Genomic DNA, 83543 nt, shown 5'->3' on the forward strand with positions numbered 1-83543 from the left:
GCAAGCAGCGCTCTAAAATTATCTTAGAGGCTCAAAGTTCTTTGGCCGGTTTGGAAGTTGGTGGCGGGCCCTGGGATGACGTTTGGCGATCGAATTAAATCAGCAGTCATTAGTCATTAGTCATTAGTCGGTCAACTGCCAACTGCCAACTGTCAACTGTCAACTGTCAACTGCCAACTGTCAACTGTCAACTGTCTTCAGACCGACTTTACTTTAAATTCAAGCCAATTTCTTCATTATTAATAGAGCCGTCGGGCATTATTGCCCCATTCAGCACCGCACCTCTGAGATTTGTTCCCGTTAAATTAGCACCTTCTAAATTAGCATTGCTGAGATTCGTAACTTGCTTGGAACCTCGGAAAAAGAAGCTGTGTAAGTCAGCATTTGTCAAATTACTGTCTGCCAAATTAGCATATTGCAAATCAGCACCGTGTAGCGTCGCATCAGTTAAATTAGCTTGAGTGAGATTGCTTCCCCAAAGTCGAGAATCCAACAAATTAGCATCTTGTAAATTAGCGCGACTCAGATTTGCCAAAGTCAGATTAGCATCCCACAATTTAGTTCGGTTTAAATTAGCTTCCGTCAAATTTGCTCGACGGAGATCCGTCCCCAAAATATCAGCATTTGCTAAATTAGCGCCACTGAGATCTGCGTCCGAAAGGTCAGCATTTTTTAAATTAGCGCCGGACAAGTTGGCGCCGGACAAATTAGCGCCGCTCAAGTTGGCTTCTTGGAGATTAGCTCCTCGCAAATCGGCAGCGCTCAAATCGCATTGCTTCCACAAAAAGCTGACGCACCAATTATCTTTTAATAGCTGACTCACATCCTCGGCATTCGCGGCCAGAACTGGAGGAGTCAAGTAGAGAGTGAACAGGACGATCGCCAATACTGCCACCGCTAAAGTTTTTAACCTCAGAACTCTTTTCATTGACACTAATTTGCGCAATAGATTCTTGATGTGTAATCAAAGCATACCAAAGAATCGGCAACTTTCATCAGCAATATTACTCAAAAATATTAGTGAAATGTCGATCGCCGTTAGCCCAGCCCCCAACTTAACTCGGCCAGTCACGGGCGAATCCTCTTACCTAGAAAACGGGTTGCTTCACAGATGCGTCGGTGCCAGACAATTTTTTTCCCGAAACCCGGTATCAGATGCTCGCAAGTGCGATCGGGATTTACTGATAGCATAAATCATTACAAGGTACTAAGCTTTTGCCCATTTAAATTGTATATTTCAATAAACTATTCCGCCTCCACAGTCAAATATTCTCGCTTTCCTCCTTTCTCCCCTCTTCCCCTCTCTTGAATCTGGGCAGCAATCAACCGCCCAGCTAGCCTGAAACTACGAGATTTAGCGGGTTATAGCAGCAATTATCCCTAATTGCGATCGACATCACTAACTAAGCCTAACTCAGAGCACACAAGTCAATCGGTTCTATGAAACCTACTCAAACCTACTCATGGCAGATTTAATGTTCACTTCCTGCTTCTTCCAAGGGAGTTGGCTCCTACTTGTCCACAGGCTTAACTTCAGACCGAACTGGTCTTACTCATGCCAGATTGACGAGCTAAATTAATCGCAGCATTCAAGTCGCGATTAATTGTTATACCGCAATTGGAACACTCAAAAACTCGCTCTTTCAGTGGCATTGACTGAATATGACCGCAACTTGAACAAGTCTTTGATGACGGATACCATCGATCGACCAATTCAACCGTCGTACCGTACATAGCTGACTTATATTCCAATTCACGCCGAAATTCATAAAAACCACAATCTGAAATAGCTGCCGCTAATTTATGATTAGCAATCATCCCACTCACATTCAAATCTTCGATGCAAATGTGGGCATATTTTCGGCTAATTTTTGTGGTGGTTTTCTGCAAAAAGTCTCGACGTTGATTGGCAATTTTAGCATGAATTTTGGCAATTTTACGATAATGTTTTCGGGCATTATTGGATGCTTTCACACCCAATCTGCTATTACCCAATTGCTTATGGCGATTTCTCCACTGTTCTTTGCTCAGCTTGGTTTTCGCTGTTTTGAGCGGACGGGGAGACTCGTAACAATTGCCATCGGAAAGAGTAGCAAAAGTTGACACACCCAAGTCAATGCCTACAGTTTCCACAACTGGGTGAAACAACAGTGGCATCTTTTCGGCTTTTATAACGAAGGAAACATACCATTTATCTGCGGTGCGCGAGATGGTAAATGTCTGCGCCATACAAGGAAATGGGATTGCTTCCTTGAGTTTAAAAGTCCCCAAGGTGGGAATTTTTATTAACTTTTGCGGTTTGAGTAAAACTGCATGATTCCAGTCAGCCGCATCTACTGTAAAAGAGTCGCCATCTTTTTTTCGTTTGAACTTTGGGAACTTTCCTAATCCTTTAAAGCATCGCGATAGTGCTTCACCGAAATAGCGGAATGTGGTTTTATAAACTCTGGAAGACAGAGTGGTAGTCCATTGATATTCTGGTAATTTCTTGACGTGGTTGGTGAAAACTCGTTCAATCGCTGCTACTTTTTTGCTGCTGCTACCCCTGTGTTCTTTAACACCTTGATATAGAGATAAGGCGAAATTGTAGCAAAATCTCGCATAGCCAGAATGCCGCGCCATCAAGGTACGTTCTTGATTATTAAGTTTTAGTTCTAGTTTGATGGCGTACATATCTAATTAAGATTTTTGAACAATTTCCTTCCGATTCCCAACGTCTCAAGGTTGAGACGCACTCGAATTGTTTCAATTCGGCTGCTGAGCGAAATTGTCAACTTACTCACGCATATATAGCACACTTAATAAGCAGCTTTAGGAATATTTAGGTAAATTTTTATGAACAGTTCTTACCCCCGCGCATCACCCAATCTCATCAAACTTATCACGTCCCTAAGAGTACGGATATCACCGTGAAATTTGGGAATGGAGAATGGAAAATGGATCGTGTGGCAAGGTGCGCACTGCGCACCCTACACCTATAATTATGGCATGAGTATTGTTAAAGTTAGCCAATTCTTAAGGCAGCATCGCCCACTGGTAAGTCATTGGGACGGGAAATAGTAGAAAAGTCAATTGCAAAAGCAGCGCTTTGAACTGCGGCGGGCGTGGCATTTTGAACAGTGGCCAAAGTAGCCCCTCCAACTTGAATTAAAGTATTGCTTCCAGACTGAGTGAAAGCAACGTTTGACAAACTGCTACCGCCAATGCCAATGCGATCGCCCTGGGCAGATATAAAATCAGTAATTGTGTCTGTTTCTGCACCACCTGCGATTAAAACAAAAATATCTGCACCTGCGTCACCAGTGAGAGTATCGTTGCCTACATCTCCCATCAAAATATCATTGCCATCGCCACCAGTTAGCAAGTCATTCCCTTTACCGCCTCTCAAAAAGTCGTTACCAGCATCGCCATTGACAGTATCGTCGTCGAGATTTCCGTTGATAATATCGTTACCAATACCGCCACTAATTAAGTCGCTACCTTTGCCGCCTCTAATAAAATCGTCGCCCGCTTCGCCCGTGAGAGTATCGTTGCCTTGGCCGCCGTTAATTGCATCATCAATCGGTGAACCGATAATGCGATCGTTTCCGCTACCTCCCCGCACGCCGATGGGGTTTTGCTGAGAATCTTGGGCGGTGACTTGATAGGTGTTCGGGGCATCAGGCAAGTTGAGCGATCGCAAAGGCAGATTTACAAAATTGGTATTATTGACAAAACTATTCAGCACAGCAGCATTGGTAATAATACTCGAAACCCGACTGGGGACAATCCCTGCAACGACTTTAGCACTGGAAATGCGATCGCCCTGCTGCACCGCATTAACCGTGTCAAAACCTTGAACAACATTGCCAAAAACAGCATAATTGCCATCCAAAAATGGCAAAGTATCCAAAGCAAAATAGAACTGCGAAGAAGCCGAATTCAAAGCGCTAGAACGAGCCATTGCCACAGCCCCTTTCGTGTGCGGCAACTGCGGCTTTTCGGTCACAACTTGGTTATAAACTGGTTGTGCCGCGCCTTGCGGTTTGATTTCCAAAGGAATAAAACGCGCCTGATTCGTATCCGGGTCAATAAAATTACCCGTTCCCAATTGACCCGCCGGAATGCTAGTATCCTTGCTGCGCGGATCGCCCCCTTGCACTACAAAAGGATCGGGCTGGCGCACAACTCGATGAAACATCACCCCATCATAGGTGCCACGTTCAACTAAATCCACAAAATTGCCCCCAGTAATCGGGGCATTAGTGCCGTCTACTTCGATCACCACCGGTTGACCATTAATTACCTGGACTACTGTAACTTTGCCTGTTAACGGGAGTGCAGCGCTCATAAGTAAATTGCTATTTGAGTGAGTGATATTTGGTTTCATACCAAATCCTGGCTAAATATCCCCTTTACTTCTTAGCCCGCAAACACCGGCTTCGTTGTATAGAAGCGGTTTTAACCGCCGAATCATAAAGGGGTAGGTAACTCGGATTTAGTATTAGAAGCAATCCGCGAATTGCTCCTACCCATTTAATCAGAAAACTGTAAACTTGTGTTATGTACAGTTCTACTTGTGAATTTATGATTTCCCGGCGCAAATTTTTTAGCACTTTATTGGTAATTTGTCTAGCCTTTGTGAGTTTCAATGTTGCTCCTCCAGCCTTTGCCCTCGGTGGCAAACTGCCGGCAGTGAATCAAGCCGCACCAGATTTTAGTTTACCGACAAACAGCGGCGACGGGCAAGTCTCGCTGTCCGATTATCGCGGTAAGTGGCTGGTAGTCTACTTCTATCCCAAAGATTTTACATCCGGTTGTACGATCGAAGCACGTCGATTCCAGCAAGACTTGCCGAAATACTTAGCAAAAAACACTCAAATCATCGGCATCAGTGCTGATGATGTCAACTCCCACGCGGAATTTTGCGACTCAGAAGGTTTGAAATTTCCGCTGTTAGCCGATACCGACGGCCAAGTCAGTAAAGCTTACGGTTCTTGGATGAGTTTTATCTCGTCCCGGCACAGTTTTATTATTGACCCTGAGGGGATTTTGCGGGAAACTTTTGTCAAAGTTAATCCGGCGATTCACTCCAAAGAAGTCTTGGCTCGTTTAGGCGAATTGCAGACTAACAGCTAATATTATCTCACCTAAATAACCGCAATCAAATAGGTTCGTAGTGAGGACTTTAGCCTTTATTCAGGATTTTAAATCCGACTAAAAACCCCACTACAAACCTGATATTAATTTAATTATTTTACGACACTTGATACCTGGTAACGAGACAAGCTATAAAGTCAATTTCAAATCGAAAATTGCCTATCCCGCCATATTCAGTGAGAATTGAACTTACTATTTACGGCAACAGGCTCTGAAGAAGATTCCGGCTCTGACAGATTTCTTTTTCGGCTAGCAAAACGGCGTTCCGGGTCAATCCCCTCAAAAGTTGGCGGCAACCAAACTCGGATGACCAACAATATTCCCAAAACCAGCAAAAATCCACCTGTTGATAATATTTGAACCCAGGGAGTTTCCAGCACACCCCGCACAATAACTTCTCGCAAAACTGAAACAATACAAACTTCAACCGCCACGCCGATAGAAACGCGCTGCTCTTGCAAATAAATAATCAGTAGCCGAAACAATTCCACCAAAACCAAGAGAAAGAGAATATCAGCAGTCACTTCCTGAAAATTCAAAGGAGGCAACAGCGAGAAAAACATTTCTCGCAGTTCGAGTACCATGAAACAGAACAAACCAATACACAAAGAAATTACAATTAAGTCTTGAACAGTTTCCAGACCGCTGACTATTAGTTTCAAATTTAACCATTTAGGAGGGGAATTGGTCTGGTTATTTGAACGGTTTTCCATTGACTGCTCCGGGAATCTGTTGGACTTGCTTACAGCTTAAGTTAAATTGAGCTGATCTTTGACAAAAAACAGGTTTAATTTATTTATAACCATCATCAAACTTCTGTCTGTTGAGAATTTTCCACAAACTTTTATTTATCACGCAGGCGGGTTGACTTGTTGCCAATGTTTGTGCTATGTGAAATCTGGTATTAGTAAATTTGGTGAAAATCATAATTCAAAATCCTAAAATGCTGTAACTGAGATAAAATATAAAAATTGTAAAGAATTATTTACGACAGCTTGATCAACTCAAGCTAGGAACTTTAGGCTCGAATCAACGAAAAGCCGGAAAGTCAACCGAAAAACAACAGCCACCTAGAGAGGATTGAACACAATGGCATTTACACTCGCACCATTACCCTTCGCCGCTGACGCATTAGAGTCAGGTCATATGTCGGCCAACACGTTTTCGTTCCACCACGACAAACACCACGCTGCTTACGTGACCAATCTCAACAAACTGATTGAAGGCACCGAACTAGCCAGCAAATCCCTCGAAGAAATTGTGATGGCATCTGCTAAAGACCCATCAAAAGCCGGCATCTTCAACAATGCAGGTCAAGTTTGGAACCACAATTTCTTTTGGAATTCCCTCAAAGCGGGTGGCGGCGGCACTCCGACAGGAGCTTTAGCTAATAAAATCAATGCCGACTTCGGCAGCTTCGACAAATTCAAAGAAGAATTCAAGGCTGCTGCGACAACTCAGTTCGGCAGCGGCTGGGCTTGGCTGGTTTTGGATAACGGTACTTTGAAAGTTACCAAAACAGCTAATGCTGACACCCCGCTAGCACATGGCCAAACTGCGTTGCTGACTTTGGATGTGTGGGAACACGCTTATTATTTGGATTTCCAAAACCGCCGTCCCGACTACATTACTAATTTCTTGGATAATTTGGCTAACTGGGATTTCGCAGCAGCAAATTTGGCTGCGGCTTAGTAGCACCTGATTTTTAGGATTGAAGTCCTCACTACGAATCTATTAAGTTTGTAGTGAGGATTTTATTGTTTATTTCCGAGGACTGAAGTTCTGACTACTAGCTTAATAGGTTCGCTTAAGTAGGTCGGCGCTGTAAAACGCAAATATGTAAACGATTGTAAAGTATTCAAATGCACATCTAGCAACACTCGTTAGCCTTGTTTACATATTTTTATATTGTGAAGTTTAATATCGCCTACAACTTAAGTGGATGTAAGAATAGGTGTGGTAGTTTGGGAACTTCCACTGCCTCACACGGTATCTAATTTGTGAAGATTTATAAACCCATTTGTAGCGAGGAAAGGATAGTAGAACTCTCCAATCCTCGCAAAATCGGGACGTTTCCCCTTGCTATAGCAATGTTGTTGTGATAGATAGAGTTCTGGACAGATAGATGTCTGAGAGATAGATTGTTAATATTGGAGGCAGCGACATTTAACACAACCTTTTGGAGTATAGAAAATGACAAAAAATGTATCAGTAGTGATTCCATCTTATAACAGCGCCCAATTTTTACCGGAAGCAATAGAGAGCATACTTGAGCAGACTCTACCCGTATTTGAGATTATTGTCGTAGATGATGGTTCTACTGATGAAACGAAAGAAATCTGCGATCGCTACCCAGCAGTAAAATACGTCTATCAAAACAACCAAGGCGTTGCTGCTGCACGCAATACTGGTCTGGGGGTTAGTACAGGAGAGTATATTGTTTTCCTGGATAGTGATGACTGCCTTTTACCTGAAGCGATCGAGATTGGAGTCAAGCACATCAACGCCCTACCAGAGGTGGGCTTTGTATTTGGTCGTTATTTCTTCTATTCCATTCAACCTGATGGCTCATACAAAGTAGAAGAAAAATATGAGGATCAGCCTGAAGTTGCTAATTATCAAACCATTTTAGCCACCCAGCATAAGATTCAATGCGGTTGTATTATGTTTCGGCGTGTTGCTCTGGAGTCCGTCTCTATTGAGTCTGTTGGTGCATTTGACCCAAGTCTTGTGCCGATGGAAGATATCAATTTGTTCCTGCGGGTAGCCCGTGATTTTCCGATCTATTTCCACGGTGAAGTCGTTTCTAAATATCGCTACACTGGCAATAACCTATCCAGTAAATCGGCAAAAATGCTGATCCAGGCAAGACTATCTCATGGTCGGCAATGGAGTTACATTCAACAGACTGGAAAAGAAGAATATATAGCGGCTTACGAACAAGGAAAAAGGTCTTGGACTAAGCTTTTTGCCGATCGATTGCCTTACGAAATCCTGAGATATATACGAGCTAAACAATGGGTTGCAGCGTTGGGTATTCTGAGATTGATCTTGTATTACGATCCTAAATTGCAGTGTATCGATCGGGAAATCTACGAAATATCCTATACAACTCTGATGTCAGAGCTACGCAAGCTCCCCCTTCAAGACTCCTTAGCGTATTGGCAAAAACAACTTGCGGGAGCCACCCCTTTATTACCCCTACCCACTGACCGGCCACGTCCCCCAGAGCAATCCCTCCAGGCAGCTTCTCTGTCTTTTGGCATTTCTGGGGAAATCACCACGGCCCTGGGTCGATTGGGCGGGCAGGAAGGCGTCGCCCTATCCACAACCCTGTTAGCCGCGTTTAATATCTTGCTCTATCGCTATACAGGTACGGAAGATGTGATTGTTGGCTCCCCCTTTGTGGGCCGTGTGAATTCAGAAAATTTTGTGAATGCTGTCCCCCTTCGTACAGATATGTCGGGTAATCCCACGTTCCCAGAGTTTCTGGGACGAATGCGGAAAGTTATTTTGTTAGGGCAAGCCTATCAAGATGTGCCCTATTGCTTATTGGTCGATCAATTTTGTCCCCAGCCCGACTTAAGCTATTCCCCTCTGTTTCAAGTGACGTTTGTCTTTGAGGAAAATATTCCCTTCCAAAGGATCGATCTGTCAAGATTAACAGCCAGTCCGTGGGTGATTGAAAATAACGAGGGGAAGTTTGACTTAACTTTATTCTTAAAACCAACCAGCGCAGGATTGGAGGGGAGTTGGTACTACAGCACGGATTTGTTTGATGCAGAAACTATTGAACGAATGAACGAGCATTTCCAGATTTTGTTGTCTGGGATTGTGGCTCATCCAGAACAATCGATTTCTGCCTTGCCGCTGTTGCCAGACCAAGAGAAAAATCTGTTGCTTGTGGAATGGAATCAGACTCAAAAAGATGAGTCGCAAGATCTATGCCTGCACCAGTTAATAGCTCAACAAGCAGAAGTAACTCCAGATAAAATTGCGGTTTCCTTTGAAGGTCAAACATTGACTTACGAAGAACTACATCAACGCTCTAATCAACTGGCCAACTATTTGCAACAAAGAGGGGTGAAGCCGGATGATTTAGTGGGCATTTGTGTCGATCGCTCTCTGGAAATGCTGGTGGGATTATTAGGTGTGCTGAAGGCGGGCGGAGCCTATGTTCCCATAGACCCCAACTACCCGGACGATCGCGTGGAATACATGATCGAGAATTCCCAAGCCAAAGTATTGTTAACACAACAGCAGCTTGTGAAGAGCCTGCCTACGGAAGAATCATTGGTCATCTGTTTGGATACGGATTGGCCACTGATTGCTCAAGAGAGTCAGGAAATGCCGATCGCCAGCGTTACCCCAGAAAATATGGCTTATGTCATTTACACATCTGGTTCTACGGGTAAGCCCAAAGGCGTACAAGTTCTCCACCGTGGCGCAGTCAATTTTTTAAAGTCGATGCGCGAGCAACCGGGGATCAGTGCGACGGATATTTTGCTGTCTGTCACAACACTATCTTTTGATATTGCAGTCTTAGAACTGTTCTTACCCCTGACTGTGGGAGCGCAGGTTGTGATCCTGAGTCGGGAAGCTGCGATGGATGGCAGAAAGTTATTAAGGACGATCGCCGAATTAGGCATTACGATCCTGCAAGCGACTCCAGTGACTTGGCGATTATTGATAGAATCGGGTTGGGAAGGTCAGTCCCCGATGAAAATGCTCTCCGGTGGAGAAGCCATACCGAAAGAATTGGCAGCCCAACTGTTAACCAAAGGTACGGAACTTTGGAATATGTACGGGCCGACGGAAACAACAGTTTGGTCAACGGTTTATCAAATCAAAGACCCCGAACAGCGAATTTTAATTGGTAAGCCGATCGCCAACACCGACATCTACATCTTAGATGCTCTCCTGCAACCCGTTCCCGTTGGGGTGGCCGGGGAATTACATATTGGTGGTTCAGGATTAGCGCGAGGCTATTTGCAACGTGACGATTTAACCACCGAGAGATTTATTCCTAATCCCTTTCGAGAAACCGAACGAATATATAAGACAGGGGACTTAGCACGTTATTTGTCAGATGGAAATATTGAGTGTTTAGGTCGCCTAGATTTTCAAGTCAAAATTCGCGGTTTTCGGATCGAACTCGGTGAAATCGAGTCTGTTTTGGTCAAACATTCCAACGTGCAGCAGGCAGTGGTCATCGTCAGGGAAGATTTTCCTGGCGACAAGCGTCTAGTGGGTTATATTGTCGCTCTCAACAATCAGAACCCAAGCATCCAAGAACTGCGAAGTCTGCTTAAGGAGTATGTACCAGAATATATGGTGCCATCTATCTTTGTTTTCTTGGAAACTCTACCCCTAACACCGAATGGTAAGGTAGATCGTAAAGCTCTACCTGTACCTGAACAATCTCGCGAAGCAGCAATCATACCAGCCACTCAAAATGCTCTAGATTTGCCCGCCCATACAACTCAAGAACAGCCAGAAAACCCAGGAGAATTTGCCAGTCCCAAGGATGATTTGGAAGTTCAACTCGTCAATATTTGGGAAGAAGTATTGAATATTTCATCCATCAGTACGACAGATAATTTCTTCGAGATGGGAGGACATTCCCTATTAGCGATATCCCTAATGCGTGAAATAGAGAAAACCTACAATAAAGAGCTACCTTTACCTATCCTTTTCCAATCGCCAACGATTCACCAGTTGGCTAACACCCTTCGTAAACAAAGATTATCGTCTTCTTCGCAGGCTTTAGTCACGATTCAGAAAGGTAGTTCCAAACTGCCTTTATTCTTTATTTACGGCATCTTCCTTTACTATAACTTATCAAGACACCTGGGCAAAGACCAAACCTGTTATGGAGTCTATGTCAAAGAGGAAGTCAATATGTTCCAAAAGAATAAACTTGACCAATCACCAACCCCTTCAGTGAGTATTCCAGATCTGGCCACTCGCTACCTCAAAGAAATACAAAAACATCAGCCTAAAGGCCCTTACCTCCTAGCGGGTGAGTCATTAGGTGGCTTAGTAGCATTTGAAATGGCACATCAACTTCGTTTACAAGGTGAAGAAGTAGCTTTACTTTGCCTTTTGGATAGTGCGATTCCAGGAAAAAATCAACTGTCATTGAGTCAGAAGCTGGCTTTTCATATCAAAAAGCTGCGCCAAAAAGGGCTTTCATATTTGCTTCAAAAGATAGTAGAATCGAAGACTAAATCGACTCCTGATATTAACATTAATAATGTTAATAGTAATCCGGTAGATCCTCGATTACAGTTTCGGGAGTACGCTTTTAATAGTTACAAGCCACAGCCTTACCCAGGCAGGGCAATTTTGTTCCGGGCGATGGAGGAAAGTCACTTTAGCACTTTGGAAAACTGGAATGAACTGTTGGTTGGAGGATTAGATATATATGATATCCCTGGAGATCATCTAAGTATCCTTCAAGAACCCAATGTCCCTCTCTTGGCAGAAAAAATGAGAGTGCATATCGATCAAGCTTTAGCAAAACTTTAGGCTGTTGAGTTGAACGACTTATACAAGCGATTCAACAGGCTATTACAGATCAAACAATGCGTCAACGCGCCGCCAGATTGGCGGCGCAAATCCAAGGTGAAGATGGTATTACCAAGACAGTTGCTATCGTACAGGAAATCTAAAATCGTGGGACTGTTGACGGATAACCCGTATTCTACTGGAGGAATTCAAAGAACCTTCAGTTAATCGTACTTATACCCCAATACGGTTTACTTAATTTATAAGGATCGTGAATTAAATAATTTCCATTTTTCTTCTAGCCCATCCCACAACAATCAAATTGGGAAGTTATTTAATTCTCATTTCTAAGTTGTAGGGTGCGTCGCTCGTTTAATCTGGCGTTCCAGGGCGAGAGTTGTTTTTGGCGACGCAGCCTACGTTGACTTAAGTGAACCGTATTGGTTATCCCCCCTTCAGTATTTTTAATAAGGCTCCTCGATAAATTTTTCTGCCTTCTGAGTTAAGGTGAACGCCATCTGTTGTGACCTGTTCTTTCAATACTGTCCCTTCGTACAGAGGCTGAATTTCTTTTTCTACCATCAAAAACTTCTCTGTCGCTGCCACTTGACGAGTCAAGGCTTGAATGGTTTTCACTCTTTCCAAAGGGCCCGCTAGTGTGATATCATGGCTGGCTTCAATCGTTGAGTAAAAAGCAGGGACTAACACTACTTTTTGGGTGTTCATTTTTGTTTTGACAGTGCGGATAATTGCCTGCATATTGTTAATGAATTGTGCATCATTTATTCGATAACCCGCATCATTAGTACCGATCGCAATAATTGCTGTATTACATTTAACGTTAGCAGCAGTTAATAGTTTTAGCTGGTCGATCAGAGAAATTGTTGACATTCCGGGCAAGGCAAAATTAAAAGTATCTTTACCCATTGTATTTCCCAGCCCAGAAGTGATAGAATCGCCCCAAATGCAAGCATTGATTTGAGTATTTTTAGTCAGATATAGTTGATAATCAACTTCATCTAGCCACCAAGAATTAGAACTTAGGGTGTCTGTCGATAATTCGATAGAATTTGCATTCAACATGACTAAAAATCTACCTAAATACCCCCTCTTCATCGTAAACTCTAAAATCCCTGTTAAGAGAATGACATTCAATAGCAGTGAAATGGTCGCGATATGTTTTTTCATTCAGGTATGAGCAAGCAAACTAACATAAATTATCAATAGACCTCTTGCAAAAGTCCTTTTAATCCAATTGTGGAACAGGCTTTTCGGCCTGTTGCACGATAAACATTTTTTATTGTGGAACGGGCCGGAGAACCCGTCCTAGTTATTTTTGCAAGAGGTCTAATCACTACACTACCAAAAAGTAATTCACAATTATAATCAGTTTGTCAGATCGCGAATTATGAATTAAGCGATCGCACTGCTCCATCTTGTTTGAGATCGAATAGAGTGTGCGCGTAAGACTGGATTAGCTAGCAGACAAAAACAGCTTTTAACATTCCTTCGCCTTGGTCTAGTTGGAACTCAAATCCTAATTTTTTACAGAGACTCTGCATCTTGTAGTTGCTAGTGAGAATGTAACCGACGATCGCATTTAACTTCTCTTCCCGACCAATTTGCAGCAGCCGCCTCAATAATTCTGTTCCCAAACCGCGCTGCTGATAGCTATCGCTGACGATGAGCGCAAATTCGGCTTCGTTTGTGCCGTGGAGTTTGCTGAGACGTGCTACTCCCAAAATCCGGTGTTCTAAGGTTTCCGGGTCTTTGCGATCGGCTACTAACAGCATTTCCCGATCGTAGTCAATAAAACAAATCCGGGTCAAACGTTCGTGAGCGATGCGGTGCTTTAACTTTACCATGTGAGCGTAGCGCAAATACACGCTTTCTTCGGAAAGCTCTTGATGAAACAGCACCATCAGCGGCTCATCTTCTGGGCGAATCGGACGGATCATGATGGGATGATCTGTCAGAGTTGACCATTCTTGAACGTATTGCATAGGATAGGGGCGAATCGCGGGTAAAATGGCGTTTTCGGCAGAGTGGAGAACAACGCGGGCATCGAGGGCGATCGCACCTTCTGGAGAAACCAACAGCGGATTAATATCTATCTCGGCAATCTGAGGTTGCTCGACAATCAGTTGACTGAAACGAACTAATAACTGTTCGAGTTTTTCTAGGTCAATTGCCGATCGCCCGCGCACTCCTTGCAAAGCTTTATAGATGCGCGTTTGCTCCATCATCCGCCGCGCTAGGGTGGTATTTAAAGGTGGCAGTGCTAGCGATCGATCCTGAAACACTTCCACTAATTGTCCGCCGGAACCAAACAGCATGACTGGCCCAAATTGAGGGTCAATACTGCTACCCAAAATTAGTTCGTAGCCTTCCAAATGCACCATTTGCTGCACAGTCACGCCGAGAAACGCTGCGGGATCGATCGCCCGTACCCGCTGGGCGATCGCTTCAAAGGCACTAATTACAGCCTTAGAATCGCCTAAATTTAGTTGTACGCCCCCCACATCGGTCTTGTGAGTAATCGTCTCAGAATGCAGTTTTAGCACCACTGGATAACCGAGGCGATCGGCAATTTCCACAGATTCGGCTGGGCTGAGGGCAATTTCGGTGGCTACAGTGGGAATTCCATAGGCTGCGAGTAACTGCTTTGATTCGTATTCTGTGAGCAAAGTGCGATCGCTTTTGACAACAGAAGTCAAAATATTTGTGGCCGCCGATCGATCGCAAGTCGGGATTTCCGCAGCGGAGAGAGCAGGCGTTTCGTAGATAGAGCGCAGGTTGTAGCTGTACCGCCACATATAATTAAACAACCTGACTGCGGTATCGGGATAGGGGAAAGTCGGAATATTTGCCTGATTCAGAATTTCCGTTGCCGCTAACACTCCCGCACCGCCCATCCAGCTTGTTAATAAGGGCTTTCCGAGTTGGCTGTAGGACTTGAGTAGTTCTGCGGTTTGGGTGGGATTTGTCATCGCTTGGGGTGTGAGGATGACCAGCAATCCGTCACTATTGCGATCGGGAGCGACTACTTCTAGAGTTTTGGCGTAGCGATCGCTACCAGCATCGCCCAAAATATCGATCGGGTTTTGATGGCTCCACTGAGGGGGTAAAAACTCATCAAGCTGTTGCAGCGTCTCCGGTGCAAGCTCTGCGAGGGCACCGCCGCCGCTAATTAAGGCATCAGTGGCGATCGCCCCTGGGCCTCCGGCATTGGTGACGATCGATAGGCGGTTGCCCTGCGGTCGCGGTTGCTTGGCCAGAATTTCTGCCATGTCGAACAAATCGGAAATTGTATGTACGCGCAACGCGCCACAGCGCCGGAAAGCAGCGTTGAGCACGTCATCGCTGCCGGTCAAAGCTCCCGTATGGGAAGCGGCGGCTTGGGCGGCGGCGGCGGTACGTCCTACCTTGAGAACGATGATCGGTTTGTCGATCGCCACTGGGCGGGCGGCGGAGAGGAACGATCGAGCATCACCCATCGATTCCATGTACAAAACGATACTGTGGGTGTGGGGATCGTCGCCGAAATAATGAATCAGATCGCCCCAACCGACATCGAGCATGGAGCCGATCGACACAAAAGCGCTAAAACCGACATTTTCGCCCAAACTCCAGTCTAGAATCGAAGTACAGAGGGCGCCGCTTTGACTGATGAAGGCGACATTACCCGGACGGGCGATCGAGCCTGCAAAAGTAGCATTCAGCCCCAGCACAGGATTCATCACGCCGAGACAATTCGGGCCGATAATCCGCATTTCGCCCAGACGCGCTTCGGCCAGAATTTGCTGTTCTAAAGCAACTCCCGCCGGCCCAATTTCTTTAAAACCAGCCGAAACAATAACTGCTCCTTTCACCCCAGCAGCGATACATTCGCGGATCACTTGCGGCACACTAGCCGCCGGCGTAGCAATCACCGCGAGATCCACTATTTCCTGGACGCTAGCAATGTCAGGATAGGACTTGAGTCCCAAGACGCTGCGGCGCTGTGGATTCACCGGAAAAACCGTTCCGCCAAAGGGATTGCGAATCAAGTTCCACAGGAGAGTACGTCCGACGCTTCCTGCTCTCTCTGTTGCGCCGATTACAGCCACGGAGCGAGGATGAAAAATGTGATCGAGCGGATGACGCTGTTCTTTCCAAATATCGTGAGCCGGATCGCTCGCAGTGCTTTGAGTTCTTGAATTTATCTGCATAATACCCTACTTCAATTAATCAGCAATTAATATTGATCTGCTTTCGATAACAATTACCGCATCCAATCCAAACTATTTTTAGGCTCTTTTTCGGCTTTTTATTCATCTTCTTCGGATGTTCGCGGTTCCTGACCAAAAAATCTCATTGCGCGTTTCCGACCGACCCCTCTTAAACAACATTTTCGTTGTCCAACAGTTAGTTCGGAATCCCATTTTATTATAGCTTCCTCACAAATTACAGAGGATGTTCTGCATACTATCTATTTTAATTCTTCCCACCGAATTAGCAAGTCAATTTTTGTAACAAATAGCGAACAGAGTATTTAAAATATTGAGATTAAATATATGCTAGATATAGCGGTCGGAGAAGAAAAAATCGCTCGCTAACAAAAAATAAGGTGAAAGCAAGCTATATTAGTAGAATAGCACGGCTTTACTGAAGGCAACTCGACAAAGGAAGTCAACGTCAGAGACTTCATCCAAAAGAATTACACCCCCTATGAAGGGAATGCAGAATTTATCGCAGCACCAACAGAAAAAAACCAGCAACTTTGGCGCGCAGTTCTGGAACTAATGAAACAAGAGCGCGAAAAAGGTGTGTTGGATGTTGATACAAAAGTACCCACATCGATCGTCGCTCATGCTGCGGGATACATCGATCGCGATTTAGAAAAAATAGTAGGTTTGCAAACCGATCGACCTTTGATACGCGCGATTATGCCCTTCGGCGGAATTCGCGTGGTCAAGACAGGTTTAGAAGCTTACGGTTATCAACTCGATCCACAAACACAAGAAATATTTACGAAATATCGCAAAACACACAACGATGGTGTCTTCGATGTTTACACCCGCTCCATGCGTTTGGCGAGACGTTCTGGTATCATCACAGGTTTGCCAGATGCCTACGGACGCGGGCGCATCATCGGTGACTACCGGCGGGTTGCTCTGTACGGTGTCGATCGCCTGATTGACGATAAGAAACAACAGCAAGAATCGCTCGAACTAGAGGCGATGGAAGAGGGAACAATTCGTTTGCGCGAAGAGTTATCCGAGCAAATTCGCGCATTGTTGGAGTTGAAAGAAATGGCTGCTAACTACGGCTTTGATATTTGCAAGCCGGCGGCCAATGCACGAGAAGCTGTCCAGTGGCTGTATTTTGGCTACTTGGGAGCAGTGAAAGAACAAAACGGGGCGGCGATGTCTCTCGGTCGCGTATCGACGTTTTTAGACATTTATTTCGATCGCGATTTGCAAAGTGGCGCGAGTTCAGAACTGGAATTGCAAGAACTGATTTTCGGGGCGCGAGTTAACTTAGCTAAGACTTTGCTCTATGCGATTAACGGCGGTATAAATGAGAAGTCCGGCGACCAAATCACGCCGCAGTTTCCACCAATTACTTCCGAATATCTCGATTATGACGAGGTAAAAGCGCGGTTCCATGACATAATGGCGTGGTTAGCAAAAACCTATATCAATACGCTGAATGTCATTCACTATATGCACGATAAATACTGCTACGAGCGGCTAGAAATGGCATTGCACGATGCACGATTCAGGAGGCGATCGCCAGTCAGGGAATTAGCGATGATTTCTTTTTTGCTCGTGTTGAGGAAATGGCCGATCGCGCTTTTGACGATCAGTGCACCGGGGCTAACCCCCGCTACCCGCTGATTGAAGATTTAAAGCAGCTTCTGCTGCAAGCCTACTCTGACACCAACACTTCTGGGGTCGATCGAGAGTTAACTGTAGTTTGATAAGCTGTACTGCATCTAACGAGTAGCCAGAAACCGGGTTTTTCAACTAAAATCGTGGGTAGAAACCCTCAATTTCCTGAAAACCCGGTTTCTTTGTCCTCAAATCTAAAAATCTAAACATCGCCCTCGAAAATCGCCAAAGTCGATCTATTTGCCATAGGCGGTTTAAAAATTCAGAAATTGTGATATAGTTGAAAAGGTAACTGTTTTAAGAATTTTGTAATTTTAGTGGCTGTTCGCGCGATGACCTCTTCACCAACCATAGCACCCGTTCGATCGAGTCAAGTTACCCGCAAGTCTTATCCCAACTATCGGGTAATAGTCCTCAACGACGATTTCAACACATTTCAGCACGTCGTGGAATGTTTGACGAAATACATTCCAGGGATGACGAGCGATCAAGCTTGGAAACTAGCCGACCAAATCCACAACGAAGGCCAGGCTACCGTCTGGGTTGGGCCGCAAGAACAAGCAGAACTTTATCATATGCAATTGAGCCGTGCTGGACTGACAATGGCTCCGCTAGAGTCTACTTAACCGGTATTTACGTCTTGGCGACCTGACACCGAGGTCGGATGCTTGATGCTACCGTCCGCTCGTCGCTTGAATCTCGAAGATATTCACAGTGTGTTTTGGCGTAATTTCTCCGGTGTTTCCGTTCCACCTTTAAAAGATTTCAACCAACAGCAGGTCGCATTTAATGATTCAATGAGTACAGGTTGATCGAACTCGCTGGGTCAATTCCTGGCGTACCAATTTCACAAAGAAAAACCCCGACAACTGACTAAGGCAAAACAAATAGGTGTGACGATTCCTGCAACTTTAATCAGTAACGATGCAGCGGAAGTTAGGGAATTTATCAAAGCTTATCAAAAAGCAATTTTCAAGCCTGTTTATGGTGGTGCTCATAACAAGTTTATGACAGAGGCGCATTTAGAACTTAATCGGTTGAACATGGCTTTGAGTATTTCTTCAGTCACAATCCAAGAGTATATTTCTGGGACAAATATTCGCAGTTATGTGATTAGTGAATCAGTCTATACTGCCGAAATTCGGAGTCCAGCTTTGGACTTTCGGGAAGATTTGGACGCTGAGCTAATTCCGATAGATTTGCCAGAAGCAGTTCACAAACAATGTTTGGCAATATCCCAGGCATTTATGGTAGAGTGGAATGCGATTGATTGGCGTGTCAAGCCAACGGGTGAGTATGTATTTTTAGAGGCAAATCCTAGTCCGATGTTTGTACATTTTGAGCGTCAGACTGGTTTTCCTATTACACAAGAATTGGTCAAGCTCTTAATGGATTAACTGGCGTTAAGAGGCGATCGCACGGGCTCTCGTGCCCATCCTACAATTATGAGACTTGAATTGCAAAAGTCCTTTTAATCAAATTTTCGGACGATGCTCAAAGCCCATCCCACAAGAAAAAAATGTGGGATGGGCTTTGAGCATCGTCCTAGCTATTTTTGCAAGAAGTCTATGATCGCCCTTTGCACTCTCAACCAGTCGATCGCGCTCAAATCTCAAATCTTAAACCGAAGCTGCCCGCATCTGTTACAATTTTCAACATAGCCAGAACAGCACGCCCGCCGGAACTCACCTGCATAGGGATACCAGCCCGCGATAGGAGTCGTGGAGATTGAAAAAAATTAGATATTTAGTTTCAGCTTCCAGATTCATCCGTGGAGTCAATCTAAAATCTAAAATCGACTGTGGAGTCAATCTAAAAATCTAAAATCTAAAATCTAAAATCGACTGATGGAAACCCTGCAAACCCAACTTTACGAACTCGCACAATTTGCTAATAATTTAGTCAACACTCAACTGACACACCTGAGTTTAGTCAGCGTCGGAGTGATTTTTCTGGCAGGATTGCTAACTAGCTTAACGCCCTGTATGCTTTCCATGTTGCCGATCACGATCGGCTACATCGGCGGATACGAAGCAAAAAGCCGTCTTCAAGCTGCCGCCCAGTCGGCGTGGTTTTCTCTGGGATTAGCCACAACCCTCGCGGGTTTAGGCATTGTAGCATCATTTGCGGGTCAAGTTTATGGCAAAATTGGTCTGGGTTTGCCGATCGTTGTCAGTATAATCGCGATTTTAATGGGGCTGAATTTACTCGAAGCTTTACCCTTACAAATGCCGTCTTTCGACGCTGTGGGGTGGGTGCCGAAGAATTTGCCTGCGGGCGTGCGATCGTACTTATTGGGCTTAACTTTTGGTTTAGTAGCATCTCCGTGCAGCACTCCGGTTTTAGCTACGCTCTTAGCTTGGGTTTCCAAAACGGGAGATACCGTTTTAGGTGGTGTATTGCTGCTGTTTTACGCTGCTGGTTATGTCGCTCCGCTAATTATAGCAGGTACTTTTACCGCGAGCATTAAAAAATTGTTAGAATTACGCAGGTGGTCGAGTTGGATCACGCCTGTTAGCGGCGTTTTGCTAGTAGGATTTGGCGTTTTTTCCCTACTTTCCCGCATACTTCCCGCCTAAGGTTCGATCGTTCGGACTTCAGTTCTTATTTGAAGATATAGCAATCATTACAGAATTGGTGAACTATTTTTTTAACGAACCGCGTTGGCGTAGCCTGCGCGAAGCGCTGAGACGCTAAGAACACGAAGGAAGAAAAATAAAGAATTCACAATTGATTGAGAATTGCTAGATAAAAATAATATTTTCTTCCTTCTTCCCTCTTCCCTCTTCCTTCTTCCCTCTTCCCTCTTCCTTCTTCCTTCCTATGACATCAAAAGAAGTATTTCTATCCAAACTATCAGACTGGGCGAATGCACCTCAAAAGTTCTTCAAGCGGGAAATATTGCCGGTGCTGGCAGATTTGCGGCTGGCAATTATCTTGCTGCTGGCGATCGCACTTTTCAGCATTTCCGGCACCGTCATCGAACAAGGCCAATCGGTAGAGTTTTACCAATCCAACTATCCAGAACACCCAGCCCTTTTCGGTTTCTTAACTTGGAAAGTTGTGATCATTGCAGGACTAGACCACGTTTACCGCACTTGGTGGTTTTTGTCAATCCTAATTTTGTTCGGCAGCAGCTTGACAGCTTGCACTTTTACTCGACAATTTCCCGCATTAAAATCGGCCCGCCGCTGGAAATTTTATGAAGAACCGAAGCAGTTTGAGAAATTAGCTCTCAGTGCGGAATTAGAAACAGTTGATTTAACCTCGTTAGAACAACTTTTACAGCAAAAAAACTACCGCATCTTCCGAGAAGGCGAAAAAGTTTATGCTCGTAAAGGCATAATTGGTAAAATTGGCCCGATTATTGTTCACGCCAGTATGCTAATTATTTTAGCTGGGTCGATATTGGGCTCGATGACTGGTTTTATGGGTCAAGAAATGGTTCCTAGCGGTGAAACGTTTCGGGTGCAGAATATCACGGATGCGGGGCCTTGGGCTGGGCCGCAAATACCGAAGGATTGGTCGATGCGTGTGAATCGGTTCTGGATCGATTATAGTCCGAGCGGGGCGATCGACCAATTTTACTCTGATTTGTCGGTTTTGGACAAAACAGGCCAAGAGGTCGATCGCAAAACCATTCACGTTAACGAGCCGCTGAGATACCGAGGAGTCACCTTTTATCAAGCAGATTGGGCCCTAGCCGCCGTGCGAGTTCGCCTCAACAAAAGCCCGGTTTTACAATTGCCAATGGCTCAGTTAGACACCCAGGGTAAAGGCAGAATTTGGGGTGCTTGGATTCCAACAAAACCCGATTTAAGTGCGGGAGTTTCTTTGCTAGCAAAGGACTTGCAAGGCACGATGTTAGTCTACGGTACGGATGGCAAATTGTTAACTACTGTTCGCGCCGGCAGCGCAGTCGAAGTTAACGGAGTGATGTTGGCAATTGACGAAGTTGTCGGGAGCACGGGATTGCAAATTAAAGCCGATCCGGGAATTCCGCTAGTTTATACTGGCTTTGGGTTGCTGATGCTCAGCGTGATGATGAGCTATCTGTCTCACTCGCAGATTTGGGCTTTGGAAAAGGAAGGCAAACTCTATGTTGGCGGGCGCACTAATCGCGCTCAGGTGATATTTGAAAGAGAAGTTGTGGAGATTTTGGACAAGTTGGCAGAATTGAAAACAGCAGATGCAAAAAGTGCGATATCCCCGACTTCTGTTGCTAGTCAAACCTAACCGTAGGGTGCGCACTGCGCACCTTACACCAATGGATAAAACGAAAAATAAATGTGGATAAAAAAATAGAATTTAGTCAACACGCCTTGCTGAAAATAGAAATTCTTGAAAGTCACGGGGTTACAATTTCAACATATTTAATTTCCGAAACTGTTTAGAATGCCTAGTAAGATAGAAGCAAGTGGTGAAGGGAAGTTTATTTGTCAAAAGAGATTGAATGGACTTGTCCTAAGAGTGGTTTACCAAGAATATCTCGATCGAATTTTAGTAATTACTGCTTATCCTGGTAAGAGGTCAAGATATGAAAAAGATTAGATACAGCCCGGATGTAGATGCGATGCTGATCGAAATTTGCGATCGCCCGATCGCCTATGCCGAAGATGAAGGGCAAATTATTCTACACTATTCTAGCAGTGGAGAACTGGTATTGATCGAAATATTAGATGTCAAACAATTCATCTCATTAGAATCTGTCTCCGATCAAATACCTGCCCGCTAAAGCAGTCCATCCTCAAAATCAACTACTACAACGAACCGTAGGGTGCGCACTGCGCACCTTACACCAATTCCTAGGGCGATGTACAGCGCACCTGACTACAACTAATACTAGCCCTACTTCTCGTGCCGCACCTCAACCACAGTGTGCACGTTCCCCCGTGGCAAAAAATCGCCCTTAATTGTCACTTCCAGTGGCGCGCAAGCTGCGACAAAATCGTCTAAAATTTGATTGATCGATTCTTCGTGAGAAATGTAGCGATCGCGATAACTGTTAACGTACAGCTTCATCGCCTTTAACTCCACCACCCGCTCGTCGGGCACGTAAGTAACGTGAATCGTGGCAAAATCGGGATAGCCCGAAAACGGACACTTGCAAGTAAACTCTGGCAAAGTAATGTTAATCGTGTAACGCCGCCCGACTCGCGGGTTCGGGAAAGTAATTAACTCCCCGTCCAAAATCTCGCGTTCGCCATATTTCATTGCCTCGGTACTTGACTTTGGCGACACATCTTGTTCGGTTGGGTGGTTGTTCATAGCGATCGACTGAAAACTTCTAACATTTAACTAAACTCACTATTAATATTTTTAACAAATATATTGACGAATTGTGTTGCGATCGATCTAATTGCAAATACTCTCAGGCTAAACTTAAAAAAGTTCACCCTCGCCATCTACAATTATGCAAAATACTACCTTATCTGACAATACATCCCCTGAAAACTCAAATACTTACTCTCCATCGGTACCAATTTCCCTCTATCGAGAAGTCACCGCCGAATTGCAAGCCGCCCAAGCGATGCTCGACTCCCTCAAAACCCACAACCAGCAATTAGTCCAACAAAATCAACAACTGCGGCGAGAAGTAGAAACAGTAGTTCAAGTATCCCAGCAGCTACAGCAAGTCGTCAACTCAGCTCAGACTGTCACCCTGACTGGGATGCCCCAAATGCCCTCAGTCAAATTCAATTTCAGCGTTGAACCGGAGCCCCCAGCACCTGTCACCTCGCGGACTAACTCTACCATACCTCAACCACCTCAGACAGTGGCTTTCCCTTTCCCTCTACCGGAAGCGGAGCCCACAGCCCCCCGGATGCCTGACACACTTCCACAAAAATCATTTACAGAAGTGCCAGAAACTCCTTACCGTGTGCGATCTCAACCCAAAAAAGCCTCAGACTTAAACGGATTATGGTTGATGATCGCAATTTTTCTGATAGTCATTTCCGCCTTCGGCGCAGGTTATTTAGTTGTTCGTCCTTTATTAATGAAAAAGTAAATTCCAACAAGAATCCCACGACCTGAGCCGTGGGATTTTAACCGAAACCTAGCATAAAATGTTCAAAGTTACGCTAATTGGTCACTATACTCTGACGGCACTCGTTTCTACTGCACGAGGCGCATACTGCTCTTCACAAGCAGAACCTAGGCTGCCCACCCCGGGCTCGAAACCGCGCGTGAACTCAGTGAGTTTTACCTGTTTAGCTTCCAGAGCTGTTTGTAGCACCTTCATGGCTCGGTGAGGATCGCCGGCTCCGCAGAAAAATAAGTCTGCGGCAAAATAACCGTGTTCAGGCCAAGTATGGATTGCTATATGAGACTCTGCCAAAGTTGCAGTAGCCGTCACTCCGTGAGGACTAAACTGGTGTACGCACAAATCGATGAGAGTAGCTCCTCCGGCTTCGATCGCATCGAGTATGGCGCGGCGGATACGTTCAGGATCGTTGAGGATGTCTCCAGGAGACTCCCAAGCATCAGCGACCAGATGGGTTCCCAATTGTTTCATTCTGCGGGGTTTTACCTTTAATTGTAGTGTTCCAAACCTTTTGACGATAGCACAGAGTCAAGAAATTTTGCAAGTAAATTTCCAAAAATAAATCAGAAATAGCGGCGAGTTCTCTGGGCGGCAGCATACCACTGCAAAAAAAACGAAGGTAGTGAAGCTTTTTTTACTTTACTACGATCGCACGTTCCTGCGTTTAGCTCGTTCCCGACTGACAAGAACGACGTTATGAATATAGTATTAATCCCGGCTATGAGTAGCTCCATTCGGCAAAATAGCCCCGCTCAAAGCCGCTTCATTCAAATTAGCAACATTCAAGCTCGCTCCAATCAGATTCGCCTCCGACAGATTAGTTCCTGTCAAATTTGCCCCTGTCAGAGAACTCAGCAACAAACCCGCACCCGACAAATTGGCGTGACTCAGGTTCGCCCCACGCAAATCCGCTTCCAGCAAGCTAGCACCAGACAAATTTGCACCGCTCAAATCTGCTCCCCGCAAAGAAGCTTTATTTAAATTCGCAGCCCTCAAATCAGCATGGTGCAGAATCAAACCATTCAAATTGGCTTTACTTAAATTAGCTCCTTGCAAGTCAGCACCGCTCAAATTAGAGCCATTTAAATTAGCTCCTTTTAAGTCAGCACCGCTCAAGTCAGCATTGCTCAAATTAGCAGCGCAAATACAAGCCTCCCGCAGACTTGCTTCGCTCAAAATCGCCCCAACCAAATTAACACCGCTGAGATTTCCGCGATTGAGATAAGCCCGAATTAGAATTGCTCCGCTCAGGTTAGCCCCGTTCAAATCTACCTCGCTAAGAATCGCTCTAGTTAGATTTGCTCTGCTTAAATCAACTCCGCTCATAATGGCTCGGCTCAGCGTCGCGCCACTCAAATTGGCCTCAGTTAGTTTCGAGCCGCTGAGCAAACAAGCTCCTACTAAACTCGCTCCAGTCATCACAGCTTTGCTCAAGTCAGCGCGAGACAATATTGCTCCGCTGAGATTGGCTCCGCTAAAATCTGCTCCGATCGCCACCGTTCCAGTTAAACTAGAACTGCCCAGGTTAGCTTCAATTAATTTCGCCTTAGATAAATTAGCCCCGCTCAAGTCGGCACTGTTTAAATTAGCTCCAATTAGTTTGCTTCTAATTAAGTTAGCACCTTTTAAGTTAGCGCTGCTCAAATTTGTGCGACTGAGATTAGCTTCAATCAAATGAGCTGCAATGAGGTTAGCTCCTCGAAAATCTCGTTCCCCGTTTCTATGTCTAGTTAAAAGTTCATCAGCACTTAAAAGCTCAGTGAAATTCATAAAAAAATTGAGTGAGTTTCCTTAATTTCTCGATGTTCTATGTTGTCTGAAAATTTGTATGTTCGTGTTTGCTAGTCAGGCTTTCAACCAATACTGCCACATTAACAATTATCAAAAGTGGTTGATTACTAGCGCTACCTTATTAACCTAGTTATAACTTACGCAAATTAACCAGGCTTTTCGGAGAAGATTTTGGGTTTGACCAGCGCAGTCATGAAGAAACAGAGTTTCTCGCCCGCGCGTGTAAGTTGTGTAAGTTTTATTTTGCTAGTAGTTAGTTATGGCTGATGTTAGTTGTTAATTGTTAGTTGTATTTATACTAACTGCTAATCACTAACTATTCACTACTCACTATTTACCAAAATACAGAGAATTTGTCGATCGCACTTCTGGTCAAGGTCGATCGCCGATTTGACCTATTGCTGGCGGCATCCGGGCCACATTCTGACCCGAAAAATTGCTGATACAGGCGATCGCATTTATTAGTGTCAGAAAGAAATAAGAACTCGAAGCTTCAACACCGAATGTCTTCTACTTTCTGCCTGTGCGATCGCCATGAAAGCAGAGCCCGGTTAGCTCAGCTAGTGTCACCTCCCCCCACTGTGCTTGATGCAGCGTGAAATCCAACAGGAAGGCTGTTTCCCTCTGAGTTCTGAACGGCTCACGGGCGAAGAAAGCAACACGCTATCACTCGTCTGCGATTTCCCAAAAAAGTGATCCGCGAGCCATTCCCGTGCTCCCGCGCTGCTGTGTTTGCTGTTAATGTTGATTCTATCCATGAGCGCTTGCGGTTCTAATTAACAGAAGACCCGACACCTGACGCACTCTCGGAGATCATAGCTGTTCCTGGGCTTCTCAAATGCTTCGCTGAGGCCTTCCCAGAAAAAATGTATTTCTGTAGCAGGTCTTACCGAGGGCAATTCTGCTACAGCCAACCAATGACTAGCCTAAGTCTTCCCCGAAGGCGACGACAATATTATTCTACTAATAGTTGCCGACCACCGCAGGCCATACTCGGTGCGCGGGACTGGCTACTTCACCTATACTGGTAAGTTGCATAAGTTGCTGAAATTAGCGGCCCCATAATTAAAGATAGTCGTTCTTTGACTAACTGGGCAATCTTTGCTGCAATTTAGGCCATCTAATTTGATAATACTGCGGAGTTTGCAATCGAGCAGTAGTGAGTGTTACAGACTCCAAAAGCGCTGCGGATTTAGGGTATCAAAATTAAGGGCGCCGATCGAGCTTCCAGCAAAAAGCCCAGCTCGCCAATCAAAATTAAACTTTTAACAAATCGCTTTTTTTAAACTTTCCAGGACAAAACAAAAGCCGGCTTTCACAGAAAAAGCCGACTTTTGAGATAATTTTACCGACATGGCGCTCAAGGCCTACGGCTTCGACAATCCAAGTGCGCCAGTGCGTCCATCCCTACGGGAAGTAGAAACAATAGCCAAACCAAACCTCAACTATCTAAACCCGACGGTGGCCCGTAACGCCCTGATTGGGGTCGTAAATATCAGCCGTAGTATCAACGCCCGGAGTGCCGGGAGCGCCGTAATCTGCGCGAGCGGTATCCACGCTGGGGTAGTCGTAGGTGTTCCAATGCTGAACGCCTCCGCGGCTCATAATTGCTTCAGCCTTAGCGACTTCTGCTTCGCTACCATCAAGCAGCACCAAGTAATCTCCTCTCGCGACTCGATCGTTATAAGCTCTGGCTTCCTCTTCGGGAATTCCCAAACCGACTAAAGCTCCGATCAAGCTGCCGGCAGCCGCACCCAAAGCAGTACCCGCGAGTGTAGTGGCGATCGTCGTAGCCGCAGCTCCAGCCAGCATAATCGGCCCGATACCCGGAATTGCCAGCGCGCCCAGGCCTACCAACAAGCCAGTCAAACCGCCCAGCGTGCCGCCTGTGAGCGCGCCCTTGGTCGCCCCTTCATCGGCTTTGTTGTCCGCGCTTTCCTGCACGTCAATCCCCGCGATATCCGCTTTAGAGTCGGCATCCTTCGCGATGACCGAAACCCGATCCATGTCGAAACCCGCAGTTCTCAGTTCTGCCAGCGCGTGTTCCGTCTCGCGGCGGGTAGAAAACACGCCCACAGCGCGCTTGTGGCGATCCATAGATCTGCGGCCAGTATCTGCCGGCACATCATAAATGCCCCAATCCTGAATGCCCCGCACGCTCATAATTCCTTCGGCGGTAGCAAGTTCGGCATCCGTTCCTTCGACGAATACCAAATATTCTCCGCGCGAGATGCGATCGCTATAAATTTTAGCTTTGGCTTCGGGAACACCCAAACCGACCAAACCGCCCACCAAACCGCCCGCTGCTGCCCCAATCGCGCCTCCGACAACAGTGTCAGCCAGCAGAGTGGCGATCGCGCCCCCCGCCATCACCGGGCCAACTCCCGGAATCGCCAGCGCCCCAATGCTGCCCAGCAAGCCAATCAAACCGCCCGTCACTACTCCCGCCGTCGCGCCAGCTTTCGCGCCACCGCCCACTTTCTCGTCGGTACTCTTAGCAGTTGTAGCGCCCGCAATTTCGCTGCCATTGAGACTTTCCCCAACTACCGAAACTTTATTCATCGGAAAGCCAGCACTTTGCAGTTCCATCAAGGCTAGTTCCGTATCGCGGTAATTAGAAAACGATCCTACAGCTCGCTTGTATTGACCTAAAGACATTTTTTTTCTCCTTCAAAATAAACTACTTTTACACAGCTACAGAATTTATGCTCTGCTTGCTGCCATCAATCACATTTACTCATTTTTTCCCAACATTTTTCATCGGTCGCTGGGAATAAATTCAGTCTCTATCTTCAGGCTAATTTTCCACTCATTATCAGAAATTAGTCGGAAATTGGTAATGGGAATTTCAGGTATTAGTCGAGTTTTGAGTTGGGAGTTTTGATTGCATGAATCTTAAACTCTTCAACTTAAACCCCCGCTACCCGGAAGAGTCACGTAGGCGTTGCGATCAGCTTTATAGCCAATTTTAACAAGCCTAACTTTCCTTCTTCCTTCTTCCTTCTTCCTTCTTCCTTCTTCCTTCAAATTTATCACTTGCTAGGCGATGCGGGTGCTGCGGGAGCGACAACAGCCGTAACATTCACCGTTTTTACACCCTTAATCTCTTTAGCTAGGGGTTCAATTTTAGCTAAATCAGTTTGACTGGGAACTGTGCCACCTACGGTAACAGCCCCGTCTTTGGCGTCAACAGTTAGCTGACCTTTAGTGATGTTCACTTCCAACTTAGAACGAACTTCACTTTTGAGGTCGCCATCGGCTCTCATTGCATCGCCGCCCGTCACGTTGTTGCGCTGTTCTCTGGCCCTAATATCAGAATTTGCTTGGTTTTGGCGAATCTGGCTAGTGGCGTCGCCCTGAGTTTTTTGAATATTCTCGGCTGGGGGCGGGCTCTTGACATTTTCAGTGGTAGAATTAGGAGCATCAGCGCTAGTTTTAGCGTCGCCAGTGCAAGCAGCAGCTCCAAATAATAGGAGACCGCTGATGAGAATAGGTGTTAATTTGTTCATGATATATTAGTACCCTCCGGGTAAGCTTTCGATGAGCCAGACTTCGTGGAAGTAAATTAAGCCACACAAAAATTTATGTGGTGCTTTCTACGATCTAAAAAGCGTTATATCAAATATATAAAATTGAGGAAGCTGCTACATCGCTCCACAGGTGTAACTTTTACCTCTATCGTTAGATAGAGTACAAAAAACAAATAAGGCCTTATGCGATTTGCGATTGGGCATGATCTACTGAATATGGGTTTGAATCTGACCTACAGTTGTATTCTTTTTGGAAAGTGGTATTAGATTAAATTTAACTTAATTATTCTGGGACGGACTATTCATCATAAATCAGGTTGATTCCGATATTTTTAGTTGCCAAAGCTAATATTTTCAGAGACACCAAGTTCAAAAATGTATAGCCTTTCTCAGAAAGATCAGGTACGCTTCCAGAATAGGGCAAACCGGGCATGGGGCATAGGGCATAGGGCTATCCTCACTTTTTTGAGAACCGCTATAAGTTGTATTAATAGATCAGCTCGCCACTCAAAACTATTTTTTCCTAATGACTAATGACTAATGACTAATGACTGATGACTAATGACTGATGACTGATGACTGACATCCCTTGCCGAACTTCCTGCTTCAATACAAACGAAAAGAGTCGAGAAATTTTTGAGCATTTTCTGGTTCTGGGGTAGTAGTAAGCAGCCCGTAAATGCGGGTTTCCACCAAAAAAACTTGACCTACACCTACAGGTTGTTTGGGGGAAAGTGGCTGAAACTCAAACTCTTTTCCCGGATAGCCACCCAGCGAAATATCCCGTACTTGCAGCAATTTAGCATTCGCAGCCACGACAAAAAAATCCACGGCATTATTTAAAGTAATTTTGATATTATTGTTGCTGATCCGAAAATCTAGGTCAAAGTATTGAAGTAAATAAGTTTCTTGGTTTTTTAAGATCGATCTGTATGTATGAGTGGTAATTTGAGTTGAAAAAGTTTCAGTATTAATTTTGGGAGTTCCCGGCATATCGATCGCAAATTGACCCATCGCCGAGCAAAACGGCTGCCACTCCGGCTGAGGAAGTGCCGTCCGCAGCGGGGCAACTTCAGCTTTTGCCGGACTGGTAAACTTGAGGGCCGAGACGAGTAATGTAGCAGTAACTAGGATGATATACAGAAATTTCATTTCGGTAAAAATTATATTTGTCCGATCGATCTGCGCTAGCCTAGAAATATATCCGCAAACGAGGGATTTATGCTGAATACTATATTTACTCAACGGCAACGCAACTCGATGGGGCAAGCTAAAACCAGTAAAACCAATAAAACCAATATACTCGCTGCTGTAAATAGTTGGCTAGCTGTGTGTCTGCTGGCTGCTGTCACAGCTTGCGCAAACAGCCCCAACAGTAAAGCCCTCGAAGAATCCATAGCTGCCGATCCCAAATTACAACAAAATCCAGCGGTTTTATCTTCCCCGTCACCAGCGACAGCAGTTGAAACCAGCACAACCGCCAGACTCCCGGACGATTTCCCGACAGAAATTCCACTCTATCCTAATGCTCAGTTGGTCGAAGTTGGTGCGCCAACCGATGCTTCGCCAAAAAATGTGCGGCTGCGTTGGGAAAGCACAGATCCGGTTAATTCGGTTCAAAACTTTTATCAGACAGAGTTTGGACGGCGCAATTGGCAAATAGTCAGCCGCCCAACCACCGAAGGACAAGGTTCTTTGGTAGCAACCAGAGATAAATTGCGGGTAACAGTGTCGCTTTCTCCGACTCAAAAAGTAGGGGGTTCTACAGAATTTGCGATCGACTATAGCAAAGACAGCCCAGAAATTGCAGCCAGTCCCCAACCTGACAATTCCGAGTCTACCGCATCTCCAACCGCTTCACCAACTCCATCGAATTCAGAGGGAACTACTCCCACGCCATCTCCTTCGCCCAAATCAGCAAAAGTTAGCCAGCTAGACACCAAAATTCCTCAACAGTTGCAGCAGTATGTGGCAGATTTGGCTCAGTTGGAAGTGCTGAAAGTGCGATTAAAAAGCGGTGCTAATTTAGAAACTGACAACACTTTACCCGAACCCAACAAAATTGTCACCCGCCGCGAATACGCCCGCTGGTTAGTAGCAGCAAACAATCAGATTTATACCAGCCGTCAAGCCAAACAAATTAGATTAGCAGTAGAATCTAGCGAACCGGCATTTTCCGACATACCCAAAACAGACCCAGATTTTTCAGCAATTCAAGGTTTAGCAGAAGCCGGTTTAATTCCGAGTTCGCTTTCTGGAGAAACGAAAGATCTGAAATTTCGTCCCGATGCACCTTTAACCCGCGAAACAATGATTCTCTGGAAAGTACCATTAGATACTCGTCAAGTTTTACCCACAGCAAACATTGAGGGAGTGAAAGAAAAATGGGGTTTTCAAGACGCTTCTAAGATTGATTCCCAGGCGTCGCGGGCAGTTTTAGCTGATTTTAACAATGGAGACTTGGCGAATATTCGCCGGGTTTTTGGTTTTACAACTCTGTTTCAGCCAAAGAAATCCGTGACCCGCGCCGAAGCTGCTGCTAGTTTGTGGTATTTTGGCATTCAAGATCAGGGATTGTCGGCTCAAGATGCTCTCCAAGCCAAATCTCAACCAGCCCAGTAAAGTTGTTTGGGGCGGTAAACAGCATCGGAACTATTTATTTGTAGGGTGCGTGAGAACTAGAAATCATTAAATCCACACGCATGAGACTATTTACACTCACGCACCTGATCAAGAATTGAATAATACCGATGCTACCGGAAACGATATTACCCAGAAACCTAGTTCGACGCACGAAAACTCGCCGTAACAGCCGAGGGATAGTAGTAGAAAAGTCCCGTTTCTTAAATTTCTCTGCGCGAGTCAGCGTCAAAAATCCTTTCAAACACCATACACCAGCCTCTGTGTCCGCCAAGGCGCTCCTAAGCGATAGATTTTTTCTATTACCTAGTCTTAATTTCTGTATTATTCCGCACAATCGCTGCATTTTCCTGACCAATTTTGTACATATTTTAACCAACACTTTTCAAAACTCTCAGTATGATTCCGGATGGGGTAACGGACTTAAGGATAAATGAAAAAGAGTGTTTGAGTCTGGGAGAGCGTTTTTCAATGTACGATATTAGCCTATTTACCCCGCAAGACATCGCGAAATGCAGTTTAGTCCTGCGCCAGTTCGGTAGAAATTCTGCTAGTATGGAAGCCAGCAGCGAGAAAATTGTCAAGTATATTTACCAACATTTTTGCGATTCACAAACAGGAGAAAATAGCTGTGTTTTGGTGCGTTTGTTCAAGACTCATCCCTACGGGGAATTAGAAGACTCATTGCAACAATCCGCCCGCCGCTTAATGAACGGCAAATCCCCAGCAGCCGACATGAAATGCTGGACTTTGTTAGCAGCAGCAGGCGCCGACCCGCACTGGAATTCTCGGCACACAGCAGCAGAAAATATAGCTATTCCATTAGTTAGTACCGAATTAGTAGATAAAATGCCTGCGATTTCAGAAACAATCAAACAGTTCGGTTTAGACATTCCTACAGTGATCGGAATTGAGCCAGAAAGATTCCGGCAATTAGAACCCGCAGTATTAAATATTTTTCACGTATCCGAGGCAAAAGGCAGCCCTTTTATTCCCGAACAAGATTCCTTAATTATTCCCTACGGAGTCAAGTCTGTCTTGGCATTTGGGGGACTGCTAGAGTCGGGAAGTTTGTTTATTGTAGTCATTTTTATCAAAGTAAAAATTCCTGCAAGCACAGCCCAACTGTTTAAACATTTGGCACTTAGTGTCAAAACAGCCCTGTCTCTTTTCGACGAAAAAGATATTTTCACTTGTTCAAAAACATCGGAAAACATTGTACAATCTCACAATGTTTATGAAAATCAATTACTTGAACATCAGGTTGCTAACCTGATTCAATTGCTAGATTTTTCTGAACAGGAAATGCTCAAGCAAGCAGCTCGTTTTCAACAAATAATTGATAAGTTGCAGCGCGAAATTGCCGATCGCAAAAACAAGGAACAAGCTTTGCCACAAAGTCAAGAACCATCCACAGGTATCCTCAATATTCCCGAAGATACTATTGCGCACGTCGAGAAAAATCAAGGAATTCACCATTTCAATCAAGGTGAAGAACAGATTTAACCCAACTCCTGTTAAAATTGGTTCGTAGTGAGGACATCAGTCATTCTAAAACTTGGAGGACTGAAGTCCTCACTACAAACCTTCTTCCTTATTCTTTCTTCTTGCTTCTTCCTTCTTGCTTCTTCCTTATTCTTCCTTCTTGCTTCTTCCTTCTTCCTTCTTCCTTCTGCTATATTATTGAGGGTTGTGGGTTCGGGATGCTAAGATTAAGCCGTACCATTTATCTATTGGTATTTGTTTTCTGACCTCAAATCCTAAATTTTCAATAATTTGTCGGGTTTCGGCGTGAGTGTGACCAGACCACAAGTGATATTCTAAAGACAGGTTTTGCACGAGTTGCCAAGAATCTCGGTCTTCCAATAACAGCCATTCTGCACCTTCGCAGTCTACTTTGGCTAAATCGACGCTGCCGCCCATTCGCTCGATCGCCCTTTTCAACGATACCATCGGTATGTCGCCGTTTTCGCTGACAGTCGATCGCGTTTTTCCCGATACTTCCCGAATATCCAGCACTACTTTACCATCTCGGTCTCCTAAAGCTTCCATAAAATACGTAAAATTTGCGATTTCAGATTGATGTTTGAGGTAAATTTCTAAGTTGGGATTAGCTTCGTAGGCGTGAATCACCGCCTGGGGAAACCTATTCCTCGCCGCAATCGGAAATAACCCGACATTCGCTCCAACATCAATAATTGTCCTCAGCGATTGAGATAATTGTTCGACTCCGTAGCAGTCGTCTAAAAGCACTTCTATAAATTCTCCGTCCATACCTTTCTCTGAAGGCACGTTGACTTGATGACGCTTTCCTTGGACAAGCAAATTATCGGGTAATTGAAAGCTAGCAACTCTGTTAAATTCTATGCCTAACTTTTTTGCTCTAATTTTGCGCTGCATCAGTTGCTGAAGTTTATGGAAAAACATAGAAAGAAATTAATATTTTTTCAAGTTTATGATAACAATATTTCGGACTATATTTGACCTAGGGACGAAAAACCTGGTTTCTACGAATTTTAGGTTTGGTGACGAGAAGAATCGCAAGAAACCCGGTTTATGAGGTCAGCGCGCAAAGGTATCAGAAACCCAGTTTCTTTGGTGGCGAAGGTGTGTCAATGTTTAAACATCCCTCTGCGGTCTCTGTTGTTAATAAAAAAAAATCGGGTTCACTTCAGAAAATAGGATTGCTAGACAGAATAAATCTGCTTTAAAATATGTCAAAATACGCTCGAAAAGACGAGAATCAAAAATGTTAGAGTTCGATCGCCTATTCCAAACAATCGAAGAGTTAGTCATGCTACACTCACCCAGCGGTGCGGAGTCGGAAATTAACCAGCGGTTGATGGAAAAATTCGCAGCCCTGGGAGTGAATGCTTGGATCGATCGCGCGGATAATGCGATCGCCCTAATTAAAGGCCGCAATCCCGAAAAGTCGATCGCCATTACCGCCCACAAAGACGAAATTGGAGCTCTAGTTAAAACCATAGGCGATCGTGGCCGCGTTGAAGTTCGCAGGTTGGGCGGCGCCTTTCCTTGGGTTTATGGCGAAGGTGTTGTCGATTTGTTGGGAGACAAGCAAACAATTAGCGGCATTCTCAGCTTCGGGAGTCGCCACGTTTCTCACGAATCTCCTCAAAAAGCTCAGCAGGAAGATGCTGCTGTCAAGTGGGAAAATGCCTGGATTGAAACCAAGTGTACCGCCGAGGAATTGGCCGAGGCCGGAATTCGATCGGGCACGCGGATGGTGGTGGGAAAGCACCGCAAGCGCCCGCTGCGGTTGAAGGATTGGATCGCAAGCTACACGCTGGACAACAAGGCTTCTGTGGCGATTTTGCTGGCTCTGGCGGAATGTTTGACAGAGCCTGCGGTGAATGTTTATTTGGTGGCGTCGGCGAAGGAGGAGGTTGGGGCGATCGGAGCTTTGTATTTCACGCAGCGCCAGCCTTTGGAGGCGCTGATTGCTTTGGAAATTTGCCCTCTGGCTGCGGAATACCCGATCGACGACGGCGAAAACCCGGTTTTGCTGGTTCAGGACGGCTACGGAGTCTACGATGAAGGATTGAACGCCCAATTGCGCGCCGCAGCCACAGCAGCCAGCAAACAGGTGCAGTTGGCTGTGATTAGCGGTTTTGGGAGCGATGCTTCGATCGCCATGAAGTTCGGCCATGTAGCCCGCGCCGCTTGTTTGGCTTTCCCCACGCAGAACACCCACGGCTTTGAGATTGCTCACTTGGGGGCGATCGGCAACTGCGCCGCCATCCTCAAAGCCTACTGTGAGCAGCTTTCGGATGACTAGAAAAAAAACTTTCGCAAAGTAGTTGACAAATTCAGAAAGATTAGTTAAGGTAATAAAGGTGCGGAACACAAGCAAACGCAACGCAAAACGCGCCCCCATCGTCTAGAGGCCTAGGACACATCCCTTTCACGGATGCGACGGGGATTCGAATTCCCCTGGGGGTATTGAAAAATACAATTTTGATATCAAAATGATATCTAGCAACTGGTAAAGGCAACAAGCCCAACCCACACGCTAGGTATCATTTTTGTTTTGGCGATCGGCTTCAAGCTCCTCCCATGTTGGATAATTAATGAATTCTGTTGAAACTTTTTCTTAAACTTCGGATATTTACCCGTACCTTTGAAAAAGCGATCGCACTTTCTAATTCTTTTTATGCTTGGAGACTTGTGACTTGCGTTCGGGCGATCGCCTAACGTGCGATTTCTGTGTTGCGGGATTGACTGCAAACCCGCTAGTCTTATTGAAGAGAGATGAATGGGGAGTAAAAATAATGACAATTGAACAAGCTGTATTAGAAAATTTACGCCAATTGCAGCCTGAGCAACAGCAAGAAGTTCTAAACTTCGTGCAGTTTCTCAAGCAAAAGTCTACTCCGAAACAACCTCAGCGTAGTTTGTACGGGTTGTGGAGCGATCTGGATATTTAAATTACAGCCGTGGATATTGCGGAAGTCCGTGAAGAAATGTGGGGGAATTTTCCTTTATGAGTTTCCTCTATGAGCGCAGTTGTGATAGATACCCATGCTATTGTTTGGTATTTCTTGAAGTCGGGGAATTTAATCGCACCTCCCATCGCCTTCAGCAAATTCCATGAAACTTGAGTAAAATAAGACAGCCATCATCCCCAAAAAACCTAACTCACCATGCAAACCTCAACATTTGACAGTATTTTAGACGAGATCGAAACCTTGTCTATAGACGAACAAACTGCTTTAATTGTCATCATGCACCGGAGAATTAGCGATCGCCGCCGCACGGAAATTGCGGCTAACATTGCACAAGGAAAACAAGACTATCAATCGGGAAAGGTGTTTCGAGGTACAGTTAATGAAGCGATCGCGGAGCTAAACCGTTGAAACTTATCACCTTTGCTCAATCATTTAAACGTGCCTATAAAGCCCTCATCCGCAAACACCCGGAATTACAGCCCAAAGTTGAAGCTATTTTAAGACTTTTGGCAGAAAACTCTTTTGAGCCATCACTGCAAACACACAAACTCAGAGGTCAGTTAGCCGGCTCTTGGGCTTGTTCTGTGGAGTATGACTGTCGGATTGTATTTAATTTTGTTGAGAATCCAGAGTCGGGAGATGAAGAAATTCTCTTGCTTGACATTGGCAGCCATGATGAGGTGTATTGAAAATACTGGCTGATGCGATCGCCTCTTTTTATCTGCTTTTTTAATAGGGAGGAAAGGGCGATGGAGTTTTGGGTTTGTTGGGAATTGACGAAAGGGCGATCGCACTTCAACAGCCTTTTTGTAAGCAATGAGACAAGGTGGGGAAGAAGTGAGGACAGAAGTGCGATCGCTTTTAGGAGTGAAGGGGCGATCGTCAATCAATCCTATGTTCTATACAACTGTGTAAACAAGTTTATGTGACTGGGATTTTGACTACAGAGCAATACCACAACTTGAAAGCCTATTCAAGAGTTGTGCTAAGTTGTAACCATCATACAGCGGTTGAGTTTCAAATGACCCATTCGTCATAGCTCCTTCCTTCCAATAATGCACCGTGGGAAGATGTCCATATGGAGCTTGCATTGAAAAAGTAAGATCGTTATAGGTTTTGGAATTCATATTGAATCTACCAGCACTGTCCTTACTGTCAGGATTGTACCATCCTATCCGTCTCTGGAAGCTCGTTGTTAATTCAGTGTTTTTCTGACGCTCCTGATAGGAGGAGTGGTTTAACCTATTACATAAAAATGATATTGTATCCTCTCCTAGTTCCGACATAATTCGCTTTTGTACACTAAATCCAAAGCGACCATTGCTATATTTAACCCAAAGTCTATCGATAGTACAAAGGTCAGCGCAAGGGAAGTACATGCAATGTAGGAAATCTAAAGATTCCTCACTCGGGTCAGAGTGCGTCCATTCTCCATCCCGGACTTTTTTCTCTGTTGCTACATATCCTACGGCGAGCATCATCTTGCCTGTTTCTTCATCAGCTTCTCTCCATTTGCCTTCGGCTAGTAGGTCACGAAGGCGTGTGTAGTTATAGCGAGTAGGGAGGCTGCTCTCAAGTGATACTTCAAGATTTGAATAATCTACTTGATTAGCGTAATTCTGGCTTGATGCTTTAGTAGCTTGAGTCCTACTTGATACTTTACTAGATTGATTGCTGCTTGATGCCTGTGACATTACGAAGTAGACAACTACAGCCAAAACAATTAAAATCAAAATCCACATTGATAGTTATCCTTAATTAGATAATCAGGGAGATTGTAACTCAATCCCCCTGATAGTTTTTGCTAAAGGTAAAAATTTAGTAAAAGTGCTTTATCCGCCATAATTACCGCTACCATAGCCAGTTTCTTTGGCTATATCGAGCATGGTCGATTGACTAGATTTGATTTGTTTTAGTTCCATTTCTACTCTTTCTCTTTCCGCCTGATCTGCTATTCCAATTTGCTCTTCAAATTGAGCTATTATTGTTGAGTTTGGAATATCAGAAACCTGTTGGGGTGATAAAATGCCTTGAGCCAAAGCCAAAGCAGTTACAATATTCCGAATTGCCTCGACAAGGTTGTATGGTAAACTCACTTTTTTCAACTCCTATGGGTTGGTAATTTGTACAAATGAATGTGAGTCATCTGCTGGTACTTAAACATCGCCAACACGATTAACAGTCAGGTAAAGACTGCAATTCATCGAACAAGGCATCCAAGTATTCACTAGAATCTGCCTGTTCCATTCCCCGTATACCAGGAGCTATTTCCTCGAAAAGATGCTCGTTGTCAATCTTAGTTTGAACGTACCATTGACCATTTTTTGTATAAAAGTGATCGTGGAGAATTTCAGGATTATTGGACTCAAGACCTCGTTTGTCATCAGAGTCTAAGATGTGTTTTTCTCCCCTCATGGTTGCACATTTATAATATCGACCGTTTTGTCGGTGATATTTTGGCCCATCCCAATCACTATATGCCATGACAATTTTTCTAGTTACTACTTTTACTTGAAATGTGTAAACATAATTTATAGTAAAACTTTATCCTCAGCTTTACCAGTGACAAAAAGTGATAAATAGTGATAAAAAGTAGCAACCTCTTAAAAAATGTGCTAAAATCTACCCAGAGTAAGGTGAACACACAGGCAAAATGCCACAATCCCTACCAGCACAACCTCAACTCGGACACTACCTTTAACAGGATTTAACCCATGACAGTCGATGAAGCTCTCACCATTGTCGAAACAGTCCTAGATGACGACGAACAGTTAAACGACGTGCAAGAGCTAATCTTCAAACAGTCCTGGGAAGGCAGGCAGTCTTATGAGGAAATTGCTAAACTTTCTAAATATGACGATGAATATATTAAAGCCGCTGGCTATAAACTCTGGAAACAACTGTCTGAAGCATTTGAAGAAAAAGTAAAAAAAAGCAATATTAAAGCAGTTGTAAAACGATACTTGCGGCGACATCACGTGACAGTGCACCGCCATCAGGGGATAGAAGTCAATTTAACTGGAAAAACTTTAAGTAGATCCAATTTAACAGGAGCAAGACTGTTTACAAATTTAGGTGTAAATTCCTGTCAAATAGATTCACACAACTCAATCTTACCTGATAATAACACGAACTCCCAAGAAGAAATTATACAATCTGAAGAGGAAGATAATCAACAAACTCTCTCTAACCCAGAAGAACGGATTTATCACTGGAATGATTTGTGTTTTTGCTGCGAAGAAGAAGTGAAAATAGCCGAAGCGCTCGATCGCACTTCCGTCCTTTTTTTCCCCAACTCCAAAGCCCGACTCACAACACCCGCAGGCCGACAAAACCAAGAACCCGATTTCCTCATCTTTCACCAAGGCAAATGGGGTATTCTGGAAATATCGCATCCCGATACACAAAAAGATGAAACGCGCGATCGCCAGTTTGCATCCCACGGCATCCGCATCATCCACTATTGCGACGCTAACAGATGTACAGAAGAAGCCGATCGCATTGTACAAGAGTTTTTAGAGATATTGAGTCAGGCCTAGGGCGAGTGGTTTTTTCATAAGGGCGATCGGGCATTCCACCCGATCAACTATATTTTCCAGACGACTCAGCAGCAGCCGCGAGTCTATCCATCACCGCCCTACCAACCACGGCTAGCTCACTTATGGGCATACATTGAATTTTCTTAAGCAACTCGTTGGTATCCAAAGGTTCCTGCACCGGCTTACCTTCCAGATGAGCCATGAGCTCTTCCATCGTAAAGCCTGCTCTTGTCGCAATCTGAGTCAAATTTTTCGTATCTGGAAGTACCTGCCCCTTCTCCCAATACTGAACAGCAGACCCAGAGACTCCCAATAGCCTACCAAAAGCGCTAAAACTCATGGAGCCACGGGCTAGCTTCACAACCTCAACAAGTTTTTTCCTAGCTTCTGCGTCCACAGTATTAGTCACCACTTAATCAACACATAACTCAGTTTACTGCTCAATTGATTTGGACTCCAGCCTTAATCTCCAGAGACCTCAGCCGCCGCCGCGAATCTATCCGCCACAGCTCTGCCAATTAGCGCCACTTGACCCAGAGGCAAAAACTGGATTTTTTTGACAATATCGTTGATTTCTGGAGCTTCTGAAACTGCCTTGCCATCCAACAATCTCAGAAATTCTTCCAGCGTATAACCCGATCTCGCAGCGAGCTTAGCCAAGTTGTCCGTATCGGGAACCGTATCGCCTCTTTCCCAAAGCTGAACAGCAGTAGCGGAAACGCCCAAAAGCTTACCAAACGCTCGCTGACTCATTGTTCCGCGCGCTTTTCTGATAATTTCACTAAGTTTTTCTCTATTTTCGATATTCACGGCTCAAAGGTTACTCAACCGTCTCTACCAGTCTACTTGCCAACTGATACATCAACTGTACCTACCTAGAAGATTCAGCAGCCGCCGCGAGTCTATCCATCACCGCTCGACCAACCACGGCTAACTCACTAATCGGCATACATTGAATTTTCTTAAGCAGGTCGTTGGTATTGACAGGTTCCAGCATTGGCTTGCCTTCCAGATGGGCCATCAACTCTTCCATAGTAAAGCCTGCTCTTGCGGCAATCTGAGTCAAATTTTTCGTATCCGGGAGTACCTGTCCCTTCTCCCAATACTGAACAGCAGACCCAGAGACTCCCAATAGCCTACCAAAAGCGCTAAAACTCATGGAGCCACGGGCTAGCTTCACAACCTCAACAAGTTTTTTCCTAGCTTCTGCGTCCACAGTATTAGTCACCAGATAAACACAACTCCTAGTTTACTTATCTACCAACAAATTTGTCTTTCTTGCTTGACAGCAAAAATTTTACCTGTTAATCTGTAAATAGATTTTTGATTATAATTCTATTTTTATAACTTCAGGGGAAGCAAAAATGACCAAAAGACGCAGCCAAAACACCCACAACTCACGTCGCAACCGTCAAAGCCTCACCGCCTCCGGTTGGCTCAAGCCCCAGTGCTGGCAAATTTCCAAAACGGAAGCCGCCGAAGCCCTGAAAATCCCCGTCAACCGCATAGTCAAAGTTTACCCCAAACAACATCAAGTAATAGTCGTTTACCTGAACGAGAAAGGACAAAAATGCAGTTCCTTTTTCAGCTACAGACTATTTGCCAGATGGGAGAAAGAGACGATCGCAGCGATCGCCAGTTGTCGAAACCAGCAAACCCTAGCGCCCCTAGAAATCATTGTACAATACGACCTCGAACATTTCAAATATCCCGTCCAGAGCGCCGACGCAATTTGGGACACCCTACTCAACCACATCCGCCAAGTCATCAGAGACCAAAGGCAGACCCCAAAATGCGCCTAGCGCCCGATCGCTCCATCAATTAATAGAAGCAGCCAACTCAGCCAAACGATCCTGCTGATCCTGAGAAATACAAGTCTGAATAATCGCCTCAATATCCCCTTCCAAAACACTATTGAGCGAGAAATTCTCCCCCAAACGGTGGTCGGTAGCCCGATTATCCTTATAGTTGTAAGTGCGAATCTTCTCCGATCGCGAACCAGTACCAACCTGAGCCAAACGCCGCGACTTCACCTCATCCTGCTGCTCCCGCAACTTAATGTCATAGAGCTTCGCGCGCAAAATCTGCATCGCCCGCTCCTTATTCTGCAACTGACTGCGCTCCTCAGTACAGAAAATCCGAATACCCGTCGGCTTGTGAAACAAATCCGCAGCAGTTTCCACCTTGTTCACGTTTTGGCCGCCAGCGCCGCCCGATCGAGCCGTACTCATCTCAATATCCTTCGGATCAATGTGAATCTCCACATCATCCACCTCCGGCATCACCGCCACCGTCGCCGTCGAAGTATGAACCCGGCCGCTAGCCTCAGTCATCGGCACCCGCTGCACCCGGTGCACCCCAGCCTCAAACTTCAGCTTGCTATAAACGCTATCGCCCGTGATTTCCAGAATCACCTCTTTAAAACCACCCATGTCCGCCAGTGACTCGCTCACCAACTTCACCTGCCAGCCTTCAGTTTGAGCGTAGCGCGAATACAGCCGCAGCAAATCTCCCGCCCAAATACTAGCCTCATCTCCGCCAGTACCCGCGCGAATTTCCAGCATAATATTCTTGTCATCGTTCGGATCGCGCGGTAGCAGCAACACCTTCAAACGACTTTCCAAATTCTCCAGCTTCGACTCAAGTTCCTCAACTTCCAGCCCAGCCATTTGCTGCATTTCGCGATCGCCAGCAGCTTCCTTGAGCACCTGTCGCGCGCCCACCAAATCTTCCTGAGTCGTTTTCCACAGAGCAAAAGTATCTACCACTTCCTCCAAGGACGATCGAGCTTTTGCCACCCGTTGAAACTCCTGATTATCCCTAGCCACATCCGGGTCAGCCATGCGGCGAGTCAACTCATGAAAAGTTTGCTCTACCGACTTCAATTTATCCAGCAAATAAGATTCAGCCATTGTCAAATGTCCTCCGTCAGTTGTCAATCGATTTTAGATTTTAGATTTTAGATTTTAGACTTTAGATTTGAATAGCAGTTGGAGTAGAATCGCGATCGAACTCAACTGCCGCATTGCAACTCTTCAATCTAAAATCTAAAACCCGAGGGTGGCAAGTTGTCGTCAGCAAAAACTACTTTCAACAAACTGCGGACAATTGACAATCTGGCTACTTCTTCTTTTTGCCTTTAGCAGCATCTGATTTGGTTTCTTCCATTTTCAGAGGCCCAGAGGAAGCATCTGCCTGCGGCATTTCTACATCTGTCATGCCATATTTCCGCATAAAGCGTTCCACACGACCTTCAGTATCAATAATCTTCTGAGTGCCAGTATAAAAAGGATGATTCCCCGACCAAACATCAACTTGAAGCTTTGGTCTAGTCGAACCAACCGTCATCACGTGTTCCCCGTTGCAAAAAACCTGAGATTCGGGATACCACTCAGGGTGAATGCCAGCTTTCGCCATTTTTTTTACTCTCTAATTTTTGACTTTACAACCATTTTAGCTTTGACATCCTCTCCGGGCTAAAGCCACAGAGATTCCTCACCACGCCACAACCTACGAACAGGATGCGGTCGCTGAATGGGGTTGACGCTTCATCAAGCACAGCCTCCAAAGAGGTCTTACACGCTCTCAACGTCCATTTTGAGTCTCGAACTGCCCGCCCGCGACTAATGAAACACCATGCAATTAACTGTTTTTTTGCTTTCAGGCTGCAACGCATTGCCCTTCGGCTTCCCGGTCTTCAGAAGTCCACTCTCTACTTCGGTCTTGCAACGTACTGGAGCCTTCACTGTCCGGTGGGGGTTATGGATTAGTCCCACCCACATCGTATCAGAAAGCCGTGCTAGAAGCACGGGGCTTGAGTCCCATTTATTTGGTCATCGGACTTGCGTACTAACAACACCAGGAATTTTGTTGCCTTATATCTTTCGGAATCAGCAATCAGAAAGAGAATTGAAAAAAAAAGGAAGATAAAATCTGGATAATTTTGCCTTCTTCCTTCTTCCTTTTTCGGTTCCTGAGTGTAGTCGAACGGCTTTCTTCCTTCGATTACCGTTTCGAGTATTGAGGAGCTTTCCGAGCTTTCCGCAAACCGTACTTTTTGCGTTCTTTAGCCCGTGGGTCACGAGTCAAATAGCCTTCAGTCTTCAGAGGCTTCCGGTTGTCCGGGTCTAATTGACAAAGCGCTCTAGCGACACCCAAGCGAATCGAGTCAGCCTGACCTGTCAGCCCGCCGCCTTCGACTTTGACCAAAATATCATACTCATTTTCCAGACCCAAAGTTTCCAGAGGAGCCTTAGCAAGAGCCAAATAAGTAGGGTTGAATTGCAGGTACAAATCCCCCTCTTTACCATTGACAGTCAGTATGCCAGTGCCGGGAACCAAACGTACCCGCGCTACGGAACACTTGCGGCGACCGGTACCCCAGTACACAGCGCGGCCGGATGTATCTGTTGCTTGCATTAGTCATTTCCTCCCGGAATCGTGTGAATAATTAACTCTTCTGGTTGTTGAGCTTGGTGCGGGTGGTTAGGGCCAGCGTACACCTTCAGCTTCGTAAACAGTTGTCTGCCCAGAGAAGTGTGAGGCAGCATTCCTCGGATAGCTTCTTCAACAATTCTTTCGGGCAAACGTGCTTGCAATTTTGCAAAAGTTTCTGTTTTCATACCGCCCGGTCTACCAGAGTGGCGGCGGTAGATTTTCTGGGTACGTTTTTTCCCAGTAACAGCAATTTTGTCAGCATTGATGACAATTACGAAGTCGCCGGTATCCATTGAAGGAGTGTAAGTGGGTTTGTGTTTCCCCCGGAGGTGCGTGGCAACTTCAGTTGCCAGACGGCCCAGCCGCTGATCGGCGGCATCGACCACGTACCACTTGTGCTCTAGGGAGTCTTTAGTAGGGACGTAAGTTTTGTTCATTGGTAATTGTTAGTTGTTAGTTGTTAGTTGGCAGTTGGCAGTTGGCAGTGGTCAGTTGTTAGTTGTTAGGTGGCAATTGTCAGTTGTTATCAATTGTTAGTTGTTATCAATTGTTAGTTGTCAGTTGGCAATTGTCAGTAATTAGTTTTTTATTTTTCGTAGTTACCCACTGACCACTGACCACTGACCACTGACTACTGACCACTGACTACTGACTACTGACTAATGACTAATTTTGGCTGAGTGTCGTACCAAACATCTGGGGGAAAGGGAAATTCTGAATAGCCAACCCGCAGCAGGCATAAACCTTGAGCGGGAGCGGCGTATTTTACCATTTCTCGGCGTTCGTTGACCCAGATATCTGTGAAATTGTCGATCGGTCTTTCCCCCCGACCCACCTGCACCAGCAACCCCACCAGCAGCCGCATCATCCCGTACAGAAACCCGCTCGCCTGAACCTCAATATAGATAAGAGGCCCAGAACGGTGACACTCTGCTGCTTGTACGTCCACCCAAGAATGGGGGCGGGCAGACCCCGCGCGGTGGAAAGCCGCCAAGTGATGCCGCCCGATTAGCGGTGTCAAAGCGGCCTGAATCAAAGATTCGTCCACAGGCGCGTGGTAGCAGTGCCAAGCATAAGGACGCACAAACAAATTAGGAATCGGGTCTGTATAAAGGGTGTAGCGATAGCGCCGCCAACTGGCTGAGAACCGAGCGTGCCAGGTAGGTTCCACCTTTGCCGAAGCTCGAATTAAAATATCTTTTGCCAGTCGAGAGTTGAGAACGCTTGCCCAGCGGTGAGCCGGAATTGGGCCATCAGCATCAAAATGGGCTACTTGAGCAGCGGCGTGAACTCCCGCATCAGTTCTCCCGGCGGCGTACAGCGTTACCGGCCGTTCCAGCACATTCGATATTGTTGTTTCAATTTCTTCTTGTACTGTACGCTGGTTCGGCTGTCGCTGCCAACCGTGAAAGTCAGTGCCGAGGTATTGGATCACCAGAGCAACGCGCTGCATCGATCGGGGATTTTCGATTGGGGATTTTGGATTGTTAGTCATGAATCAAAAATCTCCAACCCAAAATTGCATTAAACCAGTTCAACGATCGCCATTTCGGAATTGTCTCCTTGACGGGGGACAGTTCGCACTACACGGGTATAGCCCCCATTGCGCGAGCCGTACCGTTCTTGGGCAGCCTCAAACAAGGCGTGCACCAACTGTTTGTCATAGATATAGCCCATAGCTTGCCGACGAGCGGCCAAGGAGCCATCTTTGGCCAAAGTAATCATCCTGTCCGCCTCTGAGCGCAGCGCTTTAGCGCGGGCAAGAGTAGTAGTGATTTTACCGTGGCGGATTAATTCGGTAGTCAGCGAACGCAGTAGGGCGCGGCGCTGGTCAGCCGGTTTGCTAAGTTGAGGAACGCGACAGCGGTGGCGCATAGCAGTTAGTAATTGGTAATTGGTAATTGGGCGTAGGGATAGTCCGCGAGTTTTGAGCCGTGAATTCTTGAACCCAAGAACTCACCCACTTAAAATTCCGAACAGCTTTACCCGTTACCCGTTGATTAACTTTTAGCTGATTTTTCCTGAGGCAAAGTTATGCCCAAGCGTTTTTGTAAAGCTTCAATCACTTCCTCTGCGGATTTCTGCCCGAAGTTCTTAATCTCGAGCAAGTCTTCTTGGGTATAATCCAATAAGTCTGCAACTGAATTAATCTGAGCCCGCTTGAGACAGTTGTAAGCCCGGACAGACAACTGTAATTCCTCGATCGGGATTTGGCTCGTAGGATCGGCCTCACCTGGGTACTCTGGTTTCAGAGAATCTTGGGTGATATCTTTGAGAGGAGCAAACAAATCTACCAAGATATGGGCAGACTGACTCAGAGCTTCTTGAGGAGTCACACTGCCATCAGTCCAGATTTCCATCACCAATCGATCTTTCTCGACAGTGCCGCCCAGCCGAGCATCTTCAACACTGTAGTTAACCTTGCGAATCGGCATAAAGATAGCGTCAATTTGGAGAAAATCCAAAGCCGACCCATCATCGCGAGTGCGGTCTACCGCTCGGTATCCGATGCCTTTTTCAATTCTGAATTCCATTTCCAGAACAGAACCCGGAGAGAGAGTCGCAATATACTGCGATTTATCGATCAATTCCACCTCAGAGGGCAAATCGAATCGATCGGCAGTAACTGTGACTGGCCCCTCAATCCGCAACCTGCCGATTTGCGGCTGCTGAGAATGAGTTTTGAGAACAACCTCCTTCATGTTCAGGAGAATTTCCAGAACATCCTCACGTACCCCTTCGATCGTGGCAAACTCGTGATTGACACCCGCGATACGCACTGAAGTTACTGCCGTTCCTTCCAGATTTGACATCAGGACTCGCCGAAGCGCGTTCCCGACAGTTGTTCCTTGACCGCGATCGAGCGGTTCCAGGACAAATTTACCGTACTGACTCCGGTCTTTGTCAGTATTAGACTCTATACATTCAATCTGAAACTGCGCCACAGAGTGACCTCCCTTTTCCACTTTGGATTTTTGATTTTGGATTTTAGATTGCAGAGCATACCCCTGAACGGATTTCGGATTTTGGATGGACGGGGCAACAGTTAGAAGCATTATTTTTTCACTTTAAGCAGTTAGCCATTATCCAAAATCTAAAATCTAAAATCTCAAATCGTTTTAGACTCTACGCCGCTTGGGAGGGCGACAGCCGTTGTGAGGAATTGGGGTAACATCTCTAATCAGGGTAATTTCTAGTCCCGCCCCTTGCAGCGCCCGAATTGCAGTTTCTCGACCTGCTCCGGGCCCGCTCACCATTACTTCTATTTGACGCATTCCCTGGTCATTGGCTCTGCGGGCTGCACTTTCTGCTGCTGTTTGAGCTGCAAAGGGAGTACCTTTTTTAGCTCCTTTAAAACCGCTGGAACCTGCTGATGCCCAGGATATTACTTCGCCGTTAAGGTCGGTAATAGTTACGATCGTATTGTTAAAGGTAGACTGGATGTAGCCTACCCCATTCGGTACGTTACGTTTTTGCTTTTTTGCACCAGATTTCTTGCCTGTCTGTTGTCGTGGCGGCATATTAGTCTCTTTATCGTTTTCATTGAATTAGTCTCCCCAAAGGCGAGGAAACAGTCGGCAGGAACATAAATTTCCTGCAAACTGCTGTTATTTCTTGGACGGTGCTTTTTTCTTGCCCGCCACTGTACGGCGGACGCCTCGACGGGTTCTGGCGTTGGTACGGGTTCGTTGACCCCGCACCGGCAGACCCAAACGGTGACGGCGACCGCGGTAAGTCCCGATATCCATCAGGCGCTTGATGTTCATTGACTCCCAGCGCCGGAGGTCTCCTTCGATTTGGTAGGTGCTTTCTACGTGAGCCCGTAGAATGGTCACGTCGGCCTCTGTTAAATCCTTGACGCGAGTGTCAGGATTGACGCCTGTTGCAGCGATAATTTTTTGGGCCCGCGACAGGCCTATTCCGTAAATGTATGTCAGACCTATTTCGACGCGCTTATCGCGTGGAAGGTCTACCCCGGCAATCCGTGCCACACTTTTTGTCTCCCTAGTTTTCCTGTTTGGCTACAATGTTGAATTAGGCAGCACCTGTGTGCAGATCCCAATCTTCCTGTTTTCTAACCTTGGCGCTGTTTGTGTTTCGGGTTAGTGCATATCACCATCACTCGACCGCGACGGCGGATGACGCGACATTTTTCACAAATTTTTTTGACAGATGCTCGAACTTTCATCTTTCTTCCTGCCTGGAGAACCCCGCTCTACCGGAGAGCAGGCACGCTGGCCCGTAGAGCGGTGGGAGGAGAGGCTGGGCAAGGTGTAGACCTCTCCTCGATTAAATTGTATAAAGTGCGGGTTGTTTTATGAAGGAGCTCGCTTGCACCCACTCCCATTGCTGGGTAAAGTTCGCCTGCACAAAAATGTGGACGAGCGATACTTAAACGGCGTAGCAATGACTTAACCCGGTACGCCGCTGGGTTGTTGACGGCCTTCTCGGCAACACTACAAACGTAGCATTATAGCATAAATTTGAAGCTTTTTACCAAATTCTCTCTAATTAAACTTAGAATTAGTTTTTAGAAAGTTTTATCTAAGCCTATTTTTTCCGAAGGCGATAAGTAATCCTGCCTTTGGTCAAGTCGTAGGGAGTTAATTCAACTTTGACGCGATCGCCAGGCAGAATTTTGATGTAGTTGCGGCGGATCTTACCGGAAATGTGAGCTAGAACGTTAAACCCATTATCTAGGTCAACGCGAAACATCGCATTCGGCAGTGATTCCGTCACTGTCCCTTCCATTTCAATTAAATCTTGCTTAGACAATTTGGTATTTACCTCAACTCTACATTTGATTAACTAGGAGTGTCCCGGCGTTTGCTTCAAAACCTATTTACAAAGCAGGAGTCGAAGGGGCACGGGGCAATAATTCGGGTAACTCGATCGACTGCTTGACTTAATTAACCGATCGCTTCAGCTTTACTGGAGTAAAGTTGTGGCAAGTAGTATCGAGTTCAATCCTGTTTCTAGCAACCCTCACCAAACCCTATAGCACAAAAAGCTCCTAGTTAACACATCTTAGCAAAAGCTTGTAAGTAACAAGCCCTATTGAGAGGGTTCAAGAGTCGCCAGAGAGAGCTTGTTGCAGTTCTGCGGTGACTACTTCCATATCGCGATCGCCATCAACCGCAACCAACTGTTCGCGGGCGCGGTAAAAAGCAATTAAAGGCTCAGTTTGCTCGCGATAAACTTGCAACCGACGGCGGATCGTCTCCTCATTGTCATCCTGGCGCCCCCGCGACAGCAGGCGAGCCACCAAAATGTCGTCAGGTACGTCCAAATTGACAGCTCTGAGAGCGCAGTCCTTACCAGACGTTCCCCCAGCACCGCTAACATCACAGAGTAGTTTGTCAAAAAACGCTGCTTGTGGCACAGTGCGGGGAAATCCGTCTAGAATCCAGCCAGAACTAGCATCTGGTTGATTCATGCGTTCTTGTACGATATCCATCAATAACTGGTCGGGAACCAAATCACCAGCATCCATGTAGGCTTGGGCTTTTAAACCCAAGGGAGTTTTCGCTACCACGCAGGCGCGGAGGATGTCACCCGTAGAAATGTGGGGTATTTTCCAGAGAGCGGCTAAAACCTGAGCCTGAGTTCCCTTTCCTGCCCCTGGAGGCCCCATAAAAATCAGTTGCATTGCGATTACTTCACCATTCCTTCATATCGCTGGGAGATGACGTAAGTTTGAATTTGCTTAGCCGTTTCGATCGCCACACCCACTAGAATTAGTAGGGAAGTTGCACCAAACCCTCTAAAAGTTTGGACGCCGATCGCACTTTCTACAGCCGTTGGTACAATGGCCACCAGACCGAGAAAAATCGCTCCCAAGAAAGTCAAACGGTTCAAAACCTTCTCCACATAATCGCTGGTTTTTTGACCAGGACGAATTCCAGGGATGCTGGCGCCCATTTTCTTCAAGTTCTGAGACATATCTACGGGGTTGACAATCAACGAAGCGTAAAAATAGCTGAAGAACAGAATCAAAGTCAGATAAAACAGCGCGTAAGCCCAAGGCGCCGGGCCGTTCGGACTCAACACATTAGCAACTTGAACCAAAAACGGCTGATTGAGAGACTGAGCGAGGAAAGAAGGCACAATCAACACCGAAGATGCAAAAATAATCGGCATCACTCCGCCTTGATTTAAGCGCAGGGGTAGATAACTGCGACTCTCCCGATAAACCTTGCGACCGACTTGGCGACGGGCAGAAATAATCGGAATGCGACGAGTACCTTCCTGAACAAAAACAATCCCGACAATCGTCACCAAAAAGACCAGCAGCAGAACCACTACACGGCCGACAACTTGCGTGTCGCCACTTTGAGCCAACTCAAACGTTTGTCCCAAAGAACGCGGTAAAACCGACACAATGTTGATAAAAATCAACAGCGAGGCTCCGTTCCCAATACCTCGTTCCGTCACCACTTCCGATATCCACATCACAAACATCGAGCCGGCTGTTAGAGCCAAAGCTGTTTGTGGGATGAAAAAAGGTCCCGGAGATTGAGCAAAAGGACTGACCCAAATCGCAATGCCAACGCTTTGCAGAATAGCCCAGCCCAAAGAAACGTAGCGAGTAATTTGAGAAATCTTGCGTCGCCCTGCTTCTCCATCATTTTTCTGCATATCTTCTAAACTGGGCAGAGCCGCAGTTAGAAGTTGCACGATAATTGAAGCATTAATGTAGGGCAAAATCCCCAGCGCGAAAATCCCCAAAGCTGATAGCCCGCCTCCTGAAAACAAGTCCAAAAAGCCAATTAAAGGGCTGTTTTGGACGTTTTGGGCAAAGGCGGCGCGATCGATGCCGGGGACTGGCAAGTGGACACCCAGGCGCACTAAAATCAATAAGCCAATGGTGACGAGGATGCGGCCCCGCAGACCAGCTGCTTGAGCCATCTGCATGAATGTCTCTTGTGCAGTTGGCGCTTTTTCTCTACTAACGTCCATAGTTACGATTTTGGATTTTAGATTTGGGATTTTCGACTAAATGATTTTCTGATAGCCAGCTTGAGGATTTGAGATTTGGACATCTTCTCAAACCTCAAATCTTCATGCAATTAATTCGCAACTTCCGCCGGCGGCTTCAATTTTGGTGCGAGCACCTGCGGTAAAAGCCTTGGCGCGCACTTGCAAGGCCACATTCAATTCGCCATCTCCTAATATTTTCAGCGGCCCATCGTCTGTCGTGACAATTTTTGCTTGAATCAAAGAGGTGAGAGTAACTTCTGTGTTTGCTGGCAAGGATGCTAATTTACTTACATTAATGATAGTGTACTCTTTGCGGTTCACTAAAGGGAAGCTTTTCAGCTTGGGCAGGCGACGATAAAGAGGATTTTGACCACCTTCAAAACCGGGTCTAGTGCCACTACCGGCTCTAGCTTTTTGACCGCGCATCCCTTTACCGGAGCTCGCGCCTTGACCGGCAGAAATACCTCTGCCTAAGCGTCGGGGGCGCTTTTGGGAGCCTGCTTTGGGTCGGGCGTCTTGCAATCTCATAGTTTTAGTAATTGGTAATTGGTAATTGGTATTTAGAGAGCGGGTGCGCAGTAGTTTTGAGTGCGTGAGTTTTGAGTTGCGGATTTTTGATTCTCAACGCCAGCACTTAACACTCAAAACTTACGGTTTCCCATGCTCTATGCCCTAACCGTAGAGGTTTTCTACTGGAATTCCGCGTTCTTGAGCAACTTCGGACAAGGTGCGGAGGGTTGAGAGAGCGTTGACTGCTGCTCTGGCGTTGTTTAAGGGATTTCCGGAACCTAGCTGTTTGGCTAAGATGTTGCGGACTCCTGCTAGTTCGAGAACAGTTCGCACTGCTCCCCCTGCAATTACGCCGGTTCCGGGTGCTGCCGGACGCATCATTACTTTGGCTCCGCCACCTGCACCGTTGATCGGGTGAGGGATGGAGTTAGCTTTGGTGAGGGGGACTTCAATTAGGTGCTTTTTGCCGTCAGCAACGCCTTTTTTAACGGCACCGATTACGTCGCTAGCTTTGCCGACTCCCACTCCAACTTGACCGCGTTCGTTGCCGATGATGACTATGGCGCGGAAGCTGAGTTTTTTACCACCTTTGACTACTTTGGTAACGCGACGAATCTGAACAACTCGTTCTTGCCATTCGGATTCTTTTTCGCGCCCTTTGTTGTTACTGCTGCTTTTTTTCTTGTTGCGCTGTTCTTTTTGTTCTGCCATAGTTTTGTGTTGTGGGAATTGAAGATTGCTAACTGGTTGTTGGCAAGTAGAAATTAACAATTAGGAATTCAGAATTTTGTTCTCGATTGTTTCTTCTTTCTTTATCTAAAAAAATAAGAATTTGATTCGAGATTCGAGATTCCTGATTCCTGCTATCCGTTACATCCGTTACACAATCCGTTGCCGAACTTCCTGCTTCCTAAAATTCTAACCCGGCTTCGCGAGCTGCATCTGCGAGGGCTTTGACGCGACCGTGATAGAGGTTGCCTCCGCGATCGAAGACGACTTTAGCTATGCCAGCGCTGGAACAGCGTTTGGCAATCAACTGACCGACTTGGACGCTCGCGGAGCAGTTGCTGCCAGAACTGAGATCTGACTTCAGTTCTGGGTCGAGGGTTGACGCAGCAGCCAAAGTGTGCTGTGCCGTGTCGTCGATTACTTGAGCGTAGATGTGATTGGACGATCGAAATACCGCTAATCTGGGACGTTCGGCGGTGCCGAATACCTTGCGCCGCACGCGGCGGTGTCTGCGGTGGACTGATTCTTTGCGAGTAAGCTTCATGTTTACTTCTTACCTGTTTTGCCTGTTTTACCAGCTTTGCGACGGACGACTTCGCCGCTGTAGCGAATGCCTTTGCCCTTGTAAACTTCGGGCGGACGCACCGCGCGGATGCGGGCTGCTGTGTTGCCTACGAGTTCTTTGTCAATGCCGGAGACAATGACGTTGGTGTTGCCTTCAACTGCCACTGTGATGCCTTCTGGAGGGGGCATTTCAACTGGCTTACTGTAACCGACGTTTAAAATCAGGTTCCGTCCTTGAACCTGTGCCCGATAACCTGTGCCGATAATTTCTAGGCGACGCTGAAAACCTGCGGAGACACCTTCGACCATGTTGGCGACTAGGGTGCGGCAGAGGCCGTGCAGTTGTCTGGCGACGCGAGATTCGTCTCGGCGGGTAACGAGTAAAGTCTCACCTTCGAGTCCCATGACGATTTCGGCTGGGATTACTCGGGAAAGTTCACCTTTAGGGCCTTTGACGGCTACTTTTTGACCGTCTAGGGTGATGGTGACTTTGGTGGGGATGCTAATCGGACGCTTGCCAATTCGCGACATATTTTTTTGTCCTTTGTTTTTAGTTATTAGTCCTTGATTATTAGCCTTTAGTTATTAGTCCTTAGTGATTGATTCTTGAGTCTGTTTCCAATGACCAGTGACTAATGACTAATGACTAATGACTACCAAACATAACAAAGCACTTCACCGCCCAAACCTTGGCGTCGGGCTTCTCTATCGGTCATAATGCCGCTGGAGGTGGAGATAATGGCAATGCCAATTCCTCCTAATACTCTGGGCAGTTCTTTGCGGTTCGAGTAAACGCGAAGTCCTGGTTTGCTGACTCGCTTAAGTGCCGTGATAATGGGCTTGCGAGTTTTACCTTTGTACTTTAAAGAAAGCACTATAGTTCGCTTAATCCCTTCTGGTTCTGCTTCTTCAAATTCGCTGATAAAGCCTTCATTTTTGAGAACTTGGGCGATGCTACGGGTCATTTTTGTAGCTGGAATCTGTGTTGTTTGGTGGCGCGCCATGCAAGAATTGCGAATGCGCGTCAACATATCTGCTATGGTATCGTTAGCTGCCATCTTTTGCTTCTTACTCTAGTGCTTAGTTGTCCCGGAACGGCATTCCCATTTCTTTAAGCAAGGCACGTCCTTCTTCGTCGGTATTTGCTGTGGTGATAATTGAAATGTCCATGCCTCGAATTTGATCGATGCGGTCATATTCTATTTCTGGAAAGATTAGCTGTTCTCTCAGACCCAAGCTGTAGTTGCCGCGCCCGTCAAAGCTTTTGGGACTGATGCCGCGGAAGTCGCGGATGCGGGGGAGTGCGAGGTTGATCAGCCGATCGAGAAAATCGTACATCCGATCGCCACGCAGCGTTACCATCACGCCGACTGGTACTCCTTTGCGGATTTTGAAGCCTGCGATCGCCTTTTTCGCCCGCGTCACCACGGGTTTTTGCCCGGTGATGATGGCAATTTCGCTGAGCGACGAATCGAGTGCCTTAGCATTTTGAGATGCTTCTCCCAAACCGCGGTTCACGGTAACTTTGACGAGTTTGGGAACCTGATGGATATTAGTATATTGAAACTGATCCATCAGTTTCGGAACGATTTTTCCTTGATAAAGAACTTTGAGTTTGTCCGGCATAGTTTTTGTGTTTCGTTAACTGTCCCTGGGCTTGGTCAGGGAATTGTTCTTTGTCAGTTGTCAGTTGTTAGTTGCCAGTTGTTAGTTGCCAATTAATGACTAAGGACTAATGACTAATTATCCAGAATTTCTCCGGTTTTTTTGAGTTGTCGCAGTTTACGGCCATCCTCACTAAATGTATAGCAGACGCGGCTGGCGATTTTCTCTTTTTCGGAATAGTGCATCACATTTGAGCTGTGAATGGGAGCCTCAAATGTGACGATTTTTCCCGATTCCCCTTCTTGTTGGGGCTTGACGTGCTTGGTTCTGATATTTACGCCTTTAACAATTACTTTGCTGACTTTAGGATATGTCTTTAAGATTTCTCCGACTTTTCCTTTCTCTTTGCCAGTAATTATTTGCACGGTGTCGCCTGCTTTGACGTGCATTCTGTAGCGCTGCGGCTCGCTAGTTGGTTTACCCTTTTTTCCGTACATTTTAAAGTACCTCTGGGGCTAAGGAAACGATTTTAGTAAAGTTTTTGTCGCGGAGTTCGCGGGCGACTGGCCCGAAAACGCGAGTGCCTTTGGGGTTGCCTTCGGGATTGATAATCACGGCGGCGTTGTCGTCAAAACGAATGCTCATGCCGCTGTCGCGACGTAAAGCTTTGCGGGTTCTGACAATGACGGCTCTGACGACATCGGATTTTTTGACTGCCATATTGGGGATGGCGTCTTTGACGACGGCAATGATGACATCGCCGACTCCGCCGTAGCGGCGGTTGCCGCCTCCCAATACGCGGATGCACATGAGCTTACGAGCTCCGCTATTGTCGGCGACATTGAGGTATGTCTGGGGTTGAATCATGGTGATTGGGGAAAAGGTAATTTGATGCTTACTAACTGCTAACTGCTAATTGCTAATGGATGGTCGATCGCTGGAGAAAGCCGATCGCACTACGCGAGCAATTAGAAATTAACTGTTAGCCATTTTTTGCACCGAAAATCTCAGCAACCATCCAGCGTTTGGTTTTGCTCAAGGGGCGAGTTTCGGTGATGCGGACGCGATCGCCCGATTTGCACTTATTCTCTTCGTCGTGAGCTTTGTAGCGCTTGGTGCGGACTACAATTTTGCCGTATTTGGTGTGGGAAGAGCGGTTTTCGATTGCTACCACGACGGTTTTATCCATCTTGTCGCTGACTACTACGCCAACTCGTTCTTTAACTGCCATAGCTACCTATCTTTGTTGTGCGATTGAGTTTTTTTGAGCTGCTCACTCTGGGCTGACTTCGGTTGGAGCTGCTTCTGCGGCTGCTTGAGATGCGGCTAATTTTTCAGCAGTAGCTTGTGCATCAGCAGCGACTTGGCGCTCGCGTTCAACTGTCATCAATTGAGCGACGCGGTGTTTGGCGTGCTTGAACAGGTGAGGCTTTTCCATGCGGCCAGTAGCTTGCTGAAGCCGCAATTCCATTAGTTGGCGCTTGACGGCTAAAATTTGCTCTGCTAGTGCTGCATCGCTTAATTCTCTAGCTTCTTTAATCTTGGGCAAAGACATAATTGTGTGCTTTCTCGTTAGCGGTCTAGTGACGACAGAATTGTCTAAATCCTGAAGGTCGAAGGACAGAAAAGTGATGAATGGCAGATTTTAAATTGCTGTAGCCCTTTAAAATTTTAACCAATGCCGACCTAATTCTACCTTCGATTATCACGATGACGGGTCTTCCGCGCGGGTGATGAACTTGGTTTTAATCGGTAATTTGAAAGATGCTAAACGCATTGCTTCGCGGGCAATTTCTTCGGTTACACCACCAATTTCAAACATAATCCGGCCGGGTTTGACCACGGCTACCCAAAACTCAGGTGCGCCTTTACCGGAACCCATCCGGGTTTCTGCTGCGCGCTGGGTGACTGGTTTGTCGGGAAAAATGCGAATCCAGATTTTGCCGCCCCGGCGAATATAGCGGGTCATGGCGCGCCGTCCGGCTTCTATTTGGCGGGAAGTGATCCAGGCGGGTTCGATCGCTTGGAGTGCGAAGTCGCCAAAGCTAACTGAGTTGCCGCGGGTGGCAATACCGCTCATTCGCCCGCGCTGTTGTTTGCGGAATTTTGTTCTTTTAGGGCTTAACATGGCTAGGGAATTCAGTAATTGGTAATCGGTATAGCAGACAGCACGAACTTACTCGCCCTTCGCTGTCAACTGTCAACTGTCAACTGTCAATTGACTGTTAGCCTTCGTTCGATCGATCTTCAAAGTTCTGACGGCGGCGCTTTTGTTTAGTCCGGGGCACTGCTGCATTCGGTGCGGATTCTTGTTCCTGTCCGGGAATAATTTCGCCTTTGAATACCCAAACTTTAATACCCAGAATACCGTAGATGGTTTGAGCGGTGCAGTAGGAGTAGTCGATGTCGGCCCGCAGCGTGTGCAAGGGGACTCGGCCTTCGCGCGTCCATTCGGTACGGGCGATTTCTGCGCCGTTGAGGCGTCCGCTGACTTGAATTTTGATGCCTTGGACGCCGACTTTTTGAGCGCGGGTGATTGCTTGGCGGACTACTCGGCGGAAGGATACGCGCCGTTCTAGTTGCTGGGCGATGTATTCTGCGATCAGCGTGGCATCTGCATCTACTCGTTGAACTTCGACGACGTTGATGCGAATTTGGCGATTGCTGCCAAGTTGTTGTTGCAAACCGACGCGCAAGGTTTCGATACCTGCTCCGCCGCGGCCTACGACAACGCCCGGTCTGGCGGTGAATACTTCTAGGTCGATTTGATCGGCTTTGCGTTCAATTCTGACCGAAGAAATGCCAGCATTGCTGAGGGTTTTGCGGACGTACTTGCGAATTTTGAAGTCTTCTTGCAAGAGTTCTGGATAGTTTTTCGGGTCAGCAAACCAGCGAGAGCGGTGCTCTTGGGTAATGCCGAGGCGAAAACCAATTGGATGTATTTTTTGGCCCATAATATTTGATGAGTTAATTGGTAATTGGTAATTGGTAACAGGGAAGGAAGAAGGAAGAAGGAAGAAGGAAGAAGAAAGAAGTAAAAAACAACTGTCTGCCACTCCGTGATTTCCGTGCCTTGAAGAAAAGTAATTGGTGATTACCTATTTTTTCTACTTTAAGCTGTTTATTACCTATTACGTTTTCCCTGGTTTAGTCTTCTGCGATCGGAGCAACTATTACCGTAATGTGGCAAGTTGGCTTGCGGATTTGGTAGGCGCGACCTTGAGCGCGTGGTCTAAAGCGTTTGAGGACTGGGCCTTGGTCTGCGTAAGCTTGAGAGACTACGAGCTTGCTTTTGTCGAGTCCTGCGTTGTGTTCGGCGTTGGCTACTGCCGATCGCAAAACTTTGACAATTGGTTCGCAGGCGCGGTAGGGCATGAATTCGAGTAAAATCAGCGCTTCTTGGTAGCTTTTGCCGCGAATTTGGTCGAGGACTCGGCGCACTTTGAAGGGCGATGTTCGGATGTAACGGGCGATCGCCTTAATTTCGGATGTGGTATCTATAGCCATTTCGATTTGGGTAATTGGTAAATGGTAATTGGGGAAAAGGTAATTGGTAATTGGGGAAAAGTTTTTCCGCTTACCTATTACCTGTCACCTAATTAGGCTATCTTTTGGCCTTTTTATCACCACTTTTCGCGTGACCTCTAAAGGTGCGAGTGGGGGAGAATTCTCCGAGTTTGTGACCGACCATTTGGTCTGTCAGGTAGACTGGGACGTGCTGTTTGCCGTTGTGAACTGCGATCGTGTGACCTACCATTTGGGGCAGGATTGTGGAAGATCGCGACCAAGTTTTAATTACTTGTTTTTGGCCTGCGGCATTGAGCTTTTCGATCTTTGTCATCAGATGATCTGCGACAAACGGGCCTTTTTTTAACGATCGAGACATGATTTTGGTAATTAGTAATTAGTAGTTGGAATTGAATTGGGAAGAAAGTTGCAGGAATAAAAGAGCACGGAAAACTTTTTCGTTGTTCCTTCTTCCTTCTTCCTTCTTCCTTCTTCCTTCTTCCTTCTTCCTTAACTTTGTCTGCCGCCCTTGCCACGCTTGGAAGATTTGCGGCGGCGCCGAACGATTAAAGAGTCGCTGCGCTTGTTCTTGCTTCGAGTCTTGGCACCCAATGCTGGTTTTCCCCAAGGACTGACTGGCCCTGGACGCCCGATGGGCGCTCTGCCCTCGCCACCACCGTGCGGGTGATCTACCGGGTTCATGGCACTACCACGAACTGTTGGTCTGCGGCCTTTCCAGCGGGTGCGACCGGCTTTACCGAGGCTGACGTTTCTCGCGTCTGTGTTGCCAACTTGACCGATCGTAGCGTAGCAGTCGGCGCGGACTTTGCGTTGTTCACCGGATGGCAGTTTGAGGGTGACGTAGGTACCTTCTTTTGCCATTAGCTGAGCGCTGGAGCCTGCGGAACGGACGATTTGTCCGCCTTTACCTGGTACTAGCTCGACGTTGTGGATGCTGGTACCGAGGGGAATGTTTTTCAGGGGTAGGGCGTTGCCGATTTCGATCGGCGCGTCTGGGCCTGAGACAATTACTGTACCGACGTTTAAGTTGAGCGGGTGCAGAATGTACCGTTTTTCGCCGTCTTTATAGAACAGGAGGGCGATGCGGGCGTTGCGGTTGGGGTCATACTCGATCGCCTTGACAGTAGCAGGAATGCTGTGTTTGTCGCGGCGGAAGTCGATCGTTCTATAAAGCCGTTTGTGACCGCCTCCCCGGTGGCGACAGGTAATGACGCCTCGGTTGTTGCGGCCTTGTTTGGTGTGCTTGTTGCTGGTTAGAGACTTTTCTGGTTCTGATCTCGTAATTTCAGCAAAGTCCGAGACGGTCTTTTCTCGGGTACTAGAGGTATAAGGTCGGTAAGAACGAATGCCCATAATCGATTTTAGATTTTAGATTTTAGACTTGGGATTTTGGACTTTGCGGTTTTAGATTTTAGATTTGGGATTAATCAGTTAACTTGCCAGTTTCCTAGATGGGGAATTTGCACTAGCTAACTGCAATTCTTTAATCTAAAATCTAAAATCCAAAATTGGCTAAACTTCTGGGAATAGGAGTTTGCGGATCGAGTCTCCGTCTAGCAAAGTGACGGTTGCTCGCTTGTAACAAGGTTTAAAACCGACGAATTTACCAACTCGACGCTTTTTGCGCGGCGGGTTTTGGGTGTTGACAGCGGTGACTTTAACCTTAAATAGCTCTTCGATTGCAGCTTTGATTTGAGGTTTGGTCGCTTTCGGGGCTACGTCGAATGTGAATTGATTTAATTCCATCATTCGGGTAGCTTTCTCGGTGAGAATCGGACGCTGGATCAAATCTGCGTAGTCGCGGGGGTCGATTTTACTCACCGTAAATCTCCTGAATTTTAGCTATGGCTGTAGATGTAACGATAATTTTGTCAGCCGCAAGAACGTCGTAAACATTCAGGGAAGTTGCCAAGATGACGTTGACTAATTCGATGTTGCGTCCTGACAAGTAAACGTTGAGTTGCGGTTCTGGCAAGATTAACAGAACTTTTTTATTGGAGTCGATACCCCAACGGGCGATCGCACTCAGCAGTTCTTTGCTTTTCGGTCTCGGAAATTGCTCTGCAAATTCTTCAACCACAATCATGTCTTCGGTACGACTGAAGAATGCTGTCCGCAAAGCGAGACGGCGTTCCTTCTTGTTCATTTTGACTTCAAAGTCTCTCGGTTTTGGCCCGAAGATGACACCGCCGCCACGCCACAGTGGAGAACGGATCGAACCTGCTCTGGCTCGGCCGGTACCTTTTTGACGCCAGGGTTTGCGGCCACCGCCTCTGACTTCCGCTCTCGTTTTGGTGCAAGCATTGCCTTGACGGGCGTTATTCATTTGCCGCGTCAATGCTCTGTGAACAACGTGAGACGCATTTTCTTCTTTGGCTACGCGAAGCTCTAAAGTTGTTTCTCCAACTTCTTCGCCTTGCCAATTTCGCACTACACAGTTAACCATATCTTTTGTCCTTTGTCGCTTTGTGTTTGTTGTCTGTTTTTGAGTTTTCTGTTGTCTGTTTTTAGTTTTCTGTTGTCTGTTATTAGCTCTTAGTTTTCAGCTTTTAGTTCTTAGTTATTGCTGACTGCTAACCGCCAACTAATGACTAATGACTGCTGACTACTGACTACTGACTACTGACTACTGACTACTGGCTACTGACTAACGTCCTACTTTTTTCTCAGGCACAACATTGACTAAAGCGCCAGCTTTTCCGGGAACTGCTCCCTTAATTAGCAACAGATTCTGCTCTGTATCCACCCGGACAATTGTGAGTTTGCGGACGGTGACTTGAACGTTGCCCATACGTCCCGCCATTCTTTTACCGGGATAAACACGACCGGGAGTTGTTCCAGGCCCGATCGATCCAGGTTCGCGGTGATTTTTAGAACCGTGAGACATGGGGCCTCGTTTAAAGTTGTGGCGCTTTTGAAAGCCTGCAAAACCTTTACCGATGCTTGTACCGATGACATCTACTATCTGTCCCGGTGTAAAGGCATCAGCGTTTAGCTGTTGGCCTAATTCAAAGGAACTGGTGTCTTCCAAGCGGTATTCCTGCAAGTGGCGCAATGGATTCGCCCCCGACTTGGCAAGATGTCCCAATTCTGGCTTGTTGAGAGCCTTTGGTTTGACTTCACTGTATCCAATCTGAATGGCACCGTAGCCATCAGTTTGTTTTGTTTTGATTTGAGTTACTGTACAAGGCCCTGCTTGTATGACGGTGACGGGGATTGCTCTCCCTTCAGCGTCAAACACTTGAGTCATGCCTAGTTTAGTGCCAAGAATGCCTACAGACACGGATTTTTCTTCCTTTTGTTTACGCAAGAGGTTTCGGATTACGAAGTTTACGTCAATCCGCTTGCTCTTGTGCAGAAACATCTATTTCAGTGTTTCCGCAATTAACTGTTATCAACCAACAGCTTTCCTCGGTGTTTAAAATTTGAATTTTAAATTTGGGAGCTTGTGGAAGTCTTGCAAGGGTTGACATTCGAGGCTTTTTGCCTGTTTTATCTCCGACTTTTATTTCGGTCTTGCTTATTTGGGCTAGGACTTGAATAGTAATCTACTCAGTATCCTTGACAGCGCCAACTAATAACACTACATGAAGTGTTTGCAGTTTGTCAAGGCCTATCTTGATAACTTTTCGCCTCAGCTTTAGCATTTATAATACTTTAAGCTCGCTCTCCTGCGATCGACCAAATGTAAAACCACAGGCAAGACAAATTTATGGGACTGATTACCACTGGTGCGGATATGATTCGGGATTTGGAAAAGTCGGGGTCGCTGGCCCTGTACGTTCCTTTAGAGGGAGGATTTGAGGGGCGCTACCTGCGCAGGCTGAGGGCAAAAGGCTACGGTGCGTACACGATTACGGCGCGGGGCTTGGGCGATTTGGCGATGTATTTGACGGGGATTCATGGGGTGCGGCCGCCGCATTTGGGCAAGAAAACTACTGGCAACGAAGGGGCTGTGGGTTATACCTACTACGTGCCGCCGATGTTGCAAACTCAATTAGATAATTTGCCACCGAAAGCAAAAGGACTGGTACTCTGGATTATTGAAGGGCAGATTTTGTCTAGTCAGGAAGTTGAGTATTTGACTGTTTTGCCGACGCTAGAACCGCGAGTTAAAATAGCAGTAGAGATGGGGGGCGATCGCACTTTTACCTGGAAGCCGCTTAAAGATGCTTTAGTTGCAGCTTAAATTCCAGTATTGGCGATCGCACATCAACTAAAAAACGCAGCGAGCAAATCAAGCTCAACAGCTTAGGCTCGCTGGTTTTGCTCTTTTTGGGAAAAACTTCTTAATTAACAGGAAAAATAATATGCTTCAGAACCGCGATTATACAATAATCATTGACAAAAGCGGCAGTATGTACACGAAAGACCAAATGGGCGGGAAAAGTCGCTGGGCGCTGATGCAAGAATCGACGATCGCACTGGCGAATAAATGCGAAGAACTTGACCCTGATGGCATAACAGTTTATTTGTTTTCCGGTCGTTTCAAACGCTACGACAACGTAACAGCAGCTAAAGTCGTGCAAATATTCCTAGAAAACGAACCTTCCGGGACTACAAATTTGGCGGCGGTTCTCCAAGACGCTCTGAACAGTTATTTTCAGCGCAAAGCATCCGGTAAGACCAAGCAAAATGGGGAAACAATATTAGTGGTGACGGACGGGGAACCGGACGATCGCAAAGAAGTAATGAAAACGATTATAGAAGCATCGCGGAAGCTCGATCGAGATGAAGAGCTGGCGATTTCCTTCATTCAAGTAGGGAATGCCCCAGAAGCTACTAAGTTTCTCAAGATATTGGATGACGAACTGCAAAGCGCCGGGGCTAAATTCGATATCGTTGATACTGTGACGATGGATGATATTGAAGGAATGACCCTGACGGAAGTATTGCTGAATGCAATAACTGATTGAGAAAGCGGTTTATTCAGTTGACAGTTGATAGTTGACAGTTGACAGTTGACAGTTGACAGCTTGAGGGCGACCTCTACCTAGAAGGAAGAGGATTGGAGTGATGTAATAGTCTGCTTTTAATTTCTCCCTACAAGGGTTCCGGCTTTAAACCAATTCTTTCTGGTCAACTTCGCGCGATTGTATTTGTGTTAGTTGGCGCAACAGCATTTTTTAGGGGGTTTTAAGTCATGGAATCGATCGATCGCCTGTTAGCTGAACTTAAGGCAGAATATCAAGCATCTCAAAAAAAAGCTGAGTTGAAAAATCAGCCACCAGTGCCAGCCCAAGCGCCTTTGCCACCAGCAACAGTGCGGTCAAATCCAACAGTTAAAACATCAGATCTAAATTTGTATGCTGGTACTTTAGACAAGGATTTAGCCCAAATTAAGGCTGAGTACGAAGCACAAAATAAATCTCAGGAAGTGGCTGCACTGGAACCGCTTAAGCCTGAGCACGAAGCACAAAACAAAGCTCAGGAAGTGACTGCACTGGAACCGCGGCCAGCCGCAAAGGTTACGCAGCCGGAGTTGGAAGTACAAACGCACAGACAAAAAGTTAGGCAAGCTCAAGTTTGGCTGAAAAATTTGGATAAGAATTCCGATGAGAGATATTGGTTCGATCAGTTTGCTTTTAAGTATTCTTCCAGGATAGATGCGGCGATCGACTATTTGCAAGTTGTGAATGAGTTTGATTGAGATGCAGACGGCGGTTGAAACCGCTTCTTATCAAACGATGTCCGCCTCCGCTGACTGAAGAAAATAACGTCATTTTAACCGTTGAGTAGACCTCTTGCAAAAGTCGCAAACTATCTGCGTTAAATCTGCGGTTGACTTATCAATCAAAGATTTATACAATCTTGTCTAATCTTCAACCCGCGGAGGCGGGTTTTGTTTGTATAGACGCGGTTTCAACCGCCCGTTCTTCTTTTAGCACTGATGTAGGATTCAGTAGAAATAGAGCCCCCTTTTTTGCTGTATCTTCAGATAGCTTAATTTGTGTAAACTCAACAATACCTTCAGCGATAAAAGAATCTCTCAATTCAGCTTTTTCTCCGCTGTTAAAACCTGTTTCATAAAACACTTCCCGAATCCCAGCAGAAATGACTAATTTCAAACAATAAATGCAGGGTTCTAAGGTGACGTAAATGCTAGCACCAGCGGTAGATATGCCATGTTTTGCAGCAGCGGCGATCGCATTTGCTTCAGCGTGAACCGCCCGCGACGGCAAAGTTTTACTAGCATCGCAACTGCTCAAACCGGGATAGCAGAAGCCTTGAGCCGTACAGTGTAAGGATCCTGACGGCGAACCGTTGTAACCCGTAGCTAGCACTTGCCTGTTTTTCGTGATTACCGCGCCGACGGGAAAAGCCAAACAAGTCGATCGAGTTGCGGCCAATTTTGCCAACATCAAGAAGTATTCGTCCCAATTTGGTCTGTGAGGGGGTTCGTAGTTGTCTGGTGTTGTATTGTGCATTTAAAATCTAGAATTAGAACTGTATTGAGACGAGGGATTTACTGCGAGATTCCAGTTGAGCCAAATCCATTATCCGCCCTAGAGCTGGAACTTAAAAATTTAACTTCTTCAATCTCAACGCGAATTACGGGCGCGATGACCATTTGAGCAATTTTCATGCCTCTTGTCACTTTAAAAGAAATTTGACCGTGATTGATTAAGATCACTCCGATTTCGCCTCGATAGCCCTCATCTATTGTACCTGGTGCATTGAGCACAGTGATTTTGTGATTGAGAGCTAAACCACTTCGGGGACGAATTTGAGCCTCAGTTTTTTCAGGTAATTCTATGGATATACCTGTATGAATTAACTTACTTTCTCCGGGATTAATTTCTAATTCATCTATAGAAAATAAGTCTAGTCCAGCATCAGATTCATGGGCGTATTGGGGAATTATCGCTAATTCATGGAGTTGCAGAATTTTTAATTTCATTTTGTTTGCTGTTTGCTTGATTTTAGTCAACCTGAAATTCTCTTGTTTGAGATACCCGACTTTTTCCACACAAAGCTCAAGAAACCGGGTTTTTTACAGATATTGAGGGTTTTTAGCTAATATTTGCTTATAAAATCCGGTTTCTGGCCTACGCAATTAGCCAGAAAAGGCAATCATCTTACGGGGCTAGCCTTGCTTTTCCCAGACGAGTAGCTGTGTACCACTTAGCAATGCCCGGAGCCCAACTTTCAAAATGAGGCCACATCATTTCGCAGAGTTTTTGAATTTCAAGTTGAGCATTTTTCTTATTTCTCAAATCGGAAAAATGCAGAAAAGACCTTAAATTGAAACTGACTACAAAATGCTGACGATAATCAAAGGGTAATTTACCTCTGGCGTGTTCCTCGGACATCCCACCATCGAAGTCAATTTTGTAACGTTTAGCAGCTTCTAGACACCACTCTAAATCTTTTGCTCTTTGTTCAGGAGAATAGTAATATTTTTTGCCTTCCCGGTCAGTATAATAATCTACTGGACGCAGGTAAAAAATATCTTCGATATCTTTTTTGCCGACAGCGGCATCAAGAAATTGATTACCTGTGTACCGCAGAGATTGAACATCAAATGATACTCCGACACGATGAGTTCTCGCCTGCTGCATGACGCTGTGAGGAAAATAGCCGCAATTAAAAATAATTTGGGGATGTTCTAAGGGGCCGTAATGCCCCCGATCGCCCGCCAGGAGCCTTTTAACAATTACTTCGCCACATTCTGCCTCTGAGGGCCACGAATCCCGTTCGTCAAATACAAAGTTCTCAGTATAGTCTTGATGGAGTGCAGCATAAACTACTTGCTGAGGATTTGGTGTTTGAGAAATAACTTCTACTCTGAATCTGTCCATGAGATTTTTATTTTTGATGCCAACTGTAGGTGGTTTGACATTACAACATCCTAGATTGTTTCACAAAAGAGCATTTATGGCAAGTTATTTTTACGCTAATAATTCGCCAACTGGGATGCTAAAACCTGCAAGTACAGCTTGGGTGTTTAGAACTTCATCCATATTAAATAAACGCCAGCCTTGACTGCATTCACAAATGCGATCGCACATTCTCATAAAACCCAGTCACTGAGAAATTCTAATTGTCCCTGCATCTCGGCGGACGACTTAGTGTTGATCAACCTTAAAACTCCGCGCATTAAATCACCAATGCCGTATCGCTGCTGCGGAGCCAAAATAATTCCTGCATGAGACAAATTTTGCTCCAGCAGAGTTGCGTGTAATCGGTAAAAGTCTCTAGTGTTGAAACTAAAGATAACCCGACCATGTTCTCTTGCCAAATCTAGCTGCTCTTCATCGGATCGATGTAGCATTCCAACATCAGCAACCGTCAGTACATCCACATTACGCGATCTCAAGGCTTGTAAAAAGTCTTCATCCATTGAGTCTTCGTCAATGTACAGTAGTATTTTACTCATCTGCAAACCTGTTAAGCTTTGTTTTTGTGTAAGGTCGCCAGTCTCCAGTATTCAGCATCTTCCTCTGCTAAATCTGCCTCAATTTCATCACGATTAGCATGATAGTAAGCCAAAGCCGCATAAACTTGAGCAAGGCTCAGATGACTCATCCGACGGGCAATCTCTTCGGCTGCTGCGCCTTGTTTGTAAATAACTACTACTCTAGCAACAGAAGTTCTAGTCCCCGCAATCATTGGACGACTGCTAATCTCGGCAGAACGAGTTACTAATGTACCGATGTCAGTTGCAGTTGGCATAATTTGCAAAGTCCTCAGCTATAGTTCAGTCGTTTCTAGTTTATCATTTTATTTTTCGGATCAACTGGGTTTTTGGGATTATTCGCGATCGATTAAATTCCTCAAGCCAACAATTCACTAACTGCCATACTAAAACCTGCAAGTATAGTTTGAGTGTTAACTACTTCATCGGCATTAAACAAACGCCAGCCTTGGCCTGCATTCACAAATACTAATCTCGCTTCAGGAAATAGCAGCCAGATTTCCTGACAGCCTGACTCCAAATATTCTTGAGCTTTAGCAAACAATTCCTCGGCGCTGTCTTCCGGCGAAGCAACTTCCGCAATTAGGGGAAAACTTTGGGAAAATGCTGTAAAATTGCCTGATGGTGGCAGCAGTTCGGGAGTGATGTAAGCGACATCGGGACGGCGGCCCTGTTTAGCTGTTCGGCAAAGTGTTTCGGTAAGAACTTCTCCTCCCTGTCCGCTGGAGTCTTTGTGAATTCCCCAGTAACGGGCTAATTTAGATTGAGCCAAACCGTGTTTAAATGTCATGCCTGTTTTCTCCACTAAGTTACCGTCAACCCACTCCATTCTCTCCGGCGGCTTGACGAGAAATTCTTCCAAAGATATAATATTTTGGGGTTGTGTTTCAGTAAAATTTTCGGAGTTTTTTTGAGACATTTTTGATAAAATTAAAGTAGTTGTCATCGTGATTGCCTCGCTTTAGTCAAACATTCAAATCAATACTTTTACTCAACACATACTCTATTGCAATGATACTCTCAAACCGTTTTTCTGAAGCCCTTATCTATGCAGCCGAATTGCACGCAACTCAAATCCGCAAAGGTTCCGGCGTTCCGTATATTGCTCATTTGTTAGGTACTGCTAGTATAGCTTTAGAGTATGGGGCTTCGGAAGATGAGGCGATCGCAGCTTTGCTTCACGATGCGATCGAAGATCAGGGCGGGCCCACCACTCGCGAAGCCATCCGCCGTCGGTTTGGCGATACCGTCACAGCGATTGTAGACGGCTGTACCGACAGCGACGAGACACCGAAACCCCCTTGGCGCGATCGCAAACAAGCTTATATCGATCGCCTTCTCACAGCTTCAGGTTCGGTCAGATTAGTCTCGGCGGCTGATAAACTTTATAATGTGCGATCGATCCTCAAAGATTCCCGTCAATTGGGCGACTCGGTTTGGGAACGCTTTAAAGGCGGCAAAGACGGTTCTCTCTGGTACTATCGTTCTTTGGTACAAGCATTCCGCAAAGCTGAATCAACGCCTCTAGTTGAAGAATTAGACCGCACAGTTTTAGAATTAGAACAGTTTTCTGAAGGCAGAAGGTAAAAAACACTAATTACCAATTACCAATTACCAATTTACAAATGGCAAATGTTCGCTTAGAAAATATTACCAGACGCTACCAAAACGTCACCGCGATCGAAAACATCAGTTTCAAAATCCCGGATGGGGAATTTTGGGTATTAGTCGGGCCTTCCGGCTGCGGAAAGTCTACAATTATGCGGACAATTGCAGGTTTGGAAACCGCAACTTCTGGTAATCTTTATATTGGAGATCATTTAGTTAACAACATTCCGGCGAGACAGCGGGATGTGGCAATGGTGTTTCAAAATTACGCGCTTTATCCGCACATGACTGTCGCAGAAAATTTGGCTTTTGGATTGCGGATGCGGAATGTTGACTCGACTAAAATTCAAGAACGAGTTGAAACTGTAGCCCGATCGCTCTCGATCGACCACCTGCTCAAACGTAAGCCCAAACAGCTATCAGGCGGACAACAGCAGCGGGTAGCACTCGGAAGGGCGATCGCCCGCGAACCCAAAGTTTTCCTACTAGATGAACCACTTTCCAACCTCGATGCTCAACTGCGAGACGACACTAGGGCCGAACTAAAACAACTGCATCAACGACTAGGAATTACCACAGTTTATGTCACCCACGATCAAGTGGAAGCGATGACTTTAGCTGATAAGATTGTTGTCTTAAATGGGGGGAAAATTCAGCAAATTGGAGACCCGCAAAGCATTTATGCTAAACCTGCTAACCGGATGGTTGCGACTTTTTTAGGCAATCCGGCTATGAACATTTTGCCCGCCATTTATGCTAACGAATCTTTTCAGGTAGGAAGTCAATCTTTATCCTGTCCGCCATCGCTTCAAAAAAGATTGCAACCCAGCGAAGGACAAGCATTTGATTTGGGCATTCGTCCAGAAAATATAGAAATTTTTACGTCTCAAACAGCAGCAGATGATGATTTTAAAACTGATGTTTGGGCGTTAGAAAAAGTACCTCTTGATGTGGAGGTAAAGGTAGTGGAACCTCTGGGGAGAGAAATTTTAATCCGGGCGAGTTTGCCTGCGTTGAGCGCTGAAACTACTGTACAGTTACAAGTACCGGCGGGTGTTCGTTTGCGTCCGGGCGATCGACTGACGGTACAGCTTGACTTCGATCGGCTATTTATATTTGACCCATCCACCGGAGAGGTGCTGTATCCTTAATTTGAAGCCCCCAGATCGATCGCTCGTTACAAAACTTTACACTTGACATTTCTCAATTCGCGAAGTAATGATACAATAAGCATTGCTCGAAAAAAAAGCATCCCCCGAAAGGCTGATTTTTCTGGAAGCGGGGCGATCGCGATCGACAACTTCGCATCTTCACGCCCAGAAGTGGCAAGCCCGCCAGCTCTTGGCAACTCGCGAACCAAAAACTCCGAAAAACGTTCTAGCGGCATTTTTTAGATGAATCCCGACAACCTGCCTCAAATGCTGCAAACAGGATTTCACCTAACTTTAGGTGCAACTTCCTTTTTAATTGAGACATTGCAAGATCCCGTGAAGCGAGAAGCAAATCTGGACAAACTTCGACAGCCAGATTTGAGTCTACTCGCGGATGAGTTGCTGGAAAAAGGAGAAATGACCGATCGAGAAGCGCGGAATTTTGTCGATACAATTTTCTCTCAACCGGGCGTGAGGGAGAATGCAGACAGCGACGCATCCGTCTCGCATCGGCAATCGGATACAGCAACTGACACTCCTCCCGACTCGGTTGTACAACCAGACGTAAAAGATATTCAAGAATTAACTGCACAGATGGCAGCGCTGAGGGCCGAATTGGAAAATTTGCGCTCCGAAAATTCCCAGGATTAAAGAGTAGATCATCTTTAATACAGCCGGAGTTTAGTTGCAACTTACTTGCAAAATTATTTAACAGAACAAAACTTTAGTCATTGTCCCAGTTTTCAGAACCGATCAGGTCGGCGATGCGATCGCGCAGCAAAAAGTCACATTTTTCGAGTTCTCCCTCGACACAAGCCCATTCTCGAGGCGGGATGAACTGACACAAGGTGTAGATAGGCTGTTGTCGGCTCAGGATGCCCTCATGTACGAGGTGGCGTGCTTCATCTTGAATCACATCTAAAGAGTAGCGAAGTTTGTGAATAGTGGAGTGAATCATAATGCGCCCTCAAGGTTTTACTAAAAAAAATTATGGCCCTGTTAATAATATAATCCAAACTTCTCAATATGTAAGTTATTTTTTTCTGTATACAGAGATACTATTTACTGGTCAATTTTAAAAAAGTTATAAGAATGATGAGTAAGCGATCGCATCTTTCTTTCGATGTTGAGACGCCGTACATTTTTTAGGCTAACAGGCACAGATGCTGCAAAGCTCTATTCAGGACTTAGGAGTCCGCGCCCGATTCCCGGTTTCTGGATGCTGCGCAGCTAAAAGCAAAATTTTTGGCTAGAAACCGGGTTGATCAATTTAAGTCCTGACTAAGCAAAGGAAAGATTCAGGAGTCCAAAAGCTCAAGCATTGCCCGTTTCGTTAATGCCGAACAGCAATTCTAAAGCGAGAGATTGCGCTATCGGCATCTGCCCGAAACAAAATACATAAGGAATACTCGGAGGCAAGTGCGGCAAAAATTGCTCTAAAACGTAGGGACTGCCGTAAATTAACACAGCTTGCAGTTCTCCCGTCCTTAATAATTTCTTAAACCAATCTTGGGCTGCTTCGGTCAAACCAGCACTGCCTCGAAAGCAATTACCGCGAATGAAAATTTGCAGCAGTGTCGGAGAAAAATGCTCTGCACCTGTATTATCAACGATCGCGCCTGTGCGATCGTCAATTAGTTGCAATTCGTAACCCAACTTTTCGGGCCGGGCGATCGCCGGAGTGTGTTTGCCCAAAAACTCGCAACCCAAAACATCATCTACAATAATCAAATTCCGCAAAACCTGGTTTTCTGAGGGCTTTTTCGCGACTAAAGGTAGATTTCCCCCAAATTTCAAAGAATCTCGCAAAATATCGACAGCCGTTGCCCTTGCTTCTGGATTTGCTAGCAAACTTAAGTCGATCGAGTCGATCGACATTGAATCTGCTGCTTTTTCCTTTTCCTTGATTAACAAACCCACCTTAATTTTCGCTTCCCAGATTCGTTTGACAGATTCCTTGATTTGTAATATGGGAATCCGCCCTTGAGTCACAGCTTCGCAGACAGCCAGAATCGCCGCTTCCGGGTCAAGTGGCATCAGCAAAACATCAGCCCCAGCCTCAGCAGCCAAAACAGCAGCTTCATTAACACCATACTTATTGGCGATCGCACCCATCACCAAAGCATCCGTCACGATCAAACCATCAAACCCCAACTCTTCCCGCAGCTTCCCAATCAAAATTTTGCGAGAAAGAGTAGCAGGAAACTCGGCATCCCAAGCCGGAATCAGTAAGTGGGCGCTCATCACAGCATCGACCCCAGCGGCGATCGCCTCAACAAAAGGCGGCAACTCAACAGCAGCCAATCTCGCTGGCGAATGCGGCAAAACCGGCAATTCCAAGTGAGAATCAACCGCCGTATCTCCATGACCGGGAAAATGCTTAGCTGTAGTCAAAACCGGGTGCCCAAGAGCGCCGCGAATAAAAGCACTTGCCAATTTGCCGACAATTTCCGATGTCTCGCCAAAAGCGCGGACGTTAATCACGGGATTGTCGGGATTGTTGTTAACATCGACGACTGGTGCGAGAATCCAATTTAGACCGATCGCCCTAGCTTCGATCGCAGTCACAGATCCCATTTGTTCAGCATATCGATCGGCTTTACCTGCATCATGCGTCGCGATTTCAGCCATAGCCATCGGTGGCCCGAACCAAGTCGCCCCGGCGAACCGCTGGCCGACACCTTCCTCAATATCAGCCGCCAGCAGTAGCGGAAATTTGGCCCAAGACTGCAATTGGTGCGATCGCACCGCCAACTCAGCAGCACTTCCCCCCACCAAAATCACACCGCCCACGCCCAACTTTTCCAGATAATAGCGGAGTTTGTCGGCCGTTGGTTCCCAGGCCCGATAGCGAATTTGGTGGTCGAACAAGTAGCCTGAAGCGCGCACTACAAACATCTGGGCTACCAGTTCGGGTAAGGAAAGATTGTCAATCATGGGTAATTTGGAATTGTTGACTGTTGACTGTTGACTGTTGACTGTTGACTGTTGATTGCCTTCAGATACTAATTAATCCTCGTCTGCTTCATCATCATCATTGGTCAATTTTTCGCCATCACCCGTCAATTCTTCGTCATCAAACATACCTGGTTTGCGATCGATAGAAAGCTGATTTAACAGTGTCAGCATTTTATCACCGCGTTCCAAAGAACGGTCTTCGAGAAATATCACTTCCGGCGTGCGGCGCAGTTGCACCCGTTGGCCCAACTGGTTACGGACATAGCTAGTTGCTGATTTCAAACCCTCCATAGTCTCGGCTTTCGCCTCATCAGTACCGTAGATACTGACAAAAACCTTTGTATGCTGAAGGTCTCCCGAAACAATTACATCGGTAACGCTAACCATACCCGCACCTACGCGATCGTCCTTGATTCCATTCAGCAACATCAGGCTGACTTCCCGCTTAATCATTGAAGCTACACGCTCAATGCGACGATTTGTAGCCATATCAACTATCCCCTACTTTCAGATCAGCCATTTTCTATCAATTATTAGTGTGACACAAAGCTGTAGGGGGAAGTTCTGCCAAAGTGCGCCACAATGAATTTTGGCGACGCTAGCCGTGCCACGATCGCCAATAAAAGCATAAAAACTATGGAAAAAGAATTTACAATCGGTCAAAAAGTCCGAGTTGTGGCGATGCCGCCTTTCGTCAAAACTGCCGAACCGATGCCGATGCTGCGGCCTGCGAATGTAATTGCGATCGGCGCTGAGGGTATTGTACTCGATCGGCGTCCCGGCAATTATTGGGGCATTCGCTTTGAAAAAGGTGCTTTTCTCTTAGACAGTCAGTACATCGAAGCTGCTATTGACAGTTGACAGTTGACAGTTGACAGTTGGCAGTTGGCAGTTGGCAGTTGGCAGTTGGCAGTTGGCAGTTGGCAGTTGGGCAATTCTCCCTCTTCCCTCTTCCTTCTTCCTTCTTCCTTTTTCCTTCTTCCCTCTTCCTTCGGTCAACTGTCAACTCTTCAACAAGCTAACTTGCCCTTAAAAGCCAAAGAATCAACCGAAAATTCTCCCAAAACTTCCTCTGCAATAGGAGAGCATAAATTACAACGTTGAGGCTTTCCCAAAAAATAACCTTGAGCGTAATCTACCCCAAGCTCCTTAAGTTTATCCATAACTGCTTGACTTTCTACATACTCGGCAATAGTTTTAATTCCCATGACGTGAGCAATTTTAGTTATAGCTTCCACCATGACAATATCAATAGGATTCTCTGCCAGATGCTTAATAAAATTGCCATCTATTTTGATATAATCAACAGGCAAGTTTTTCAAGTAAGCAAAAGAAGACATCCCGCTGCCGAAGTCGTCTAAGGCAAACTGGCAGCCGAGTTCCTTGAGTTTCCAAATTAAGCTGGCTGCTTTGCTGAGATTCGCGATCGCCACGGTTTCGGTAATTTCAAAACAAATTATTTCTGGCGGTATTTGATAGATAGAAAACTGCTCTTGAATAAAGTCGATGAATTTTTCTTCGTTAATGCTATCCCCAGAAAGGTTGATTGAATAAAGGCTGCGATATTTGTCAAATGAAGATTGTGAATTAGACAAGGAGCAGCAAGTAGGCAAGGTTACTATTTTATCGCTTTCTTCTCCGGGGTTTTGGACTAAGAGATTTGCCGTGAAAGTTTGAGATAAATTGCTAAATAAAGTGCGAATTACCCAGCGATCGATCGCGTGCATCAAGTTGTAGCGTTCAGCCGCGGGGATAAATGCCATCGGCGACACCAACTGACCGTTTGCAAGCTGGAGGCGGAGCAGGATTTCGCCGTGGGTGCCGGTAGTGGGAGAGTTGAGCAAATGTACGATCGGCTGAAAATACAAACGAAAGCGATTCTCTTCTAAAGCTTGATTAATTTGTACTACCCACTGAGTTTCGTCGCGCTGTTTGATTAATTCTCGATCGCCCGCTTGATAAACCTGCACCCGATTGCGGCCTTTATTTTTAGCAGCATAGCAGGCAATATCGGCCGCGCTCAACACCCCAGATGTCGATGCTGTTTTGGGATTAATTGCCACCAAACCGATACTAACGCCGATCGAAAAAGTTTTGTCCTGCCACCCAAACCGGAATTCCTGAATGCTTTCTAGCAGCAATTTTGCAACCTCTAAGCCCTTTTCAGGTAGACACTGGTACAGGAGTACGGCAAATTCATCACCGCCCAGACGCGCTAAAATATCGGTTTTGCGGATATTGCTTTTAAATAGCAGGCTGACTTGGCGCAGCAGTTCGTCCCCTGCAATGTGACCGTTCGTGTCGTTAACTATTTTGAAGCGATCGAGATCCAGGTAAAGTAAAACGTGTTCTTGGCCGTAACCTTGAGCGCTGTGTAGGGCGTGTTCTAGCTGGTACTCAAATTCACGGCGGTTGACCAATTGCGTCAGGGGGTCGTGAGTTGCCTGCCAGGTGAGTTGCCGAGCTTGAGTTCGCACTTGGGTGACATCTCGGAACACAACGACTGCCCCGACAATTGTGCCGTTGCTGGCGTGGATGGGGGCAACGCAGTGGTCGATCGCAAATTCGCGATTGTGGCGGGCAATCAGTAAACTGTTGTGTCCTTGGTCAACAATTCGACCTTCGTACAAAGCGATTTGGGCGATATTTTCGATCGGTATCCGGGTAGTTTCGTCAACTATTCTCAGCACACTGGCGAGGGGCAAACCTTTAGCTTCCGAGGTTGACCAACCCGTGAGTTTTTCGGCAACTGGATTGAGGGTAGAAATACAGCCGTCGCTGTCAGTAGTGATGACTGCATCGCCGATCGATTGTAGAGTAACCTGAGCGAGTTCTTTTTCATCAAAAAAGGCTTGTTCCATGCGCTTGCGATCGCTAATATCCCGCTGCACAGACACCCAGTGCGTGAGGTTCCCGAACTCGTCAGCAACAGGGACGCTGTTGAGTTCCACCCAATAAGTTGAACCGTCTTTGCGGTAGTTGATCAATTCCAGGCGCAAGGGTGTTCGGCGAGAGAAAGCGCGGCGAATTTTGGCAACTTGAGCCGCGTTGCTTTCCGGGCCGCGCAAGCAACTGGGGGTTTGTCCGATGATTTCTGCGGGTAGGTAGCCCGTCATTTGGGTAAAAGCTTCGTTGGCGTAGATGATGCTGGGATCAGAGATCTCGCTGTCTCCGGCATCCATAATTACGATCGCATCGTTAGCGTTAACTACGGCAGATTCTAGCAATTGCAGCCGCACCTCTGCCTGCTTGCGGGTAGAAATTTCGCTTTCTAGTCGGGTGTTAGTCAAGCTGAGGGATGCGATCGCCCTTTGCAATTCCCTAGTCTGTTCTTGGACGTTTGCGTGTAAAATGTCGATCGCCCCGGACATTTCCATCGGGTCAAGTACGCGCAGCAAACTGCTTTGAGTAACTATTCCCAACAGTTCTCCGCGTTCCCCGGTTACTACCAACCTGCGGACTAAACGCTGCTGCATTTCCTGATGAGCTACCCACAGCGAGTCTTCTGGCTTGAGACTAAATAAGGGGCTACTCATCACAGTTTGGGCGATCGTCTGCGACAAATCTATATCTAAAGCTTGAAATTCCACAATATCCCGTTCTGTGACTATACCTACTGGAATTGGGAACGGCAAATTCATCGATAATTCTGTTGATGCTGTAATTACGACGCAGCTAACGCGGTGCTGCGCCATCAACTCAGCTAAACTCAGAACAGACGCTGAGCGAGGCGCTTGAATGACTTCTGCGGTCATTACTTCTTTGACGCTGTGCATTTTTAAGATATTTGCCGGTTGCACCATTGCTAGGCGAATGCTTTCCGGGGTAATTACTCCTAGGAGTTGACCGCTGCGATCCAATACTGGCAGGTGGTGAATTCTGTGTTGGCTGAGCAGAATTAGGGCGCTAAAAATGTCTCTATCTTCACCATTTGTCAGCGTTGCCGTCGGCTGTCGCATAACTTCTGCGATCGTAACATTTTTTAATTTTTTGCCCGATGCAATCAAATCGACGAGATCCCTCTCGGTGAAAATTCCTTGCAATTGAGAATTTTGAGCAGATTGCGGGTCTGATTTTTCGATAGATGATTCCACAACAAAGACGCAGATACCTCTAGCATCTCTAACTGGGCTTGAGGTTACCGGATTTGCGATTTCTGTTAGTTGTTGGTAGATATCGGTTGGTGAAATGTCTGGGTTGAGAGGGCAACTTCCGCGCCGTTGGCCCATCAGGGTAATTACTTCTGCTAGTGGGGTATCGGGCGCAACTGTCAAGGGGGAGCAATCAATTACTTGATCTAAAGTCGGCAGATACTTGGAGGAATCATTTTTGAGCATATTGAATTGATTTTTGCGATCGCGCTGACTCTGCGAAATTCCCAAAAAGCGCTGCTTTCCAAGCAATATGTGGATTTTTACAGCGCTGCTGAGACATAATTAAAATTTATTGTTAAAAATGCACCCGATCTTTGGTTGGGGATCTGGCCAGTGACGGCTCTCGCTCTACCTATAAAGTTATAAGCCGATCTTTATTTTAAGTTAAATTTTCGGTCTCGTGACACTTTTATTAAAAATAGTGTATTCGTTTTGAATTTTTTGCGATCGAGCTACCTGCTAAAACTATCGATCGCGTTGTCAATTAGATCCTTCTTTAGAAAGACACATCGGCGGGCAATTTTAGCTAATATAGAAGATGTTACTACAAAAAAGCACTGTCTTAAACTTTGGCATTGTTAAGTTTTGCGACATTAAATTTTGCGAGCTTTTGGAAACCATCTGTGCGGTGTCAGGGGCAATCGATATCACAGTAGAGATGTGATATCGATTGCAAGCTAGGAAAACAACCGTGGTAAAATTGTAGATATAAACAGTAGAACTTAAACACATAATAGGCAGAGGAAAAAAATATGAAACGCCATCTATTAACAGCTACTCTTTTAATTGCTCCTTTACTGTTCGCAGGCCCGGCTCGTGCCGAAAATCCGGCTCAAGTCAAGCAGTTACTCTCAACCGGGCAATGTTTTCAGTGCGACTTGTCTGGAGCAGATTTGACCGGGGCTCATTTAATTGGTGCAGATTTGAGAGAAGCAAATTTGAAAGGTGCCAACCTCTATCGCGCTAACCTCGAAGGTGCTGACTTGACGGGGGCTAACTTGACTGGTGCTAACTTAACGGCAGTTTTCCTGACTAACGCCAGTTTAAATGACGCAGACCTCGATCGGGCAAATCTGACCGCCGCCATCATCAACACCGTTGACGTATCCGGCGCATCAATGGAAGATATGACCATTACTGATGCCAAAATCTACAATACCCAAATCGGTGTCGGCGGCAGCTACGACCAGTAAACTCTTTTTAAAGAATGCAAAGCACCCTTTTTCAGTTAAAAAACCCGGTTTCTCCCCAGAAACCGGGTTTTTAATTGATACGTCGTATTTGGACTCAGATGCTATAGCAACCGCCAAGGCGGTTATGGCATAAACTATAAGTAGTCCCAATTACTCGTGTGCGATCGTATAACTATCGATTGCAAATTTCTCGGCAACCGCTGACCGCAAACGTTAGACAGCAAAAATACTTGGGAAGTGTAGCATGAATTTACAACACCTAAAGTGGACGAAAAACATTAAACCCAAGGGGGATGAACCTTGGGCATATGAACAATTTGGAGTGGATAGTCTCTTTAAGCTAGCTTGGAGAGATGGTGAATCAAATGCCAGCAAACCTCAACGAGAAGACCTAATTTTATTGAGGCAGAAGGGTTTCGTAACTCATCTAGTTAAAGTTCTTGATTACAAGCCAGAACGTGAAACTGGTCAAGGCGAATTTGATATTTATCGAATCGTAGAGGTACTTTGGGTCATTTCCTGGAATGATCCGTCTGTCTTGGCAAAAGCGGATGAAGTTTTCGGATATTCAGAAGTTCTCAATTATCAAGGTGGCAATGTGATGAAGTTAGAAAACATTATTCTCAGGCACTGGGAAAGTAAGGGTGGACTTGAAGCCTTTCGGAACCATGTGCTTCATCAACTGAATATAGCCTGAATGCTGCTAACCGACACTAGCAATAATCTGTCCAATATCTTTAGGAGTTGCACCTGTTGCCAACATTGCTCGAACTTCAAGAACTCACCGATCAGCCGATCGTGATCACTCAAGATGGTGTTCCCGTTATGGCGGCAATCAGCTACAACTATTTAACTGAACTCCTCGAAACCTTGGATATTCTCACCGATATTGAATTCGTTACCAAACTTCGCCAAAGCATCACCCAAGCAGATGAAGGCAAAACTGTTTACTGGGAAAATGCTAAAGCCAAACTGGGACTATGAAATGCGAAGCAAATTCAATCGAAACCGTCAAGCGTTATATTGATGCACGAAGAGATTAGGCAGGATAAATCCTGCAACGCCCTTTCATCCCTGGACTAAAGTCACAGGGTTTTCAGGGTATTCTTTATAAGTCCTGAGTTAGAAATGGGGCAACCTGTGTTACCACATTTCTCCTAGAACCCTAAATCCACAGCAATTCGGTGCGCGCACGCAAATCCAGAAAACGCCACCGCATTTAAACCCTGTCCCGGAAACGTACTATCGCCCACACAATACAAACCAGGCATAGAAGTTCGATTAAACGGCATTCCCAACAAACCCATTAACTTCTGCCGGGGAATCGGCCCATAAGTTCCGTCTTCGCGGCCCAAAAAGCGGCGGTGAGAACGCGCCGTCCCCACTTCCATATAATCCAAACCAGCATCTAAACCGGGGAAAATTGTTTCTAATCTGTCAATAATTCTCCCGGCGGCCTGTTCTTTTTTCTCTTCGTATTCCTGCGGCGAAAGTCCTTCCCACTCTTCCATCCAACTCGAAGTAAAAGCGTGAACGATGTGATATCCTGCCGGAGCTAAATCCGGGTCTAGCATGGTCGGAATTGACACCAAAACAGTGCCCTCCGGCGCTTCCATTTTATCCCAATCTTCTAACAAAATGTGGTGGCAGGCAGTACCGGCCGGGATGACGCTGGCTTCGACTCCCAAATGTAAACTCAAGAAGCTGGGGGCTTTTTGATAGCGCTGCTGCCATTTCTTCTCGCTAGCTGGCATTTCTTCAGCGGGCAGCAATTTCTCGAAAGTATCCCAGCGCGTGGCGTTAGAAACTATTCGCTTAGCGCGGTAAACTTCGCCGGTTACTAGCTCGACTCCGACAGCGTGACCGTTTTCTGTGATAATTTTTTTTGCTTTAGCTTTGTATTGAATTTTCCCGCCGCATTTTTCTAATCCTTCGACTAATTTTTGGGCAATTTGACCGACTCCGCCTTTGGGATAATTGATGCCGCCGTAATGTCTGTCGGAAAATACCATTCCGGCGTTAATCATCGGCGTCAAGTCTGCGGGTACTACAGACCAGTAGTAGCATTCCATGTCGATAAATTTCAGTAAAGTAGGGTCTTTTATGTAGCGCCGCGCAATGTCGCCAGTATTTTGAGGCAGATATTTTACTAATCCCAAACAGGCTAAAGGATTCTGAAAAAAGACTCGAACTAGATATCCGGGTTCTTCTAGGGATAGCAATTCCATCCCGTTGAGACAGTTGAAGACGCTCCAGCATTCGCCGTAAAATTTCTGGATTCCTGCGCGCTCGTGAGGGAATCTGTCAATTAATTCTTGCAAGTATTTGTCATAAGGCTGGGGAACTTCTAGATCCAAGCCGTTGGGTAAGTGATAGTGAAGCTGTACGGGGTCGGGAATTGTTTCTAGGGTGACGTTGACTGCTTTGAGGGCGCGGGTGAGGAGGTTTGTGGTGCCGCGCTGTCCGAATCCAAATATCATGGAGGCTCCGACATCAAATCTGTAGCCTTCTCGATCGAAATATCCAGCACTACCTCCGGGAATTGTGTAGCTTTCGAGCACTAAAACTTTGGCTTTCTTAGCGGCTAGCTGGGTGGCTGTCACGAGTCCGCCAATGCCGGAACCGATGACTATCACATCAAACTCTTGCTCTGTCGGGCCGGAGTTGGGAGAAAATAACTGGGATTGGGTAGGAGCTGACATTAGGTTAAAAATCTTAATATTTTTATAATTTTACAGTCGATCGCTCCAGAAGGAAGAAGTTCGGCAACGGATTATGTAACGGATTTCATTCAGTTGACAGTTGACAGTTGACAGTTGACAGATGAGTGCGACCTCTACCTAAAAGGAAGGGGATTGGAGTAATGAATAATTTTCTTTTAATTTCTCGCCTTTAAGGGTTCCGGCTTTAAACCAATTGTTTCTGGTAAGGAAGACCGAAGTTAGGCAACCGATAATTCCCTATGCCCTATGCCCCATGCCCCATGCCCTATGCCCCATGCCCCATGCCCCATGCCCGATGCTTCAAAAAGAAATGCTTAAAAAAAAATGCGAGAGCAGTCTACCATTGCCGACTGCCCTCGTCTGCCGATCCTTTGAGAGGAGAACACTAAAATGAATATAGCCTTGTTGCTAACTAATGTCAATACTATTGGCAAAATATTTCAATAAGCTGGTCTTGAGGTTGGCAAACCAAGGTAGTGATACCATTTGAGATTTGAGATTTTAGATGAAAAAATTGAAGATTGTGATAAGTTGCACAGAGCGATCGATCGCCCGTTCATGAAGTCCGCCCCTACGGGGGCTACGCCAACGAAGACGATCGCACCGCAGACTATTCCTCAAACCTAGCAATCTCCCCAATTTCCTCATGGCTCTGCAACTGCGCGTTTACGTTCCGCCCCATCCGTTAATCAAGCACTGGCTGGCTGTCGCCCGCGACGCCGCCACCCCATCGGTACTTTTTCGTTCTGCGATGACAGAATTGGGACGCTGGCTGGCTTACGAAGCAATTCGAGATTGGCTGCCGACAGTGGACACAACGGTGCAGACGCCGATGAGCGAATGTCCGGCGACTTTTATCAACCCGGAAGCTCCGTTAGTTGTGGTACCGATTTTGCGGGCGGGTTTGGCATTGCTGGAAGGAATTCAGACGGTGGTACCGCTGGCTTCGGTTTACCACCTCGGCATGGCGAGGAATGAGGAGACGCTGGAACCGACTTGTTATTTGAATAAATTGCCGGCGCAGTTTAACCCGGAAACGCGGGTGATCATTAGTGAGCCGATGCTGGCGACTGGTGGGACGATTGTGGCGACAATGCAGGAGTTGACTGCACGGGGAATTGACCCAAATTTGATTCGGATTATTTCTGTGGTGGCTGCTCCTCCGGCTTTGAAGAGGCTGAGTGCAGAGTACCCTAGTTTGATTATTTACACGGCAACGATCGACGAAATGGTCAATGAACAGGGTTTTATTGTACCTGGTTTGGGTGATGCGGGCGATCGAACTTACGGTACTTAACCAGTTTTGGTAAAAGCAGGCACATAGAAAGTTAAAATCAAAACTAGAAGTCAAAAATAAATATTTAGCACTCATTGCCCGTGAAACTTGATTCTTTACCGCCAAGCTTGTCTGCTTCTGACTCAGTAAACCCCAATTCCGATTTGCCACCACAGTTACAACTACAAAAACTCAAAGAGACTTCTGAGATTTGTGCTGCTTTAACCCCGGAGTCGGCTGAACTTTCAGTGAGTGCAAATCCTGATATTTGTCAGGAAGAAAAGGGACTGAAGCCGAAGCACTGGGCAATTTTTGCCTCGACTTTTGCCACTATTTTTTTGGCTGAAATTGGAGACAAAACTCAACTCGCGATTTTGCTGATGACGGCTGAATCTCGGAATCCTTGGATTGTGTTTGCGGGTGCGGGTTTGGCTTTGATTGCAACCAGTTTGTTGGGAGTTTTGCTGGGAAGGTGGCTGGCGACTCGAATTGATCCGAAAACTTTGGAGAAGGCTGCGGGAGTGATTTTGCTGGCGATTTCGGCGGTTTTGCTGTGGGAAGTATTGAGTTAAACGATTTGAGATTTGAGATTTGAGATTGAAGAATTGGAAATTACTCATTATGTGTGGGTAAGTCGAAAGAAACCCGGTTTCTGGCTGCATCTTTGGGTTAAACCGAAGATTTGGGAGAGAAACCGGGTTTCTGGGAGCCTGTGGGTAAGTTGCAAGAAACCGGGTTTCTGGCTACATCTCATGGTTAAACCAAGGATTTTGGAGAGAAACCGGGTTTCTGGGAGAGTGTGGGTAAGTCGGCAAAGTCAACCGGTGCGCAGTGCACACCCTACAGATACTCTTACTCTAGATTAACGAATAACTAAAAAAACATGGATTGGCAACTTCTAGGAATAACTTTTATTACAGTGTTTTTGTCAGAGTTGGGTGACAAAAGTCAATTAGCTGCTATCGCCCTTGGTAGCAGTTCTAACTCGCCCAGGGCTGTATTTTTCGGCACTGCGTCGGCGCTGTTGCTGGCTAGTTTAATCGGCGTTTTAGTTGGACAAGGTACGGCAGAGGTGTTACCGGAACGATTGGTAAAGACGATCGCGGCGATCGGATTTGCGGTGATGGGTTTGCGGTTGCTGTGGCCAAAATCTGATGAGGCGGAAGCTTCCGAGTAGGATTGATGATGGCTAAAATTCCCAAAAATTAACGGCGGGTGTGCATTCACGCCCGCCGCTAATTTTTGAGTTTTTTCTCAACTCAACCTCTAAGCATTGTGTCGGTTAAACTTGGTTTTGGTAGCACCAGCCGAGGAGAGTAGCGCCTACAGACAACTTGATGGCTTCTAAGACAAAATATCCTTGGTGCAGTAAATTCATGCCGGCGGGAACTTCTGCTGCGGAGTCGAACAGATTTAGCTGCATTCCCAGGGCGCTCATTTGAGGTGTGAGGTTGTAGGTGTCAATCAGGGCGATCGCCAGAAGTACCAATGATAATATGATTGCTGTGCGGCTGCGCTTGCCGAAATCGCCGAATAAATTGCTCAAAACCATTAAACCGGTTGCTATCACGCCCGAACAAATTAATTCAACGCGGTTGAATCCCCAAAACATTAAGTTTCCGGCTGTGACAAATTCGGGAGATGTCATCATGCCCGATACAAACAGGCTAGGCATAATTACTAGGTCGATAATCAGGCTACCGCTGAGCCAAAAAATTAAGGCTACCATGACAATTGCTTGCCAGCGAGGTCTGATTGATTCCACTCTTGATGTAATAGCTGTCATATATTTAGACCCTCATAAATTTTTTTCTGCCTTTCCTAGAGCTTAACTAACTTTTTCCTAAAATCGTGTTAAGTATTTTTAAATTAATGGTAACTTTTGTGTAACTGACTGAGAAGTATTGTTAAGCTGGCTGGCGATCGCCCGATCGAACAGTTTAAAAGTTCTGGCGATCGCATTATTTATGTCATTGCGAGGAACTAAGCAACCGCAAAGTCTATTTTTTATTAGTTCTATAAAATTGTAAAGTGCGTCAGCAGCGGATTGTGCGATCGATAATTAACGGCTCAAAGCTGACGCACCCTACCAACTAAAATCGTGTTAAGTATTTTTAAATTAATGGTAACTTTTGTGTAACTGACTGAGAAGTATTGTTAAGCTGGCTGG

The 83543-nt window shown here is 46.0% G+C and carries 98 protein-coding genes, 1 tRNA gene and 1 pseudogene (1 of these 100 only partly in view); 36 read left to right on the forward strand and 64 right to left on the reverse strand.

The window, feature by feature from the left end:
* Nucleotides 1-98, forward strand: partial view of a tocopherol cyclase family protein gene (locus tag QUB66_RS01890; protein WP_332966329.1) — the 3' portion only. The gene continues 1021 nt to the left of window position 1, outside the view; only the last 98 of its 1119 coding nucleotides appear in the window; its start codon lies beyond the left edge, outside the window; its stop codon occupies nucleotides 96-98.
* A gap of 110 nt (nucleotides 99-208) precedes the next feature.
* Here QUB66_RS01890 and QUB66_RS01895 read toward each other — a convergent pair whose 3' ends face one another.
* The 3 genes from QUB66_RS01895 to QUB66_RS01905 form a co-directional block, all read right to left on the reverse strand.
* Nucleotides 209-928 carry a pentapeptide repeat-containing protein gene (locus QUB66_RS01895; RefSeq protein WP_265233111.1) on the reverse strand — a complete coding sequence of 240 codons (720 nt, stop codon included), beginning with the start codon at nucleotides 926-928 and terminating at the stop codon, nucleotides 209-211.
* A 605-nt stretch (nucleotides 929-1533) separates the two neighbouring features.
* Nucleotides 1534-2673, reverse strand: coding sequence for an RNA-guided endonuclease InsQ/TnpB family protein (locus QUB66_RS01900; RefSeq protein ID WP_265233112.1), 1140 nt, complete (start codon nucleotides 2671-2673; stop codon nucleotides 1534-1536).
* Between the two features lie 331 nt (nucleotides 2674-3004).
* Entirely contained in the window at nucleotides 3005-4330 is a 1326-nt protein-coding gene (locus QUB66_RS01905; protein WP_265233113.1) for a peptidylprolyl isomerase, read from the reverse strand.
* Between the two features lie 236 nt (nucleotides 4331-4566).
* Here QUB66_RS01905 and QUB66_RS01910 point away from each other — a divergent pair, with 236 nt between their 5' ends.
* Nucleotides 4567-5118: a peroxiredoxin gene (locus QUB66_RS01910; protein ID WP_265233274.1), complete on the forward strand. Its 552-nt coding sequence runs from the start codon at nucleotides 4567-4569 to the stop codon at nucleotides 5116-5118.
* A gap of 194 nt (nucleotides 5119-5312) precedes the next feature.
* On the opposite strand, the gene QUB66_RS01915 is transcribed toward QUB66_RS01910, so the two are convergent.
* A complete protein-coding gene (locus QUB66_RS01915) occupies nucleotides 5313-5852 on the reverse strand; it encodes a phosphate-starvation-inducible PsiE family protein (RefSeq protein ID WP_265233114.1) in 540 nt (179 codons plus the stop codon).
* 376 nt (nucleotides 5853-6228) lie between these two features.
* Here QUB66_RS01915 and QUB66_RS01920 point away from each other — a divergent pair, with 376 nt between their 5' ends.
* Together QUB66_RS01920 and QUB66_RS01925 are read left to right on the forward strand one after the other, a co-directional pair.
* Nucleotides 6229-6831: a superoxide dismutase gene (locus QUB66_RS01920; protein WP_265233115.1), complete on the forward strand. Its 603-nt coding sequence runs from the start codon at nucleotides 6229-6231 to the stop codon at nucleotides 6829-6831.
* A 501-nt stretch (nucleotides 6832-7332) separates the two neighbouring features.
* Complete coding sequence (locus tag QUB66_RS01925; protein WP_332966324.1) at nucleotides 7333-11670, forward strand: amino acid adenylation domain-containing protein; 4338 nt, start codon at nucleotides 7333-7335, stop codon at nucleotides 11668-11670.
* Between the two features lie 423 nt (nucleotides 11671-12093).
* Here the strand turns inward: QUB66_RS01925 and QUB66_RS01930 are convergent, their stop codons facing one another.
* Together QUB66_RS01930 and QUB66_RS01935 are read right to left on the reverse strand one after the other, a co-directional pair.
* Nucleotides 12094-12732 (reverse strand): SGNH/GDSL hydrolase family protein, encoded by a 639-nt coding sequence (locus tag QUB66_RS01930; protein WP_332966322.1) that lies wholly within the window; start codon nucleotides 12730-12732, stop codon nucleotides 12094-12096.
* 395 nt (nucleotides 12733-13127) lie between these two features.
* Complete coding sequence (locus tag QUB66_RS01935; RefSeq protein ID WP_332966321.1) at nucleotides 13128-15860, reverse strand: bifunctional acetate--CoA ligase family protein/GNAT family N-acetyltransferase; 2733 nt, start codon at nucleotides 15858-15860, stop codon at nucleotides 13128-13130.
* A gap of 429 nt (nucleotides 15861-16289) precedes the next feature.
* On the opposite strand from QUB66_RS01935, the pseudogene QUB66_RS01940 reads away from it, so the two are divergent.
* From QUB66_RS01940 to QUB66_RS01965, 6 genes and pseudogenes are all read left to right on the forward strand, one after another.
* Nucleotides 16290-17405 (forward strand): annotated as a pseudogene (locus QUB66_RS01940) (pyruvate formate lyase family protein); the annotation flags it as partial.
* Between the two features lie 452 nt (nucleotides 17406-17857).
* Nucleotides 17858-18151, forward strand: coding sequence for an ATP-dependent Clp protease adapter ClpS (gene clpS, locus QUB66_RS01945; RefSeq protein ID WP_265233119.1), 294 nt, complete (start codon nucleotides 17858-17860; stop codon nucleotides 18149-18151).
* A gap of 267 nt (nucleotides 18152-18418) precedes the next feature.
* Nucleotides 18419-18922, forward strand: a complete 504-nt coding sequence (locus tag QUB66_RS01950; protein ID WP_332966319.1) for an ATP-grasp domain-containing protein — start codon at nucleotides 18419-18421, stop codon at nucleotides 18920-18922.
* A gap of 450 nt (nucleotides 18923-19372) precedes the next feature.
* Nucleotides 19373-20104: a cytochrome c biogenesis protein CcdA gene (locus QUB66_RS01955; RefSeq protein ID WP_375339772.1), complete on the forward strand. Its 732-nt coding sequence runs from the start codon at nucleotides 19373-19375 to the stop codon at nucleotides 20102-20104.
* Between the two features lie 244 nt (nucleotides 20105-20348).
* A complete protein-coding gene (locus QUB66_RS01960; protein ID WP_332966317.1) occupies nucleotides 20349-21761 on the forward strand; it encodes a cytochrome c biogenesis protein in 1413 nt (470 codons plus the stop codon).
* A gap of 301 nt (nucleotides 21762-22062) precedes the next feature.
* On the forward strand, nucleotides 22063-22260 hold the full coding sequence (locus tag QUB66_RS01965) for a DUF2283 domain-containing protein (protein WP_265233124.1): 198 nt from the start codon (nucleotides 22063-22065) through the stop codon (nucleotides 22258-22260).
* 113 nt (nucleotides 22261-22373) lie between these two features.
* Here the strand turns inward: QUB66_RS01965 and queF are convergent, their stop codons facing one another.
* Entirely contained in the window at nucleotides 22374-22793 is a 420-nt protein-coding gene (gene queF / locus QUB66_RS01970) for a preQ(1) synthase (RefSeq protein ID WP_265233125.1), read from the reverse strand.
* A gap of 145 nt (nucleotides 22794-22938) precedes the next feature.
* On the opposite strand from queF, the gene QUB66_RS01975 reads away from it, so the two are divergent.
* The gene (locus QUB66_RS01975) at nucleotides 22939-23535 is read left to right on the forward strand and encodes a hypothetical protein (protein ID WP_265233126.1); all 597 of its coding nucleotides are present in this window, start codon (nucleotides 22939-22941) and stop codon (nucleotides 23533-23535) included.
* A gap of 84 nt (nucleotides 23536-23619) precedes the next feature.
* Here the strand turns inward: QUB66_RS01975 and speD are convergent, their stop codons facing one another.
* From speD to QUB66_RS02005, 6 genes are all read right to left on the reverse strand, one after another.
* Nucleotides 23620-24042 (reverse strand): adenosylmethionine decarboxylase, encoded by a 423-nt coding sequence (gene speD, locus QUB66_RS01980; protein WP_265233127.1) that lies wholly within the window; start codon nucleotides 24040-24042, stop codon nucleotides 23620-23622.
* Between the two features lie 237 nt (nucleotides 24043-24279).
* Nucleotides 24280-25341: a pentapeptide repeat-containing protein gene (locus QUB66_RS01985; RefSeq protein ID WP_265233128.1), complete on the reverse strand. Its 1062-nt coding sequence runs from the start codon at nucleotides 25339-25341 to the stop codon at nucleotides 24280-24282.
* Between the two features lie 1470 nt (nucleotides 25342-26811).
* Nucleotides 26812-28020: a general stress protein gene (locus QUB66_RS01990; RefSeq protein WP_265233129.1), complete on the reverse strand. Its 1209-nt coding sequence runs from the start codon at nucleotides 28018-28020 to the stop codon at nucleotides 26812-26814.
* 246 nt (nucleotides 28021-28266) lie between these two features.
* A complete protein-coding gene (locus QUB66_RS01995; protein ID WP_265233130.1) occupies nucleotides 28267-28398 on the reverse strand; it encodes a hypothetical protein in 132 nt (43 codons plus the stop codon).
* Entirely contained in the window at nucleotides 28395-28871 is a 477-nt protein-coding gene (locus QUB66_RS02000; protein WP_265233131.1) for a BON domain-containing protein, read from the reverse strand. Before QUB66_RS02000 ends, QUB66_RS01995 begins: the two co-directional genes overlap by 4 nt.
* Nucleotides 28872-29498: 627 nt before the next feature.
* Complete coding sequence (locus QUB66_RS02005; protein ID WP_332966313.1) at nucleotides 29499-30044, reverse strand: hypothetical protein; 546 nt, start codon at nucleotides 30042-30044, stop codon at nucleotides 29499-29501.
* A gap of 69 nt (nucleotides 30045-30113) precedes the next feature.
* Between QUB66_RS02005 and QUB66_RS02010 the strand changes: the two genes are divergently transcribed.
* Together QUB66_RS02010 and QUB66_RS02015 are read left to right on the forward strand one after the other, a co-directional pair.
* Complete coding sequence (locus QUB66_RS02010) at nucleotides 30114-31514, forward strand: S-layer homology domain-containing protein (RefSeq protein WP_332966312.1); 1401 nt, start codon at nucleotides 30114-30116, stop codon at nucleotides 31512-31514.
* A 489-nt stretch (nucleotides 31515-32003) separates the two neighbouring features.
* Nucleotides 32004-33038 carry a histidine kinase gene (locus QUB66_RS02015; protein ID WP_265233134.1) on the forward strand — a complete coding sequence of 345 codons (1035 nt, stop codon included), beginning with the start codon at nucleotides 32004-32006 and terminating at the stop codon, nucleotides 33036-33038.
* Between the two features lie 174 nt (nucleotides 33039-33212).
* Here QUB66_RS02015 and QUB66_RS02020 read toward each other — a convergent pair whose 3' ends face one another.
* Nucleotides 33213-33932, reverse strand: coding sequence for an FkbM family methyltransferase (locus QUB66_RS02020; RefSeq protein WP_332971192.1), 720 nt, complete (start codon nucleotides 33930-33932; stop codon nucleotides 33213-33215).
* A 349-nt stretch (nucleotides 33933-34281) separates the two neighbouring features.
* Between QUB66_RS02020 and QUB66_RS02025 the strand changes: the two genes are divergently transcribed.
* The 6 genes from QUB66_RS02025 (at nucleotide 34282) to QUB66_RS02050 (ending at nucleotide 36927) form a co-directional block, all read left to right on the forward strand.
* Complete coding sequence (locus tag QUB66_RS02025) at nucleotides 34282-35328, forward strand: M42 family metallopeptidase (RefSeq protein WP_265233136.1); 1047 nt, start codon at nucleotides 34282-34284, stop codon at nucleotides 35326-35328.
* A gap of 91 nt (nucleotides 35329-35419) precedes the next feature.
* Nucleotides 35420-35492: transfer RNA gene (locus QUB66_RS02030), tRNA-Glu, on the forward strand.
* 329 nt (nucleotides 35493-35821) lie between these two features.
* Nucleotides 35822-35977 carry a DUF2281 domain-containing protein gene (locus tag QUB66_RS02035; protein WP_332966310.1) on the forward strand — a complete coding sequence of 52 codons (156 nt, stop codon included), beginning with the start codon at nucleotides 35822-35824 and terminating at the stop codon, nucleotides 35975-35977.
* A gap of 216 nt (nucleotides 35978-36193) precedes the next feature.
* Nucleotides 36194-36406, forward strand: coding sequence for a hypothetical protein (locus QUB66_RS02040; RefSeq protein WP_332966308.1), 213 nt, complete (start codon nucleotides 36194-36196; stop codon nucleotides 36404-36406).
* Nucleotides 36403-36687 carry a type II toxin-antitoxin system RelE/ParE family toxin gene (locus tag QUB66_RS02045; protein WP_332966307.1) on the forward strand — a complete coding sequence of 95 codons (285 nt, stop codon included), beginning with the start codon at nucleotides 36403-36405 and terminating at the stop codon, nucleotides 36685-36687. Before QUB66_RS02040 ends, QUB66_RS02045 begins: the two co-directional genes overlap by 4 nt.
* Nucleotides 36688-36747: 60 nt before the next feature.
* Nucleotides 36748-36927, forward strand: a complete 180-nt coding sequence (locus tag QUB66_RS02050) for a hypothetical protein (RefSeq protein ID WP_332966305.1) — start codon at nucleotides 36748-36750, stop codon at nucleotides 36925-36927.
* Between the two features lie 12 nt (nucleotides 36928-36939).
* On the opposite strand, the gene QUB66_RS02055 is transcribed toward QUB66_RS02050, so the two are convergent.
* The 3 genes from QUB66_RS02055 to QUB66_RS02065 all read right to left on the reverse strand — a co-directional run bounded on the left by QUB66_RS02055 (nucleotide 36940) and on the right by QUB66_RS02065 (nucleotide 38482).
* Nucleotides 36940-37740 carry a GUN4 domain-containing protein gene (locus QUB66_RS02055; RefSeq protein ID WP_332966304.1) on the reverse strand — a complete coding sequence of 267 codons (801 nt, stop codon included), beginning with the start codon at nucleotides 37738-37740 and terminating at the stop codon, nucleotides 36940-36942.
* A gap of 90 nt (nucleotides 37741-37830) precedes the next feature.
* Nucleotides 37831-38094 carry a hypothetical protein gene (locus tag QUB66_RS02060; RefSeq protein WP_332966303.1) on the reverse strand — a complete coding sequence of 88 codons (264 nt, stop codon included), beginning with the start codon at nucleotides 38092-38094 and terminating at the stop codon, nucleotides 37831-37833.
* Between the two features lie 79 nt (nucleotides 38095-38173).
* Entirely contained in the window at nucleotides 38174-38482 is a 309-nt protein-coding gene (locus QUB66_RS02065; protein ID WP_332966302.1) for a hypothetical protein, read from the reverse strand.
* Between the two features lie 230 nt (nucleotides 38483-38712).
* Between QUB66_RS02065 and QUB66_RS02070 the strand changes: the two genes are divergently transcribed.
* A complete protein-coding gene (locus QUB66_RS02070; RefSeq protein WP_332966301.1) occupies nucleotides 38713-39537 on the forward strand; it encodes a hypothetical protein in 825 nt (274 codons plus the stop codon).
* A 43-nt stretch (nucleotides 39538-39580) separates the two neighbouring features.
* Here QUB66_RS02070 and QUB66_RS02075 read toward each other — a convergent pair whose 3' ends face one another.
* From QUB66_RS02075 to QUB66_RS02085, 3 genes are all read right to left on the reverse strand, one after another.
* A complete protein-coding gene (locus QUB66_RS02075; protein WP_332966299.1) occupies nucleotides 39581-39946 on the reverse strand; it encodes a helix-turn-helix domain-containing protein in 366 nt (121 codons plus the stop codon).
* A gap of 53 nt (nucleotides 39947-39999) precedes the next feature.
* On the reverse strand, nucleotides 40000-40347 hold the full coding sequence (locus QUB66_RS02080) for a helix-turn-helix domain-containing protein (RefSeq protein ID WP_332966298.1): 348 nt from the start codon (nucleotides 40345-40347) through the stop codon (nucleotides 40000-40002).
* A gap of 61 nt (nucleotides 40348-40408) precedes the next feature.
* Entirely contained in the window at nucleotides 40409-40765 is a 357-nt protein-coding gene (locus QUB66_RS02085) for a helix-turn-helix domain-containing protein (RefSeq protein WP_332966297.1), read from the reverse strand.
* 136 nt (nucleotides 40766-40901) lie between these two features.
* Between QUB66_RS02085 and QUB66_RS02090 the strand changes: the two genes are divergently transcribed.
* Nucleotides 40902-41339, forward strand: a complete 438-nt coding sequence (locus QUB66_RS02090) for a hypothetical protein (RefSeq protein ID WP_332966295.1) — start codon at nucleotides 40902-40904, stop codon at nucleotides 41337-41339.
* Nucleotides 41340-41354: 15 nt separating this feature from the next.
* Here QUB66_RS02090 and prfA read toward each other — a convergent pair whose 3' ends face one another.
* From prfA to rplC, 31 genes are all read right to left on the reverse strand, one after another.
* Nucleotides 41355-42449 carry a peptide chain release factor 1 gene (gene prfA / locus QUB66_RS02095; RefSeq protein WP_332966293.1) on the reverse strand — a complete coding sequence of 365 codons (1095 nt, stop codon included), beginning with the start codon at nucleotides 42447-42449 and terminating at the stop codon, nucleotides 41355-41357.
* 208 nt (nucleotides 42450-42657) lie between these two features.
* Nucleotides 42658-42954, reverse strand: coding sequence for a 50S ribosomal protein L31 (gene rpmE, locus QUB66_RS02100; protein ID WP_265233147.1), 297 nt, complete (start codon nucleotides 42952-42954; stop codon nucleotides 42658-42660).
* A 588-nt stretch (nucleotides 42955-43542) separates the two neighbouring features.
* The gene (gene rpsI, locus QUB66_RS02105) at nucleotides 43543-43956 is read right to left on the reverse strand and encodes a 30S ribosomal protein S9 (RefSeq protein ID WP_194067224.1); all 414 of its coding nucleotides are present in this window, start codon (nucleotides 43954-43956) and stop codon (nucleotides 43543-43545) included.
* Nucleotides 43956-44411, reverse strand: a complete 456-nt coding sequence (gene rplM / locus QUB66_RS02110; protein ID WP_265233148.1) for a 50S ribosomal protein L13 — start codon at nucleotides 44409-44411, stop codon at nucleotides 43956-43958. Before rplM ends, rpsI begins: the two co-directional genes overlap by 1 nt.
* Nucleotides 44412-44626: 215 nt before the next feature.
* Entirely contained in the window at nucleotides 44627-45469 is an 843-nt protein-coding gene (gene truA, locus QUB66_RS02115) for a tRNA pseudouridine(38-40) synthase TruA (protein ID WP_265233149.1), read from the reverse strand.
* Between the two features lie 29 nt (nucleotides 45470-45498).
* On the reverse strand, nucleotides 45499-45849 hold the full coding sequence (gene rplQ / locus QUB66_RS02120; RefSeq protein ID WP_242719721.1) for a 50S ribosomal protein L17: 351 nt from the start codon (nucleotides 45847-45849) through the stop codon (nucleotides 45499-45501).
* 125 nt (nucleotides 45850-45974) lie between these two features.
* On the reverse strand, nucleotides 45975-46919 hold the full coding sequence (locus tag QUB66_RS02125) for a DNA-directed RNA polymerase subunit alpha (RefSeq protein ID WP_265233276.1): 945 nt from the start codon (nucleotides 46917-46919) through the stop codon (nucleotides 45975-45977).
* Between the two features lie 174 nt (nucleotides 46920-47093).
* Complete coding sequence (gene rpsK / locus QUB66_RS02130; protein ID WP_265233150.1) at nucleotides 47094-47495, reverse strand: 30S ribosomal protein S11; 402 nt, start codon at nucleotides 47493-47495, stop codon at nucleotides 47094-47096.
* An 87-nt stretch (nucleotides 47496-47582) separates the two neighbouring features.
* Nucleotides 47583-47966: a 30S ribosomal protein S13 gene (gene rpsM, locus QUB66_RS02135; RefSeq protein WP_265233151.1), complete on the reverse strand. Its 384-nt coding sequence runs from the start codon at nucleotides 47964-47966 to the stop codon at nucleotides 47583-47585.
* Nucleotides 47967-48049: 83 nt separating this feature from the next.
* Nucleotides 48050-48163: a 50S ribosomal protein L36 gene (gene rpmJ / locus QUB66_RS02140; RefSeq protein ID WP_015178722.1), complete on the reverse strand. Its 114-nt coding sequence runs from the start codon at nucleotides 48161-48163 to the stop codon at nucleotides 48050-48052.
* 362 nt (nucleotides 48164-48525) lie between these two features.
* Nucleotides 48526-48750 (reverse strand): translation initiation factor IF-1, encoded by a 225-nt coding sequence (gene infA, locus QUB66_RS02145; RefSeq protein ID WP_006276978.1) that lies wholly within the window; start codon nucleotides 48748-48750, stop codon nucleotides 48526-48528.
* A gap of 292 nt (nucleotides 48751-49042) precedes the next feature.
* On the reverse strand, nucleotides 49043-49624 hold the full coding sequence (locus QUB66_RS02150) for an adenylate kinase (RefSeq protein ID WP_265233155.1): 582 nt from the start codon (nucleotides 49622-49624) through the stop codon (nucleotides 49043-49045).
* Nucleotides 49625-49629: 5 nt separating this feature from the next.
* Nucleotides 49630-50934, reverse strand: a complete 1305-nt coding sequence (gene secY / locus QUB66_RS02155; protein ID WP_265233156.1) for a preprotein translocase subunit SecY — start codon at nucleotides 50932-50934, stop codon at nucleotides 49630-49632.
* Nucleotides 50935-51036: 102 nt separating this feature from the next.
* A complete protein-coding gene (rplO, locus tag QUB66_RS02160; protein WP_265233157.1) occupies nucleotides 51037-51483 on the reverse strand; it encodes a 50S ribosomal protein L15 in 447 nt (148 codons plus the stop codon).
* A gap of 144 nt (nucleotides 51484-51627) precedes the next feature.
* A complete protein-coding gene (gene rpsE, locus QUB66_RS02165) occupies nucleotides 51628-52176 on the reverse strand; it encodes a 30S ribosomal protein S5 (protein ID WP_265233158.1) in 549 nt (182 codons plus the stop codon).
* A gap of 199 nt (nucleotides 52177-52375) precedes the next feature.
* The gene (gene rplR / locus QUB66_RS02170) at nucleotides 52376-52738 is read right to left on the reverse strand and encodes a 50S ribosomal protein L18 (RefSeq protein WP_265233159.1); all 363 of its coding nucleotides are present in this window, start codon (nucleotides 52736-52738) and stop codon (nucleotides 52376-52378) included.
* A gap of 2 nt (nucleotides 52739-52740) precedes the next feature.
* Nucleotides 52741-53289, reverse strand: coding sequence for a 50S ribosomal protein L6 (gene rplF, locus QUB66_RS02175; protein WP_265233160.1), 549 nt, complete (start codon nucleotides 53287-53289; stop codon nucleotides 52741-52743).
* A 122-nt stretch (nucleotides 53290-53411) separates the two neighbouring features.
* Complete coding sequence (rpsH, locus tag QUB66_RS02180) at nucleotides 53412-53816, reverse strand: 30S ribosomal protein S8 (protein ID WP_265233161.1); 405 nt, start codon at nucleotides 53814-53816, stop codon at nucleotides 53412-53414.
* A 22-nt stretch (nucleotides 53817-53838) separates the two neighbouring features.
* Nucleotides 53839-54384, reverse strand: a complete 546-nt coding sequence (gene rplE / locus QUB66_RS02185; RefSeq protein ID WP_265233162.1) for a 50S ribosomal protein L5 — start codon at nucleotides 54382-54384, stop codon at nucleotides 53839-53841.
* Between the two features lie 113 nt (nucleotides 54385-54497).
* The gene (rplX, locus tag QUB66_RS02190; RefSeq protein WP_265233163.1) at nucleotides 54498-54860 is read right to left on the reverse strand and encodes a 50S ribosomal protein L24; all 363 of its coding nucleotides are present in this window, start codon (nucleotides 54858-54860) and stop codon (nucleotides 54498-54500) included.
* A gap of 1 nt (nucleotide 54861) precedes the next feature.
* Nucleotides 54862-55230, reverse strand: a complete 369-nt coding sequence (gene rplN / locus QUB66_RS02195; protein ID WP_193973611.1) for a 50S ribosomal protein L14 — start codon at nucleotides 55228-55230, stop codon at nucleotides 54862-54864.
* A 115-nt stretch (nucleotides 55231-55345) separates the two neighbouring features.
* A complete protein-coding gene (gene rpsQ / locus QUB66_RS02200; RefSeq protein WP_265233165.1) occupies nucleotides 55346-55594 on the reverse strand; it encodes a 30S ribosomal protein S17 in 249 nt (82 codons plus the stop codon).
* A gap of 42 nt (nucleotides 55595-55636) precedes the next feature.
* The gene (gene rpmC, locus QUB66_RS02205; RefSeq protein ID WP_265233166.1) at nucleotides 55637-55918 is read right to left on the reverse strand and encodes a 50S ribosomal protein L29; all 282 of its coding nucleotides are present in this window, start codon (nucleotides 55916-55918) and stop codon (nucleotides 55637-55639) included.
* Nucleotides 55919-56068: 150 nt separating this feature from the next.
* The gene (gene rplP, locus QUB66_RS02210; protein ID WP_265233167.1) at nucleotides 56069-56491 is read right to left on the reverse strand and encodes a 50S ribosomal protein L16; all 423 of its coding nucleotides are present in this window, start codon (nucleotides 56489-56491) and stop codon (nucleotides 56069-56071) included.
* Between the two features lie 97 nt (nucleotides 56492-56588).
* Nucleotides 56589-57317: a 30S ribosomal protein S3 gene (rpsC, locus tag QUB66_RS02215; RefSeq protein ID WP_265233168.1), complete on the reverse strand. Its 729-nt coding sequence runs from the start codon at nucleotides 57315-57317 to the stop codon at nucleotides 56589-56591.
* A 193-nt stretch (nucleotides 57318-57510) separates the two neighbouring features.
* Entirely contained in the window at nucleotides 57511-57870 is a 360-nt protein-coding gene (gene rplV, locus QUB66_RS02220; RefSeq protein WP_265233169.1) for a 50S ribosomal protein L22, read from the reverse strand.
* A gap of 97 nt (nucleotides 57871-57967) precedes the next feature.
* A complete protein-coding gene (gene rpsS / locus QUB66_RS02225) occupies nucleotides 57968-58249 on the reverse strand; it encodes a 30S ribosomal protein S19 (RefSeq protein WP_265233170.1) in 282 nt (93 codons plus the stop codon).
* A 131-nt stretch (nucleotides 58250-58380) separates the two neighbouring features.
* Nucleotides 58381-59244 carry a 50S ribosomal protein L2 gene (gene rplB, locus QUB66_RS02230; protein WP_265233171.1) on the reverse strand — a complete coding sequence of 288 codons (864 nt, stop codon included), beginning with the start codon at nucleotides 59242-59244 and terminating at the stop codon, nucleotides 58381-58383.
* 159 nt (nucleotides 59245-59403) lie between these two features.
* The gene (locus QUB66_RS02235; protein WP_265233172.1) at nucleotides 59404-59712 is read right to left on the reverse strand and encodes a 50S ribosomal protein L23; all 309 of its coding nucleotides are present in this window, start codon (nucleotides 59710-59712) and stop codon (nucleotides 59404-59406) included.
* Entirely contained in the window at nucleotides 59705-60337 is a 633-nt protein-coding gene (rplD, locus tag QUB66_RS02240; protein ID WP_265233173.1) for a 50S ribosomal protein L4, read from the reverse strand. The genes QUB66_RS02235 and rplD overlap by 8 nt, the downstream gene beginning before the upstream one ends.
* A 201-nt stretch (nucleotides 60338-60538) precedes the next feature.
* Nucleotides 60539-61174: a 50S ribosomal protein L3 gene (gene rplC / locus QUB66_RS02245; RefSeq protein WP_265233277.1), complete on the reverse strand. Its 636-nt coding sequence runs from the start codon at nucleotides 61172-61174 to the stop codon at nucleotides 60539-60541.
* Between the two features lie 429 nt (nucleotides 61175-61603).
* Here rplC and QUB66_RS02250 point away from each other — a divergent pair, with 429 nt between their 5' ends.
* From QUB66_RS02250 to QUB66_RS02260, 3 genes are all read left to right on the forward strand, one after another.
* Nucleotides 61604-62080: an NAD(P)H-quinone oxidoreductase subunit N gene (locus QUB66_RS02250; protein WP_265233174.1), complete on the forward strand. Its 477-nt coding sequence runs from the start codon at nucleotides 61604-61606 to the stop codon at nucleotides 62078-62080.
* 121 nt (nucleotides 62081-62201) lie between these two features.
* Nucleotides 62202-62807, forward strand: a complete 606-nt coding sequence (locus QUB66_RS02255; protein ID WP_332966287.1) for a vWA domain-containing protein — start codon at nucleotides 62202-62204, stop codon at nucleotides 62805-62807.
* A gap of 227 nt (nucleotides 62808-63034) precedes the next feature.
* Nucleotides 63035-63541, forward strand: a complete 507-nt coding sequence (locus QUB66_RS02260; RefSeq protein WP_265233176.1) for a salt stress protein, Slr1339 family — start codon at nucleotides 63035-63037, stop codon at nucleotides 63539-63541.
* 172 nt (nucleotides 63542-63713) lie between these two features.
* Here QUB66_RS02260 and QUB66_RS02265 read toward each other — a convergent pair whose 3' ends face one another.
* The 6 genes from QUB66_RS02265 to QUB66_RS02290 all read right to left on the reverse strand — a co-directional run bounded on the left by QUB66_RS02265 (nucleotide 63714) and on the right by QUB66_RS02290 (nucleotide 67229).
* On the reverse strand, nucleotides 63714-64319 hold the full coding sequence (locus QUB66_RS02265; RefSeq protein ID WP_332966285.1) for a deoxycytidylate deaminase: 606 nt from the start codon (nucleotides 64317-64319) through the stop codon (nucleotides 63714-63716).
* 38 nt (nucleotides 64320-64357) lie between these two features.
* Nucleotides 64358-64792 carry a dUTP diphosphatase gene (dut, locus tag QUB66_RS02270; protein WP_332966284.1) on the reverse strand — a complete coding sequence of 145 codons (435 nt, stop codon included), beginning with the start codon at nucleotides 64790-64792 and terminating at the stop codon, nucleotides 64358-64360.
* Between the two features lie 178 nt (nucleotides 64793-64970).
* Nucleotides 64971-65693, reverse strand: coding sequence for an FAD-dependent thymidylate synthase (thyX, locus tag QUB66_RS02275; protein ID WP_265233179.1), 723 nt, complete (start codon nucleotides 65691-65693; stop codon nucleotides 64971-64973).
* 212 nt (nucleotides 65694-65905) lie between these two features.
* Complete coding sequence (locus QUB66_RS02280) at nucleotides 65906-66271, reverse strand: DUF5615 family PIN-like protein (RefSeq protein ID WP_332966283.1); 366 nt, start codon at nucleotides 66269-66271, stop codon at nucleotides 65906-65908.
* 11 nt (nucleotides 66272-66282) lie between these two features.
* The gene (locus QUB66_RS02285) at nucleotides 66283-66567 is read right to left on the reverse strand and encodes a DUF433 domain-containing protein (RefSeq protein WP_265233182.1); all 285 of its coding nucleotides are present in this window, start codon (nucleotides 66565-66567) and stop codon (nucleotides 66283-66285) included.
* Between the two features lie 101 nt (nucleotides 66568-66668).
* The gene (locus tag QUB66_RS02290; RefSeq protein ID WP_332971193.1) at nucleotides 66669-67229 is read right to left on the reverse strand and encodes a Uma2 family endonuclease; all 561 of its coding nucleotides are present in this window, start codon (nucleotides 67227-67229) and stop codon (nucleotides 66669-66671) included.
* Between the two features lie 92 nt (nucleotides 67230-67321).
* On the opposite strand from QUB66_RS02290, the gene QUB66_RS02295 reads away from it, so the two are divergent.
* From QUB66_RS02295 to QUB66_RS02310, 4 genes are all read left to right on the forward strand, one after another.
* Nucleotides 67322-67897: an HD domain-containing protein gene (locus QUB66_RS02295; RefSeq protein WP_265233183.1), complete on the forward strand. Its 576-nt coding sequence runs from the start codon at nucleotides 67322-67324 to the stop codon at nucleotides 67895-67897.
* Nucleotides 67898-67935: 38 nt separating this feature from the next.
* Nucleotides 67936-69069 carry an ABC transporter ATP-binding protein gene (locus QUB66_RS02300; RefSeq protein ID WP_265233184.1) on the forward strand — a complete coding sequence of 378 codons (1134 nt, stop codon included), beginning with the start codon at nucleotides 67936-67938 and terminating at the stop codon, nucleotides 69067-69069.
* Nucleotides 69070-69151: 82 nt separating this feature from the next.
* Nucleotides 69152-69316 (forward strand): hypothetical protein, encoded by a 165-nt coding sequence (locus QUB66_RS02305; protein WP_265233185.1) that lies wholly within the window; start codon nucleotides 69152-69154, stop codon nucleotides 69314-69316.
* Entirely contained in the window at nucleotides 69313-69720 is a 408-nt protein-coding gene (locus tag QUB66_RS02310; protein WP_265233186.1) for a hypothetical protein, read from the forward strand. The genes QUB66_RS02305 and QUB66_RS02310 overlap by 4 nt, the downstream gene beginning before the upstream one ends.
* Before the next feature lie 73 nt (nucleotides 69721-69793).
* Here the strand turns inward: QUB66_RS02310 and QUB66_RS02315 are convergent, their stop codons facing one another.
* From QUB66_RS02315 to rbfA, 3 genes are all read right to left on the reverse strand, one after another.
* Nucleotides 69794-70027, reverse strand: a complete 234-nt coding sequence (locus tag QUB66_RS02315) for a DUF4327 family protein (protein WP_265233187.1) — start codon at nucleotides 70025-70027, stop codon at nucleotides 69794-69796.
* A 356-nt stretch (nucleotides 70028-70383) separates the two neighbouring features.
* Nucleotides 70384-72006 (reverse strand): glycoside hydrolase family 3 protein, encoded by a 1623-nt coding sequence (locus QUB66_RS02320; RefSeq protein ID WP_332966278.1) that lies wholly within the window; start codon nucleotides 72004-72006, stop codon nucleotides 70384-70386.
* Between the two features lie 72 nt (nucleotides 72007-72078).
* Nucleotides 72079-72516, reverse strand: a complete 438-nt coding sequence (rbfA, locus tag QUB66_RS02325; protein WP_332966277.1) for a 30S ribosome-binding factor RbfA — start codon at nucleotides 72514-72516, stop codon at nucleotides 72079-72081.
* A 147-nt stretch (nucleotides 72517-72663) separates the two neighbouring features.
* Here rbfA and sipA point away from each other — a divergent pair, with 147 nt between their 5' ends.
* A complete protein-coding gene (sipA, locus tag QUB66_RS02330; protein ID WP_265233279.1) occupies nucleotides 72664-72888 on the forward strand; it encodes a regulatory protein SipA in 225 nt (74 codons plus the stop codon).
* On the opposite strand, the gene QUB66_RS02335 is transcribed toward sipA, so the two are convergent.
* Together QUB66_RS02335 and QUB66_RS02340 are read right to left on the reverse strand one after the other, a co-directional pair.
* Nucleotides 72850-73026 carry a hypothetical protein gene (locus QUB66_RS02335; RefSeq protein WP_332966275.1) on the reverse strand — a complete coding sequence of 59 codons (177 nt, stop codon included), beginning with the start codon at nucleotides 73024-73026 and terminating at the stop codon, nucleotides 72850-72852. The genes sipA and QUB66_RS02335 overlap by 39 nt on opposite strands.
* 11 nt (nucleotides 73027-73037) lie before the next feature.
* Nucleotides 73038-76403 (reverse strand): EAL domain-containing protein, encoded by a 3366-nt coding sequence (locus QUB66_RS02340; RefSeq protein ID WP_442923266.1) that lies wholly within the window; start codon nucleotides 76401-76403, stop codon nucleotides 73038-73040.
* Between the two features lie 530 nt (nucleotides 76404-76933).
* Between QUB66_RS02340 and QUB66_RS02345 the strand changes: the two genes are divergently transcribed.
* The 3 genes from QUB66_RS02345 (at nucleotide 76934) to QUB66_RS02355 (ending at nucleotide 78358) form a co-directional block, all read left to right on the forward strand.
* Nucleotides 76934-77374 carry a pentapeptide repeat-containing protein gene (locus QUB66_RS02345; RefSeq protein ID WP_332966273.1) on the forward strand — a complete coding sequence of 147 codons (441 nt, stop codon included), beginning with the start codon at nucleotides 76934-76936 and terminating at the stop codon, nucleotides 77372-77374.
* Nucleotides 77375-77618: 244 nt separating this feature from the next.
* The gene (locus QUB66_RS02350) at nucleotides 77619-78071 is read left to right on the forward strand and encodes a hypothetical protein (protein WP_332966271.1); all 453 of its coding nucleotides are present in this window, start codon (nucleotides 77619-77621) and stop codon (nucleotides 78069-78071) included.
* A 56-nt stretch (nucleotides 78072-78127) separates the two neighbouring features.
* The gene (locus tag QUB66_RS02355) at nucleotides 78128-78358 is read left to right on the forward strand and encodes a prevent-host-death protein (protein ID WP_332966270.1); all 231 of its coding nucleotides are present in this window, start codon (nucleotides 78128-78130) and stop codon (nucleotides 78356-78358) included.
* A gap of 173 nt (nucleotides 78359-78531) precedes the next feature.
* Here the strand turns inward: QUB66_RS02355 and crtH are convergent, their stop codons facing one another.
* Nucleotides 78532-80076, reverse strand: a complete 1545-nt coding sequence (crtH, locus tag QUB66_RS02360; protein WP_332966268.1) for a carotenoid isomerase — start codon at nucleotides 80074-80076, stop codon at nucleotides 78532-78534.
* Between the two features lie 507 nt (nucleotides 80077-80583).
* Here crtH and QUB66_RS02365 point away from each other — a divergent pair.
* The 4 genes from QUB66_RS02365 to QUB66_RS02380 all read left to right on the forward strand — a co-directional run bounded on the left by QUB66_RS02365 (nucleotide 80584) and on the right by QUB66_RS02380 (nucleotide 82550).
* The gene (locus tag QUB66_RS02365; protein ID WP_332966267.1) at nucleotides 80584-80724 is read left to right on the forward strand and encodes a hypothetical protein; all 141 of its coding nucleotides are present in this window, start codon (nucleotides 80584-80586) and stop codon (nucleotides 80722-80724) included.
* Between the two features lie 19 nt (nucleotides 80725-80743).
* Nucleotides 80744-81394, forward strand: coding sequence for a uracil phosphoribosyltransferase (gene upp, locus QUB66_RS02370; protein WP_332966266.1), 651 nt, complete (start codon nucleotides 80744-80746; stop codon nucleotides 81392-81394).
* A gap of 80 nt (nucleotides 81395-81474) precedes the next feature.
* Nucleotides 81475-81945 carry a TMEM165/GDT1 family protein gene (locus QUB66_RS02375; RefSeq protein ID WP_332966264.1) on the forward strand — a complete coding sequence of 157 codons (471 nt, stop codon included), beginning with the start codon at nucleotides 81475-81477 and terminating at the stop codon, nucleotides 81943-81945.
* A 311-nt stretch (nucleotides 81946-82256) separates the two neighbouring features.
* Complete coding sequence (locus QUB66_RS02380) at nucleotides 82257-82550, forward strand: TMEM165/GDT1 family protein (RefSeq protein ID WP_332966263.1); 294 nt, start codon at nucleotides 82257-82259, stop codon at nucleotides 82548-82550.
* Nucleotides 82551-82655: 105 nt separating this feature from the next.
* Here QUB66_RS02380 and QUB66_RS02385 read toward each other — a convergent pair whose 3' ends face one another.
* Nucleotides 82656-83159, reverse strand: a complete 504-nt coding sequence (locus QUB66_RS02385) for a hypothetical protein (RefSeq protein WP_332966261.1) — start codon at nucleotides 83157-83159, stop codon at nucleotides 82656-82658.
* Nucleotides 83160-83543: the final 384 nt, after the last annotated feature.

Source organism: Microcoleus sp. A2-C3 (assembly GCF_036706065.1).
GTDB lineage: Bacteria > Cyanobacteriota > Cyanobacteriia > Cyanobacteriales > Microcoleaceae > Microcoleus.

What these genes read in the sequence shown, in the direction of transcription:
- QUB66_RS02280 (WP_332966283.1), bottom strand. Translation starts at nt 66,271, where the DNA reads ATGAGTAAAATACTACTGTACATTGACGAAGACTCAATGGATGAAGAC.
- QUB66_RS02005 (WP_332966313.1), bottom strand. Translation starts at nt 30,044, where the DNA reads ATGAAATTTCTGTATATCATCCTAGTTACTGCTACATTACTCGTCTCG.
- QUB66_RS02295 (WP_265233183.1), top strand. Translation starts at nt 67,322, where the DNA reads ATGATACTCTCAAACCGTTTTTCTGAAGCCCTTATCTATGCAGCCGAA.
- truA (WP_265233149.1), bottom strand. Translation starts at nt 45,469, where the DNA reads ATGACTAACAATCCAAAATCCCCAATCGAAAATCCCCGATCGATGCAG.
- QUB66_RS02265 (WP_332966285.1), bottom strand. Translation starts at nt 64,319, where the DNA reads ATGCACAATACAACACCAGACAACTACGAACCCCCTCACAGACCAAAT.
- QUB66_RS02285 (WP_265233182.1), bottom strand. Translation starts at nt 66,567, where the DNA reads ATGCCAACTGCAACTGACATCGGTACATTAGTAACTCGTTCTGCCGAG.
- QUB66_RS02025 (WP_265233136.1), top strand. Translation starts at nt 34,282, where the DNA reads ATGTTAGAGTTCGATCGCCTATTCCAAACAATCGAAGAGTTAGTCATG.
- rpmC (WP_265233166.1), bottom strand. Translation starts at nt 55,918, where the DNA reads ATGTCTTTGCCCAAGATTAAAGAAGCTAGAGAATTAAGCGATGCAGCA.
- rpmE (WP_265233147.1), bottom strand. Translation starts at nt 42,954, where the DNA reads ATGGCGAAAGCTGGCATTCACCCTGAGTGGTATCCCGAATCTCAGGTT.
- clpS (WP_265233119.1), top strand. Translation starts at nt 17,858, where the DNA reads ATGACCTCTTCACCAACCATAGCACCCGTTCGATCGAGTCAAGTTACC.
- prfA (WP_332966293.1), bottom strand. Translation starts at nt 42,449, where the DNA reads ATGGCTGAATCTTATTTGCTGGATAAATTGAAGTCGGTAGAGCAAACT.
- upp (WP_332966266.1), top strand. Translation starts at nt 80,744, where the DNA reads ATGGCTCTGCAACTGCGCGTTTACGTTCCGCCCCATCCGTTAATCAAG.
- QUB66_RS02250 (WP_265233174.1), top strand. Translation starts at nt 61,604, where the DNA reads ATGGGACTGATTACCACTGGTGCGGATATGATTCGGGATTTGGAAAAG.
- QUB66_RS01910 (WP_265233274.1), top strand. Translation starts at nt 4,567, where the DNA reads ATGATTTCCCGGCGCAAATTTTTTAGCACTTTATTGGTAATTTGTCTA.
- rplX (WP_265233163.1), bottom strand. Translation starts at nt 54,860, where the DNA reads ATGTACGGAAAAAAGGGTAAACCAACTAGCGAGCCGCAGCGCTACAGA.
- QUB66_RS02070 (WP_332966301.1), top strand. Translation starts at nt 38,713, where the DNA reads ATGACAGTCGATGAAGCTCTCACCATTGTCGAAACAGTCCTAGATGAC.
- QUB66_RS01915 (WP_265233114.1), bottom strand. Translation starts at nt 5,852, where the DNA reads ATGGAAAACCGTTCAAATAACCAGACCAATTCCCCTCCTAAATGGTTA.
- QUB66_RS02150 (WP_265233155.1), bottom strand. Translation starts at nt 49,624, where the DNA reads ATGCAACTGATTTTTATGGGGCCTCCAGGGGCAGGAAAGGGAACTCAG.
- rplM (WP_265233148.1), bottom strand. Translation starts at nt 44,411, where the DNA reads ATGAACAAAACTTACGTCCCTACTAAAGACTCCCTAGAGCACAAGTGG.
- rplQ (WP_242719721.1), bottom strand. Translation starts at nt 45,849, where the DNA reads ATGCGCCACCGCTGTCGCGTTCCTCAACTTAGCAAACCGGCTGACCAG.
- dut (WP_332966284.1), bottom strand. Translation starts at nt 64,792, where the DNA reads ATGAAATTAAAAATTCTGCAACTCCATGAATTAGCGATAATTCCCCAA.
- QUB66_RS02290 (WP_332971193.1), bottom strand. Translation starts at nt 67,229, where the DNA reads ATGTCTCAAAAAAACTCCGAAAATTTTACTGAAACACAACCCCAAAAT.
- rpsC (WP_265233168.1), bottom strand. Translation starts at nt 57,317, where the DNA reads ATGGGCCAAAAAATACATCCAATTGGTTTTCGCCTCGGCATTACCCAA.
- QUB66_RS02350 (WP_332966271.1), top strand. Translation starts at nt 77,619, where the DNA reads ATGAATTTACAACACCTAAAGTGGACGAAAAACATTAAACCCAAGGGG.
- rpsI (WP_194067224.1), bottom strand. Translation starts at nt 43,956, where the DNA reads ATGCAAGCAACAGATACATCCGGCCGCGCTGTGTACTGGGGTACCGGT.
- QUB66_RS02015 (WP_265233134.1), top strand. Translation starts at nt 32,004, where the DNA reads ATGTACGATATTAGCCTATTTACCCCGCAAGACATCGCGAAATGCAGT.
- rplB (WP_265233171.1), bottom strand. Translation starts at nt 59,244, where the DNA reads ATGGGCATTCGTTCTTACCGACCTTATACCTCTAGTACCCGAGAAAAG.
- QUB66_RS01985 (WP_265233128.1), bottom strand. Translation starts at nt 25,341, where the DNA reads ATGAATTTCACTGAGCTTTTAAGTGCTGATGAACTTTTAACTAGACAT.
- thyX (WP_265233179.1), bottom strand. Translation starts at nt 65,693, where the DNA reads ATGGACAGATTCAGAGTAGAAGTTATTTCTCAAACACCAAATCCTCAG.
- QUB66_RS02315 (WP_265233187.1), bottom strand. Translation starts at nt 70,027, where the DNA reads ATGATTCACTCCACTATTCACAAACTTCGCTACTCTTTAGATGTGATT.
- QUB66_RS02065 (WP_332966302.1), bottom strand. Translation starts at nt 38,482, where the DNA reads ATGGCATATAGTGATTGGGATGGGCCAAAATATCACCGACAAAACGGT.
- QUB66_RS02050 (WP_332966305.1), top strand. Translation starts at nt 36,748, where the DNA reads ATGGAGTTTTGGGTTTGTTGGGAATTGACGAAAGGGCGATCGCACTTC.
- rplV (WP_265233169.1), bottom strand. Translation starts at nt 57,870, where the DNA reads ATGGCTATAGATACCACATCCGAAATTAAGGCGATCGCCCGTTACATC.
- QUB66_RS01960 (WP_332966317.1), top strand. Translation starts at nt 20,349, where the DNA reads ATGACATCAAAAGAAGTATTTCTATCCAAACTATCAGACTGGGCGAAT.
- QUB66_RS01965 (WP_265233124.1), top strand. Translation starts at nt 22,063, where the DNA reads ATGAAAAAGATTAGATACAGCCCGGATGTAGATGCGATGCTGATCGAA.
- QUB66_RS02090 (WP_332966295.1), top strand. Translation starts at nt 40,902, where the DNA reads ATGACCAAAAGACGCAGCCAAAACACCCACAACTCACGTCGCAACCGT.
- rplR (WP_265233159.1), bottom strand. Translation starts at nt 52,738, where the DNA reads ATGAAGCTTACTCGCAAAGAATCAGTCCACCGCAGACACCGCCGCGTG.
- QUB66_RS01955 (WP_375339772.1), top strand. Translation starts at nt 19,373, where the DNA reads ATGGAAACCCTGCAAACCCAACTTTACGAACTCGCACAATTTGCTAAT.
- rpmJ (WP_015178722.1), bottom strand. Translation starts at nt 48,163, where the DNA reads ATGAAAGTTCGAGCATCTGTCAAAAAAATTTGTGAAAAATGTCGCGTC.
- sipA (WP_265233279.1), top strand. Translation starts at nt 72,664, where the DNA reads ATGGAAAAAGAATTTACAATCGGTCAAAAAGTCCGAGTTGTGGCGATG.
- QUB66_RS02310 (WP_265233186.1), top strand. Translation starts at nt 69,313, where the DNA reads ATGAATCCCGACAACCTGCCTCAAATGCTGCAAACAGGATTTCACCTA.
- QUB66_RS01990 (WP_265233129.1), bottom strand. Translation starts at nt 28,020, where the DNA reads ATGTCTTTAGGTCAATACAAGCGAGCTGTAGGATCGTTTTCTAATTAC.
- rpsK (WP_265233150.1), bottom strand. Translation starts at nt 47,495, where the DNA reads ATGCCGCCACGACAACAGACAGGCAAGAAATCTGGTGCAAAAAAGCAA.
- rplO (WP_265233157.1), bottom strand. Translation starts at nt 51,483, where the DNA reads ATGAGATTGCAAGACGCCCGACCCAAAGCAGGCTCCCAAAAGCGCCCC.
- rplF (WP_265233160.1), bottom strand. Translation starts at nt 53,289, where the DNA reads ATGTCGCGAATTGGCAAGCGTCCGATTAGCATCCCCACCAAAGTCACC.
- rplE (WP_265233162.1), bottom strand. Translation starts at nt 54,384, where the DNA reads ATGCCGGACAAACTCAAAGTTCTTTATCAAGGAAAAATCGTTCCGAAA.
- QUB66_RS01895 (WP_265233111.1), bottom strand. Translation starts at nt 928, where the DNA reads ATGAAAAGAGTTCTGAGGTTAAAAACTTTAGCGGTGGCAGTATTGGCG.
- QUB66_RS01930 (WP_332966322.1), bottom strand. Translation starts at nt 12,732, where the DNA reads ATGTTGAATGCAAATTCTATCGAATTATCGACAGACACCCTAAGTTCT.
- QUB66_RS02260 (WP_265233176.1), top strand. Translation starts at nt 63,035, where the DNA reads ATGGAATCGATCGATCGCCTGTTAGCTGAACTTAAGGCAGAATATCAA.
- QUB66_RS02300 (WP_265233184.1), top strand. Translation starts at nt 67,936, where the DNA reads ATGGCAAATGTTCGCTTAGAAAATATTACCAGACGCTACCAAAACGTC.
- rpsH (WP_265233161.1), bottom strand. Translation starts at nt 53,816, where the DNA reads ATGGCAGCTAACGATACCATAGCAGATATGTTGACGCGCATTCGCAAT.
- QUB66_RS02255 (WP_332966287.1), top strand. Translation starts at nt 62,202, where the DNA reads ATGCTTCAGAACCGCGATTATACAATAATCATTGACAAAAGCGGCAGT.
- QUB66_RS02380 (WP_332966263.1), top strand. Translation starts at nt 82,257, where the DNA reads ATGGATTGGCAACTTCTAGGAATAACTTTTATTACAGTGTTTTTGTCA.
- QUB66_RS02035 (WP_332966310.1), top strand. Translation starts at nt 35,822, where the DNA reads ATGACAATTGAACAAGCTGTATTAGAAAATTTACGCCAATTGCAGCCT.
- QUB66_RS02320 (WP_332966278.1), bottom strand. Translation starts at nt 72,006, where the DNA reads ATGATTGACAATCTTTCCTTACCCGAACTGGTAGCCCAGATGTTTGTA.
- QUB66_RS01975 (WP_265233126.1), top strand. Translation starts at nt 22,939, where the DNA reads ATGCAAAATACTACCTTATCTGACAATACATCCCCTGAAAACTCAAAT.
- QUB66_RS02345 (WP_332966273.1), top strand. Translation starts at nt 76,934, where the DNA reads ATGAAACGCCATCTATTAACAGCTACTCTTTTAATTGCTCCTTTACTG.
- QUB66_RS01935 (WP_332966321.1), bottom strand. Translation starts at nt 15,860, where the DNA reads ATGCAGATAAATTCAAGAACTCAAAGCACTGCGAGCGATCCGGCTCAC.
- rpsE (WP_265233158.1), bottom strand. Translation starts at nt 52,176, where the DNA reads ATGGCAGAACAAAAAGAACAGCGCAACAAGAAAAAAAGCAGCAGTAAC.
- QUB66_RS01900 (WP_265233112.1), bottom strand. Translation starts at nt 2,673, where the DNA reads ATGTACGCCATCAAACTAGAACTAAAACTTAATAATCAAGAACGTACC.
- QUB66_RS02385 (WP_332966261.1), bottom strand. Translation starts at nt 83,159, where the DNA reads ATGACAGCTATTACATCAAGAGTGGAATCAATCAGACCTCGCTGGCAA.
- QUB66_RS02055 (WP_332966304.1), bottom strand. Translation starts at nt 37,740, where the DNA reads ATGTGGATTTTGATTTTAATTGTTTTGGCTGTAGTTGTCTACTTCGTA.
- queF (WP_265233125.1), bottom strand. Translation starts at nt 22,793, where the DNA reads ATGAACAACCACCCAACCGAACAAGATGTGTCGCCAAAGTCAAGTACC.
- secY (WP_265233156.1), bottom strand. Translation starts at nt 50,934, where the DNA reads ATGGACGTTAGTAGAGAAAAAGCGCCAACTGCACAAGAGACATTCATG.
- QUB66_RS02000 (WP_265233131.1), bottom strand. Translation starts at nt 28,871, where the DNA reads ATGAACAAATTAACACCTATTCTCATCAGCGGTCTCCTATTATTTGGA.
- QUB66_RS02010 (WP_332966312.1), top strand. Translation starts at nt 30,114, where the DNA reads ATGCTGAATACTATATTTACTCAACGGCAACGCAACTCGATGGGGCAA.
- rpsS (WP_265233170.1), bottom strand. Translation starts at nt 58,249, where the DNA reads ATGTCTCGATCGTTAAAAAAAGGCCCGTTTGTCGCAGATCATCTGATG.
- QUB66_RS02040 (WP_332966308.1), top strand. Translation starts at nt 36,194, where the DNA reads ATGCAAACCTCAACATTTGACAGTATTTTAGACGAGATCGAAACCTTG.
- crtH (WP_332966268.1), bottom strand. Translation starts at nt 80,076, where the DNA reads ATGTCAGCTCCTACCCAATCCCAGTTATTTTCTCCCAACTCCGGCCCG.
- QUB66_RS01925 (WP_332966324.1), top strand. Translation starts at nt 7,333, where the DNA reads ATGACAAAAAATGTATCAGTAGTGATTCCATCTTATAACAGCGCCCAA.
- QUB66_RS02020 (WP_332971192.1), bottom strand. Translation starts at nt 33,932, where the DNA reads ATGCAGCGCAAAATTAGAGCAAAAAAGTTAGGCATAGAATTTAACAGA.
- rplD (WP_265233173.1), bottom strand. Translation starts at nt 60,337, where the DNA reads ATGGTTAACTGTGTAGTGCGAAATTGGCAAGGCGAAGAAGTTGGAGAA.
- rplN (WP_193973611.1), bottom strand. Translation starts at nt 55,230, where the DNA reads ATGATTCAACCCCAGACATACCTCAATGTCGCCGACAATAGCGGAGCT.
- rpsQ (WP_265233165.1), bottom strand. Translation starts at nt 55,594, where the DNA reads ATGGCAGTTAAAGAACGAGTTGGCGTAGTAGTCAGCGACAAGATGGAT.
- QUB66_RS01905 (WP_265233113.1), bottom strand. Translation starts at nt 4,330, where the DNA reads ATGAGCGCTGCACTCCCGTTAACAGGCAAAGTTACAGTAGTCCAGGTA.
- rbfA (WP_332966277.1), bottom strand. Translation starts at nt 72,516, where the DNA reads ATGGCTACAAATCGTCGCATTGAGCGTGTAGCTTCAATGATTAAGCGG.
- rplP (WP_265233167.1), bottom strand. Translation starts at nt 56,491, where the DNA reads ATGTTAAGCCCTAAAAGAACAAAATTCCGCAAACAACAGCGCGGGCGA.
- QUB66_RS01920 (WP_265233115.1), top strand. Translation starts at nt 6,229, where the DNA reads ATGGCATTTACACTCGCACCATTACCCTTCGCCGCTGACGCATTAGAG.
- speD (WP_265233127.1), bottom strand. Translation starts at nt 24,042, where the DNA reads ATGAAACAATTGGGAACCCATCTGGTCGCTGATGCTTGGGAGTCTCCT.